This window comes from Brevibacterium aurantiacum (genome assembly GCF_900169065.1).
GTDB lineage: Bacteria > Actinomycetota > Actinomycetes > Actinomycetales > Brevibacteriaceae > Brevibacterium > Brevibacterium aurantiacum.
The window spans coordinates 57,273-149,122 of sequence record NZ_FXZB01000010.1; the positions used below are offsets into that span (position 1 = coordinate 57,273).

Below are 91,850 nucleotides of genomic sequence, written 5' to 3' on the forward strand. Positions count from 1 at the left end.
GTATGCCGTCCGAGGTCAGCCAGCCAGTGATCGTAATGTCCTGGCAGTCGGCGAGCAGACTGCGATCGCCGTCACCGATCCAGGTGAAGGAGAACCGTCCGGGGTGTTCCTGCGCAGCCTTCGCCGCAATGCGGGCGAAGTGCTCAGGGCGCTTCTGCGTCAGGATCCGCCCCACATGGACGACTTCGAGCGGACCGTCGTGCGAGGACGGCTGCCGGTCGGCGGGCGCGAAGGCCACATCGTCGACTGCGTTCGGCAGCACCGCCGTGCGTGAGCCGGGCAGCTTCTGCTTCGCAACTGCGGCCTCCGAGCCCGAGACGAGCACGAGGTCACGACCGCCGCGCAGAGCCAGCCGCTCCATCGTGAGGAACATCCGAGCTGCTCGTGGAGAGAACTCGATCTGGTTGAACGCGAAACCGTGGGGGCTGTAGACGAGCAGCGCACGCGTCGGCAGCACTGTCGCGAAGACACGTGCGAGGAACCCTGCCCTCGACGAATGCAGGTGGATGACATCCCAGTCCCGACGAAGCTCAGCCAGGAGTCCGCGAGCGAGACCGGCAACGGCGAACCGTGGCGTGGCCGACCACCGTTCGAGTTCCACGCCCGGCCCCATGATCTCGGCGATGGCCTCGTGTCCCGGGGAGTCCGAGCGCGGTGTGTATCGCAGTGCCACCTTCTCGTAGCGAGGATCGGCGGCCTGTGAGCGTGCGAGTGCTGAGATCGAGGAGAGGACCCCACCGGCAGCCGCATCGGTGATGTGGAGTATCTTCATCGGTTTGGTCCCTTCACGAGTTCATGTGAACGGCCGAAGGCTCGACCGCTCCGCACGGGGCTCTCTGTTTCGCTGCGGCCGGTAGCCGCCGTGGAGCGTGTGGACACTTCCCGCTGCTCCCCCTCAGGAGGCGTCTTCCGAAGCGGGATGAGAGCGAGGAACAACGGCAGGAATGGGGTCAGGTGTTTGAGGTATGAGCCGTAGTCCGGTTCGAAGATGACCAAGATCAGGAACAGCGACACCAGCGCCGAGGCGATCCACGCCGTCTTCGAATCACGCATGGCGCGACCGGACACGATAGCGATCACGACGACCGTCCACAGCAGGCAGATGGCAACCGCGGCCACGAGGTAGTAAGCCGACCCCATGGCGAGCAGCGGGACCGGGACGAGAAGGAAGAAGGCGACCACCAGGATCGAAACCACTCCGGCCACGGCGGAGGATCCGAAGTCGGGATTCGTGATCATGCTTGCGACAGGGCTCTCGGTACGTCCCGAATTCACCCATGAGCGTGTGGCTCCCAAGGGCTCAGAACGGAAGATCTGGAAGGCGATGGCCAGCCCGATGTAGGCAAGGACGACAGCGAGGATGAGCATCAGCGGGTGTCTGATCCGCCGCAGGACGAAATAGACAACCGGAATCAGAGCGGCCACCAAGGTCCAGTACGGCCGCACGAGTGCTCCATAGGTCAGGCAGGCACCGACGATGAGAACCGCACGGACGATGCCATTGGGTACCCGAAGCGCGAGCAGCACGACAAGCGCCACCAGCAGGGACACGAACTCCTTTGTGAACTGGGCGAGGTAGGCCAACCCGAGGAGCACAGTGAGGACGAGGAGACCAGCACCGATGAGTCCGGCTCGGTCCCACTGGCCGAAGTCCACGGCCAGAAGCAGGCAGATGACGAGGACGAGCATAGATACCGTGCTCGCCAACGCCGGCGAAGATTCGAGCCCGATGGCACGGTAGAACTGTGCCAGCACATGGAAAGAGCCGTCCTCCGGTGCGAAGCCGGGATCATCGATGGCATTCTGCAGGTGCAGATCGTCAAGCAGGAACCGCTCGGGCAGAATGCTGCGCACGAGAGGCGCGAGTACGACGGCGAACCCGCAGAGACCGATGAGCAGGAACTGAACCGGGCTGGGGAACGTGCGATGGTTCATCTCGTCTCCTGCCCTGACTTGGTCCCGGCTGTGTCCGTCGAGCCTGCCTGCGCCCAGGCTGCGCCCACTGCAGAGAGCAACGCGGTCTCGAACTTTTCGGTGAAGTCACCGCTGGGCACCTCGCGGGCCGCCTGGGACATAGCGGCCAAGCGATCCGGATCTGTGCTGAGATCGAGGATCCGGCGGGCCACCTCGGCGAAGGTGTCTGCAGGGATTTCGGACCGATGGGCGCCGTTGGCGGTCTTCTTACTCTCCTCGCCCACGACGTGGAGGGCATTGAGCCCGTCCTCGGTGTATTCGCGGATGGCTCCGACGGGAGTGACGATGGGCACGAGGCCTAGAGCGAGTGCCTCACGGACAGCCATCGCCAGGCCTTCGAACTCACTGAGCTGCAGGAAGAATGAAGCGTTCGCGACGCGGTCGAGGATGAACTCGGCCGAGCCAGAGCCCAGCCAACTGACGTTCAGCTCACGTTGCCGCACGGTTTCAAGGGCTTCGTGGAGCAGATCGCTCTCCGGGGAGATGAGCTCAAGTGTGAATGCTCCCGGGGCGATGTCCTCGAGTGCGGCCATAAGCTCAAGGGAGCGGTCGAGTCGCTTGAAGTCGACGACACGACCCCAGTAGACGATCCGCGTCGGCTGCTGACCAGCGGCACTGCCGTCCTCAGATGATCGAGCGCGACCGTCTTGCGCACCGTCTTGGTCAGCAGACTCATCCCGATCCCGGGCGAGACCGATCAGTGCCGAATCCGGACACACCACCTCGGCGCGGCTCCTGTGTCGTTGCGGGATCAGCGCGTCCAGCGTCGCCGCGGAATCACAGAGAATGCGGTCGGCGAAGCGGAAGGCAAGGCGGTGGACGAGCGAATCAGCAATATTCGTGTAGCGGGTGCTGTGAACGTAGACGACCCAGGGAGTCCGCGGATTCCGCAGCCGGTGGAGACCGCCGACGATGACGGAGCGCCACAGAGAACTGACGACGGCGTCCGGGCGGAAGCGACGCAGATGAGCGAGGAGCGCGAGGACAGACCGTGGGGAATTCACGCCACGCCCCACGACGTCGGCGGCCACTGCCGCAGGCTCGGATTCCTCGAAGGCAAAGACGCGGTAGTCCAAGGCGGTGGAATTGCGGGAGACGAGATCGGCAGAGGTCTCGACCCCGCCGATGCCGGTCGTATGCAGAAGGTGCGCGATACGGATCACTGGGCACCTGCCGCTCTCACGACTGCGCCGAAGGTTCGCAGCAGGATCTTCAGATCGTTCTTGAGATTCCAGTTGTGCGCATAGTAGAGGTCGAACTCACGCGCTTGCTCCCAGCCGAGGTCCGAGCGGCCGCTGACCTGCCACAGTCCTGTCATTCCAGGACGCACGCCGAGGCGGTGGTGGTCCGAGCCGCGGTAGAGTGCTACTTCTCCGTCGCGCTGGGGCCTGGGACCGACGAGGCTCATCGACCCGCCGACGACGTTGAACAGCTGCGGCAGCTCGTCGATCGAGGACCGACGCAGCAGGTGTCCCAAGCGAGTGATGCGCGGGTCGGAATCGACTTTGAACAACGGCTGCGTGGCCGTGCCCTGGGTGGTCAGCAGCTCGGTCAGCTGGGCGTCGGCATCGACGATCATCGATCGGTATTTGATGATCTCGAACGGCTTGCCGTCGAGGCCGATCCGTGTCTGGGTGAAGAACACCGGTCCCGGCATGGAGATCTTGATCGCGATCGCCACCGCAAGCATGAGGGGCGAGAACACGATGACGAGGCAGCCGGCGACGACAACGTCGAAGACTCGCTTGGCGACTCGGTCGAGGAGTCCTGGCCTCGACGGGGCGATGAGCAGTCCCGAGCTGTCGGTCGCGCTCAGAGTCTGCACCCGAGTCGGATCGAGGCCGATGTTGACGATCGGGAGATAGAGTTCGATGTCCCGATCGCGCAGCGCCCAACTGAGACGGCGCAGCAACTCGGCATCGATGCTGAAGGTCAACTCGACGAGTTCGATGTCACGGCGCCTGACCTCGGCGAGGACGGATGCCACGAAGGTGTCGCTGTCCGCCTTCGCCCGCGGACTGAGAACCGCTTCGCTCACGGCCCTCTCCGATTCACCACTCGCCGCGGTGACGATGCGCAGGCGGCGTTTGGGCAGAAGAACGGGAATGAGAGCGCGGATGAGAGCGGTGGCCGCTGCTGTGCCCCAGAGCCCGAGCAGGAAGATCGCACGGTTCTCGTCGGCGATCGTCACTGCGGGGCCGATTTCGTCCGCCGAGGTGAAAGCCGAGAAGAAGGAGACTGCACCGGTGACCGCAAAGGCCGCGACGATCGGAATCCGCACAGTTCTCGCGCCCCGCCCCACCGAAGTGACGCCGCCGGCGAACAGATCGATCAGACCCCAGACGAGGATCCACGCGGCCGCGGGGCCGTTTGTGAGTGAGTAGACGATGGCCAGAGCGAAGACGGTGATGACGGTCTGCAGGGCAACAGCAAGGATCATCCGTCGACGGCTGGCGTAGACGGAATCCGGCAGGTCTGAGCGGGTGCCGCGCGCGGTGGTGGAGAACGAACCAGCGGCGGCGCTGACGTGAGAGAGAGCCTCTGCGGTCATCGGACGAGCTCCGGAGAATGGGTTGCCGCAAGTGGGGATTCTGGGCGTGCGCCGACAGAGCAGAAAGGTGAGGGAATGAGCATGTGACTCATCTTGTCGACCATTCGGCTCGGTCATCAGGTGGTCACTACTGGATCAGTTTCAGGCTCTACTCGATCACCTGCCGCTGACTACGGGAGGTCACTACTCAGTCATTGAGTGGTCATTCGCCTGTGCTGATTGCAGGTACCCGAAATGTGCCGCAGGCCACAACGGGCTACTCGAATGCCAACCGTGACATTTGCCGGACCCTGATGTCGGCGCCGATCAAAGCTGAGTGAAGCAGAGCTAGAGGTTCGGCTGAACCTTTTCCAGTGCCTCGGCAACCTGGTCGCGGGAGGAGATGTCGAGCTTGCGGTACATCCGATAGGTATGGCCTTCGACGGTGCGAACCGCAACGCCGAGCTCATCGGCGATCTCCGCATTCGTCATCCCCGCGACGATGAGTCGAGAGATCTGCCGCTCTCGTCCGGTCAGGCTGCCGCCGGCTGAATGTGTTCCGGTCTCCGGACCGCCGGAACCGGCACCATTCGACCTGTGCCCACCACTGCGAGCCATGGCCAGGCACCGCTCAGCCATATCAGGCATTCGCGTCTCCATGGATTTGGCGACCGTCGCGAGGGCGTCTTCATCGCGGTCACGAAGGGCGGGCCCCAGCTCTCCCAGCAGCCGGCAGTCCCTCCCGGCACCGACCTTGCCAAGAGTTGCCATCGCCTCGGCATCGTACTCACCGAAGTGGCGGAACAGCTCGATCCTGATCATCGCCGCGATCTCGTGAGAGGCGTCGTCTTCTGAATCGCACAGCAGCGTGCGCATCTCTTCCCGGTAGGCGGGGTCCTCCGTCGACTTGGCTCTGGCGGCCAAGCGCAGGACCGCGGCTCTGCGAATTTCGATGTAGGCGTTGCTGTCCGGCAGAGCGAGATATCTGGCATCAAAGTCATCCGCGGCGGCGAGGTTCCCGCTCAGCACCGCCATGTGCTCGGCTTCCGCTAGAGCCAGGAGGAGAAACTGGTTCTGGTTCCAATAGTCGAGGGCCTCGACGGCAGCGAAGCTCGTTCGCGTGGCCGCAGCCATCTCACCGCGTTCAACGTGGATCCGTGTCCACATGAGGTCGGCAGGCCCGCTCCGGGCAGCAAAATAGGCAAGATCGTAGCTGATGACCTCGGCCAACAGGTCACTGGCTTCGTCGGCCCGATCTTCCTGCAACAGTGCTCTCGTCTTGAGCATGACGTAGAGCAGGTAGGCGGTGCCGACGTTGCCTGCCTGCCCTTCGACTTCCGCGAGGGCTCTGAGGGCATCTTCGCTTCGACCGAGTTCGAGTTCCTTCACCGCCTTGTTCAGGCCGATGCACAGGCGCAGCCCGTCAGGCACATCCGCTTCGCTCGCCCATCGGCGCAGCTCTTTGCTGCCGTCCGAGAGCGACTCCCACCGATTCGCAAACAGCATGTCGATGAGTTGCCGTGCCCGTTCGGCGTCCATGCCTTTTGACTCGTGGCAGGGGCCGCGTGTCTCGAGTCTGTTCAGGGCACTGCGGAAGTCTTCGATTCCCAGCGGTGGGGAGTCTCGGTGGAAGTCCCTGAACATCCACACAGCGAACACTTCGAGCACGACGGAGGTGCAGCAGGCCTTCTCCACGGCTTGAGCGAGCACGTCGAGCCCGATCGGAACCTTGTTGACATCACAGTAGAGCTGCCCCAGATCGAGCAGCTCGTGCGCGGCCATGCCGTCGGTGGACAATTCGTTGAGGATGCGCAAGGCCCGCTGCCACTCACCGAGTCGAACCGCGATACGGGCAGCGTCGACGAAGTCCTGTGCGGAGATCCTCGCACCACAGCTCAGGCTCCAATCGGCACGGAGCATGCGCGCCCGTTCAGAGGGCGAATCATCGAAGCGGTCGACGAAGTCGAACATCTCACGGCTGCGTCCCACCGGGACCGTATATCTGATCGTCTTCGAGGAGTGGTTCTCGATCGCCGCGTAGGAACGGACGCCGTCTTGGACAAGACCCAGCTCGCCCGCCGCGACGAGCGTGTCCGCTGCTTCGCCGAGTCCTGCTGCGAGCATGATTCCGACCTCGACCTCACCGCCCAGGATAACGAGTTCGAGTGCCGCACGCTGCTGCTCGCAATAGCGGGAGAGGTGGAGGCGGGTGACGTCTCGTGCCCGTTCGTCATAGTCAAGGTCGAGACCGTCGAGAAGCCACACTCCCTGCCTCTCAAGCAGGCGCCGCTTCCTCCTCGTGTACCGCAGGAGTTCGATGACCTTTCCTGGTACCCGACCGGATTGGAAATCGACGACGTCACGTGCACCCTGAGAGACGATCCCGCCGAGGTGGTGCTCGATCATCGCGGAGAAGTCCGACATGCTCAGCGCCCCGAGCGTGACCTGGTCGAGGACATGGTCGGCCACGAGATCGCTGAACGGCCGAGGACTGTCATCGACCGGTGGGCGCAGGGTGGCGACGATCTTGATGTTGCCCTCGGTGGCCAGCTGAGACAGAGTGCTGAGGCTCGACTCATCGAGTTCATGGGCGTCGTCGACGAAGACCACGGGGGTGGCCTCGGAGGAGTTCCGGAAGACATTGACGACGCGCACCAACAGATCGTTAGAGTCCGCGTTGAGATCGACGTAGAGGCCGAAAGCACCATAGGGCACCCGCTGGAGGACTCGGTCCCCGCGCACCCAGATCTCGCCCCCACCTCGGCGCCGGTGGATCTCCGAGGCGAGCGCGGTCTTGCCCATGCCCATATCGCCTTCGACGACAACCCCGGCACTTGAGCTGTCTCGCAGCGCGCTCTCGATTGCTGTGAGCTCGACTTGCCGACCGAAGAGTGTGGCATCAACGAATTCGGTCATGCCCGCGCCTTCCACGTCGAGGCGACGGCCCTGAGTTCGCGGCGGTTGGCCACCTGCAGGCGCTGGTAGATGCGGCCGAGATGCCATTCGATCGTTCTCGCCGAGAGATGATGGGCCTCCCCGAGCTCCTGGCTGCTGCGGCCATCGACGACGCCGTCGACGAGTCTGCGCTCGAACCCGGAGAGCACGGAATCCATGCGAGCATCGGCGGCGTTGAATCTGATGGTGCGTGTGCTGTTGCCGACGAGTATCCTCGCACGCCGGACGGCGCTGCGGTCGTTTTCCGCCACGGCTCGTTTCTGCGCGAGTTTGGCCAGGTCCGAGCACACAATGGCCGATCCGAACTCCAGGCTCTCCTGGGCCGCGTCGAGAAGTGCGCCCGCACTGCCCTCGAGCAGCGCGCGGGACATCGTTGAGGCCAGGTGCCCGAGCGCCCCTTGGATCTGCGGAGCAATCCGGCCGAGTTCTTCTGCGGCCCGCTTATGTCCGAGACGAGCCGCCTCCATCAAGGCACCGGCGGCGACGGCCAGAGCCTCTCGATCCAGCTGCGCGCACCCAAGTTCGAAGAGCTGCTCCGCTGCCTTCTCGGGGCGAGTCAGCGCTAAGGTCTGCAGGTCGTAGAGCCGGGACTCGAATTCCGACCACCACGCGTAGCGGTCGACTCGGGACTCCACCTGCGACTGGTCGGGCAGGTCGCTGGCCTGCAGATTCTTGCCCAGCAGGGCGTCGGCGTACCGTTTGGCCGCTCGACCGATCCTCACGATGTCGACGAAGTCCTCTTCATGGCTCTGCGTCAGCACCTCGGCCAGAGCCACCTGCGCCCTTGCCGGGTGTCCGGTGCGGATGTCGACGAGCGCACCGATGAAGTCACGCATCCGTTCTCCGGCGTCGACCACCTTCAGTGCCGCTCTTGCGCCCTCCCAGTCACCAGCAACGTAGCGGGACACGAAGAGCTGCGGCGCGGCGTCCTCTATCTCATAGCTCGTGGCTCCGGGCAGTTCGAACATCAGCTCGGCCTGCCTGATGTAGTGCAGACCCGTCTCGACTTGGCCCAGGCAGACCTCGTCGAACCCGAGGATGGCGCACGCCCGCAGACGGTGCCTCGTCTGGCAGGCATGCGTGCGGTAGACGTTCTCTGCCAGATTCCGACTCGCGATAAGACGACCGCCTCGCTGCTCGAATCGAGCCTGGGTGGAGCCATAGCGGCCCTGGTCCACAGGAGAGGTCAGCTGTTTGCGGATCCACCCCGTCCGCAGCCGCCCCGGGGTGCGCGGATCCGTCAACCGAAAGTCCATGCTGGCGACCCTGGAGAGCAGGCGGGACGCCGACCGCTCGATATCAAGGTTTTCGAGCAACTGGTCGAAGTGGCGATTGGCCGATTCGATGTTTCCAAGGCCCTTCTCGGCCCGAACGAACTCAAGCCGCATCTCGTGACTCTCATACTGCGAGGCTCGAGCAAGCATGGCCGTGTCCTCATATCTGCCGCGCGAATTCGCCCACACCATGGCCTTGTAGACATAGTCCGCGGGCCGCTGATAGCCCAACCTGAGTGCCCATCTGAGGTAGCCGAAGAGTGCCTGGCCTTCGAGCAGCCCGATATCGACGACTTTGTCGAGAGCATTGAACAGTCTCAGGCTGTGCGAAGGCATCATCTGGGAGCGCAGGGTCTCGGCAATCACGGGTTCGGCGATCATGACAGCCGCGTCCCTGCCCTTCGTCATGGTCACGATTCCCGCATCGGCCATGGCATCGATCTTCTCCCATGGGCAGAGGGCGGAGAGAGCGCCATAGGGCATCGCCCCGGTGACGGCAAAGATCTCAACGATGGGCTTGAGCTCTTCGGAGATGTTCCACAGGATACGGTCCTGGGCCTGAATCTGCTCCTGCCCGAACAGGACATGGTTGAGCAGCCGTGGGTTGCCTCCGGTATCGCGATACAACTCGGCCGCCGACTTGGTGTTCTGCTTCGAAGTTGCAGCCAGCGCAGCGATCGCCCCCTCGTCGAGGCCGGACAGATCGATCCTCGTCAGTTTTCCCGTCAGCCACAGTTTGGCGATGATATCGACGGGTGCACGGACCGATTCGGCACCGGCAACCAGTCTGATCTTCCTCGCCTCGGCGAGGTGACACAGTACGGACAGGGAACTCTCGTCGACCAGGTTGGCATTGTCCACGCGAACGATCGGAATCGAGGTCGAGGAATCCTGAGCAATAACCTTTGCCACCATCGACAGTGCCGCCCCGACTCCGACCTCCGTGCCCACTCCGGCCTGGGACAACAAGATCTCAAGAACTCCCAGTTCGCGATCGCGCACTTGCTCCGACCCACGGAGGCGATAGATCGGCGTGTTCGCTTCGACCTGCGCCAGGGCCATACTCATCACAGTGGTGCAGCCGATGCCTGCCGGGCCGAGGAGCAGGCAGCCAAACCGATTCGGGTTCGCCAAAGTCTGTCTGACGACGGAGACTTCCTCCGTATAACCAAAAGTGCGGCCGTAAGGGGAGAGACCGGGTTCCGACATTCGTACTTCTTTCAATGTCACCGCAACTCCGCCGGCTCTCGACCCGTAGAGCTTTCGAGCACTGGCGGAACCGTCGGCTGTGGCAACTCGCGGACTGACGACCAGTGAGCTCGCTGAAGGAGATTCAGAAGCTTCCTTGATTGTCACCGATGGGGGATCGTAATGACCGCGATAGTAGGGGATCGTTAAGGGACTGCAACTATAACTGTCTTGCTACACAACAATGCACCGATTGTGCACGAACCTCAGACGATTCTCAACTTCGCGATTCTGCATGCTGAGACACTGTCCAGCATCCTTGCCGCAACCGACGGCCGACCACCCAAGGCTGCCAACCGGCAAGAACGACGCCGGGCGGAGTGGCACGGTGCTCTTCCTGGCGAGCGCCGGCAGCCCTCCCCAGTCGACAGCGCCAGCCCGCCCCGGATGGGCACTCTCAGCAACGAGCCCTTCCTGCCTGCTGCTTGCATTCACAGTCGTAGTGCCACCTCTACCCTGCACGCTTCACCCTGCACGCTGGATTCATCGACTGGACAATTGACAGCGGTAGTTTCGCCCCCTCTTCTGACCCGCGGGATATTCCACGTTGAATTCTGCGGGCTTGCTCGCAGGAGCCGCGAAAGACACGTTCCCCCAGAGCCTGAGCGAGTCGACGATTTCGCGATCGAGAGTCGGTGACGCACAGCGACGCGCGGCGCGCAGAACACTGGCCGCGAAGACAAGTCCTCCCGAGCACTTGTGAGCCTGAACACCGAAACGTACTATGGAGCTAAGTTACTTAACGATCGCTCAGGAGAACTCATGGATACCTTGCTGAATGCACAAGAGCGCGACTTCGCGCAGCAGATGCGTCAGTTCTACCGCACAGAGATTCCCGAGGAGCTTCGCTTCAAGGTCGCAACCGGCCAGGAGCTGAGCAAGGACGACCTCGTCACCTCGCAGAAGATCCTCAATCAGCACGGTTACGCCGTGCCGAACTGGCCCGTCGAATGGGGCGGCCAGGACTGGACCCCGGTGCAGCGTCACATCTGGCTCGAAGAGATGCAGCTCGCCTGCGTTCCGCAGCCGCTGCCCTTCAACGTCTCGATGGTCGGCCCAGTCATCGCCACCTTCGGCTCGCAGGAGATCAAGGAGCGCTTCCTTCCCGCGACGGCGAACATCGACATCTGGTGGTCCCAGGGATTCTCGGAGCCCAATGCCGGCTCGGACCTCGCCTCGCTCAAGACCACCGCTGTCCGCGACGGCGACAAGTACATCGTCAACGGACAGAAGACGTGGACGACCCTCGGCCAGTACGGTGACTGGATCTTCAACCTGGTCCGCACCGACCCCGATGTGAAGAAGCAGGCCGGAATCTCGTTCCTGCTCATCGACATGAAGTCCCCAGGTGTGACGGTTCGCCCGATCCAGCTCATCGACGGCGGCCACGAGGTCAACGAAGTCTTCTTCGACAATGTCGAGGTTCCGGTCGAGAACCTCGTCGGCGAAGAGAACAAGGGCTGGACCTACGCGAAGTTCCTGCTCGGCAATGAGCGCACCGGCATCGCCCGAATCGGCGGCTCCAAGGTCAATCTCGCCCGCGCCAAGGCCTACGCCGCGGTGACGAAGACGGCACGGGGAACCCTCCTCGACGATCCGCTGTTCTCCGCACGACTGACCCGCATCGAGGCCGAACTCACGGCACTCGAGATGACCCAGCTGCGAATCCTCTCGACCCAGGCCGCAGGATCGGACAAGCCGGACCCACGCTCCTCCGTGCTCAAGCTCAAGGGATCTCAGCTGCAGGAGGACATCAGCGAACTCCTCGTCGACGTCCTCGGTCCACAGGGCCTCGACTTCGTCGCCGACCGTGTGCAGGGAGCGGGCCTGTCCGACCTTCCGCTCGGTGCAGTCGACGCGCTGCCCGCATACTTCAACACCCGCAAGGTCACCATCTACGGCGGTTCGTCCGAGGTGCAGCGGGGCATCATTTCCAAGGCATTGCTTGGTCTCTGAGGTTGTCACCGGTGCCGCGGCCCTGCGATCACTCGATCGCCTCGGCGCACCGGATCGACCTACAGGACACTTAAGAAGAGGACGACAATGGATCTAGAACTCAACGACATTCAGCAGGAACTTGCCAGCACGCTGAACAAGTACCTCCGCACCGAATACGACACCGCCACACGTGAAGCGATCCTTAAGAGCGAGGAGGGCTTCTCCCGCGACCAGTGGAACCAGTTCGCCGAGATGGGCCTGCTTGGTCTGGCGATCCCGGAGAACTACGGCGGAGCCGAAATGACCTTCGCCGAGGTGGCTGTGGTCCTCGAGGCATTCGGCCGAGCTCTCGTGCTCGAACCGTTCCTCGCCACCGCCGTGCTCGGAGCGAACGCGGTTCTCGCCGCCGGCAGCGAAGAGCAGAAGCAGGAGATCCTGCCCGCAGTGTGCGAGGGTCAGACCTTCCTTGCCTTCGCCGGGCTCGAACCCAACCAGCGCTACTCACTCACCACCCCCTCCACGACAGCTGCAGCCGCCGCGGATGGAGCGGTCACCCTCACCGGTGAGAAGAACAGCGTCCTCGGCGGCGATGTCGCCGATCACCTCATCGTCACCGCCGTGGAGAACGGCGATCTCGGCCTGTTCCTCGTTGCAGCCGATGCCGATGGCGTGAGCCGGGTTGCGCACCGTCAGGCCGATGGCCTTGGCAGCGCCAGCGTGAAGTTCGACAATGCCCCGGCGCAGCGTCTCAATGGCGCCGATGCTCACGAGGTCGTCGCCGAGCTTCTCGACACCGCCAACGCCGCGATCATGGCCGAGGCCGTGGGCGCGATGGAGGCCTCGCTGACGATGACCGCCGAGTACCTCAAGACTCGCGAGCAGTTCGGGGCCCCGATCGGCGCGAACCAGGCTCTGCAGCATCGTGCTGCCGACCTCTACGCCGAACTCGAGTACGCCCGCAGCATGGCTCTGTACTCGCGCCTCGCGGTCACCGCCGAGGAGACCGGATCCGAGAAGGACCGTCACCGTGATGTCATCGCCGCCAAGATCGTCATCGACGAATCTGCGCGTAACATCAGCCAGGAGCCGATCCAGATGCACGGCGGAATCGGCATGACGATGGAGTACCCCATCGGCCACTACGCCAAGCGACTCACCGTCATCTCGCGCACCTTCGACGATGCCGATTCGCTGACCGCCGAGCTCGCCGAGATCGGTGGCCTCATCGAGCCGCACGCCGCCGACCTCAACTGAGGTCAGGCAGCTGACGCTCTTCCGCTTCACGCACTCAGCCTGAAGCGGAAGAGCACCAACAGCGATCAGCTAGAGAAAACAGTGGACGTTTTGTGCTGATTCCATCCCTGGAATCAGCACAAAACGTCCACTGTTTTCGTTCCCCGCCGGTACGCCGGTCCGCCGTCGCGCGGGCCGGAGGCAGTCAGTCCGGAGGCCCGCAGCCCTTCAGTTCACCGGCTGGTCGTAGACGTGACGGCGGATCCAGGAGTGCATGGTGATCGCTGCCGCGGCCGCGGCGTTCATGGACCTCGTTGAACCGTACTGGGCGATTGACAGCACCGCAGTGCTCGCCTGATGTGCTTCCTCGCTCAGCCCAGGACCTTCCTGGCCGAACAGCAGGAGGCTGCGGCGTGGGAGGTCGTAGGTCTCCAGCGGCACGGAATCCGGGAAATTGTCGATCCCGATCAGCGGTACGTCATTGTCGGTGCACCACTGCAGAAGATCGTCGATGCTCGGGTGATGGATGATGTGCTGGTACCGGTCGGTGACCATCGCTCCACGCCGATTCCAGCGCCGTCTGCCCACGATGTGCACTGCGGCTGCGTTGAAGGCATTGGCCGTCCGGACGACCGAACCGATGTTGAGGTCGTGCTGCCAGTTCTCAACACCGACGTGGAATTCGTGCCGCGTGGCGTCGAGATCGGCCACGATCGCCTCAAGTTTCCAGTAGCGATACTTGTCGACGACATTGCGCCGATCGCCCTCAGCCAGAAGCTCGGGATCGAAGTGCTCAGACACAGGCCAGGGGCCGGTCCACGGACCGACCCCCACCTGTGGCGCGTTCGACTCCGACGCGCTGTCCTCAGTCACTTCTTGTCATCGGTTTCATCCGCCGAGGTGTCGGCGGAGTCCGAATCGACCACGTCGTCCGAGTCCGAATCCTTGGCAGCATCCTTCGAATCGGTCTCCTTCTTACCGGCTGCGCCGACGGAGACCTTCTGTGCACGCTTGCTCATCTTCACGGTCTTGCCGCCGCGTCCGCCGCCGGTGAGCACCGCGCGAACGTAGGCACTGCTGGCCAGGGAGTGGACGATGAGCGCCACCACTGCTGCGATGGCCGCAGCAACCAGGCCCTCCCACCATTCAGGTGGGCTTGCGAAGAAGCGTCCGGCGATTCCCAACGGCGAGGTGAACGGAGTCCACGACAGCACCTTGGCGACCATTCCGGAGGCTCCCATGATGACGGGAGCGATGAAGCCGGCCACGGTGACGACGCCGATGATCGAGACGAAGATCTTGCGTGCCGTGCTGCCAGCCACAGTCGATGCCCACAGGAGGAGCGCGTAGATGGTCCAGGCAGTGAACAGCAGGGTCAGTGCGAACCAGCCCAGCCCGGGCAGCATGGCGAATGCCAAGGAGGTCTTCCCCGTGATGGAGAGCCCGAGCTCTGCCACAACGATCGCGATCACCAGGTGCACAGCCGTCAGGGACAGCATGCCCGTGATCCGACCCGAGGCCGAGGCGCGAGGAGGGATCGTCGCCGCGATGATCTCGGTGATCCGGTTGCGCTTCTCCAGACGCAGGTTCTGATAGAGCGCGGTGCCGAGGGTGGCCACCACGAGAAGCGCGAACACTGCCATGCCCCACAGCAGCGGAGTTGCGATCTCTGCTCCGACTGCCGGCGCGTTCAGCAGTGTCGCTTCAGTCTTCGGCGCCAGCTTCTCCAGCAGTGCCTCGGGCTGTTCGTCCAAGGCGATGATCGTCGGCTGTGCCTGTCCGCTGGGGTCCTGGATGAAGGCCGCGTCGACCTTGCCCTCCTTGACCAGCTTCTCTGCAGCCTGAGCGTCCTTTGCGTCGGTGATCTTCACGCCCAGCTGCTGCTCGTACATGGCAGCCTGTTCGCCTACTCCGACCATGGCCATGGTCGGAGTACCCGACTTCGCGTCGGATCCGGCGACGACGCCGGAGATGATCGCAGCGAGGATACCTAGCACGATGACCGCGCCGGTGACCAGGAAGAACGGACTGCGCAGTGCGGTCGTGCTCTCTCGGTTCGACACCAGCCACGCGGCTTGGCGCTTGTTCACGTCGACGAACTCGGAGACCAATCCGGTCTCGGGGAGCTCGTCGGCGGAGGGCTTGTCCTCGGCAAGTTCGAACGGAACCTCGTCGAGACCGTCGTCGGCCGCCACTGCGTCAGCGTCGCTGGCATCAGCCGCATCGGTTGCGTCGGCAGCATCATCATCGGCAGTCGCAGCTGGCTTTGCGCCCTTGGCGTTCTTCGTCGACTTGCCGTTCCGAGCCGCTGAGGCCTTCTTGGCCGACTTCGCACCGGTGCCGGTGCTCTGTGTTGTGTCGCCATCGTTGTCGGTCACCGTGACGTCGTCGCCGACCGGAGTGCCCAGGTCATCGATGTTCTCGCCCGCAGTGCCCTTCGACACCTGTGGCTCTGGGGAGTCCCCGTCTTGGCCTTCGTCCTTGCCTGCCATCACAAAGCCTCCTTGTACTGCTCGGCCAATGTCGGGCGAACACTCTCGAAACTCTTCACACCATTCAGTGCTGCCACGGTCTGTGCGGCCGCACCTGCATCGGCGGCCCGGAAGCTGATGACGTTGTCGGCGGAATCGAGGATCGCAACGTCGCTGATGTCCGCGCGCTTCTCCAATGTCTTAGCAGCCGCCTCGGCGTCGGAGAGCTCCACCCGGTACTTCACATCCGAACGCAGCTCTGCCACGCTGCCGGACACGCTGGCCCGTCCCTGGCTGAGGACGATGACGTCGTCGGCATGGGCCTGCGCGGCCTCCCAATTGTCGGTAGCCAGGATGACCGGCACGCCTGAGGCTGCGTGGGCACGCAGCAGGGACATCACAAGTTCGGTTGACTCCGAGTCGAGTCCGGAGAAGGCGTCGTCGATGATGACGACATCGGGATCGGCGGCCAGGGTCGCTGCGATGTCGACGCGGGCGATCTCGGTGCCGCTGAGGTTCTTCAGCGGGGCATAGCCGCGATCGGCGAGCTCGAGACGCGAGAGCAGCGTCAGCGCATTGCGCTCCGCTGCTCCGAGCGTGATGCCGTGCAGACGCGCCAGGTAGACGATCTGATCGATCACGCGCATGTTCGGGTAGCCGCCGCGCTCGGCGGGCAGATATCCGAAGTTCTGACGATCGCCGAAGTCGAGCTCGAAGTCCTCGAGCTTGACCGTGCCCTCATCGGGCGAGATCAGCCCCATGATGACGCGAACCAGCTCGGTCCGACCGGCTGAACGGGATCCGACGATTGCGGTGATCCGGCCTGCCTGCGCGGTGAAACTCACCTCGTCGAGATAAGTTCGCTTTCCCTTGCGCAGGGAAACCTCTTTCAGTGTGAGCACGCGTCATCCTTACTTTTCCTGAAGCAGTACTGTGGGAGTGTCTCATCTATCGTGTTGAATGGACCACGATGTTTCAAACCAGGACCCCGATTTCGACAGAATTGCCAGTCGAGTCCCAGCTGGTGATCGACGGGTGAGACGGCGCCCGCGGAGTCCGAGGAAACGTCTCAGTCCAGACCAAGATCACTTGTCGTCAACGCCGTGAGATACGGAATGCCCGTCGCCTCGACCCGCTCCTTGGCTCCCGTGTCACGGTCCATGACCACAGCCACGGCCACCACCTCGGCGCCGGCCTCCCTGAGAGCCTCGACCGCGGTGAGCACAGAACCGCCCGTGGTCGAGGTGTCCTCGACCGCGACGACCCGCTTGCCTGTGACGTCGGGGCCCTCGACACGACGGGACATCCCGTGCTTCTTCGCCTCCTTGCGGACGACGAAGGAGTCCACCGGGGAGCCGCGGACGACGGACCGGTGCATGACGGCGGTGCCCACCGGGTCGGCGCCCATCGTCAGTCCGCCCACGGCATCGATCGTCTCAAGCAGGCCCTCGGCGGCCAGGAGGTCGAGCACCACATCGCCGATCAGCGGTGCGGAGCGATGGTCGAGGGTGACCCTGCGCAGATCCAGATAATAGTCGGCTTCCCTGCCAGATGAGAGTGTCACCTTGCCACGAACCACGGCGAGTTCGTCGATGAGGTCGAGCAGTTGTCGGCGGGTGTCTGCGCTATCGGTCATGCCCACAAGTCTAATCGGCCTGTGCCATTGCGCGGACCAGGGCCGTCACACACACCCAGCGCCCCCGTCGCCGAGGTGATCGTGAGCCCCAGCCGCCCTCGCCGAGGTGGTGATGGGGATCACAGCATACGAACAGAATTCGTCCGTGAGGTTTCCACCGAGCGAACGTCTGTACCAATGTCATAAAGAATCGGGCGAAGCGGTACGTTCCGCGAGAATCGGATCTACCATTGGAGACAGATTCACTCAGCAAGCCCGATCATCAGCCACTTCTGAAGGGATGTGAACCTCATGGGTTTCATCGCATACTTGATTCTCGGACTCATTGCCGGTGCCATTGCCAAGGCCATTCTGCCGGGCAAGCAGGGCGGCGGACTCATCGCCACACTCATCATCGGCGTCATCGGAGCCATGATCGGCGGCTGGCTCGGCGGCGCGATCTTCGGCGTCCAGATGGATGCCTTCTTCTCAATCTCGTCCTGGCTGTGCGCGATCGGCGGCTCGCTGATCGTCCTTCTCATCTGGGGCTTCATCACCAGCAAGATGGGCAAGAAGGACAAGGCCGCCTGATCACGGTCTGATCCTGGCGAGGGCCGGAATCCATCACTGGATTCCGGCCCTCGCCATATTCACCTTCAGTCCTGGCGGCTGCCCTTCAGTCGAGGGTAGCTGCCCATTCAGTCCTGGCAGCTACCCTCGGCTGACGACGCGCAGATCGATGTCGAGCCGTCCGCTGGCCTCCACTGCCCCGCGAGCGATATCGGCCTCGACGACGGAGAAGATCTCATCGACAACCTCGGCGACCGAACGGGTGCGGTCAAGATGGGCATCGATCCTCACCTTCACACCGTCGTTTCCGCGAGCCACGTCGACACCGACAGGCTCACCACCGACTCGCCGCAGCACTCTGGCTGTGGCTGTGGCGACCAGATCGCGCAGTCCCGGCGCCAGGCTTCTGACACCGGGAACCGAGGTCACCGACGTCGCCAGACGCTCCGACTCCGCGACCTCGCTGCGGACGCCTGAGCCGCTGCCGATACCAGAGCCATTGCCGCTGTTCACGAGGTTGAGGTCCTTCGCTTCGCCACGATCAGTCAACGTACACATCCTCAGCATTGATATCGATCCTGACAGCTGGAATCCCGAGTTCGGACAGAACCGCGGCGGACACGGCCCCGCGGATCGCCTCGGCGGTGGGGGCGAAGGAGATGCCGGCGCGCATAGCCAGTGTCAATGACACCGTCGCCGCGCTGCCTTCGGGTTCACCGGCGGGTTCGACGTCGACGCTGCGGGCACGGATACCGTCCACCGAGTCGACGGCTCTGCGCACAATTGAGCGCACCGCGGCAGTGGAGATCGAAAACGGGTGACCATGTTCGGTCTGCAGACGTGTCGAGGGCCCACGGTACAGATCGTCTCGGACCAGCTGGAGGATGCGCTCGCGCACCCCGGCAGTGTCCTCAGGTTCAGGTTCGAACGTGGCCATGTATTCGTCGATGACACCGCGAAGCTGAGCGTCTGATTCCCGCTGGAGATCATCGTTCGTCTGGTCAGGTTCAGCGCCGGAGCCGACATGTTCGTTCATGTCCATCCTTCCATCCCCTCCATGACGGCAGTTCGGGCCCGGTGGATGCGGCCTCGCACGCTGCCTTCGCTGATGCCCAGAGTCGCGGCCACCTCGGCGTAGCTGAGACCCTCCATCTGGTGGAGCACCCAGGCTACCCGCTGTTCTGACGAGAGCGTCTGGAGAACGCTTGAGAAATGCTGAAGAGCGGTGCGTGCCTCAACGGACTTCTCAACCGATGCACGCCCGTCCGGGTGGATGCTCATATCGTCGGGGTCCTGTGCATCCGAGGGCCTGGCCATCCGCCGCCGCAGCATGTCGGTGCACTTGTTCGATGCCAATCGGTAGATCCAGGTACCGAAGGCGGCGGGCTCACTCAGGGCGTTCAACGACTTCCACGCCTGCACCAGCGTGTCCTGCACGACGTCCTCGGCATCCTGCCGATCACCGAGAGTGCGCAGGCAGAATCGCAGCAGCTTCGTCTCATACCGGTCGACCAACGACTCGAAGGCATCGATATCACCTTCCCTCGCGCGCACGACCAGGGTGACGAGATCGAACCGATCATCGTGCCTTGTCATATCCACATCGTATGCGACCGTCGGTGCTATGAGCGCACATTCCGTGCCGGGGGAATGTCGAGTGCGAACTCGCTTGAGAACTTTTTCAGCACAGGTGCGTGAGGTTCTCTGACCTGCCGCGTCTGTACCAATGTCAGCGCAATCGAAACGTTAAGGAATCAGAAATGCCTGAAGTCAAGCAGTCCACCGTTTCCCAGCAGTCCACAACCGACGATTCGGTGCGCAGCCCCCTCGTCACCGACATGGGCAACACCACGATCGCCGAGAACGTCGTCGCCAAGCTCTCCGGCATCGCTGCACGTGAGGTCCCCGGCGTCTACAGCATGGGCACCGCCGCACGCCGCGCCTTCGACACCCTCACCGACCGCATCCCCGGCTCGCAGACCAACGTCTCCGGCGGAGTCTCCGTCGAGAAGGGTGAGAAGCAGACCGCGATCGACCTCACCATCGTCGTCGAGTACGGAACGTCGATCGTCGACGTCGCCGAGGCGATCCGCCGCAACGTCATCCGTGCCGTCGAACAGGGCACCGGACTCCAGGTCGTCGAGGTCAACATCGAGGTCACCGACGTCCACCTCCCCGGTGATGAGGACGATCAGCAGAGCTCCAACGACACCGTCGAACTCAACTGATCTGCCCCCTACACACCAGTTTGCATACTCACCACACGAACGCAGCCTTTCCCGCGGCCGATCTCAGGCCCGGGAACGACTCGCCGCCTCGGCGGAAGGAATGACATGTCGAAAACACTCATCGGACTGCTCGTCGGATTGACGCTGGGCATCGTCGCGTACTTCGGAGGATTCCTGGCATTCCTCATCGTCGCCATCTGCGGCGGGCTCGGCCTCGTCGTCGGCCTGGTCCTCGACGGACGACTCGACCTCAGCGCACTGAGTTCACGTTCAACAACGCGGAGGTGACAGCGTGGCTTCATCACGTGGCGACCTCACGATCGCGGACCGGGTCATCGAGAATACAGCCTCCCAGATCCTCAAAGGTCTGCCCGGAATCGGCGGGACGAAATCGGGTCTGTTCGGACTCGGTTCGAGCGCCGATCTCGATTCCCGGCCCAGTGTTGACGTGACCCTCTCGGGTCGAAGCTGCACCCTCGAAGTCGAACTCGGACTGCAGTACCCATCCCCCATCACCGAGGCGACCGAATCGGTCCGTCGTCGCCTCAGCACCGATGTCGAAGCCCTCACCGGAGTCACCGTCCATCAGGTCGACATCTCCGTGAAATGGCTCAAGCCCAATGCATCAGGATCCGGAAAGACAGTGAGGAATCTGCAATGAGCGCACGACTGTTTCGGGCACGCCCGGCACGCGTGGTGCCCGCCGTCATCCTCGCCATCCTGATCCTGGTCATCGCCGTGGCCCTCGGCTGGGCGGCCATTGCCGCCATCGCCTCTGCAGGTTCCGGAAGCTCCGCGCTCTCGGACGGAGTCCCAGGACTGTCGAGCCTCGGCGAGATGACCTGGGGATCCGCGGCCATCATCGCCGCCTGTGTCGTCATTGCGCTGCTGGGCCTGATCTTCCTCATCATCGGAATCTCGCCCGGAGCCAAGCGCGTCATCGGCTACCGCATGCAGACCCCGGAGCACATCGAGCGCTTCGAAGTGGTGCTGCCGACCTCGGCGCTGTCCGGCCTGGCGGCCGCGGCAGCGGACTCCGTCGACGGAGTCTCGAGCGTGCGCGCCGCATCCAATGCCTCGTCGACGAACGTCACCTTCTCCACCCCCGTGCGTGACAACGACGAGATCCGCCGCGATGTCGATGCCGCAGTCACCCAGCGCTTCGACTCGATCGCCTTCGACCGCACACCCACCGTCAAGGTCCGAGCACACAGGAGGCAGGCATGAGACGTATGGCAGCAGGTGCCAACCGCACCGGACTCATCATCGTCGGACTGTTCCTCCTGGTGGCCGGACTCGCTGTGCTTGCGATCAGCTTCGGCCTGGCAGCAGCCGTGGCCCCCGGCTTGACGCCGGACGCAGCACTGCAGCCTGTCGCCGCCGTATTCGCATTGCCGTTCTCCGCGGTCATTGCACTGGTTGTCGCCCTCATTCTGGCGATCATCGGCATCCGTTGGCTCGCTGCGCAGGTCCCGCGGAAGGATTCCGCCAAGCCTCTGCGCATGCAGGAAGATGCTCGCAGCGGTGTGACCACAGTGACGGCGAACGTCGTGGCCGCCGCCGTGGAAGATGACCTCGAAGCCACCCCCGAGGTCGTGGACGCACAGGCCATCCTGCGCGGAACTGCGCGACGCCCTGAGCTCGTCCTCCACCTCGATGTCGACGAACGCGCCGACATCGATTCAGTCATCGCCGACGTCGCAGATCGCGTGACCCGCAACGCCAGTCAGGCACTCGGCGTCCCGCTGTCCGCAGTCGGCGTCGAGGTCGCCATCGCCAGGTCACGGCAGAGGAAGCAGCGCAGTGTTCAGCTGTGAATGACAAAGACCCCGGGGCGCGTAATCGCGACATCCCGGGGTCCTCGCAGCACTCCCCTCGAGTACCCGGACGCATCCCCATACGTCCGTTGTGTCCACCCGATCCCCACCGGGCGAACACCATTATTGGATCACACATCGATCCTACTTGTAAAGATTGTTCCGCCCTGCCTAAGCCGCAAGGGCGCCTTTCGGCGACCCTGAACACCTGATAGAACCCCAGGTCACAGGCCTCGCTGAAAATAATTCAAGACTCAACTTCATTCGGCGGGTCGCAACTGTCACTGCCGCGAACTCAGTGATCGTCTCGTCTGCTGAGAGAGAATCCCGTCGACCCCCAGCGCACCAGGGAACGCGGAACGAAGCGGGCGATTCGAGCCGCCAGCGCGTAGCTCACCCCGGGGACCGAGACCACCTTGCCGCGCCTGGCATCGCGCAGGGACGCGGTGACGACCTGCTGCACACTCAGCCAGATCCAACCCGGCCCGGGCCGGTCGACGCCGAGTCGTTCATGGAATCTGGTCCGAATGAATCCAGGCAGGACGACGGTGACCGTCACCGGGGTACCTCGCAGTTCGCCGGCGAGTGCTTCAGTGAAGACCAGAGTCGACATCTTCGATGCCGCATACTGCCCCATGGTCGTCAGTGCCGCCATGGACGAGACGTTGATCAGACCGCCGCGACCACGTTCGCGCATCTGCTTGACCGCGGCCAGCGAAAGCTCGCGCACGGCGCCGGTGAGCACCATGTCCTGGTCCTCAAGCTCGGCCGCATCCGAGTCGAGCAGACCCTGCTTGAGTCCGTATCCGGCGTTGTTGATGAGCAGATCGATCCGTGAGGTCTCAACCACAGTCCGGACCATGTCGATGCCGGATCGGGTGGACAGATCGGCCACGACAACCTCGGCGTGGGTGCCGTGTTCGGTTTCGATGCTCGTCGCCAGCTCCCGCAGGCGCGTCTCATCGCGGGCCACGAGCACGAGGTCATAGTGATCGGCGGCGAGACTGAGGGCGTAACCACGCCCCAGCCCTGAGCTGGCGCCGGTGACGAGAGCGCGCGGCCTCGTCACTTCGCGCCCTGGCCCACCCGCACTGTCAGCGACTGTGCCGCGGTGCCGATCGGCCCCTTGACATCGCTGAGGACGCTCGTGGTCTCGCCGATCCCGGTGGGGCCGAACGCCACCTTCGTCTCGAAGCCGACCCAGCCTGGTTCGGGGACTCGGGTGAGGTGGATGGTGAGGTCGACATTGGGGAAGAACGTCGTCTTCGGATCTTCTCTCACGGCCAGCCCGTTGGCTGTATCGACGAGCTTCACGAAGGCCGCGGTCGCGGGGTCGTCCTCACCGTCGACGAGGGGAAAGGGGGACCGAATCCAGGAACGAGCGAATCCGGGGCGGACGTCGGCGAACTGACCACCGTCCAACGAGGCGATGAAGCCTCCGCCCCAGCGGCCGGTGAACGGTATGGCAGGAGCTTCTTCGGGCTCTGGCAGAGCCTGCCATTCGTCGCCGACGACGCTGGTGGTGTCGCTGGGCAGCAGGCGCCAGACTCTGGCGTGGACGCTCGTGCGCTCACCATGGCGCATGCTCGCCTCGATGAGTTCGATGGTCCGACCGGGCCTGATGACGTTGACGTCGATTGTGAATTCGCCGGAATGGATGACGCCGAGGATGTCGAAATTGATCCGAGAGACCAACTTGTCCGAGGGCAGTCGGCGTTCGATCTCTGCCAGCACCAGTCCTGCGGCTGGGGCCAGATGCTGTTCGCCCGGCTGCCAGGCGCCCTGACTGTGCAGCGTCGAGATGAAGGTCTCCGGCCCCGTGCGCACATAGTAGGAGTCGGGGCAGGCGGCACCATCGTGGCCGAGGTGTTCGTTGAGTGCTTCAGGCATGACCCCAGATTATCGGTAGCCAACCGGCGCCGAGGTGATGGGGCCACGGGGTGCGCCTGCTGACTCCTCCTGGTGACCGGCTTCCTTCTGCCTGTTGAGCTTGGGCCTGCGGTCGGGACCGCCTATGGTGGGAGAGTGAGAATCGCGAGCTGGAATGTGAACTCGATCCGCGCCCGACATGACAGAATCGGCGCCTGGCTGGATCGCTCCGACGTCGACGTCCTGGCCATCCAGGAACTCAAGTGCAAGGACGAACAGTTCCCGGAGGACCTGTTCACCTCCCGTGGCTATGAAGTGAGCTTCCACGGCCTCAATCAGTGGAATGGTGTGGCCATCGCCTCCCGAGTCGGACTCGAGGACCCCGAGATCGGATTCACCGACATTCCCTCATTCGGCGAAGAGCCCGTGGTCGAGGCCCGTGCACTCTCAGCCACCTGCGGCGGAGTCAGAGTGTATTCGCTCTACGTTCCCAATGGTCGTGAACTCGACCACCCGCACTACACCTATAAGCTCGAATGGTATCGGGCCCTGACTGCCGATATCTCTGCACAGTTGAGTGAAACACCTGATAAGAAGCTCGTCCTCTGTGGCGACTTCAATGTCGCACCCTTGGATGAGGACGTCTGGGACATGGCGGAGTTCGACGGACTCACCCATGTGTCCGAGCCCGAGCGCGATGCCTTCAACTCCCTCCTCGGCGCCGGGCTCACCGAGGTCACCAGGCAGTTCACACCAGGCCCAGGCGTCTACACCTTCTGGGACTACCAGAGGCTGGCATTCCCGAAGAAGAAGGGCATGCGCATCGACTTCGAGCTCGCCTCACCGTCCTTGGCTGAGAAGGCCACCGGTGCCGAGATCGACCGCGAGGAGCGCAAGGGCAAGGGCGCGTCGGATCACGCTCCTGTCATCGTCGACTACGAGGTGTGAGCAGTACCCGACGAAAACCTCACGTCTTGAGCCTGCTTCGGCACTCCCCCACGCCGCTACAGATCAATATTGACGAAACACCACTTCACAAGTGATCCTAAGAACAACGTGCCGCTGCTCACTCCCCGATAATGCGCAACGGCATCGTTGAACACAGATTGAGTGAAGTTGAACGCAGACAAACGCAGACTTAGTGAAAATCACATAGCTGCCACATTGTGTAACCGGAATTCTCTCAAAGAGATCAGATAGATTACTTAATGGTAGTCAATCCCCAAATCCCCATATCCCCACTGCCAGAGGTCCCCACCCATGCATGATTCCGCTGACCAGGGCGCTCCCGTTCCCCCGACGGACCGCTCAGCCGGTGCAGGCGTCTTTCCCGGCGAGCGCTCGACGACAGCTCACGCATTCGCGACTCGCCTCGCCGATTTCGCGCCCGAGCTGCCCGAACCAGTGTGGAAGAGTCTGTTTTTGCAGACATCTGGCCATATCTTGGCAGGCCAAGCCGTTCTGCAGGGCGCCGACTCGATGGGCCATGACCTCTCGACAGTCGATGCCGACCACTACTCGGATCTGCCATCCGCCGAGGTTCTGACTCAGATCAGAAGCCAGGCCCCGGACAGTCCCGAGCTGAGGTTTGCCCATCTGCTCTCATTCGTACGCGACATCAACGCCGACACTCTGGCCATCGCCGCCGGAGCAATGCGCTACTTGGGGTCGTTTGCCGTCCCCATCGACCCAGAAGGCGGCGACACCTTCGACATCGCTGACCTGAGCGCACATCTGCTCGAGGACGGATTGCTGTTCCCATCGCTGGAAGACACCGGTCAATACACGATTCCGCCGGTCATGAGAGCGATCCTGAGGCGGCTCTACGACGACCGGGATCGGCACAGCGAATCGCGGTCGCGACGCGCACTTGGTGGCAGCGCCGCGGAATGGCTGAAGGCGCCAGCCTCCTATCATTCGGAGGGCTTCGATGAGGCACTCCTGCAGGTCGCGGAGGCCGGAGAGTGGAGCGCACTGACAGATCTCTGGGCGAACCGCGGCCATGCACTCATGGTCGATCATTTCGACGCGACTCTCGAGGCCTTCTCGAAGGTCCCCGAGGCGCAGACTCAGAACTCGGCGGTATTGGCCGAGGCGAAGGGCGACTGCCTGCAAGCAGGTGAGGCCAGACGGCGCCTTCGCGTCAGCGACGCCCTCACCGTTCTCGGCCAGGTCGACTTCGAGCACTCGGCGGTCCCGACGCTCGACTCGCAGCTGGAACGGATCAAGGACGGTGACTTCACCGTCGATGACATCCTGATCATGGCCATCGCATCGATGCGGCGCCAGAAGGTGCTCGGCCAGTCGGACCAGGGTCTGCAAGTGGCCCGGACGGCCCAGGAGCTCATCAACGACAGCCGACACTTCCAGTCAGCATCGAGCCGACTCTGCGAAGCACGATTCCACCTCGAATATGGGATCACCACCATGTTCGTCGGCGATCTCACGGGCAGTGTCCAACTGCTGCGCCGGTCGATCATCATCACAGAGCTCGCCTCTGCGTCCTCTCCTTATCTCCTGCTCCCCGCACATGCCTACAGTGCCCTGGCGTACGCGATGCTCGGAAACGGGCCATCGAGTGACGCGCACCTGCGTCACTTCGACGAGCTCAGGGAGCAAACTCGCTTCAACAACCCCCACACGCTCACCGCCTATTCCTTGGCTCGCATGATTCGCGCCATGGACGGCCTGGACCTCGACGCAGCAAGCCGGTACTCGGCGCGCCTGACTGACCCCTCACTAGGTCATCACTCGTGGCTCGGAGTCGTTCAGTACAGATCGCTATTAGGCATTCTGCGCAGCGATGTCGGGATCGAGGGCAAGCGCCTGGAGCAGATCATCGACACCAACCGATCGTCCCTGCCGGCCGACGGACTCCTGCTCCACTCACTCCAGCTCATGCTGGTCTCCCTCCACCTGGCTCAGGGCCAGACCCATCTCGCCCAGAATGTCCTGCTCGACGCCGAGACCGAATCGCCGTACATCATCCTGGCCAGAGCTCAACTCCATCTGACCATCGGTGAACACGGGACCGCGGCGCACCTGGCGAACAGAGTGCTGTCTCAGAAGTCACTCGACCTGCACGCCAGGGCCTCGGCACGTGCGATTCAGGCTGCCAGCTTGTTGGGCAAAGGAGAACTGGCAGAGTCAGACTCCGCGTTCGTCGACGCACTCGAGTACTGCAGGATCGCAGCCAGCCTCATTCCCGTGGCGCTGGTTCCCAAGTCTCTGCGCGATCAGTTGATCGCGCGCAGCTCCAGCGCTGCCGAGTGGGACCTGATCGCTCCGGTCTTCGCGAGCGAATCCAACGCCACCGACGGCGCCATCGGCGGACCGGGCGATCGCGGTGCCGGGGAACGGCTCCGGCAGCGGCTGCTGGATCTTGGGGAGACACTTCGCATCCGCGCCGGTCACACACTGCTCAGCCCCTCGCAGAGACAGCTCCTGGCGCTGCTGGACACCCAGTCCTCGGTGTCCGCAATCGCCGCTGAGCTCAGCCTCGTCGAAGGAACTGTGAAGAACAAGCTGTCGAATCTCTACGCGCGCCTCGGCGTCCGCAATCGCAGAGATGCGCTGGCCCGCGGCTACGAATACGGGTACCTTCCCACCGAGCGCTGAGTCTGCGGCGCGCATCGCAGGACCCCTGAACAGTCCCCGGAGGCTCCCGTGATGACCTCCCGGAGGAAAGCTCGTCTCATTCGCGCGTAAAGCATGGACATCCACCCCGTCTTCTGGTGAAGTTGAATCAGGAGCTAGGAAGGTGACGAGGATGTCAGCAACAGTCCGCGAACTGGTCGACGAAGCCTACGACAGGCGCGAGTCGACATGGAGGGCCGCCCTGGAGACGGTCAACGATTGGGTCGAGGCCGCATGCTCGGGCTCCGCGCTGCTGTCAGGCGATCGAGTCACCGTCGGCCGCGGACGGATCAAGGACCGACTCCGAGCCGGGGAGAAGCTGCGCCGCAAACTCGCCGACGCCAATGACGAGATCCATGAGGCCGTCGAGGTTGAGAACCAGGTCATCGATGTTGTCGGTGCCCGGGCGGTGTGCCGCACCGAGCGGGAACAGACCGCGCTGTGGGATCTGCTCACCGACAGCAATGACAGTTCGAACCTCTCCATCGCCGAGGTGCGGGACTATTCCGCCCAGCCCAAGCCCTCCGGTTATTGCGGACGCCATCTCATCATCGAAGTTCCCTTCGACGCCGAACCCTCAGTGCTCGTCGAGCTCCAGCTGCGCACGATCATGCAGGATGCGTGGTGTGTGCTCGCCGAGGAGCATCTGTTCAAACCCGGTCAGGCACTGAAATCAGATGCCCAGCAGGAGCGGCTCTCCGTCGTCCTCTCCGGGCTCCTGGCTCAGGCCGATGTGGTTGCCGCCTATATCGCCGATGATGTCAGTGCCTACCTGGGAATGGGCAACGCCTCACCGCCTCGGACGGTGACGAATGTCGATGCTGCAGCGGAGGTCCCCTCGATCGAGGTCACCATCCGCGAGCTCAATCATTCCTATGTCCTCGCCGCCGACGAGGTCGGTCGGCACGGGATCATCCGCCTGGAGAACCTGGGACTGACGCCGGAGAATCCCGAACACTCGGCGTTCCCGAACCCGGGTGACAAACTGCAGGTGACGATGGACGAGTCGAACACCACGCGCTACTTCATCCCGGTCGCCGGGCAGCACTGAATCGCCCCGGCGAACGGGATGCATTCCGATTCGCCAGACCGTCTAGACTTGTCTTCCATGGGTAAGAAGTCGAAGCGTTCCAAAGAAGATGTCATTGCCAAGCGTCTGGCACGTGCAGAGGCCACGGCCTTCGTTGCACGTCCGTTCGAGGGGCTGCCGTTCGAGGCGGACCTCATCTGCCTGCGTGAGCTGGTGCCGGCGGCGACCGCCTCGGCGAAGCTGAAAGCGGAGTTCGGTGGTCAGGAGATCACCATCACCTCCCTGCTGCCCGCAGCATGGCAGGCCTGGCACCGTGAAGACGGTGAAATCTTGGCCGGCATGCAGGTGCCTGTGTCCTCGACCGATGCTTCTCGCGATGTCGCCCACGGCATCCTGGCCGCAGTCGATGCGGAGCCGGGTACCACCGTCGAGGCGACCACCGAGCCAGGTCAGGGTCCACGTCTGCAGGACATCCTCGACACCGACCACCCGTTCGACATCCGCGTCCTCGAGACTTTCGAGTACTGGAAGCTGCCCGAGGCCGAGACGGACTCCGATGTTGCTGCGGCGCTCGAACAGGCCAACGACTCCATCTCCCCCACGGAGAAGCTCGCCTCGGTGAAGTCCGCCTACTGGACCGAGATGTCGGGCCGCACCTACGTCCGTTGGGCACGCCCCGAGGGTGAGGACGCGATCGTCGACGCTCTCGCGAGCCTGCAGGTCGAAGGGCTCAACGACCTGGGCGGTCCGGGAACCTTCCTGGGGTATTTCCGTGCCCATGGAATCATCGTGCCCGTCTGGGAACTCGAATTCGGCACACAGGTCGACGACATCGAGGAGCCCATCGCGGAGTTCGGCAAGCGCCTCGATACGACCATGAACTCGGGCGAGTCTCTGTCTACCGAGGCACGCCGTGCACGTTCAGGCATCGTCGCTCGTCAGCTGACCATCCACTGAGTTCCGTCGCCACGACCACCGGCGAGCGTCGACGCGCACTCGCCGGTGCGTGAGGCGGACAGGAGAAGAGTTTCCATGTCCGAACAGTCGAACACCCCAGTTCCGTCTTCGGAGACGGCACCCCGCGCGATCGCCGCCGTCATCCCCGCGATGGACGAAGCCGACCGGATCGCAGCGACCGTGAGAAGCGCCAAGCAGATCCCCGGAGTCGACATCATCATGGTCGTCGATGACGGTTCGAGTGATGACACCGGCGTCCGCGCCCGCAGGGCCGGCGCCGAGGTGGTCACCCACAGGAAGAACAAGGGCAAGGCTGCGGCCATGATGACCGGCGCGTTTGCGATCAGGAATCGTGAGATCTCCGACTCGGATCCCAACCAGCGCCCGAATCACCGCGCCCTCCTCTTCATCGACGGCGACTTGGAAGATTCAGCCCTCAACACGGCCCCGCTCGCCGCACCTGTCCTCGCTGGTGAGGCCGATATGACGATCGCGATCCTGCCCGCACAGAAACGCAAGGGCGGTGGGTTCGGCTTCGTCGTCGGTCTCGCGAAGAAGGGCATCGCCGAACTCAGCGGATTCGACGCGACCCAGCCCCTGTCGGGAATGCGCTGCCTGAGCCGCGAGGCCTTCGACACGGCACTGCCCTTCGCCGCCGGCTGGGGCGTCGAAACGGCCATGACCATCGATGTCGTCAATGCCGGCCTGCGCGTCGAAGAGGTCGAATGCGACCTCCACCACCGGGTCACGGGCAAGGACCTCAATGCACAGCTGCACCGTGCCGCCCAATACCGCGACGTCGCCCGAGCGATCCTCGTGCGCAGACTCCGGGCCAAGAAGCAGAACGGCACCTCGCCGAGTACCGAGAAGGAGACTACGCAGTGAGCGCAGAGCGCTACGCCTACCTGGGCCCCGAAGCCACATTCACCGAGGCCGCACTGCTGCAGTACCTCGACTCCCACGGCCTGCGCTCGAACGCATCGACCCAGCCCATGCGCAACGGGGCCGCGGCTCTCGAGGCCGTCCTCGACGGTGACTGCCTGGCTGCGGTCGTGCCGATCGAGAACTCCATCGAAGGCGGCGTGCCGGCCACGATCGATGCCCTGACCGATCATGGTCAGCTGCAGATCATCGCCGAGGTGGTCGTGCCCGTGCGCTTCGTCCTGGCGGTGAAGCCGGGGACCGATCCCAGCACGCTGACCTCGTTCGGTTCCCACCCGCATGGCGAGGCGCAGGTGCGGACGTTCATGGCTGCGAACTTCCCCGATGCCGTCTACCTGCCGACCTCGTCGACGGCCGCGGCCGCACGAGATCTGGCTAACGATGCCGCCGACCATGTGGCGGCCGTGTGTCCGGCCTTGGCGGCTGAACGCTACGGGCTTGAGGTTCTGGCCAATGACATCGGAGAACGTCAGGATGCCGAGACCCGGTTCGTCGTCGTCACTCGCCCCGGTGCTATTCCCGCACCGACTGGATCCGACAAGACCACCATCGTGGCCTCGCTGCGCTCCGATCGTGCGGGTGCGCTGTTGGAGATGCTCGAGCAGTTCTCCAGCCGCGGGGTGAACATGTCACGCATCGAATCCCGACCCACCGGTGACGGACTCGGGCTCTACCAGTTCTCGATCGACCTGCTGGGACACGTGCACGAGGCCCGGATGGCCGATGCGCTGCAGGGAGTCCACCGTGTGACCAGGAGTCTGAGGTTCCTCGGCAGCTACCCCAGTGCGGTGGAGACCGGTGTGCCACTCGACCCGACAACCACGGACGATTCGTTCTCCGCCGCCGCTGCTTGGCTCGATTCGACGCTGGGCCGCTGAGACACGACTGCAAGCCCTGCGAACAGTAGGCAGACACCGCGGACAGTAGACAGACTCTGCGGCCAGTAGTCTGAGTATGCACGGGTCGCCAGACCCACATTTCGACGAAGGAGTCGCCCATGGGAAACACCTCTCCGACCGCCGCCCCTCACCCGAATGAGGCTTATGACGCCATCGTCGTCGGGGCAGGCCTCGCGGGACTCGTCGCCGCCCATGAACTCAGCCTCGCCGGGAAGCGAGTGCTCATCCTCGACCAGGAGAACCGGGCCAACCTCGGCGGTCAGGCCTTCTGGTCCCTCGGTGGACTCTTCCTCGTCGACTCCCCTGAGCAGCGCCGACTCGGCGTCCACGACTCCCTCGACCTGGCGCGCCAGGATTGGGCCACCTCGGCGGGCTTCGACCGGGAAGACGATCATTGGCCACGGCAGTGGGCCGAGGCGTATCTCGAGTTCGCCGCCGGAGACAAACGTCGCTACCTCCATGACCTGGGGCTGCGCCTGACACCGATCGTCGGCTGGGCAGAGCGAGGCGGGTCGGGTGCCTCCGAGCACGGCAACTCCGTGCCGAGGTTCCACCTCACCTGGGGCACCGGCCCCGAGGTGGTCCGGGTCTTCCGCGAGCCCGTGGAGCGGGCAGAAACGGCAGGCCTCGTGACCATGGGGTTTCGGCATCGTGTCGATGAGCTCATCGTCGACAATGGCGGCAGCGGCAGCGGCAGCGGGGATGGTGCCTCGGTCGTCGGGGTTCGCGGGCGGAGACTGGCCCCCAGCCACACCGGCCGCGGGGTCGAGTCGAATCGCGAGGAGCTCGATGGTTTCGAGCTGCGTGCCCCTGCGGTCATCGTCACCAGCGGCGGCATCGGCCACAACTTCGAACTCATGCGCAAGTTCTGGCCGGCCGAACGCCTCGGCGAGTTCCCGCAGACGATGCTGGCCGGAGTCCCTGCCCATGTTGACGGGCGCATGCTGGCCATCGCCGAGGAGGCGGGTGCGAGCCTGATCAATCGGGATCGGATCTGGGCCTATACCGAGGGCATCGAAAACTGGAACCCCGTGTGGCCGAACCACGGGATCCGCATCATTCCAGGACCCTCGTCACTGTGGTTCGACGCCGAAGGCAACCGGTTCCCAGCACCGAACTACCCCGGGTTCGACACCAACCGGACCATGAAGACCATTCTCTCGACCGGTCACGACTACTCGTGGTTCGTGCTCAATGAGTCGATCATCCGCAAGGAGTTCGCGCTCTCGGGTTCGGAGCAGAATCCCGACATCACGAAGAAGGACTGGCGCCTGACCTTGGATCGCGCCCGGTCCTCCGATGCTCCCGGCCCGGTCGAAGCCTTCAAAAAGTTCGGTTCCGACTTCGTCGTCGCCGACACCACCGAGGAGCTGGTCGCCGGGATGAACGAGCGCTCCCGCGGTCCCGTCATCGATCATGACCACCTCGTCGACCAGATCATCGAACGTGACCGGCAGATGGACCATTCGTTCTCGAAGGACGCGCAGGTCCAAGCCATCCACAATGCCAGGAACTACCTCGGCGACAAGATCGTGCGGGTCCAGAAACCGCACAAGATCCTCGACCCGGCCCACGGTCCGCTCATCGCTGTGCGGCTGAGTCTGCTCTCCCGCAAGACCCTGGGTGGGCTGGAGACGAACCTCGACGCCCAGGTCATCGGAGCAGACGGCACACCGATTACCGGACTCTATGCGGCCGGCGAGGTCACGGGATTCGGCGGCGGAGGGATGCACGGCTACAACGCACTTGAGGGAACCTTCCTGGGCGGGTGCATCTTCTCCGGGATGCGTGCCGGACGTGCCGTGGTGGGAACTGCCGGGGCTGTTGCCGGTGGGGCCGGCGCTGAGTCCGGGGTATCCGACGTCGATCAAGTGGGGCAGTGATCAGCATGAACTCGGAACTCACGGTGTTAGTCACCGGTGGCACTTCCGGCATCGGTGCCGCGCTGGTGAGGAAGTTGGCAGACCGTGGCTGCACGGTGCTGACCACGAGTCGGGACCCCGAGCGGATTCCGCAGTCCGAGCGGATCCCCGGGGTGCGCTATCTTCAATTGGACCTCGCCGATCTCGACAGCGTCGAGTCACTGGGCGCCGAGCTTGGCACCGTCGACGTCCTCGTCAACAATGCCGGCGAGAGCCAGTCGGGTCCCTTCGAGGAGCTGCCCTCCGATGCCATCGACCGCCTGTTTCACACCAATGTCTTCGGGCCGGTGCGTCTGAGTCAGCTCGTCCTGCCCGGTATGCGCGAGCGTGGTCGCGGCCGGATCATCATGGTCGGGTCCATGCTCGCCAGCTTCCCCCTGGCCCACCGCAGCTCCTATGTCGCCTCCAAGGCAGCCCTGCGCGGATTCACCACGGCCGCACGCCAGGAGCTCTCGCCATTCGGAGTCTGGCTCAGTGTCGTCGAACCCGGGTCTATCGCCACCGGGATCGGCAACCGGCGGACGAAGTACCTCTCTCCCGGTTCTGTCTACACCGAGGATGTGAGAACGATGCTTGAGCACCTCGATGACAATGAACGAGGCGGGATCTCGGCCGAGACCGTGGCCACGACCATCGTCACGGCCATCGAGGCGGCCAGGCCTCGCGAATTCTATGCCGTAGGGAGCAGGGCACCGCTGCCGTTCCTGCTCAAACGGGTGCTCCCGCGCGCGGTGATGTCACGGATCGTCGCGGCCCAGCACGGGCTCAAACGATGAGTTCCGCGATCTTGCGCCGCTGAGTGGCTGACTGCCTGAACGGCTACTGGAACCGTGAGGGCAGAAGGAACTGCGTGGTGGAGATTCCGAGCACTCGCTGCTGACGAGTCAGGTTGTACGTGCGATCGTGCTGAAGGTACTCGACGAGGAACAGCTCCGCCCGGTTGCCCCGCTTGAAGAACGTCTTGATCTTCAGGCCCAGTTTCGCGGCGAAGAGCGCCTTGTCCTTCGCGATCGCATCGATGACGACAGGCTCATACTCCATGCGCGCGAAGTGGGTGGAGACGGCGTCTTTGAGCTTGTACGGAGTCGGATCGCCGATGTTGAACGGGCCCGAAGCCGAGGGCACGTCGACGCAGGCGATGGCCGCTCGCACCAGGTTGTCGATGTGGGTCAGGGTTATCTTCTGCCGACCGCCGCCGGGAAGTCGCAGGACTCCCTTCTTCGCCACTTGGCTGAGATAGGGCATGAGCATCGTCTCGCCGGGTCCGTAGACCGCGGCGGGCCGGAGGATGGCCGCATCGGGACGGATCCGCATCACCAGCTGCTCGGCCAGAGCATGCGTCCTCGAGTAGGCGTCGTGGAAGTCGTTGGGATCTTTGGGTCCGGCCTCTTCCCACAGGTCCGCATGGGGTGCGTTCGTGGAATAGACGGTGGTGGAGGAGATGTGCACGATTCGCGCCTTCGCGAATGCGTCGAGCACGTTCCTCGTCCCCGTGACCTTGACGTTGTAGAGCTCATCGTCATCAGCATTGACGGCCGCGATTCCGGCGCAGTGGAAGACCGCCGTGGCCTTCGACGCCAGGGACTTCACCGCTTCCGACGCAGGTTCGGTCAGGTCCCACGCCTGGAAATTCACACCCGGAATCTCGGGATCGCGTCGACCCAAGGCATAGACCGTCTCATCCCTGTTCGCCAGGGCACGGGCGATGGCGCCACCGATGAAGCCGCTGGCTCCGGTCACGATTACCGCCACGTCTGATCCTCCATCATCATCTGAAGCATCTCATCCGGTCCATCCGAATGAGCACACTGTCATAGGAAATCACACTGTCAGTCCCGATGCTGCCACTGAGGCTCTCTTCTGGTGAGAAAAGCGTCGATCCCCTCCTGCGCATCGGCTGCGACGGCGTTGTGCGCCATCACCTCCGACATGTGCTCATAGGCCTCTGCCAGAGGCAGATCGCGCTGTTCGTAGAACGCTGCTTTGCCTATTGCCACTGTAGCTGACGAGGCTGACGCGACCTTCCGCGCCAATTCCAGGGTCGAGGCCTCCAGCTCGTCATCGGCGACGACATCGGATACCAGACCGAACGACAGTGCGTCATCTGCGCTGAGGAAGTCCCCGGTCAGCAGCATCCGCATCGCCGTCTTCGCCGGCACCGCCCGGGTCAGGGCCACCATCGGTGTGGAGCAGAACAGGCCGATCTTCACCCCTGGGGTGGCGAACCGAGCCGACGCTGCTGCGACCGCCAGGTCGCAGCTGGCGACGAGCTGGCACCCGGCGGCGGTCGCCACGCCCTGGACCTGTGCGATGACCGGCTGCGGGATCGATTGGATCAGCTGCATGAGTTCGGAGCAGAGTGCGAAGGTCTCCTGCTGCGATTCCAGCTTCGCCCCGCTGATCTCCTTGAGATCATGCCCGGAGCTGAAGACGTGACCTGCGGTGGACAGGATCACGGCACGGACATCGGTGCGCTGACCCACCTCGGCGAGGGTGTCGATGAGACCCTTCATCACCGAGCGCGACAGCGCGTTCCGAGTCTGAGGCTCGTTGATCGAAATCGTCGCGACTGCGTCCTTTTCCAGGGAGAATACAATTGAGTCAGACATAAGGGTATTCTGCCAAAATATCGTTGGTCCGGCGCGGAAACCTGATGTGGATCTCTTTCCGAATCCTTACCAGGCGCCCCCTCATGGAGACGATGTTTCCTGACATCGATGCCGTTGTACCGGTGTGCATTCATGCCACCCATATCGAGGAGACGAGCATGACGACTCTGCTGATGATCATCGGATTCGGTGCCGCAACCAGCGTGGTCGTGGGCATGGGCCAGAAGCTGCGCCTCCCCTGGCCGGCTCTCATGGTCATCATCGGCATCGCCGGCGCGTTCATTCCCACGTTCGCCGAGATCACCATCGAACCCGATCTCATTCTGCCTCTGTTCCTGCCACCCCTCCTGTTCGCCGCCGCGCAGAAGACCTCGTGGGCTCTCTTCGCCATCCGCTGGCGCACGATCCTGGGCATGGCGGTCGCTCTCGTCGGGGTGACGGTGGCGGCAGTGGCCGGAACTGCGGTCCTCCTCATCCCCGGGATCACGATCGCGGCGGCGGTGGCCCTCGGCGCCATGCTCGCCCCGCCTGACCCCGTCGCCGTCGATGCGGTCGCGGGAACTGTCTCGATACCTCGGCGGATCATGTCGACCCTGCAGAGTGAAGGGCTGTTCAACGATGCCGCCTCCCTCGTCATCTTCCAGACGGCGATGGCGGCAGCCATGTCCGGCACCGAGGTGGACTTCGGTCAGCTGGCCCTGTCCTTCCTCATCTCCGCGGTCATCGCCATCACCGTCGGCCTCGTCGTCGTGTTCATCGTGTGGTGGGTGATGGAGAAGATCGACCATACGATCGCCCGCTCCTCGCTCATGCTCATGCTGCCCTTCGGCGTCTACCTCATCGCCGAACATTTCCATGCCAGCGGAGTCATCGCCGTCGTCGTGGCCGCGCTCGAGGTGCGCAGGCGCGACGTCGAAGGCAACTCGGCGGAACGTGTCACCCAGGCCTCGACGTGGCAGGTCCTGGAAATGCTCATCACCGGAATCGCCTTCGGCCTCATCGGCCTCGATCTGCGCATGGTCGTCGAGTCCGAGCACGCCGACCTGGGAAAGGCCGTCCTCGTGGGGTTGGGCATCGCGCTCATCGTCATCGCCGTGCGGTTCGGCTGGCTGCTCATCGGAACCGTGCTGGAGAACAAGCGCAGGGAGGAGGACCCGGATGCCGCACCGCTGAACATCAGGGATGCCACGCTCATGACCTGGGGCGGCATGCGCGGTTTGGCCACGATCGCACTGGCCCTGTCGATTCCGGCGACCACAGACACCGGCGAACCCTTCCCCGGCCGTTCCTACATCCTCGTCGCAGCCGCGGTGATCCTGCTCGTGACGCTGGTGCTCGCCGGCCTCACCTTCCCCACCATCGTCAACGTCCTAGGCATCGACGACGAGGCGGAGAAGGAACGCCAGGCGACGAAGGAGATCGCGGCCCGGGCCTACAAAGCCGCCCTCCACCAGATCAAGAACGACCCGCCTCTGCCCGACGAGGTGGCCGACCCTCTGCGCGCCCGCTTCAAGGGCCTCTATGCGCAGCTGCTGGGAACCACTGACGACCAGGCCAGCTCTGAACAGGCGACGACGCTGAAGGAGAACCGCGAGGTCATGGCCAAGGTGCAGACCCGGGCGCTGCAGTCGGCCCGCACGGAAGTGCTCAAGGCCCGGCGCGAACGCGGCACCGATCCGGAGGTCGCCGACAGGGTGCTGCGCCGATTCGACCTCCAATCCGTGCTTCTGAGGTGAGCTGCTGCGTCGAGTCACTCCCCGCGGTGCGCCTGCGTGATATGCTCCCCGCGAGGAGGCGGATTCTCGGGTTTTTCTAAAGTTGAGTGGAATAGACTCAACTTTGTTGGTGTTGAACTCTTCGAGAGCAATTACTGTTCACGGAACACTTGTGAAGGAGATGCGCATGGACGCACAGATGACAACCAAATCACGCGAGACGCTGCAGTCCGCGATCAATGACGTCGTGGCCAGGAGGAACAACCAGGTCGAGCCCGCCCACGTGGTCGCGGCGCTGCTTGATCAGCCCGACTCACTGGCCTCGAACCTGGTGACCAAGGTCGGCGCCGACCCCCGGACCGTGCTCGCCGCTGTCCGTTCGACCATCGACGGCTTCCCCACCGTCAGCGGGCAGACCGTCGCCCAGCCGGGACTCTCGCGCTCCGGACTCGAGATGATGAATCTCGCGCAGGAGGAGATGACGAGCCTCGGCGATCAGTTCGTGTCGACCGAGCACCTGCTGCTCGCGGCAGCCGCAGGCAAGGACGGGGCAGGCGAAGCCCTTCGAGCCAACGGCGCCGGACGCGATGCACTGCTGGCCGCCCTGCCCGAGCTGCGCGGAGGCAAGAAGGTCACCTCGGAAAATCCCGAGGACACGATGCAGTCGCTGGAGAAGTACGGCGTCGACCTCACCGCCACCGCCCGCGAGGCCAAACTCGACCCGGTCATCGGCCGCGACAAGGAGATCCGACGGGTCATCCAGGTTCTCTCCCGGAGGACGAAGAACAACCCTGTCCTCATCGGCGAACCAGGTGTCGGCAAGACCGCCGTCGTCGAGGGACTGGCTCAGCGGATCGTGGCCGGAGACGTGCCCGAATCCCTGCGCAACAAGACCCTGATCAGCCTGGACCTGTCCGCGATGGTCGCCGGAGCGAAGTACCGCGGCGAATTCGAGGAGCGGTTCAAGGCCGTCCTCGAAGAGATCAAGAACGCCGATGGTCAGATCATCACGTTCATCGATGAGCTCCACACCGTCGTCGGAGCCGGAGCCACCGGTGACTCGGCGATGGATGCCGGCAACATGCTCAAACCGATGCTCGCCCGCGGTGAACTGCGCCTCGTCGGCGCAACCACCCTCGACGAGTACCGGGAGAACATCGAGAAGGACCCTGCCCTGGAACGCAGGTTCCAGCAGGTCTACGTCGGTGAGCCCAGCGTCGAGGACACGGTCGCGATTCTGCGTGGCCTCAAGGAACGCTACGAGGCCCACCACAAGGTCTCGATCAACGACGGCGCCCTGATCGCCGCGGCCACCATGTCCAATCGCTACATCACCGGGCGTCAGCTGCCGGATAAGGCCATCGACCTCGTCGACGAGGCCGCGTCCCGACTGCGCATGGAGATCGACTCGGCTCCGGTCGAGATCGATGAGCTCCGCCGCGCGGTGGATCGGCTGAAGATGGAGGACATGGCCCTGTCCAAGGAAACGGACACGGCTTCGATCGAACGCCTCGGCGCTCTGCGGGCCGATCTTGCCGATCGGGAAGAGGAGCTGCACGGCCTCGAGGCCACCTGGGAATCCCAGCGGGCCGGACTCAATCGTGTCGGTGAGCTGAAGACGAAGCTCGATGAGCTGCGTTCCCAGGCGGACAAGGCCCAGCGCGACACGGACCTGGAGACCGCCTCACGTCTGCTCTACGGGGAGATCCCCGCGGTGCAGAAGGAGATCGATATCGCCGAGGCGGAGGAGGCCAACGCTGAGACCGAGACTGATCCGATGGTCAGTGATCGGGTCTCGAGCAATGACATCGCCGAGGTGGTCTCGTCGTGGACCGGCATCCCCGCGGGACGCCTGCTCCAGGGTGAGATCGAGAAGCTGCTGGGCGCCGAGGATGTGCTGGGCAGACGTCTCATCGGTCAGAAGAACGCTGTCACCGCGGTCTCGGATGCGATCCGGCGCTCGCGTGCCGGCATCGCCGACCCGGACCGTCCGACGGGCTCTTTCCTGTTCCTCGGCCCCACGGGCGTGGGCAAGACGGAGCTGGCGAAGTCTCTCGCGGACTTCCTCTTCGACGATGAGAAGGCCCTGATCCGCATCGATATGAGCGAGTACGGGGAGAAGCACACCGTGTCCCGTCTCGTCGGTGCCCCTCCGGGCTACGTGGGCTATGACGAGGGCGGTCAGCTCACCGAGGCTGTGCGCCGTCGCCCCTACTCCGTCGTCCTCCTCGATGAGGTGGAGAAGGCTCACCCGAGCGTCTTCGACATATTGCTGCAGGTCCTCGACGACGGCCGCCTCACCGACGGTCAGGGCCATACGGTCGACTTCCGGAACACGATCCTCATCCTGACGTCGAACCTCGGTTCGCAGTTCCTCGTCGACAGGTCCCTGAGCACGCAGGAGCAGAAGGACGCGGTGCTCGGCGTCGTGCATTCGACGTTCAAGCCCGAGTTCCTCAACCGCCTCGACGACATCGTCCTCTTCGATGCACTGAGCACCGAGGAGCTGTCCTCGATCGTCGACCTGCAGATCCAGCGTCTGGCGTCTCGCCTGACCGAACGGCGGATCACGCTTGAGGTCACGGATGCCGCCGAGGACTGGCTCGCGCTCGAGGGCTACGATCCCGCGTTCGGTGCCCGACCGCTGCGCAGGCTGGTCCAGCGCGAGATCGGTGACAAGCTGGCCCGCGCGCTGCTCTCCGGCGACGTGGCCGACGGAGACGACATCGTCATCGGCCTGCCCGAGGACCCGGAGTCCACCGGGCTGGAGCTGCGCCCCAAGCGGTGACGCGCCGCGTAGTCGGTGATGCGCCGCGTAGCGCTGGCGCCGCGTAGGCGAGCAGTGAGGGCCCCATCGACGTTTCAGAGCTCTGCTTCAAAGTCGAGCTCTCAAACTTCGATGGGGCCCTTCCGCTGTGTCCGCGAAGCGACGCTTAAGAGGTCAGCGCGAGGACTTCGCTTTCGCCCGTTCCATGCCGTCGCTCGTCGACTTCCACCAGCGACTCACCAGCTTGTGGAGCTTTTCGAAGCTGCGGTCGCGGATGAAGATGGCGTCGACGGCGATCATCGTCAGCGAGAACCAGGGCAGTCCCATCAGCAGGGCGATGCCCAAGTGGAAGGACAGAATGCCCAGGAGGCCGATGATTCGCGTGTACCTGTTGAAGAGCATGAACGGGAACGCGCACTGGAACAGCACCGAACCCCAGGAGATGGCCACGACCATCGGCCCCCAGGCGGTGAGCAGGTCAGAGAGCACCGGCCAGGTACCGAACTGCTGAGTCTGCAGCGGGTTGTACACCGCAAATCCGTGCTGCCAGGCGGCACCGCCTGCCTTGTAGAGACCACCCGACATGTAGATCGCACAGACCTGGAAGGCCAGCACGACGATCGCCAAGTTGTTGGCCATGATGAGGACCCAGCGATAACTGCCGCCATCGGTGTCGGGGAACTCCGGGTTCTGCTTTCTCTTGCGTTTGGCGTCCAATGACCATCGGCGAGTGGTGTCGGCGAAGAGCATCGCGATCATGAACATGCGATACGCGTTGTCACCCTGATCCCCGGCACCGTCGTTGAGCTCGATGAAGCTGACCCACAGGACGAGGTAGAAGGGCAGGACGATGCGTGTCCGCCATCCCAGGACGATGACGACGGCGAGGATCGCCAGACCGATCATCATGATGGTGAACAAGGCAGGGTTGGTCACTGCGCGGTGGAAGAGGGAGAACAGCCAGATGTTGGGGAAGTCGCTCTTGGGTTCGGCGATCTCACCGTTCCAGGCGCTGCCCACGCCGAAGGTGTAGTGCCGGGCGTTGAAGTTCGTCAGCAGAATGCCGAGCCCGGTCAGGCCGATGAGGATACGGGTCACCGCGAGACCATAAGTGGCGTGGTAACGCCCGGTGAGCATTTCCTCCAGCCAGTTCCACCCGCGTGAAATGCTGCCTAGGACGCGTGAGGCGAGCGGAATGTTCTCATTCGAATCCGCCTGCGTCTGCGCTTGTGAGTCCACTTCGGGTTCGTCACCCTTGACCTTGGTGTTCCTGTCACTGCTCATCTGCACACCTCACTTCATCGGAGGCACAGAAGTACTTCGCGAACTCCTCATCAGACTGGTGTGGTTCGCTCACCAGTGCTCGCCACCCGACCGGAACCGGCTGGATGTTCGGTCGTTCGGCATCATCGTCATTGCGCTGCGCGAACGGGACGACGTTCTGCCGAGCCGCCTGGTACTGGACGCGCTGGACGTCCTCGCCCCAGATCGCCTTGGCCACCTGTGTCGCATACGCCGTGGCCAGGTGCTCGCTCTCGAGATATCCGCCCACAGCACCATCGGGGTCCTCGTACTCCTTCAACTTCGTCGTCAGTCGGTCGACCGAGTCATCACCCTTGAAGTAGTCGAGCTTGACGATTGCCTTCTGATCATTGGGCAGGTCCTCCCACGATCCCTTGATATCGGAGGCTACTCCGATGCCCAGGCCGGCCGAGCGCGGCGGGAAGGGCCTGTAGGTCGAATGGTCGAGTTCGACATCGGTGGCTCGCACCCAGTCGGTGACCTCTTCGCCGCCGCCGTCGGTCTTGACGACCGCGCGGACGTCGAAGTAGTAGTCGCCGTTGATCGGCTCAGGAGCGAATACGCTCCATGACTGACCCCACAGGGGAATCATGTACTCCGAGAGCAGGTTCCCGGGGATCACCTGTCGCGCCGTCGACGACGGGGCGATCCAGAGGAAGCTTGCGAGCAGGTGGAACGCGGTCAGCAGCATGGCCACAACCATCAGTACGCGTTTGACGACCGGCCTCCCGGCGGCCTTCGTCTCAGTCTTGTCTGTGTCCATCTCAGTCCTGGATTATGGGCGCCACTTCGCGAAATCCGCCTTGACCAGAAGTGGACTGCTCAGGATCTCCCCAGTGACTAGGGTGCTTTCATACAGACTCTAGGGTACGTCAGTGAATCCGGAAGTTCAGCCCGAACAACCCAGGTGTTCTACGAACCCACCCTGTTCCCACGCCTGCCGCAGCCAGAGTTCATGCGCCCAGGGTCATGACTAGTGCCATGACGTCGACCATGACTCTGGTCGTGACGGTGAAGTGACTGCCCTCATCGTTGACCGCGCAGCCATTCCTTGACCGCGTCGGTGCTCTCCCCCAAGGTCGGCGGCGCAAGATCGTAGCTGGCCGGAGTCTCTGACAGACGGATCGGATTGGCCACCGTCGGGATCACGCGATCCCCGGCACCCGCCTCGGCGACGGGCTCAAGTCCCAGCGACGATGCCAGCTCAACACCCTGGGCGATCGTGTTGATCGGGGCGCACGGCAGACCTGCCGCGGAGAGGATGTCGAACCATTCCTGGTTCGTCTTCTCACTCAGTGCGGCGATGAGCTCGGGTTCGAGTTCTCCACGATTCTCGTTGCGGTCGGAGAAGTTCGCGAAGCGTTCATCCTCGGCCCACTCGGGGTGGCCGAGCACGGAGGCCAATGATCTGAACTGGTTGTCATTGCCTACGGCGATGATGATCTGCCCTTCGGCAGTGGGCATCGGCTGGTAGGGGTAGAGGCTCGGGTGGGCGTTGCCCATGGCCTGCGGAACGACGCCACCGGCAACGTACGCCGAGGTCTGGTTCGCCAGTCCCGACAGCGCCGAGGACAGCAGGTTCGTCTCAACCAGCTGCCCCTGACCGGTGTCCTTGCGGTGGGCCAATGCGGCCAGGATCCCGACCGTGGTGTGCAGACCGGTGAACACGTCGACGACGGCGACACCGGCCTTGACCGGGCCCGACTCCTGGGATCCGGTCACGCTCATGAAACCCGACAGCCCCTGGATGAGCAGATCGTAGCCGGGCTGCGGGTTGTCGCGCCCGAACCCGGTCACCGAAGCGTAGATGATGCCTGGATTCTCGGCCTTGACGGTCTCGTAGTCGAGCCCGTACTTGGCCAAACCACCGGCCTTGAAATTCTCCACCAGAATATCCGCCCGCCGGGCCAGTTCCTGTGCCAGCCCCAGGTCGTCTTCGTCCTTGAAGTCGAGGACCACGGAATGCTTGTTCCGGTTCGCCGTGAGGAAGTACGTCGCATCGTCCCCGCGCCGAGGTGGCGCCCAGTGCCGAGTGTCATCACCGGTCCTGCCCTCGACCTTGATGACCGTGGCCCCGAGGTCCGCGAGCATCATCGTCGCGTAGGGCCCCGCGAGCACTCGTGAGAAGTCAGCGACGACCACGCCCGACAACGGGCCCGTGCCCGAGCGAGAGAAGAGTTCCTGCAGATCCTGCTGTTCCACGTACTGCCTCCCATGGCGAGTTCGAACCCTGTCATCCAGGAATCCTGTCATTCACGTCAGACTATACGGACCCGCCCCTCACCGCCCGAGGTGGTGCCTACATCGCCCAGAGTGGTGCGAAATCCGTTGACCCCCAGGAGCCGAATCTCGCTACACTCGGGACAAGCCACGCTTCCTCAGACTCGAAGGGATGAACGATGACGTTTCACATGCCCGCGGAAACAGCCGCCCATGACCGCATCTGGATGGCATTCCCATCCTCTGGATACGCCTTGGGCGATACCGAAGATGAGGCAGAGGCCGCCCGCCGCACCTGGGCCGCCGTGGCCCGTGCCACCAGCGAGTTCACGCCGGTGACTGTGGTGGTGTCAACGTCGCAGACAGACCATGCCCACCGCCACCTCGGCGAGGGGATCAGCCATCCGATCACCGTCGTCAACGCAGAACTCGATGATGCGTGGATGCGTGACATCGGTCCCAGCTTCGTCGTCGACGACAACGGTAAGCTGCACGCCGTGGACTGGGTCTTCAACGGCTGGGGCGCTCAGGAATGGGCGACATGGGATCACGATCAGCACATCGGCCGCTTCGTTGCGAACCAGGCCGGCGTCCCGATCCTGGACTCCCAGCTGCGCAATGAGGGCGGTGGCTTCCACGTCGACGGGCAGGGCACGGTGCTGGCCACGCGCAGCGTGCAGCTGGATCCGGGCCGCAACCCCGACCTGACCGAGGCCGATGTGGAGGCCGAATTCGCCCGCACCATCGGGGCGAAGAAGGTCATTTGGCTCGACCACGGTCTCTACCGCGACAATCAGACCTTCGGCACGCGCGGCCACGTCGACATCGTCGCGGCCATGCCCAGCCCTGGTGTCGTCCTCATCCACGATCAGCGCAATCCCGAACACCCGGACTTCGAGTTCTCTCAGTCGCTCAAGACCCAGTTCAGGGCCGAGACCACAGCGGAGGGCCAGCCCTTCGAGGTCGTAGCGATCCCGGCGCCCGAGGTGCTGCGCGATGACGAGGGGTGGGTCGACTACTCCTACGTCAACCATCTCGTCACCAATGACGGGGTCATCGCCTGCACCTTCGACGATCCGATGGACGCCGAGGCGGTGTCCGTGCTTGAGCAGGTGTACCCGGGCCGCAAGGTCGTCGGCGTCGACGCTCGCGAACTCTATGCTCGCGGCGGAGGAATCCACTGCATCACCCAGCAGCAGGCCACAGTGAGCTGAACGCCGCTGAACTGTGTGCTTTCTACAAACCTGAGACGATATTCTTTCACGAGGGAACCATCTGCAGTATAAGGTGGTGAACCAGGACACAGTGCCGATGCGCACGACCGCCGTTCACCGTCGGTCCGAGCACTCACACGTGTTGCATGCAGTCACGGCAAGCTGAGAAGGAGAGCAGGAAAATGAAGAAGCGATTGATTCTCCTGGCTGGTCTGGGAGTCGGTTACGTACTCGGATCACGCACCGGACGTCAGAGCTACGAGAAGCTCAAGGCCCAGGCACAGGATCTCTGGACCGACCCGCGAGTGCAGGACACCGTTGAGAAGGCGAACCAGTCGATCCGCGAGAAGTCACCGGCTGTCGCCGATGCTGTCCAGACTGCAGCCGACAAGGTCAACTCCGCTGCCGGAGCCGGTGCAGCCTCCACGGGCAGCAAGTCCGCCGGCACCCCAGGTGCCACGTCCACGGGCACCCCCGAGGTCAAGGACGATGTCATGGCTGACCCCATGCGCGATCTCGATGACGAAGGCCCATCCGGACTCTCCGAAGACACCTGAGGCTCGTAAGCGACGACGCTCCCGCACACTGATCGGTGTGCGGGAGCGTTGTCTTATCCTGTCCAGTTCAGAGCAGCGAGCTCGTGAGCCTGGCGACGTTCTCCACATACTTGTGCAGCAGCGGCCGATCGTTCCAGCGTTCGGCGTCGAGCTCGACGGAGTTCGGCGCGTACCGCTGCGCTTCGAGGTCGTACATCCGCTGGGTGAACTCCTTGTCGACGATGAACATGGTGACCTCCATGTTCATCGCGAACGATCGCTCATCCATGTTCGAGGATCCGATGATCGAGACTTCATCGTCGATCATGAGAAACTTCGAATGCAGCACGGTCGGGGCGTGGTACAGGAAGATCCGGACTCCGGCCCGCACCAGATCGGCGTAATAGGACTGCTGGGCCCGTTGCGTCACCCAATGGTCGCTCGTCTCCCCCACATACAGGCGCACGTCGACTCCGGACCGGGCCTCTGTCGTGAGCGCGTGCATGAGCGACTCGTCGGGCACGAAGTACGGTGAGCAGACGACGACGCTGCGGTTCGCGTTGTAGATGAGGTGATTGAACAGACGCAGATTGTTCTCGTCTTCGAACCCTGGTCCAGACGGCACCACCTGCGCCTGGATGCCGCCGTTCTGCGGTGCCCGGAGTTCCCCTTGCGAGGCTTCGTCGAAGAGTTCCCCCGTCTCCGAATACCAGTCCGTGATGAAGACCGCATCGAGTTCATCGACGACTGGGCCGCTGCACTTCAGCGACAGGTCCATCCATTGGAAGCCCTTCCGCAAGTTGCGTCGCTTGTTGTAGGACCGGTCGATGATGTTCTGCGACCCGGTGAAGGCGACCTCGCCGTCGACGACGAGGATCTTCCGGTGGTTGCGCAGGTCGGGTCGCTGGTATTCGCCCTTCCAGGGACGGATCGGCAGGGCTCGGCGCCACGCCACTCCCGATGAGTTGAGCCGCTTGACCAGGTCCGAGTAGCCGGGATATCCCAGTGAACCCAGATGGTCGATGAGGATTCTCACCCGAACCCCGCGCTCGTGCGCGGCCAGCAGCGATTCGAAGAGCCGCCTCGTCGTGTCATCGATGGCGACGATGTAGAACTCGAAGTGGACGAACCGAGTGGCCGCATCGATCTCGTCGGCCATCGCCTCCATGCAGGCGTGGTTGTCGATCTGCAGATCGAAGGCGTTGCCGTGCGTCATCGGCAGCGCGCCCAGTTCGAAGTTGAGCTGCGCCGCGGTGCTCAGCGGTTCGGGCATGTGGGCGGAGTCGCCGATGATCGCCCGATCATCGGTCTGGTCCCGGAAGATGTCGTTGACGAGCACCTGTTTGTCCCGCCGCCTCTTCGGCAGCTTCGCCGAGCCGAGCAGCAGGAACGCGAGAATTCCGACGTAGGGGATGAGGAAGATTGCGAGCAGCCAGCCGAGCGCGACAGATGGTCTGCGGTTGTGCGGAATCCAGCCCAGCGCAACGATGCGGATGATCATGTCGATCGCCAGAAGTGTGACAATCAGCCAGTTCGGCCACGCCTGATCGATTGAGAAGAAAAGATAGTTCTCCAATCTGGTCATGTCCTTACTCTTCCGGTCTGCGGGCCGTCAACGCCGGGTGCCGCGCTCAGACTCCCAGGCACCAGAGCTCAAGCTGCCTTGAGAAACTCGCCGTCGCTCTCGTCTGGCACCATCGTATCCTGCCGCTTGATTTCCAATGAGTTCGCCCCAGCGGAACACCCCGCCTCCGCCGAGGACAACAGTCACAGTCATAATGGAAGGTGACGAGCAGACACAGAGGCGAAGGTGCTGACAGTGATTCGAGAAATCTCCCCCGAGGGGTCCGACCGTTCGGACCTCGCCGATTCCTCCAGCCGCGGGCCCGATGTGCCCGACCCGCACGCCGTGCCGATCAAACCCGCCGTCAGCGTGCTCATGATCCGCGACGGTGCCACGGGGCTCGAGGTCTTCGTCCAGCATCGGGTGTCGACGATGGACTTCGCCGCCGGCGTCGTCGTCTTCCCCGGCGGCCGCGTCGATCCCATCGATGAGCAGACTGCGGCCTCCATCGCGGTCCCCGATCCGCAGAGTCATCAGGCAGCGTGGAAGGACTCCACCATCGCCGAGGTGGCCGATGGTTGGCGCATCCTGCTCGCCACCGCTGTGCGTGAGGTCGAAGAGGAGACAGGAGCCGTGCTCGACCCTGCCGGCTTGAAGCCATGGGCGAACTGGGTCACCCCGGCCGGACGGCCTAAACGCTTCGACACCTATTTCTATGCCCTCTCGGCCGGTGACCTCGAGTCAGCCCACCATCAGACCACCGAGGCGCATTCGAGTGAATGGATGTCGGTGGCCCAGATCCTGACCGCCGAAGCCGAGGAGCGTCTTAAGCTTATGCGCCCGACACTCGTGCTCATGCGCGAGCTCGACACGTTCGACACCGCCGCCGAGGTGGTCGGATCCGCCCGGAGCATCGACCCGGTCCGCCCGGAGTTCCCCGGCAAGCACGGCTGAGCCTCGCCGGGTCGTCACGGCTGAGCCGCGGCGGGCCGTCAGCTGAGCCGCGGCGGGCCGTCAGCTGAGCCGCGGCGGGCCGTCAGCTGAGCGGCGGCGGGCCGTCAGCTGAGCGGCCGGCACATCACAACTGCGTCGCTGCGCCTCAGCCCTTCGACCGCTTGGCCATGCGCGCCAGCCGTTCTGTGACGACCTCGCGCTGCTCGTCGGTGCCGATGAGTGAGGCCAGCGCCTCCTGCTCTGCATCGAGGCCCGTGGCCAGGTCAGCCTCATAGGAGAGGTCCACGAGCTTCTTCGCCCACACGAGTGCCGAGCGTGATTTCCCCGCGATGTCGGCGGCAAGTTCGAGAGCTCGCTCGACCGGTTCCTCAGCCAGCTCTTCGACGAGACCGATCCGCAGCGCCTCCTCGGCGCCGATGGCCTCGCCTGTGGCGATGAGCTTCTTCGCCGTTCCGGGCCCGACCAGGCGCGGCAGCAGCTGAGTCCCGCACATGTCCGGGATGATCCCCCATTTGATCTCCATCAGCGAGAGCTGGACGTCGGGTCCGGCGATGCGGATGTCCGTGCCCAGCGCGATCTGCATCCCGCCGCCGAGCGCCGGACCCCTGAGTCCGGCGATGACCGGAACCTCGATCAGGGACCACACGTGCACGGCCTTCTGCGCCAGCGCCCGAGCGGACCCGAGCCGCTCACCGACGTCGACGGCGCCTTCGGTCGATGACTCGGATCCCGCACCCGCCTCGGCGGAGGTCGTCGCGGTGCCTTCCTCCGCGAGCCTGGACATCTCGGTGAAGTCCAGGCCAGCACTGAACGCCCGCCCGCGGCCGGAGAGCACGACGGCCCTAACCTCAGTCGATTCCCTGAGCGCGAGGCCGACCTCGACGAGGTCTTCGAACACCTCTCTGGTCAGTGAGTTGAGCTTCTCGGCGCGGTCGATCTCCACATGGGCGACGCCCCGGTCGATCGTATAGGTGACGTTCGAATGTGCTGCGTGGGGCATGAAGTCCTCCGGTTCTTAAGCTGAACGAATGATCAGCTGCGTTTCTTGAACCCTATCGAAGCCCCGGTCAACGTCAAGATGAGAACGGCGAACAACGAGGTCATGCACATGACGACCACGCCCGGCCACGCGAAATCGGTGAACAGAACCGCCGACAGCCAGGCGCCCAGGCTGGTGCCCAGATAGTAGACGGTGAGGTAGATGGCCGCCGATCGGGTGGAGTCGACACCGGGCCGTGAGGCGCTGGCTGACGCGGATGCGCCCGTGTGGCCGAGGAAGAAGCCGCCGGTGAGCAGGGACATGCCGATGATGATCACCGGCAGATCATCGACGAGAGTGAGTCCGGCGCCGACAAGTGCTGTGACCATCCCGATCAGTGTCAACGAGGTGCGCGAGAGCCTCGTGGCCAACCGACCGTAGTACGTGGTGACGACGGTGCCGACGAGGTAGATGAGGAAGAACAGTGCGACTGCGCCTTCGCTCAGCCGCCAGGGATCATGCTGCAGCCGAGTGCCGAGCATCGTGAAGGAGCCGCCGAAGACGATCATGCACAGGAAGCCGGTGAGGTAGATCCGCCACAGCCCCGATCTCAGCGGAATGATCGCCCGCCGAGGTGGCTGCGCGGTGTCCGCTGCTGCCGAGGATTCTGCATCGGACGTCGACTCCTGCTCTGTCGCCGCCGGTTCCGGCGCAGTCGTCGACGATTCGCGGGCGGCGATCACTCGTGAGGTGGTGAAGAGATCGTGGCGGAGCAGCCAGACCACGATGAGCCCGAAGACCAGAGAGACTGCCGCGGTGAACGCCAGGCCGCCGTGCCAGCCGAGGCCCTCCGCGGCAAGACCGGTCAGGAGCCGGGAGGAGAGTCCGCCGATCGTGTTGCCGGCGATGTAGACACCGATAGCGCCGGGCAGTGCCTTCGCCGGCAGCCGCAGCGAAAGATAGGCCATTGCGGTGGCAGGCACCGAGGCGATCGCCACGCCTTGGAGGAAGCGGACCGCGATGAGCAGTTCGGGGCTCGGCATGAACGGCAGGATGAGCGCGAGGAGCGCGGCCAGGACCACGCCGCCGGCGATCTGCCTGGCATGCCCGATGCGCGGGGCGAGCACGGAGAACGGGATGAGGAAGACGGCCATGGCAACGTTGGTGGCGGAGACCGTCAGGCTCGCTGTGGGAGCGTCGATGTCGTAGGCGCCGCGGATGGCGGGGAGCAGTCCCTGCGTCTCATAGAGCACGAGGAAGACCGAGACTCCGGCCAAGAACACCGCCACGATGGTTCGCCGAGTACTCGTCGCGCTCGGCTCACCAGTACTCATAGATCCAACGCTATGCCGATACTGGGGAAAACCCCAATGCGCGAACACTCACGTGCTTCCTAGGCTGTACTCAGATCCCCCACCTGACGCCCATCCCCCGGTTCTCCGCGGCACGTCGATCACATCACGTCGATCGCTCCCCGGAGAGCGGCGACGCAAGAGAAGGAGAACACCGTGTCCGTGTCGCCTCTGGTCCCCGAACTGCCCTCCATCGACCCCTTCGATTCCCTCAATTCCCTTGACTCCCTTGAACGTCCGGGTTCCGTGAAACGACCGAACTCCGACAATGAGGCCGAGCACAACCATCCCAACCGCTCCTTCTTCGTCACCTGGCTCCTATCGCTCCTGCTGGGCTTCCTCGGTGCCGACCGCCTCTACACGGGACGTTTCCTCACCGGCGGGCTCAAGCTGGTCAGCCTCGGCGGCTTGGGCCTGTGGTGGGTCTTCGACCTCGTCATCGTCATGGCCGGCGGGCTTCGCTACGACAACCGTCCCCTCAGCGGTTACGACTCCTGGAAGGAAGTCGCGTGGATCGCCACGGGGTTCCTCCTCATCATCGGCTACTCCCTCCAGCTCGACGAACTTGTTCAGGCGCTGCTCATACGAGTGTTCTGAGCCAGACGGGCGGAACTTTAGCCCACCCTTTCCTGAAATCCCCGTGTTCTCGGTTTAGGCTCGCATCAAGCACAGACCGAAGAAGTTCAAGGAAAGGTCGGTACCCCATGGTCAGCCAGCTCGGAGGAGACTCAACAGGAAAGCGCGTGGCTCAGGCCGCTGCCGCCGTCTCAGCGCTCGGCCTCGGCGCCCTCGCCGCCTGGGATGTGACCCAGAAGAAGCATTCGATCCTGCGCAACTATCCGGTCGCCGGTCACGCACGGTATCTGCTCGAGTCGATTCGCCCAGAGATCCAGCAGTACTTCATCGAGCGGAACTGGGATGGCCGTCCGTACAATCGCAACACTCGCGCAATAATCTACGAACGCGCCAAAGGCAAGCACTCCGAAAGCGCCTTCGGGACTGAACGCGATGTCAATCGCACGGGCTACGAGGCCCTCATGCACTCGAATGTTCCGATCACGAGCTCCCCCACTCCCCCGCGGATCCGTGTCGGCGGGGCGGAATGCACACAGCCCTATGACATCTCGCTCCTCAACGTCTCGGCCATGAGCTTCGGATCGCTGAGTGACAATGCGGTGCGCTCGCTCAACAAAGGCGCCGCCCTGGGTGGGTTCGCCCAGGACACCGGAGAAGGCTCGATCACGCCCTATCACCAGGAGTTCGGCGGCGACCTGATCTGGGAGATCGGCACCGGCTACTTCGGCTGCCGAACCCCCGAGGGCGAATTCGCTCCGGACGTCTTCGCCCAGAAAGCACAGGACCCACAGGTCAAGATGGTCTCTCTCAAGCTTTCCCAGGGTGCCAAACCCGGCCTCGGCGGCGTCCTGCCCGGCCCGAAGGTCACCGAGGAGATCTCAGAGATCCGCGGCATTCCCGTCGGCAAGACCTGTGTCAGCCCACCGAACCACACTGTATTCTCGACGCCGATCGAACTCCTGCAGTTCGTCGAACAGATGCGCAAGCTCTCCGGCGGCAAGCCTGCCGGTTTCAAGCTCTGTGTGGGCTCGCGCACCGAATTCCTCGGCATCTGCAAGGCCATGGTCGAGACCGGCATCACTCCCGACTTCATCATCGTCGACGGCTCAGAAGGCGGCACGGGAGCTGCGCCGCTCGAATTCGAAAACCACGTCGGCCTGCCTCTGACCCAGGGCCTGATGATCGTGCACAACGCGCTCAAGGGTGCGGGGCTGCGTGATCGCATCAAGATCGGTGCGGCAGGGAAGATCGCGGCCGGCTCCGACATCGTCAAGCGACTCATCCAGGGTGCCGACTTCACAATGGCGGCTCGCGCCATGATGATGGCCGTCGGCTGCATTCAGGCTCAGGTCTGCCACACCGGCAAATGCCCCGTCGGCGTGGCCACGCAGGATCCTCGCCGTGCACGCGCCATCGATGTTCCCGACAAGTCGACTCGCGTGAAGAACTACCACGACGGCACCGTCGCCGAGGCCGTGCGCCTGATGGCGTCGATGGGCGTGGCCCATCCGGATGAGCTGGAACCGACGATGCTGCGCCGCAATGTCTCGGAGTCTGAGTCCTGGTCCTACGCTCGTCTCTACGACTGGCTCAAGCCCGGCGAGCTGCTCAGCGGCGCTCCCGCTGACTGGGCCGCCGACTGGGAGACGGCCCGAGCAGACTCCTTCGCCATCCCACACGGCCACAGCCGCTGAGTCATACCTTGAGCCGCGGCAGTGCTGGATTCAACTGAGACAACAGGAGATCGCCATGGCAACCCTCGTTCTGCTCCATTCCGCACTGGGCAAGACTCCCGGCGTCGAAGCGATCGCCGATCGATACAGAGCCGCCGGGCACACCGTGCTCACCCCCGATGTCTACGAGGGACGCACGTTCACCACCGCCGAGGCCGGGGTCGGTCACTCGCAGGACGTCGGGTTCTCTCAGCTGGTCGATCGGGCTGCCGCGGCCTGTGCTGACCTGACTGGTGAGATCGTCTTCGCCGGGCTCTCCCTCGGTGCCGGCATCGCCCAGCAGATGGGCAAGAACGACGCGCGGGCACGGGGCGCGCTCCTCTTCCACGGCGGCGGCTTCCCCAAGCCCACGCGATGGCAGGAGAATGTGCCCGTCCAGATCCATTTCTCAGTCGATGACGAGTGGAGAGACGCAGCTGCGCCACAGACTCTGCTGGAGTCGGCTACCCGAGCGGGGGCGCAGGCGGAGTATTTCCTCTACCCGGGCGGGAGTCACCTCTTCAGCGATCCGCTGGTCGCTGACTACCGAGGGGACAGCGCGCAGCTGCTCCTCGACCGCAGTCTGGCGTTCCTCGACAAGGTCTGAGGCCCTCGGCTCGCTCCCACCCAACAAACGTCGAGAGCCGTCCGATCAATCGTCGAGAGCCGACCGCACCGGCCAAAGCCGACTCCCTGAAGTCGCCCGCCGCCGCTACGGTCGGCCTTCGGCGAATTCGCATTCTCCGGACTAGCAGAATCTGCGATTGCATCCGCTTCAATACTTAGCATTTCATTGCGTTTAGTATCGTTTGATGCCATTATCGTTAGATGGTTCAGGTTTACATGAAACAGGACCTTCTCAGATTCGGCTTGACCGATGATGACGTCCGCCGAGCGCAGCAGTGTTGCCTGCAAAAGATTCGGCGTGGGCACTATGCTGTGGTCCGCCCTTGCAGTTCACCGCATCATGCCGTTCTGCACTCGCCTGGCGCTGCCGAGCCGATCTCTTATCCCCAGACTTTCGGCGATATCCGAGACCAGAGCGAGAACCTCAAACCCTTGATTCGTTCGCGACTGCACGAGCTCCGCTCCGGAGACGTCTTCTCTCACATCTCGGCTGCTCTGATTCACGGCATTCGCCCGCCGTTCCCTGCAACCGACAGGGCCGAGATCATCCGTACCGGTTATCACGAGAACTTCCCAACATTGCGCATCTATAACCGCATCGTTCCACCGGCAGACCAGACCACCATCGGCGATTTTGCGGTCACAGATCTCTCGCGCACGCTCTCCGACATCGCTCATGACTACCCATTGGAGATATCCGTACCGATGATCTCCGAGGCTCTTCGAGCCGGCAACATCAGCAAGTCCGACCTTTTCGAGCAGATGAAGATTCGTCGAAGAGGGTGCAGAGTTGCGAAGCAAGGCATCGAGCTGTCCGACCCGCTGCATGAGTCTCAGGGCGAGTCACTCTGTGCGGTGAAATTCCACAGATTCTCCATCGGAGAGATGATTCCGCAGGTGACAGTGCACGATCGCGCTGGGAAGTTTCTCGGCAGATGCGACTTCAAGCACGCAAGACTTCCGTTGATCGTGGAGTTCCATGGTCTGGGCAAGTACTACCTCAATGAGTCCGGACCAGATTGAGCCAGCAAGGACAACCATGCTCGGCACATGCGGCTCGCCAATGCCGGGTTCACAGTCTTCAATTTGGTCTGGGCCGATCTCTTTCGCAGCGAAATGTTCACTGCCATCAAGAAGCACATCGCCGAGAGCCGACCGCACCAGCCAAAGCCGACTCCCTGAAGTCGCCCGCCGCCGCTACGGTCGGCTCTCGACGAAAGTTCACGAGCCGGTGCGGAGTCGCTCCTGACTTCGGCTGCCGGCGGGTCAGCCCATCACCAGGCCGTTGTCGACGACGAGGTTCTGGCCCGTCACCGCGCGTGAGGCCGGCGATGCGAAGAACACCACCGCCGAGGCGAATTCCTCCGGAGTCGTCACGTGACCCAGCGGAGTCTGTGCCGCAATCTGGTCGAAGACCTCCTCCGGCGTTGCCGAGGAGGCGTCGGTGGTGCGCAGCAGACCACCGGAGACCATGTTCACTCTGACTCCTGAGGGGCCGAGATCTTTTGCAAAGGTCCTGGTCAGGGACAGTAGAGCCGCTTTGGCCGCCGTGTAGTCGTGGTACGGCACGACCGGGTTCTGGACGAGGTTGGATCCGATATTGATGACCCGGCCCGATCCGATCTCACGGAATCCGCTCATCGCGGCCTGGACGGTGTTGAGCGCGGCACCGACGGCGCCGCGGAACTGGTCGGTGAAATCGGAGAAGTCGATCTCGTCTGCCGGCTGTCGTTCCTCCCCGTTGAAGGAGAAGTCGACGAGGGCGTTGTTGACCACCGTCGACACGGGCGCGCCGAACTCCGCATGTGCGGCGGCGAACATGGCGTCCACGGCACGTGAGTCGGTGACATCGGCCTCGATCGCCACCGCACGTCCGCCGCGGGCCCGGACCGCCTCGGCGAGTTCCTCCGCTGCTTCGGCCGAATAGCGGTAGTTGATGACGAGCGCGGCCTCCTCGTGCGCGAAGGCCTTCGCGATGGACGAGCCCACACCGCGCCCGGCTCCTGTCACGAGGACGATCTGCTGGTCAAGCGGCATAGCCGATGATGTGAATGCCTGGGCGTTGCTCATCGCGATTCTCCTTCGAATGCTGGGCGGTCCTCACTGCTCGGGAGGCCGTTGCAGGTCGTGATCTCACCCTACATTCGCGGCCCGTCCCGTGGGTGAACGTGAATACCGCCCCGATCCTCCTTAGACTGAGTACTCGACCATCGTTGTCCATCCCCAGGAAGTCCTTCATGAGCGAGCTCGGCGCCAGCATCTCAATCGGAGTCCTCGCAGCACTCGTCGTCCTCATCATCTACATCATCGCGGCTCGGATCGGGCGATGGCAGCCGGCTCCGCAGCGTGGGCCACAAGGCGGGCAGACGCAGCCAGGCTACGGTCCCGGCGGCACCGGTCAGCCGGGCCACGCACCGGGTTCACGGCCACGGGGCGGCTCATACGATCAGTCGACGCGTGCCTACACTCAGCCGACGCAGGCCTATGATCAGACGACTCGCGCCTATCCCCAACAGCCCGAGCGCGTCTACGGCATGAGCGAGGACGAGACTCGTGTGCTGCCCGCGACCGGGGCCGACACCGATCCACGGGCCACGAAGGCTGAACTCAGAGACAACATCGGCCAGTCGGGGCAGATGGTCGAGACGAACCGTCGCGCGGCCACCTCCTCGAACGGTGACACGCTGGCGGTGTTCACGTATATCTTCGGCGCCGCTCTCATCGCCGTCATCGCGTTCGTGTTCTTCAACAATCTCCTCCTCCCCGCTACGGTCGGCGCACTGGCCGGCGCGATCATCTGCGTGGCGTTGGCATCGACCTACACGCTGAAGTCCCTCGAATTCTGGCCGGACAATTCGACGATCACCATCATCAACCTCCTCGTGGCCCTGGCCGCCTCCGTCGCCATGTTCATCGGTGCCGAGCAGACCGAACGCGACGGATTCACACTGGGCCGCATCACCGATTCCTTCGCCGCACTGCCCTTCAGCGAAGGATTCACCGGTTTCGCCACCGCCATCGCCGATCGCGTCGTCGAGTTCTTCCGCGAATTCGGGTTCATGGGCTTCATCTTCCTGATCCTCATGGGCGTCGGCTGCATCATCGTCTTCACTCTGGCGGCCAAGTCACTCATCGACGTCATGGACTGGCGCATCTTCGTCCAGTTCGGACGCTTCGTCACCGACCGCCCCATGTCCCATTCGCGTGCCGTTCGCTTCCAGTCTTCGAAGGTTTCGCACACCGTGACGTCGATCATTCTGGCCGGGATCGCGGTCCTCTGCGCGACCGGAATGGCCTATGACGGATTCACCTGGTTCACTCGCTGAGAAACAATTCAGCCTGAGGGATATAAGATAGTCTCCGGACTTCCCCGTCGTGGCGCGCTCCAAGAGTGCGTCGCATCGGCCCTCAGCAGACGACGACGAACGACCCGCAAAGGGATGAAAACCTCAATTGGCGAACGGCAACGCAACATTCCGGCACTCGAACGTGGCGCTTCTCGGCCTGACCGAGATCCTCGCCCCGAACGAAGTGACCTCTCAAGAATTCGACGAGCGCCTCGCCGATACCCTGTCCACCCTCAATCTGCCCACGGGCCTTCTGCAGCGCGTCGCCGGTGTCGACGCACGCCGCAACTGGGACGTGCCGAGCCAGTTCGCCGATGGAGCGATCGCGGCCGGTAAGAAGGCTCTCGCCGAGTCGGGGGTCTCTCCCGAGTCGATCGGACTGATGGTCAACACCTCAGTCACGCGTGAGCACCTCGAACCCTCTGTGGCCGTCGGCGTCCACGCGGGCATCGGTCTGGGCTCGCAGGCGATGAATTTCGACATCACCAACGCCTGCCTGGGCTTCGTCAACGGAATGACCCTGGCCGCGAACATGATCGACGCCGGTCAGATCGAATACGCCCTCGTCGTCGCCGGCGAAGACGCCTCCCGCGTCCAAGAGGCCACACTGGCCCGACTGACCCGTCCCGGCATCAGCCGCGAGGAATACCTCAACGAGTTCGCCTCCCTGACACTGGGGTCCGGTGCCTCCGCCGCCGTCCTCGGGCCAGCCGACAAGCACCCGGAGGGCCACCGCATCCTGGGCGGCATCACCCGCGCCGCGACCCAGCACCACGAACTGTGCGTGGGCGATCACAACGGAATGTTCACCGACACCAAGGGTCTGCTGGCCGGCGGGATGGAACTCGTCGTCGCCGCGTGGGAAGAAGCCCACGAGGACGGCTGGAACTGGCGCGAGATGGATCGCTACGTCATGCACCAGGTCTCCGACGTGCACGTCAACTCGATCACGAAGGCCGCGAACCTCGATCCCGATCGGATTCCGGTCACCTATCCCGAACTCGGCAATGTGGGACCGGCTTCCCTGCCGATCACGCTCAGCCGTGAGGCATCACACCTCAAACCCGGCGACCGCATCCTGTGCATGGGAGTCGGGTCGGGACTCAACGCCGCAATGACCGAAATCGAGTGGTAGAGGTTCAATGAGATTTCCTGCACGGCCGGCTCAGACTCCCCCGAAGCTGCCCGAGTGGGACCCTGCCTGGTCCCGAATCGTCGAGGCCAGGACTCCCGACGGGCCGCATTCCTTCCACGTCCTCGACACCCTTGAGGTGCTGCGCGGCGAAGGGCTGGAACCAAGCGGCACGATCCTTGCCCTGCACGGCAATCCGACCTGGTCATACCTGTGGCGACACCTCGCGCAGGCGACGGTGGACATCGCCCGGTCCGGTGGTCGCGTGTGGCGTCTCATCGCCCCCGACCAGCTCGATATGGGGTTCTCAGAGCGGCTGAGCCATGAGTCGCTGCCGACTCCCCACGGTGCCGAGGTCCGTCGCATGTCCCAGCGCATCACCGATTTCGATGCCGTCGTCACACCCCTCCTCGCCGAGGTTGCCGGCAGTGCCGCACCCAACGCCGGGACTGCACCCAACGACGGAGCTACGTCCGTCGATCATCCGATCGTGACGATCGGTCACGACTGGGGTGGCGTCCTGTCCCTGGGCTGGGCCTCACGCAACACCGATCTCGTCTCTGCCTCCATCAGCCTGAACACGGCCGTCCACCAGCCCGAGGACGCCCCCATACCGGCACCCCTGCGGGCCACACTGGCCGGGCCCATGCTCCCGACTGCCACCGTGGTCACCGACGGATTCCTGCGGGTGACGATGAGCCTCGGCGATCTCGATCCAGAGATCAAGGACGCCTTCCGCTCCCCCTATGACAACGCCTCTCTGCGTCACGGGATCGGTGGCTTCGTCGCCGACATCCCCGTCGATGAGAACCACCCGTCCTATTCCGAGCTCCAGCGCGTGGGTGCCGACATCGCCGCCAACGAGCACCCTGCGCTCCTCGTGTGGGGACCGAAGGACCCGGTGTTCCTCGAACGCTACCTGCGTGATCTGCGTCAGCGCCTGCCCCAGGCCGATGTGCACCGCTTCGAACTGGGCTCGCACCTGGTCAGCGAGGACTACGATGTCGCCGGAGTCGTCACCGACTGGCTCGAGACGCAGTTCCCTGCCTCGACGGACACGAACGCCGACAACGTGCAGTCACCGGACGCAGAACCCCCGGCACGCGGGGTCACCGCGATCCTCGACGCACGCCACGATGACGAGTCCATCGCCTCGGTGGACTTCGCCCAGAACCCTGCGCAGCAGATCTCCTGGCGCCATCTCTGGCACGTGACGACGAGCATCGCGGGCGGTCTGCTCGAACTCGGTGTGCGCCCCGGTGATCGGGTCTCCATGCTCGTGCCACCCGGCAACAACCTCACCGCGGCCCTCTACGCCTGCCTGAAGATCGGTGCGGTCGCCGTCGTCGCCGACGCCGGGCTCGGACCGAAGGGCATGACCCGGGCAACCACCTCGGCGGATCCGCAGTGGATCATCGGGGAACTGCCGGGACTGGGCCTCGCCCGCGCCTTCAACTGGCCCGGACGCCGCATCTCCGTATCCCCGCTGGGAGCGGTGCAGGCCAAACTCCTCAAGGTCGAAACCAGCCTGACTGCGCTTTCGCGCACCACACACCACGCACAGCTGCCAACCCCGGCAGCCACCGACGATGCGGCGATCCTCTTCACCTCCGGATCGACGGGACCGGCCAAGGGCGTGCGCTACACCCACGGCGACATCTCAGCCCTGGCAGCAGTGCTGACCCGCGTCTTCGATGTCCGCGAAGGCACCGGCCTGGTCGCCGGCTTCCCACCGTTCGCACTATTGGGTCCGGCCATCGGGGCCACCTCGGTGACTCCGGACATGTCCGTGACCAAGCCGAAGACGCTGACGGCCAGCGCAATCTCCGATGCGATCATCGCCGGTCATTCCACGATGGTCTTCGCCTCCCCTGCCGCGTACAAGAACGTCGCGGCCACCGCCTCTGACCTCGATGAGGAGCAGAAGGCCGCCTGCGCGCGGGTCGAACTCGTGCTCTCGGCAGGTGCCCCCGTGCCGCTGGAGCTGATGGATTCCATCGCCGAGGTGTTCCCGAACGCGAGCATCCACTCGCCGTATGGGATGACCGAGGGTCTCCTGCTGACCGACATCGACCGTGCCGGTGTGGCCGCCGCGGACGCCACGGCCAACCTCGGCGTGTGCGTGGGCCGCCCCATCGACGGCGTCGAACTGGCCCTGGCTCCGATCGACGACTCAGGTGCATCCGCGGATGTGCTGGAACAAGGCGTTGACGCACAGGGACACCTGGGCGAATTCGTCGTCAGCGCCGCTCACATCAAATCCGGCTACGACAACCTCTGGGCCACCACCGCGGCCTCGGCACGCGATGACCTCGACGGTCGGACCTGGCATCGGACGAACGACATCGGCCACATCGACGCCGAGGGACGCGTCTGGCTCGAAGGTCGCCTGCAGCATGTGGTCACCACACCGCGAGGACCTGTGGGTCCCGGTGGCCTCGAGGCACTCATCGATTCCGATGAGCAGGTCAGCCGCTCCTCGATCGTGGGCATCGGCCCGGCTGGAACGCAGTCGCTGGTGGCCGTCCTCGATGCTGAAGGGACCGAGCTGTCTCCCGGTCTGGCACCGCTGGACCTGACCGCGCGCCTGCGGGAACTCGTTGCCGACACTGTCGGACACGACCTCACAGCGGTCCTCATCGCTCCCACATTCCCGACCGATATCCGCCACAATTCGAAGATCGATCGATCTCGTTTGGCGACCTGGGCCGACCACGTCTTATCCGGCGGTTCGGTGCGCACCAAGGTCTGAATTCCGTCCGTTTCCCGTCCGTCTGAGGAGTCTTCATGAAGATCACCGTCACCGGCGCCTCCGGGCTCCTGGGGTCATCCGTCGCTCGTGCGCTGGTGGCAGACGGCCACGAGGTCACCACCTTGCAGCGTCGCCCCTCCTCGGTGGCCGGTGCCCGCGATGTCATCGGCTCGGTCACTGATCCGAGCCGCACTGCCGAAGCCCTCACCGGCGCCGAGGCGGTCGTGCACCTGGCAGCGAAGGTATCCATGATGGGCGACCCCAGCGAGTTCGAGGCCGTGAACATCGGCGGCACGCGGACCCTCGTCGATGCTGCTCAGGCAGCTGGTGTGAAGCGGTTGGTCCACATCTCCTCACCGTCGGTGGCCCATACCGGTGATTCGATCATCGGCGCAGGAGCAGGTCCGGCCTCCCCCGAGCTGGCACGCGGCGAGTACGCGCGAACGAAGGCCGCTGGGGAGCTCATTGCACTGGATGCCGATTCGCAGGACTTCAAGGTCCTCGTCCTCCGCCCCCACCTCATGTGGGGTCCTGGCGACACACAGTTGACGGAACGCGTCATCGACCGTGCACGGGCGGGCCGGATGCCGATTCTCGGATCGGGTGCCCCGCTAGTCGACGCCCTGTTCGTCGACAACGCAGTCGAGGCGATCGTTGCCGCCGTAGACGCTGTGGCGGCCACGCACGGCGAATCGTTGGTCGTGACGAACGGTCAGCCGCGTCCCATCGGTGAACTCATGTCGCGGATCGCGATCGCCGGCGGCGCCGAGGTGCCGAAGCTGCGCATTCCCGTGGGGCCCGCGTTGGCCGCCGGCTCGGTCGTGGAGAAGGCCTGGGAACTGGGAGAACACGACGATGAGCCTCCGCTGACGAGGTTCTTGGCCGAGCAGCTCTCCACCGCGCACTGGTTCGACCAGCGCCGCACCCAGAAGGTTCTCGGGTGGACGCCGCGCGTCAGCATCGAAGAGGGTCTGAGGATCCTCGCCGCACACTACTCGGGGGCAGCCTCAGACACGGAGTGATGCCGGGGCGAGGCCTGTTCCTCAGTCAGCGCCTTCGGCAGTCAGCTGCCGTGATCAGCCTTTAGGTGTTGGTCCGCCGGGAATCGTCTCTTCTCCGGCCCCGTCGTCATCCGAGGACTCCTCGGCGTCTGCCGATTCGTCGTCACCGGATACTCCGTCTGCCTCGGCGGTCTCGGATTCAGCGGCTTCCAGCGAGTCCACGGAGACTCCGGGTTCTCCGGTCGGAGGGCTTTCCAGGGACGATCCCGTCGCCTCTTCGTTGAATTCGTCCGGTGACAAGGTCTCCGGTTCTTCGTAGTTCCGCTCGGCATCGGTGCCTGGGGCCACGCCCGGTTCCGCCTCAATCGAGGATTCGTCGGCTTCCGGTGACGTGTCGTCCTCTGCCGCCGATCGCATCGGCGGGGCCGTCTCAGGCACAGAGTCTTCAGTGGTCTTCGATTCCGGCACAGCGGTCGCCCCGGGCACAGCGGTCTTTCCGGGCGAAGTGATCTTCGACTCAGTCGCGGTGGTCTTCTCCGGCGCAGGTTCGGCTTCGGAAGGCTTCGCTTCGGAGGTCTTCGCTTCACTCTGCGACTCGGGCTCGCCGTTGTCATCAAGACTCACCCCCGCCTCGGCGGCCAAACGGGCGCGACGTTCCGCACGCGCATTCGCGCGCTCTTCCTCGCTCATCGCCGGTTTCGCGGGGGCGGCGTCCTTATTGCTGGGTTTGACGACTTCCCAGATCAGGAGAACGACGACCATCGTGATTCCGACGGTCGCACACATCAGCAGCGAACCCCATGGGCGTGGCATCGAGAAGAGGTCGGCGAAGGCGTTGATGCCGAACAGGGCGCCGATGCCGATGATCAGAGCAACAAGATATCTCATGTCCCCATTGTGCCTTGTCTGCGATGACAATCAGGAGTTCTCGGCACAATACCTGTTGTGAAACAGCTGAGTTCATGCACGCTCTGCGCAGGCTGGGCCGACGTACGGCCTGCCCGAACAGCTGCTGGCCGGTGGCCACCGGTCGCGCGCCGAGCGCCGACGCGCGACCGGGAAGCTCAGGCTTGGTCGCGCGGCATGATGTGGATGTGGTCGATATTGACGTGGCTCGGCAGAGAAGCGGCCCAGCGGATCGACTCTGCGACATCGTCGGCGGACAGGTTGAGCTTGCCGGCGTACACCTTGGCGGCCTTGTCCGCGTCACCGTCGAAGCGGTTGAGGGAGAAGTCGGTCTCCACCCGTCCCGGATCGATCTGGGTCACTCGGATGGGGTCGCCGACGTGCTCGAGTCGCAGTACCCGGGTCAGTGCGCCCTCGCCGAACTTCGCGACGTTGTAGCCTGCACCACCGGCGTAGGGGGTGAAGGCGGCCATGGAGACGGTGTTGATGATGTGGCCCTCCGAGGCGATGAGCTTGTCGAGCAGAGCCTTGGTGACTCGGACGGTGCCGAGGACGTTGACGTCGAACATCCACTGCCAGTCTTCGAGGTCGGCCTCTGCCACAGGGTCCAGTCCGCGGGCACCGCCAGCATTGTTGACCAGAAGATCGACCCGATCGACCTGGGCTGCGAGATTGGCGACGGATTCGTCCGAGCTGACATCAAGCTCGACGGCGGTGCCGCCGATGTCGGCAGCGACCTTCTCGATCTTGTCTTTGCGGCGGGCGGCGACGATGACCTGCCAACCGTCCTGTGCGAGTGCGGCTGCTGTGGCCGCGCCGATTCCCGAAGAGGCTCCGGTGACGATTGCTACCTTCTGCGTGCTGTCCTGTGTTTGAGTCATGGCGTCAGTGTGGCACAGGGGACATTTTCAACAAGACCGTCTCACCATGTGCTCTCAAGTGGCACTCTCGCAGTCAGAGAACTCCGTCGCTCTAGCGTCGAAACGGCTCGCGCGCAACCATCACAGACCCAAAAATCGACGCAATCTGCCGGTACGGGCCGCTGTGCCATGGGTCACAATGGAATCATGGACACGATCGCACAGGACCAATCCCCCAGCTACGACGATGTCATCGCCCGCATCGCTGCCGATCCTGAAGAGTTCTGGCTCGACCAGGCCAAGAAGCACGTCGACTGGATCACCGAGCCGACTCGCGCCGTCGATGACGCCAACGCCCCCATCTACCGTTGGTTCCCCGACGGTGAGCTCAACGTGTGCTTCAACGCCGTCGATCGCCATGTGGCGGCCGGACGCGGAGATCAGGCGGCAATCATCTATGACTCGCCTGTCACCGACACGATTCGCACGATCACCTACTCGGACCTTCTCGACGAGGTTTCCCGCTTCGCCAGGGCCCTGTCCGATAAGGGTGTGGTCAAGGGCGATCGGGTCATCATCTATATGCCGATGGTTCCCGAGGCTGCGATCGCCATGCTCGCCTGTGCCCGCCTCGGCGCGATCCACTCGGTGGTCTTCGGCGGGTTCGCCCCCAACGAGTTGGCTGTTCGCATCGATGACACCTCTCCGAAGGCCGTCATCTCCACCTCGTGCGGGGTCGAGAAGAGCCGCATCCTCGAGTACAAGCCGATGGTCGACGAGGCGATCGACATCGCCGAGAACAAACCTGAGTTCACCGTCATCGTCCAACGCGACGAGCATCGCTGCGAGATGGGCGAGAATGACCTCGACTACGCCGAGCTCCTCGAGAACACCCCCGAGGGCATTGATCCCGTCCCCGTCAAGGCCACCGATGAGCTCTACGTTCTCTACACCTCCGGCACGACGGGAAAGCCGAAGGGCATCGTGCGCGATTCCGGCGGTTACGCGGTGGCTTCGGCATTCTCGATGCCCAACATCTTCGGCCTCAATCCCGGTGACACGATGTTCACAGCCTCCGACGTCGGCTGGGTCGTCGGGCACACCTATATCGTCTACGCGCCGCTGTTGGCCGGAGTCACTTCGGTCTTGTTCGAGGGCAAACCGATCGGCACCCCCGATGCGGGCACCTTCTTCCGCATCATCGAAGACCACAAGGTCAACGTTCACTTCACGGCACCGACGGCCATGCGTGTGGTCCGCAAAGAAGATCCGAACGGCGAACTCATCAAGAAGTACGATCTCTCCAGCCTGCGGGCATCGTTCCTCGCCGGTGAGCGTCTTGATCCCGACACCTATGAGTGGACGACGAACATCCTCGCCGAGGCGACCGGTCGGGACATTCCCGTCGTCGACAACTGGTGGCAGACAGAGACCGGGTGGCCGATCGCAGCCAATCCACTCGGCCTCACGCAGTTCCCCCTCAAAGCCGGGTCCCCGACCAAGCCGGTGCCGGGCTTCCAGGTCGGCGTCCTCGATCCAGCCGGCAAGCCCATGCCGGCAGGCGAGGAGGGTCTCATCGTCATGAAGCTGCCCCTGCCGCCGGGAACGATGGCCACCGTCTGGGGCGATGACTCCAGGTTCGTGTCCTCATATCTCTCGGCCTTCGACGGCTATTACCTCACCGGCGACTCGGGATACCTTGACGAAGACGGATATGTCTTCGTCATGGGTCGCACCGACGATGTCATCAACGTCGCCGGTCACCGCCTGTCCACGGGTGTCATCGAAGCCGTCATCGCCTCCCACCCCGCAGTCGCAGAGACCGCAGTGATCGGTGTTCACGATGACACGAAGGGGCAGAGTCCGCGTGCGCTGGTCGTTCTCAGTGATTCCGCCGAGGCGACCGATCCTAAGGCGGTCATCGCCGAGCTCGTGGCACTGGTGCGCAAGGAGATCGGCCCCGTCGCCGCATTCAAGCAGGTCGATATCGTCACTGCACTGCCGAAGACCCGGTCGGGGAAGATTCTGCGCAAGACGATGCGCGAGATCGCTGACGGAGTCGACTCCCCGGCCGTGCCCTCGACGATCGAGGATCGGACAGTGCTCGATGACCTGGAGCTTGTGCTTCAACGCGGCTGAGCCGTGGCCTCGCCGAGGTGCTGCTGGCTTGCGTCTCAGCCTTCGGCGAGCGCCTTGAGTCCTTCAAGTGAGGCCAGCAGGTTCTGCGAGGTCGTCGACTGTGCCCGGGGCAGTCGCCGAGGGTCTCTCAACTCGGTCCAGTCATATGTCTGGCGAACCAGGCTTGAGCGTTCTCCTGTCGCTTCGATCTCCCACGTCCACTTCTGCCCGAAGGGCTCCCCGCCGACTTCGGAGGGCTTCCAGGCGATGAGCCTGCCCTCTTCGAACTCGACGATGTGGTTCTCACGGTCCACGCCCTTGGTCAGGGTGGTGATGAAGGAACCTCCGACGCTGGTCGGCCTCTGCCCTGAAGCGGCTGTGCCCAGGTTGTCGTTGCCATCCCACTCGGGTTGGCGGACAGGGTCCGCGATGAGCTCGAAGATCTCAGCAGCCGGGGCGGCGATCTCCACTTCGACGCTGACCACTTTGAGGCCCGGATCGATCGTGTCGAAGACAGAGGCGTCAGAAGCCTCAGCCCCGTCGGAGGGAGCAGATGAGCGGGATGTCGATTCGGTCATGGGATTGCGCCTCTTCGCTTGGATCCGGTTCCGGTGGCAGGTACGCAGCCTCGGAATGCAGTCGCAATCAGGATACACAGGGCAGGGAGTCCACGACTCCTCTGTGCGCAGACACTCAGCAAGTGCGCGCGCACTCAGTCCTCGAGTGCCCGATCCTGGCGTTCGGCACGAAGTGCTGCGGTGCTGAAACGGGTGAACAACCGCGACGAGTCACTCGACAAGGACAACAGCACAGCGACCTGCATGGCGATCGTCGTCAACGCGTACATGTTGGTCGCGAGGTCGCGATCTCCGGTGAAGTAGTTCGTCATCGACACGATCACCGACACTGTGGACAGAGTCAGAATCCACAGCCTCGCCCGGTTGCTGCCCCGGAACACGGAGATGCTCGCGATCACCTGCAGGCATCCGATGAGGAGGCTGAGTCCGATGAGAACGCCCGCCACGATCCGTGTCGCCACCTCGTTTCCGAGGGTTTCGATGTCCTTGCTGTAGTCGACGACTTCAGTGCGCAGTCCGTTCCAGTCCAGCACGGTGCCCAGGACGTCCCATGCTTGGAAGAGGAGCAGAATCAGAACGAGTGCGGCACCGACGACAGTCTGCAGCGGCCGCCTGTGCCACAGAGTCCTGGTGACCTCCCTGACTGATTTGGCATCGGCGTAGATCGAGGTCGCATCGAGGGCGAGGTCGAGACGATCCGGGGAGTCGGATTCGTCAGCGGTGACCTCGGTGACCTCGATGATCGGCAGGTCTCCGTCGGTGATGATCGCGTCTCCGCCGCCGTTGCGCGAGTGGTAGCCGGTCGAGAAGTCCTCGATGTGCTGAACGACGATCGCCTCATCGGCCGAAGACACCGTGTCGACGATGTAGTCACGTTCGACATCGGTGTTCTCTTCGATCTTGTGGGTGAACTGCAATGTGAAGAGAGAGACTCCGACGCTCTTGTCGTATGTGCCCGCCGCCAACCAGTCCGCCTGGTGCCCACCGGGCAGCATCCAGCCGGTGGGGCATTTCCAGAATCGGACGTGATGTCGCTGCCCGGGATCGCCGTCGACCTCCTGCTGATAAGCGAAGTCCTGCCGTCTGCCGAACAGCAGCAGAGGCGATACGGGCGCCTTGGGATAGCTTCGCCTCGTCAGCGTGGATGTGATGATCTCCCAGGTCGAGGCCGGGGTGATGCTGTCGGCAAGGATCCACCCGGCGGCCTTCATCGCGTGGTGGATCTGTGCCTCATCGCCGCGCCATGCGAGGTTGACCGGGTCGCCGAGCAGTCCGTCCGACGTCCGGGCTCGACCGATGAAGTAGTTGGGGACGTAGATCTGGGACAGGATGCGGTGCAGCCGTGGCAGTGCCAGGTAAGACACCACCACCCAGAACACGAGCAGAGTCAGCACCTGCCACCAGCCCAGTGAGAATCCCTTGAACAGGATCAGCACCGCCAACCAGGTCGACGAGGCTCCGGCGAAGAGGAAGAAGAGGTAGTCAAGCACCCCGGTGACCGTGAAATGGTGACGCCGGAACGCGAACGGCTGCCGTTGCCGTCTCTTCGGGGAGGCGGCCGATCGGTCTGGCCCAGGATCGGGCGTCGTTGTTCCGGAGGTCATGGGACAAGTTTAATGATCGCGGCGTCGGTTCAGGGCTGCGGTTGCCGTGGCTGCGACTTCGAAGCTCTCGTCGGTGCGCAGCTCTGCAATGAAGTCATCGGCCTCGGCACCGGTAGCTTCGATGAGGACCTGCAGCACTCGAAAACGCACCGTCGCCTCAGGTGACTTGGCATGGCGACGCAGGTCCGCCATGATCCGGGACGCGACCTCTGCCCGTGCCCCTTCCTCCGGGGCCTCATTGACGAATGCGGCGAGAGCTTCGGCGGCTTCGATGTCCTTGGGCCCATCCATCGCGATCTCGAGCAGATCTGAGACTGCAACGGGATCCCCCATCTGACCGAGAATGAGCGCCGCACTGCTGCGCACCTGAAGATCTGGGTCGCCGAGGCCGGAGTGCAGGGACGCGGTGATCATCTTCTCAGCGACGGGCCCGAGCTCGTCTCTCGCTGTATTGCGACGGATCTCGTCGAGGGCCTGCAGCGCATTGCGTCGGACGTCGACGGACAGGTCGTCCATGCCCTTCGCCAAATAGCGGACCGCTTCGGATCCCGACTGTGCCAAGGCCCAGCGCATGGCCCCGGCGGCGTTGAGCACGGGTTCATTGAGTACGGCTGTCGACAGGGATTCGACGGGCACCGTTCCGTCGACGCCGCTGCCCAAAGCCGCCTTGTGCCGTTGGATGACGTCACCAGATTCCAGGGAGCGCATGAGATCGATGGTCAGCAGCAGCGCCTCACCATCGGCATGGTGGAGGCGGTCGATGCGTTCGAGGTGGGAGAGCAGCTCCTGTTCGGCTGCGATGCGCTGCTTGGTCGTCTCGACCAGCTCGTGAAGCAGCCGGCTGGGATCGAACGCCGGATCGCTGAGCAGGGTTCCGATCTCTGACAGCGACATTCCGAGTTTGCGCAGCCCCTCAATATGGAAGATGCGACCGATATCGGCCGCGGAGTACTCCCGGTACCCGCTCGAGGTGCGCTCGCTGGGATCGATGAGGCCCAAGGATTCATAGTGTCGCAGCATCCGAGCGCTCACACCGGAGCGTCTGGCAACTTCGCCGATCCGCATTGGCACCCCTCTCCCGTCTCCACTATAGACAGGTCACACTGCTGCAGCTCGGCCGACAGAGCACTGAGCTTCGGAGGAAGGAGTCCGAGGTGTCGCACGCAGCGCCGCGCGAGCTTGCCCCGCTCGGCAACGCTGCCTCGGTCGACCCTTCCCAAAATCGACCTATGCTGACGCCTCGGACCCCAGTGCGACCACGCGCTTGGCTTCACTCAAGGCGTGAGCAAAACCGGCATCCGGATCGGTGAACATGTCCCGGGTAGCCATGGCGTGTGTCCGCACTGTTTCTTCCTCTGCCTGCAGTCTTCCATCGAGCACTGACACGAGATCCTCTCCGAGGGAGACGATGGCTCGACTGAGGCTCTTCTGCGTCTCCACATCACCTCGTCCAAGCTGCGTGACCAGGGACGATGCCAACTTCTCCCGCTCATCACCGGGGACGAGTGCCACTGCGGCCCTCCACGCACTGCGGGCCACCTCGGTGTCGGCATGGGCGATCAGGCCGTCTCCGATGGTTCCCGGATCCATGGCCTCCCAGCCGCGGGGATCACCGATCTTCGACAGCGTGTGAAGGGCCTGGCTCTGGGCCTGCGGTACCTTGGAGCTCAGCTCGGCGATGAGCAGCGGGACGGTCGCCTCGGCAGGCATCCGTGTGATCGCCCAGGTGAGCATGTCACGGACGAAGAAGTCCGGTTCGGTTCTGCACCGCTGGATGAGGGCGCCGAGGTGGCGGTCCTCGGCCGTGGTTCCGACTGACAGTGCTGCCTGCAGCCGCTGCTGTGGGTTCGGCGACGACAGTGCCGCGATGACGGGCTCCTGATCCGAACGGCTCTGCGTGATGCTGTGTGGATTGGTCATTGGTTCCACCTCCTTGAGACCAGTGAAGACCTTGACACCGTGGCAAGGTCAAGGTCGGGACCAAGAGACACCCCATTGAGCATCAGGCTCGCCTCGTAGAATCGGATAGTCACTTCTGCCGGATCGGAATGCGCCTTGAACAAGATCGATTTCAAGAAGACGCTGCGCGGCTATCGCGCCAAGCACGGCGTCTTCGACACCCTTACCATGCCACCACTGCAGTACCTCATGGTCGACGGGCACGGCGACCCGAATTCGTCACCCGATTTCACCTCGGCCATTGAGACGCTCTATCCGCTGGCCTACGCCCTGAAGTTCTTCAGCAAGAACGAGCTGGGTCGTGACTACGTCGTCCCGCCGCTCGAGGGGTTGTGGTGGGCAGAGGACATGTCCACGTTCACGAGCGCCCGCGATAAGTCTCAGTGGGACTTCACGCTCATGCTGCTCGTGCCTGACTGGCTGGACCAGTCCCATCTCGACCACGCTTCCACACTGTCTGCACAACGCAAGACCCTCCCCCGCCTCGGCGACCTCCGCATGACGACGCTGCACGAGGGGACAAGCATTCAGACCCTGCACATCGGGCCATTCGACACCGAAGGACCCGTACTCGAGCTCATGCACACAGACGTCATCCCGGCCGCGGGGTTCGAGATGACCGGCAGACACCACGAGATCTACCTCAGCGACCTGCGAAGAACGGCTCCGGAAAAGTTGCGGACGGTTCTGCGTCAGCCTGTGCAGACAACAGCCGCCGGCAGAAGCACCGCGAACTGAGTCATCTCAGTCGCTCAACCGCCGTTCAGCCGCCGCTCGACCACTGCCCGGGGGAAGCTGGGGCACTGCTCGATGCACCATTCCCGCTCGAGCCACTGCCCGAGTCCTCAATCGAATTGTCGATGTCAGCGCTCATAAGGACCACTGCGGCGACGACTGCGATGACCACGACCCCCATGACGAACAGCGCGATCACACCCACCAGGCACCCGAAGAGTGGAGGTCTCGGGTTGCGTCGTCTCACGAAGATCATGCTTTGATCCTAGACGGCGGGCCAGTCGATTCGTCCTGAGGAGATGACGCAGACTTGGAACATGACGCGTCACCACCGACGCACACAAAAAATTCACTTCCGTGACCGTTCTGTGACAAAAGGCACGGCGTGGACACATGCACCCCTCAGTTTGTTGCATTATCGTTATATTCATGGCTGAAACGACTCGACACCGCAAGGGCTCTCGGTCCGTACTTCGTGGTGCCCTGATCGGTTTCGGGGCAGCGGTGATGGCCTTGGTCCTCGCCGCCGTCATCATCGTCAATTCGCCTATCTCCTTCGGTTCGACGACGATCAGGCAGATGCAGATGGCTTCAGTGAATCAACTGTCCGAGCAGCAGATCGACAATGCCCGACTGATCATCGGCATCGGTCGCGGCGGCGACTTCGATGACCGCGCGATCAGAATCGCTCTCATGACCGCGCTCCAGGAATCCTCGCTGCGGAACCTCGACTCGGGTGACCGCGATTCGGTCGGCCTGTTCCAGCAGCGCCCCTCGCAGGGGTGGGGTGAACCCGAGCGCCTCAACGACCCCATCTATGCCACGAAGTCCTTCTACGGAATCAACCCGGACGTCGAGAATCCGGGACTCGTGCAGATCGAGAATTGGCACACGATGGCCCCCACCGAGGCGGCACAGGCCGTCCAACGATCTGCCTTGCCCGACGCCTATGAGCAGTGGGAGTCACTGGCCGACGACCTCATCGGCACCCAGGACAACGTCGAAGCCCTCAGCTGAACAGTGAGATCACCGCAGAATTTCCGGTAATCTCTATCCATGGCTTCCACTTCAGATTCCACCCCGGTCAATGCCGCAGTCAATCAGCTCCTGCGCGACCCCGAGGGCAATCTCGAAGCCATCTCTGAGACCGCCGACCTGTTCAAGGCACTGGCCACGCCGTCGAGGCTGAAGATGCTGCTGGTCCTCGCTCACGGCGAGGCGACCGTGACGCATATCGTCGAGTCCACCGAGCTTTCGCAGCCACTGGTCTCCCAACATCTGAAATTCCTGCGTGGCCTCCACCTCGTCGGGGTCAACCGAATCGGCCGCGAAGCCTATTACTCACTCAAGGACGACCACGTCGCTCACATCATCCTCGACGCTCTGGCCCACACCGTCGAAGGTCACGAGCACTGAGCGCATAAGTCGCCAGGACCCGACCAGCATCAGCGTCGTCTGCACCAGGGGCAACCTCGTCTGCGCCAACGTCAGCGTCGTCTGCGCAGCGCCTCCGGGCCGCCACCGACAATCCAGACGATGACGACGACCAGCACCGCGCCGATCCACTGCGCCGGCTGCAGCCGCTCTCCGGCGATGACCGAGCCCAGAACCACGGCCGACAGCGGTTGGAGCAGCATCAGGGCTGCGGTCCGCGACACCGACACCAACGGGCTGGAGATGCTCAGCAGCACCCATGACAGAGCCTGGCCGAAGACCGCCAGCGCCACCATCCACGCCCAACCGTCCCAACCCAGGTCGAAGTCGAGCCCGCCGAGTAAGAGACCGGCGATCGCCGTCATGACTCCTGCAGCGATCGTGCCCACTGCCACCGGCGCGACCACGAAGTTCGGTGCTGCCTTGCGACAGTGGTGGATGCCGAAGATGTAGACGCCGTAGAGAATTCCAGACAGCACTCCGAAGATCGCGCCGCGCTCCGGGTTCGCTGCTCCCTCATCGGCGCCGAAGACGCCTCCGGTGAGCAGCATCCCGATGATCATGATGGGAATGCACGTGATGAACAGCCACCCGGGCCGCGTTCCTCCGAAGACCCAGACCAGGGCCGGGAACACGATGACCTGGACGCTGATGAGGACTGTGGAGACACCGACTCCAGCGTCGAGGACGCTCTGGGCCCACAGCACGTAGTCAATGCCCAGTGCCGCACCCGAGACCGCCGCAACCACAAGTGCCCGGGACGGCAGGAGGCCATGGCGTCGGAGTTCGAGGATTGCCAGTGGGGCTAAGACGAAGACAGCGATCCAACAGCGCAGGAATGCCGCGGTCGGGGCACTCGCCTCGGCGAGGATGACGAACAGACCGGCCGAGCCCAAGAGCAGTGCGGACACGATGATGCCCAGCGTCGGCAGACCGGAGGACGGCGGGACCGAACCGGCGGATGAACCCGACACGGGTGGCTTCGCAGGCGGTCCCTCGCCGTAGGCCGCGGCCGAATTCGGAGTCATCTCATGAAGTCGAGGATCCGGTCGAGCGCCTCGGCGGTCTTGTCCGCACCGACAGCCAGCGACAGCCGCACCGAACGAGGCCCGTTGAGGGAGTCGAAGTCATCACCCGGCGCCAAGGCAACTCCGGTGGTCTCAAGCAGAGACTGACACCAATCGGTCGCGGTGTCGATGCCAGCGTCCGACCGCTGCAGGATCTCATCGATGCGGGCATACATGTAGAACGCCCCATCAGGCGGGGCCATATCGGAGAACCCCAGGTCAGCGGTGGCGTCGAGAACGTGCTTGCGAGCTCGGGCGAAGGATTCGACCGCGGTCTCGCATTCGGCATAGGACTCCTCGGTGAACGCCGCCACGGCCGCATACTGGGCAGGAACCGGGGCACACAGCGAGAGGTTCCCGGTCACGTTCTGTGCCGCCGACGCCAATGACTCGGGCAGGATCGCCCAGCCGAGTCGCCACCCGGTCATCGCCCAGTACTTCGAGAACGAGGAGATGACGATGGCATTGTCGTCATGGGCCAGCGCGGTCTCACCGCGCGTGCCGATGTAGGAGATGCCGTGGTAGATCTCGTCGGAGATCACCTGCACACCGTGCTCGGCACACCAGGAGATGAGCTCGCCGAGGTGCTCGCCCGAAATCATCGTCCCCGTCGGATTCGCCGGCGATGCGAGCATCAGTCCCTTCAGTGGAGCCTGAGCGTGTGCCTGTTCGAGGAGTTCGACGGTCGGTTGGAACCCGTGGTCGCCACCGCAGTCGAGTTCGACGATCTCGCAGTTCAACGCGGCGAGGATGTTCTTGTACGCGCCGTAGCCCGGGCGGGCGAGCGCGACGCGGTCGCCTGCGTCGAAGCAGGTGAGGAAGGCCGTCTGGAAGGCACCGGAGGAACCGGTGGTGATGGCGATGCGTTCCGTGGGCACCTCAACGCCGTACCAGTCGCGGTAGTGCCCGGCGATGGCTGTGCGCAGTTCGGGGATGCCGAAGATCGGGGAGTATCCGAGGTTCGTCCCGTCGGCGACCACCTCGGCGGCTCTTCTGCGCACCGGTCCCGGTGCACCCTGAGTTGGCTCGCCCAGACACATGGCGATGGTGTCACGGCCGTTGCGCGACATCTCCTGGACTTTGGCCACGATGCCCATGGCGGCAAAGGGCTGGACGAGTCCGGCGCGGTCAGAGACGCGGGGTGCGCTCGTTTGAGTGCTCATGGTCAGTGGTCACTTCCTCTCGCGCGGGACGCGTCCCATGAGGTAGAACTCGGGGTTGGGCATCATTCCGCCCACGTGTGCCATGCGGTTGGACAGGCCGAAGAATCCGGTGATGGCGCCGATGTCCCAGGCGTCCTCGTCGTCGAATCCGTGCTCGGCCAGGGCCGCAAAGTCAGCGTCGGAGAGTGTCCAGGGCTCTGTGCAGACCGTCATCGCGAAGTCGAGCATCGCCATCTGCCGGTCGGTGATGTCGGCCTGCCGGTAGTTGACTGCCACCTGGTCTGCGACCAGTGGCTTCTTCTCCATGATGCGCAGCACGGCTCCGTGTGCGACGACGCAGTAGAGGCAGTTATTCACCGCCGAGGTGGCCGTGACGATCATCTCCCGGTCTCCCTTGGTCAGGTTCCCGGTCTCCTTCTCCATGAGCGCGTCGTAGTACGCGAAGAACGCGCGGAACTCGGCCGGTCGCCGAGCCAGGGAGAGGAAGACGTTGGGCACGAAGCCCGACTTCTCCGACACGGCCAGAATCGTTTCTCGGATATCGTCTTCGACATCGTCGATGTCAGCGTAGGGGTATCGCATACTGCTCATGCTAACCGTGAAGACTCGTCATATGTGCCGCGGGTCACGGATCGAGCTGGGATGCTGCTGCGCTGAGGGCTAGGGTGAGGAACAGACCATCGATGACGATTGAAGGAGTGGAATCATGAGCGATGAGAGCACCGGCTCAACAGGTGAGGTTCAGCTCGACAACGGAGTCTTCCGCGTGACCAAGTGGACCATCGAACCCGATGGTGTCATCCCGATGCACAAGCATGACTACGAGTACGTCGTCGTGCCCATGGTCACCGACACGATGCGGGTGAGGAACTCCGACGGCACCGAGATCGTCGCCGAGCTCGAGGCCGGTGTCAGCTACACCCGTGCCGCTGGAGCCGAGCATGAGGTGTCGAACCCGAACGGCACCGCCGACGTCGTCTTCGTCGAGGTCGAACGCCTCTGACTCTGACAGCCTCTGACTCAGGCGACATCTGACTCAGGCAGCAGCCCTCAGACCGGGACGTCCCAGGTATGGACGGGTTCGCCGGAGGCCTGATTCTTCACATAGGCGTCCATCATCGCTTTGAGTCCCTCGCGACGCTCCGGGGAATCCGGGGCGCTGTTCGGTGCCAGATGGTCGAGCATCTTCAGCTGCCAGGTTGCACCGTTGGTGCGCAGCTCGGCGCGGCCTTCGATGATCGACATGTATTCGTCGATGACGTCTTTGTCGATGCCCAGACGGCTCAAGCCTCTCCGCGCCTGCGGGATGAGAACGTCGAGCACCAGGTCCGCGACATCGATGTGGCCGATCTTCGGCCAGGTCACGCGGGCGCCGATGCCGTCCTTGGCACAGGCGAAGAAGTTCTCCTCGGCCTCGCGGAAGGACATCCGCGACCACACGGGACGATTCTCTCCGACGAGGAACTCGGCGAGACCGTAGTAGAAGGCGGCATCGGCGACCATGTCGACGGGAGTCGGGCCGGCCGGGAGGAGTCGGTTCTCCACACGGATGTCGGCACCGGAGTCGGAGGAATCGTAGATCGGTCGGTTCCAGCGCCACACGGTGCCGTTGTGGAGGTTGAGTTCGTAGAGCTTCGGAGCGTCGGCGGAACTGAATTCGACGAAGTCCTTGATCTCGGGCAGCAGCGGCGGGAAGTAGCGGACGTTCTCCTCAAACAGGTCGAAGACGCTGGTGATCCACCGTTCTCCGAACCACACCCGGGGCCGAACCCCCTGGTTGACGAGTTCGGGAGTGCGGGTGTCGATGGCCTGGGTGAACACGGGGATCCGTGATTCGTGCCAGAGTTTGCGGCCGACGAACAGCGGCGAGTTCGCACTCATCGCGACCTGTGCCGCCGCAATCGCCTGGGAGGCATTCCAGGCTTCGGCGAACTTATTGGGTGCGACCTGCAGATGCAGCTGCATGGACGTGCATGAGGCTTCCGGTGCGATGTCGGCGAATTCGTGTTTGTACTTCTCCTCACCGTCGAGTTCGATGCGGACGTACTCACCGCGGGCGTCGACGATCGAGTTGCTCAGCGCCTCGTAGCGGTTCTCCTCGGTGATCCACGTTTCCTCGGTGAGGAATTGGGTGCTCAGGGTCGGCAGCGTGCCGATCGACGTGACCGTCAGTCCCTCCGCCTCGGCGGCCTTCTGTGCTTTGTCCAGCCGATGCGCCACTCCTGCTTCCAGGGTCTTCAGTCCGCGCCCGGCCACCTGCAGCACAGGGTGGTTGAGTTCGAGGTTGAACCCGCCGATCTCGGACTGGAACTCATCGTCGAGACGCTCCAGGACTTTCGTGTTGTTGAGACTCGGCTGATTGTCGGAGTCGATGAGGTTGAGTTCGAGCTCCAGACCGATCGTGCCCGCAGATTTGAACTCCGCATGGCGCAGGTATGTGTCGAAGAGCTCGAGGTTCTCCGCGAGCTTCTCTCGGTACAGTGTGCGTTCTTCCGGCGTATACCGCTTGGAACTGACTTCCTCACCCATAGGTCAAGCAAACCACAGTCACTCGCGTTTGCGCATGCCGAATTCGTCGCATGATGCGGACGTCGCAACCGGCCTTGCGGGCCCCATCGTAGAATCTGGTCATGACCACCTCTCAGACCTCAGATCTCCAGTCCGCTGACCTCGTGGCGAAGGCCAATGACCGCCTCCCCCTCATCCTCGAAGACATCGAACGCGTCATCACGAAGGAGACTCCTTCCCACGACAAAGAGGCCGTGGCCGCCGGTGCTGCCGACTTCGTCGAACTGCTGCGCGAACGGCTCGGGGCCACCGCTGAGGTCATCACCGTCGATGACACCGCTCATGTGCGCCTGCGCTTCGGTTCGGGCCCGGCCCGCGTGGTCCTCCTCAACCACCAGGACACGGTCTGGCCGCACGGAACCTTAGACCGCATTCCCTTCTCCACCGACGACGGCATCTTGCGCGGTCCGGGCAGCTTCGACATGCTCACCGGGGCGATCATGAGCATCCACGCGAGCGCGATCCTGCGCGAGCACCTCGGCGAGGGTGGACTTGATGGTCTGTCGATCCTGGTCAGCGGTGATGAGGAGATCGGGTCGATCTCATCATCCGATCTCATCCGCGCCGAGGCGGCCGAGGCGAAGGCCGTGTATGTGATGGAGGCGAGCGCCGGGGGTGCACTCAAACTCGAGCGCAAGGGCACGAGCAACTACGTCCTCGTGTTCACGGGCAAGGCCTCCCATGCGGGACTCGAACCGGAGAAGGGGATCAACGCGGGCATGGCGCTGGCCCTGCATCTGCCCCTCGTCGCGGATCTCGCCGACACCGAGGCGGGTACCTCTGTGGTGCCGACCGTGATCAGTGCGGGCACCACGTCGAACACGGTCCCGGCCGAAGCACGCGTCGACATCGATGTGCGCGCCCGCACCGCCGCCGAACTCGACCGCGTCGATGCCGCTATTCGTGAACTCGCCACTCGTCCACAGCTGGAGGGGTCGTCGATCGAGGTCCTCGGCGGCATCAATCGTCCGCCCTTCGAACGTGAGCAGTCGGCGGTGCTCTTCGAGCGTGCGACTGCCCTGGCCGCTGAACTCGGTCTGCCCGCACCGGAAGGTGTCTCCGTAGGCGGCGCTTCGGACGGGAACTTCACCGCCGGCGACGGCATTGCGACCCTTGATGGCCTGGGCGCTGTGGGCGATGGTGCGCATGCCGAGCACGAGCACGCGGTCATCGACGAGATCGCCCCACGCACCGCCCTGCTCGCGGCCCTCATCGCCGATCAGCTCCAGGGCTGAGCGAGCCTCAGCGCGCTGCGCTGACTCGGTCGTTCACCTGACCGGGTAGCCCGCGACTCGCATGTCCTCCGGGTTCTTCGTGGTGAAGAGCCAGTCACGGAAATGCGGGTCCGGGACGATCTCATCATGAGCAATGAGATGATCGGTCCCGACGAGGTAGTAGTGGTAGTCGAGCCTGTCGAGGATGCGCATCAGCTGCTCGGGCTGAGCTCGGTCGTCGAGGATCTCGCACAGAATGTCCGGTCGCAACGTGGCCAGCAGTTCCCGCCCGTTGTCGAGGACGTCGTTCTCCGCGCCCTCCACGTCGATCTTCACCGTCACCAGGGGGTGGCCCTCCGGCAGGTCCGGGAGGAGTTCGTCGAGAGAGGTGAAGCGCACCTCGGCGCCGGAGTCGAAGTCCATCCCCGTCCCGTAGAACGAGGGCAGCGCCGATCCCCCGTCGCCGGTGGGCACCTGCATCGTGGTGCCGGGCTTGCCGACTCCCGTCGGATGGACAGTCACCCGATCGCCGAGGTGGTTGCGGGCCACGTTCTTCTCCAGCCCGGTGACGACGGCGGGGATGATCTCGAAGGAGTGGGCGACCGCGGCCGGATTCGCAGCCAGCACTGCCATCGTGAATACCCCGGTGTAGGCGCCGATGTCGAGGAAGACGTCAGCGTCGCGGGACAGTTCGACCATAAGGTCGAGTGCGAAGGCGTCCTCCGACTCTGTCCGGCGGCCCTTGCCCCAGTAGAATTCCTTGGCGATCTCGCAGCGGAAGGGATCGACGAGGTAGAAGCCAGCGCCTCCGGCACGCCCGCGCACCTCGGTGAGTCCGATCGGTGCGGGCAGTCTGCCGACCTTGATGCCGTTGATGTGGGGCGCCACCGTCCGCATCAGCGGGTGGAGATACGGCTGTGCGAGAGCAGCCTTGACGGGCAGTTTGAGTCCGAACCACTTCTGCTTCCGGCCCTTGAAAGTCCGCAGGTAGTCGTTCACGTAGCTCTCCCTCACGTTGAGCGCGATCTTTGACTCACAGTACCAATGTCGAGAACCCCTGTTCTAGGAGTGTCACACCTGTGAGACGGTCAGTACGGGCCGTCAATGATCACAAGGAGTCCTGCCGAAGCATTCTGAGGGCGATCGATGTCGGCTTCGCGCCTCGGACGTTCGCCCATGTCCCAGACTCCAACACCCGCCGAGGTGGTCCGGCGAGTGGTTGTAGGCTGGGTCACAGGATCATCAGCCCGAACACAAAGAAGGTGCATGGCGCATGAAGCTCAAGTCGATCACTCTCCACCAGGTGTCCATTCCCCTCGTCACCCCCTTCGAGACCTCGTTCATGCGGGAAACGGAGAAGGACTGCTACCTCGTCGAGGCCACCTTCGACACCCCTAAGGGTGAGATCACGGGCTGGGGCGAGTCGGTGGCGATGATCTCCCCGCTCTACTCGTCTGAGTACGTAGCCTCGGGCATCGATGTCACGAAACGCTGGCTGGCACCGATCCTCTTCGACGTCGACGATCTCACCGCGGAAACCGTGTCCTGGCATCTGCGCCACGTGATCGGTCATCCGATGGCGAAGTCCGCGCTGGAGATGGCGGTCATCGAGGCTCAGCTCAAGCTCAACGACCAGTCTTTCAAGAGCTACCTCGGCGGCGTCGTCGACTCCGTCCCCTCAGGTGTCTCCGTAGGCATTCAGGACTCTGTCGAAGAGACCGTCAAGGTCATCGGCGGCTACCTGGAAGAGGGCTACGCCCGCATCAAGCTCAAGATCAAACCGGGCAAGGACATCGCACCGATCGCTGCGGTGCGCAAGGCCTTCGGCGATGACTTCGGATTCCAGGTCGACGCGAATGCCGCCTATACGCTCGTCGATGCCTCCCACCTGCGCAGGCTCGACGAGTACGGACTTCTCCTCATCGAACAGCCCTTGGGTGAGGCCGATATTCGTCAGCACGGTGAACTCGCGAAGCTGATGGAGACACCGATGTGCTTGGACGAGTCGATCGACTCCGCCGAGGCCGCCGCCGACGCGATCTCCATGGGAGCCGCGGCCGTCATCAACATCAAACCAGGACGAGTCGGCGGCTTCATCGAGGCGAAGAAGATCCATGACCTCTGCTCCGCTCACGGTGTGGCAGTCTGGCACGGCGGAATGGTCGAGACCGGTCTGGGACGTGCCGCCAATGCCGCTCTCGCATCGTTGCCCGGATTCACCTTGCCCGGAGACATCTCGGGATCGAACCGCTTCTTCCACGAGGACATCACCGAAGAGATCGTCATGTACGACGGCAAGGTCGACGTGCCTACAGGAGTCGGCTTCGGCGTCTCAATCGATCCCGCGAAGCTTGAGAAGTTCCGCACCGACTCAGTGGAGATCCTGCCGCAGAGCTGAGCCGCCGAGTCTCGACGCCAGACCTAACAGTCGGTAAGTTCTCGTCGAAAGCATCAACTTTTTCGACCAAGACTTACCGACCGTTTCGCGCTACGGCGACCGACGGCCAGGGAACGACCTCAGGTGTGGGTGTGTGTCTCCTGGGCTGCGTCCTTCGCCCGGTCGAACTGGAATGTCGAGTGTTCGATCGCGACCTTGAAGTGTTCAGCCAGGCATTCCTGCAGCGCGACGAGGATGCGCGGCGCGTGGCCGTCGTAGAAGCACTCGTCGGCGAGGACCACGTGTGCGGTGAGCACAGGCAGGTTGGAGTCGATGCGCGTGACGTGAAGATCGTGAACCTCCTGGACGTGCTCGACTCCTTCGATGTGCATTTTGACCTTGTCGAGGTCGAGTTCCCTGGGAGCGACTTCGAGGAGGATCGAGCCGGTCTCCTTGAGGATAGTGAAGGCCCTGGGGACGATCAGCACGGCAATGACCAGGGCTGCCACCGCGTCGGCGCGGGTCCAGTCGAAGAGCCAGATGGAGACGGCAGCGAGGATGACGGCGACGGATCCCAACGCATCGGCGATGACCTCGAGGAATGCGGCCCGGAGATTGAGTGACTGCTCCTTGGATGAGCTGAGGATGATGATCGACACAATATTGCCGACCAAACCGACGACACCGAAGAACAGCAGCTCCGGTCCGGGGACCTCTGGCGGGACGAAGAAACGGCGGATGCCCTCAATCAGGCTGTAGACACCGAGCCCCAGCAGCAGAGTCGCCTGCGCTCCGGCGGCGAGCACCTCGGCCCGACGAAACCCCCAGGTCTTCTGACCTTTGGGCGGCTTCCGGACCAGAGTGGCGGCGAAGAGCGCGATTCCGATGCCGATGAGGTCGACGGAGTTATGTCCGGTGTCGATCAGCAGCGCAAGGCTGCCTGTCATGATCGAGCCGATCACCTGGAAGACGAAAATGACCAGGACGATGCCGAAGACGACTGCCAAGCGTCGACGCGATCCTGAGCTGTGCGTGTGGTCGTGGGCCATGGGAACCTCCTACGCCATCACATTAACATATGCGCATGTCTTTATGAATCAATATGACGCCGAGGCTGGCCCCGGGCAGTGGCACCGAACGCAGAATGCGTACGTGCCCAGCAACGATTGCTGGACGCGTACGCATTCTGCGCGCGTCAATCACACGTGGAACTACTTCTTACCGGGTCCGCCGTCCTGAGGACCGCCGTCGTCCTTCGGCCCATTCGAACCTGAGCCGCCCGAGCCGCCCAAGTCGCCGTCACGGCCATCGCGTCGGCGCAGCGCGTCGGCGATGTATGCCTGCACGTCGATTCCGGTGGCCTTCTTCACGTCATCACCGATGTGCGTGAGGTCGAGTTCACCATTTTCGTCGAGGTAGTCCTTCGGGTCGAAGTTCCCGCTCGACCACGCGCTGGGATCTCCCAAACCAGTGGGCTTCGATCCTCCTCGACCCGAGCGATCGCCGCGGCCTGACTGGCCGCTGTGACCCTCGGAGATCTCACCTTCGACGACCTGATCCTGGCCGTCGGCTCCATCGTCCGCGGGTCCAGTCCCGGCGAAGTCACCGCTGTCATCGAACGTGGTCGAGTCATCGCGGACCCAACCGTTCGCGGACTTCGAGCCGCCCTGGTTCTGGGCCTTGTCGACGAGGTTTCCGAGGTCGATGCCGGTCGTCCCGCGCACGACCTCGAGGACCTGAGCGAGGTTGTTCGACACGGAGTTCGCCAGCTTGGACTCTCCGTCGGTAGAGACGATCGAGAGATCCTTGATGTTCGCGTATGGGGCGACAAGCTCACCGGCGATGGTCGGCAGAACCTCGAGGACCTTCGACAGCACGGCCGCATCGTTGAACTTCTTATAGGCCTCAGCCTGAGCCTGGAGCGCTCCGGCTTCTGCCTCACCGCGAGCCTTGATCGCATCGGCCTGGGCCTCACCCTCGAGGCGAATGGCCTCGGCGTCCTTCGACCGGCGGTGCAGTTCGGCGGCAGCCTCGGCGCGACCTTGAGCTTCGACATCATAGGCACGCGCATCGGCTTCGGCCTGCTGACGGTAGCGTTCAGCGTCGGCAGGACGCCTGACCTCGGCATCGAGTTGTTCGGCACGCAGCTCTGCAGCTTCCTTGGCAACCACGCGATCGCGCTCGAGCAGCTTCTGCTTCTCGGCCGCGGCAGACAGCGGACCGGCGTTATCGGCTGCTGCCTGACGCTGATCAGCCTCTTCCTTCAGCGCCGCACGACGCAGCGCAAGCTGCTGCTGCTGTTCGGCGATGGCCTGATCGGTCAGGGCCTGCTGCTTCTGGGTTGACTCGTTCTGCAGCGCTTCTTCAACGGCCGATGCGCGACCGGCGTTCGCCTCGGCGATGGCGGCATTCTTCGCGACCTCGGCCGCCTGTGGGCGACCCCAATCCTTCAGGTAGCTGCCCTCGTCTTCGACCGCGGAGATCTGGAACGTGTCGATGACCAGGCCCTGGTTGTTCATCGAGTGCGCGGACTCCTCCTGCACCTGGGAGGCGAAGGAGGCCCGATCCTGAATGATCTGCTCGACGGTCAGCGTGCCGACGACGGCGCGCAGGGTGCCGGAGAGGATCTCCGTGCTGTAGGGCTCGATCTGATCCTGCTGATCGAGGAAGCGCTGCGCTGCCTTGCGCACATCTTCCTCGGTGCCGCCGACCTTGACCTGCGCAACACCGTGCAGGCGCAAGGCGATGCCGTTCATTGAGATGCCGTCGATGGCGACTGCGATCTGGCGTGAGGACAGCGACAGGAAGAATGCCTTCTGCACGACCGGGTACACGACCGCGCGACCGCCGATGATGATGCGGCCGGTGCCACCCGAACTGCTGGCGTTCCGTCCGGTGATGATGAGGGCCTCAGACGGGGAGGCGATCTTGATCGAGCGCATGATCACGAAGAACACGATCAGGGCGATGATGACGATAGCGCCGATGACGACGGCGCCCAGGATGAAATCCACTTGGGCCTTTCCGAGATTCTGGAGTGGAAGGGACAAGGCGCAGTGGGACCACAGCGCCTGTGGTGTTCATCCTATGCGAGTCTGCTTTTCCTGGACAGACCTACCAGAGCCCGAGATGGCGCCGGGTCAGTCCAGCGCCGAGGTGGGCCCGAGGTTCACTTGCCCCATTCACCGGGAGGACCGAGGAAGAGCAGCCCGCTGAAGATGGCGATGACCACGATGACCCCCACGCCGATGGCCAGCAGAGGCGAGCGGATTGCCCAGGAGGTGAGTTTCTCGAACCAGTTCCGCGGTGTGCGTCCGTTTGCGCCCAGTCCCCAGTCGCCTTCGAGTGCACCCGTCTTTTCTACCGATCGCTCGAAGGGAATCGTGGCGTAGGGAATGATGGCCGAGCCCAGGCCCGTGGCGATGCGCTTCTTGCTCCACATCTGCGAGGTTCCCACGCCGATGACGGCGATGACGAAGCAGATGAAGACGAACCCGTGGATTCCGCCGCCGATGCGCACACCGATCTCGGTGACATGGGTGTATTTGAGGATCATGCCGATGATGAGCAGAGTCCAGGTGATGGTCTCTGCGATGGCAAAGGTCTTGAAGAAGAGTTTGGGAGTCACAGCAGTCCATTCTGCCTGACCAAGATGGGCAGGTGCTGAAGAACTCCGCCGACTGAGCGGGAGCGTCTCACCACAGAAGGTGAATGGGCACGCGGGCCGGTGAACTTTTTCAGTCACCGGCCCGCGTGGTCTGCGGAGGAGGCTCAGGCCTTACGGCGGCGAGCTCCCATGGTCATGATCACACCGAGCAGGATGAGTGCTCCGGCCGAGATCACGAGAGGCAGCGCCTCGTTACCGGTACGCGGAAGGTCTCCCCCACCGTCGCCGGCACCGGGGCCGTCACCTTCGGCGACGACGTCGAACGAACCGGTCAGCGGATCTCCGCCCTCACAGTCGACGGTGACATCGTAGGCGCCGATGTAGTCATCTGCGGCCGACTTTTCGAGACCGCGCACTCCGAACTTCGCCACAGAATCGGCATCTGCCGTCGCGGTCTGCTCGAACTTCTCGATCTTTCCGTTCTGCGGATCGACGGTCATCGTTGCGGTCGTGTCGGCGGTGCAGCCGGCAGCCGCGACCTGAACGCCGGTCTTCCCGACGAAGTCATCCACTTCGATCGTCGTCGGATCGATGTTCAGGCTGCGCTCGCTCGGGTCATCGGTCGGGTCGTCCGTCGGATCGTCCGTCGGGTCATCGGTCGGAGGATCCGTGGGATCAGTGGGCGGATCCGTGGGATCGGTCGGTGGATCCGTCGGGTCCGTCGGAGGATCGGTCGGCTCGTCCACCAGATCATAGGCCAGCGTGTGGACTGCGAAGCCGATGGCGGGAGCGAAGATGTCGACGGACTCCTTGCTCACGTTCTCGATCGTGTCTGTGGGCTGGTGGTAGTTCGTGTCGTGCTTGTCGCCGACCGTACCGCCGAACCACTCTGCTTCCTGTTCGGTCTTCGTGCCATCGGCGCCGGAGAACAGTCCGCTGGCGGGAATGCCGTTGTCGATGAACGCCTGGTAGTCAGAACGTCCTGAGAAGTCCGTTCCGACATTGGGCTGATCGATATCGGCGAAGTAGTCGGTGAAGATCCCTTCGAGCTCCGCGGACCCTTCGGGCACGTTGACCCCGTCGGGGATCGGCACATCGGAACCGTCGGAGTCGAGGGTGCCGACGATGTAGTTGTCGGATCCGATCATGTCGAAGTTCATGTACGACTTGACCTTCGACAACTCTGCCTCGCCGAGGTTCTCCACGTAGTGGGTCGATCCGACGAGTCCGACCTCTTCGGCTGCCCACCAGCCGAAGCGGATGGCGTTGTCGGCTTCGGTCGGCTGCTCGGCCAATGCCTCGGCGCTGGCCAGCAGTGCGGCCGATCCCGAACCGTTGTCGTTGGCTCCTGGACCTTCGGCGACACCGTCAAGGTGAGCGCCGAACATCTGGACGTTGTCGTGGTCGCCGGCCTTGGTCTCGGCGATGACGTTCCAGGTCGTCGAGGTGGTGTATTCGGTCTCGAGCGTGAAGTCCGCCAACAGTGGCTCGCCCTCGGCCGCAGCCTCGATCTTCGTCAGCAGATCATTGCCGACGTTGTAGCTGACACCGACGGTGGGTGCGCCGTTCTCAATACGCTCGCCGAGAGTGGCGTTGAGTGGCTCATCGGGTGCGGAGGTGTCGTTGTTGTAGAGGATGACCGCTGCGGCTCCGGCGTCCGTGGCTGCCTGGGTCTTCTCTCCGAAGGAGCAGGTGCCGCGTGCGACGAGGACGAGTGCGCCCTCTGCGCTGTCGTCGAAGTCGCTGGCAGCACAGCCGAGCTGTCCGCCGGCCAGGTCGCTGTAGTCATCATCGACCGGCAGCGCCACAGGCAGATCGGTCAGTGGTTCCTCGGTGCCTTCGGTGTAGCTGGCCTCGGTGACCTCGAGATCTTCGCCGTCCACATTGACAGCGACCTCGCCGAATGTCTGGTTGTCGACCTCGAAGGCCTGACGTTCGACGTCGAAGGCGCCGGTGGCCTCGAGCGTCTGCTCGACGTACTCAACGGACTCCTCATAGCCGGGCGTTCCCAACGCGCGGAATCCCTCGTCGGCGTGGGAGGTCGAGATATCGGAGATCTTCTGCAGATGATCCATCACGGCGTCGCCTGTGACGCCCATATCGGTGTGCTCGGTCGGTCCCGCGTTCCCGGCGGCCAGGGCCGGACTGAATCCGCCGAGAGCCAGACCGGTGGCAGCGGTGACCGCCAACCAGGTTTTAGTACGCAACTTCATGGAGTTCCTTTCGCTCCTCAGGTGCCAGACGAACCATGATTGCTCTTCGCGCACGACTGCGAGCGGGCATCTCTGACCGCGTCCGGTCATCGACCGGACGTCACCCACGGGGTAATCGCAGCACACAAATAGCTGAGCGCGAACCGGAGGCACCGACGCTGTCAGAAATTCGCAACAGCAGCGGTGCCGACCTGTCGAGCTCAAGGGGAAGCTTGATTCTCACGTTTCGCGATGACTTCGTCATTGGTAACGAAATACATACATCTATAACGAAACGGTGACACAACTCACATTGAGCTTTAATCTAGTCTACCCCCTGGCCGATTGAGGTAACGAATTGATAACAACCAATACTTAGTCGATTGCGCAAGTGTTGAATTCAGATGCCTACTCCCAGTAGAATCAGACCAGTGATGAACAACGAATCCACAGCCCCCGAAGCGCGTCCTGAGCCCGATCGCAGGACCATCAGACGCTGGCAGAGATACCTGGCAAATGAGCGTCTCGAAGAGCGCGTCTACCGCAATCTGGCCGACCGCCGCTCAGGCGAAGATCGGGAGATTCTCCTGGCCCTGGCCACCGCCGAGTCCCGACATCAGGAACACTGGATCGGCCTCCTCGGCGAGCATGCGCAGAAGAAGCGGACCCCCGATCTCATCACTCTGAGCCTCGCGTTCCTGGGACGACTCTTCGGCTCGGTCTTCGTTCTCGCGCTGGCACAGCAGTCGGAGACGAGCTCACCGTATGACGATGAGGAGGCCGCGTCGGCAGAGATGGCAGCCGATGAGCGGATCCACGCCGAGGTTGTCCGTGCTCTCGCGGCCCGTTCCCGAGCCCGCCTGTCAGGAAACTTCCGTGCAGCGGTCTTCGGTGCCAACGATGGACTCGTATCCAACCTCGCACTCGTCCTCGGCGTGGGCGCCGCTGGGGTGGGCAACCACGTCATTCTCCTCACCGGCGTCTCCGGCCTGCTCGCCGGAGCCCTGTCCATGGCGGCCGGGGAGTACATCTCCGTGCGGTCCCAGCGCGAGCTGCTCGATGCCTCGACGCCGGATCCTGAATCGCGCCATGCACTGGCCGATCTCAACATCGACGCCAACGAGCTCGCTCTCGTCTTCCGCGCCAGGGGCATGGACTCCCCTGAAGCCGATGCTCGGGCACATCGGACGATCGCAGCAGCCAAGAACAAGAACGTGGCTCCTCAGCTGCCCAGCCTCGACTCCGGCGTCGACCGCGACGAGCTGGGCACCGGCTTGGGGGCATCGCTGTCGAGCTTCGCCTTCTTCTCCTCGGGCGCCCTCATCCCGATCCTGCCCTATATCTTCGGCATGTCCGGTCTGCCCGCCGTGTTCCTCTCTGCCGGCCTCGTCGGCATCGCACTCCTCTTCACCGGCGGCACCGTCGGCCTGCTCTCCGGAACCGCTCCGGGACCCCGCGCCCTGAGACAGCTGGCAGTGGGATTCGGTGCAGCAGCCGTGACATACGCTCTCGGCCTCCTGTTCGGCGTCAGCGCAGGCTGACCACGGCTTCTGCTGCGCACAGGCTGAGCGCGGCATCAGGTTTTCCGAGAACCTAGACTGTCCGTATGACCGATGCACTTGTCCTGATCGACCCAGCCGCGTCCACCGTCGAGGTGGCCGATCTCGGTGCCCCGCAGCTCCCCGTCACGGACCTGTCGGCCCATCGCGGCGACGGCATCTTCGAGACCGTTCTCGTGCGCATCCGCGACAGCGTGACCGTGGTGTCTCGTGATCGCCATTTCACACGATTCTGCGCATCCGCCTCAGCGCTGGGCCTGCCCGATCCGGAACCGGAGCTGTGGAGCCGCGGGCTCGACACCGTGATCGCCGAGGTGCGCGCGGCCGATCCGAGCCTCACCGAGTTCGGGGTCCGCTACGCGCTGTCACGCGGAACCCAGAACTCAGACGGAACCCAGAGCCCACGAGGGTGGGCCTTCAACGTTCCCGTCGACGAGAAGATCACGCGAGCACGCGCACACGGCATCTCCGCTGTCAGCCTCGATCGCGGCTACGACGCCTACCTGGGAAGCAAGGCACCGTGGCTGCTCATCGGGGCGAAGACCTTGTCCTATGCGGTCAACCAGGCCGCTGGAAGATATGCGGCGGAGCAGGGCGCAGACGAGGCCCTGTTCGTCTCCCATGATGGAGTCGTCCTCGAAGGACCTACGTCCAACCTCATCATTCGCCGAGGCGACCGCCTCCTCACGCCGAATCCGGAAGCAGGTCTGCTCTCGGGCACGACCCAGCGCCTGATCTTCGACCATGCGGGAGAGCTCGGGCTCAATGCCGAATATGCGGACTTCGGCCTGAGCGAGGTGGTCGAGGCCGATGGCGCTTGGTATGTGTCGTCGATGCGCACGGCCGTGTCACTCAATCAGCTGGACGGGAACCCCATCCCGCGAGACGAGGAGCTGACAGCGGAGCTTCAGAGGCTGATCATGGCTGGCTGACGCCGTCGGCCGAATCCGCTGCCGAAGACCTCGGTGTATACCGGTTCGCTGCGGACCGAGGAGACGGCACGATCACCGTCAGGACCAGCGCGAGGATGCAGGCTCCGCAGCCGGCGAACCACAGGATCCAGAAGATGTCGGCGAGCAGCGGGAAGAGGCCCAGAACGAAACTCAGCGCGCCGAAGGCGAACAGCCCGGTGATGACCGCGACTTTCCATCTGCTGAGCATTCCAGCTCCTCTCGTGCGCTGAAGCTTCAATCTATCGCTCGCATTCGCGCGCCACATCCCTCGAAAGTATGAAGTTCTGCCTCCTGCGTATGAATGGCTCTCCTGCGCTAGTGTGGTCACGTACGGATTCGCACCCCAGCGACATCTGCGCGGCGCATCATCGCCGCAGGCACAACGTCTAACGAAAGGACACGAGCATGGGAAAGCTCGCATGGCAGGTCATCGGCGTCGGAGCGCCCATCGTGGCAGCATTCGCGGCTCGCAAGGCGTTGACCTTCGCTTGGGAGAAGTCGACCAAGCGTCCCGCACCGAACAACCCAGTCGATGACGAGATCTCGATGTCCGAGGCGCTGGCCTGGACCATCGTCTCCGGCGTCGGCGTCGCAGTGGCGCAGCTCGTCGTGCAGCGCGTCGCCGCCAGCACCGTGCGCAACAGCTTCGGCGACGACGCTCTGCCCAAGAAGTTCCGCAAGCAGATCGAAGAGGGCGTCGACTGATCGCTCGGTCCCGCTGACGCGTCAGCCGTAGAGTTCGTCGATCACCCCGGCCAGATCCGCCACTGCGATCTGGCCGGGCGCCGACGACTCCCCCAGCTGTGCAAACGTTGCGCAGCTTCCGAAATCAGCGCCCATGATCCGACTGGCTCGGCCCAGCTGCCCCATCGAGATCCCGAGCACCGGTATCCCCAGAGTCTCTTCTGCTCGCGCCGTGGCCCCCAGCAGCTCTGCGACATCGGCACCGCTCGTGGGCATCATCGCAATCTTCGCCACATCCGCCCCGGCATCAGCCATCGCGGTGAACGTGGCGCCCATCGCTTCCGCCGAATCCGTTCCGGCGAAATTGTGGTGCGAGGCAACCACTGAGATCCCTCGATCTTGCGCCGCCTCGATCAGCTCTGTCGCACCACTGCGTTCGATCTCGACATCAAGTGCCCACGTGACTCCCGCACTCCGCTTCGCCGGCTCCGGCAGTCCGGCCTCTTCGGCAAGACCGGAGATGACTGTCCTCAGAACCTCCGTGTAGACGTCTTCGCCCACCTCGGCCTGCCCTCCTTCGAACCCTGTCCGCAGCGTCATGAGGACCGGAAGTCCTGCCGCGGTCACATACGGTGCCAGGTTCAGGACAGCCTCGGCGAGGTCCCGGGGTTCCATCTCGGCAGAATCCGCGGTTGCAGCCGCGTTGGAATCTGTATTCCGCACGCTCGTGACAGCGGCGATCACGGGATCGATGCGCCATTCGATGACGTCGACGGCGCCGGTATCGGCGATGGCCCCGCACTGCCGGGCGATCTCTTCGGCGGCAGTTGCCTGAACGGGAACGATGATGGCCGGTCGCCGTGGGTTCGCAGCCGCCGGCGTCGCTGCTGGCGTGGACGAGTCGACAGCCGCACGGTGATCTGCGGCATCATTGAGAAACGGCAATTGCTTCATGGCCCAAGCCTAGGTGCCCGGGCCTCACACCAGTGAAGAGGTACACCACGTGGAGACCAGGGACCAGCTCACCATCACCGCTCGTGACGGTTTCCCACTCGAGATCCAGGTCAGCGGGCCACGAGAGGCACCGGCTCTGCTGCTCCTCCAAGGGCAGTCGAACTCTCATCGTTGGTGGGACGAGCTGCGCGCGGACTTCGAACCGCAGTTTCGCACCGTCACCTTCGACTACCGCGGCACCGGGGGCAGCCGTGGCGAACTGACCGATCTCTCGACTGCGAGCTTCGCCGCTGATGCCGCCGAGGTTCTCGATCATCTCGGAATTGCCCGCGCTGCCGTCTACGGAACATCGATGGGCGGGCGCATCGCTCAGATGCTGGCACTGGATTTCCCCGAGCACGTCGGCGCACTTGTCCTGGGATGCACGACCCCCGGGGGCCCGAATTCGGTCAAACGCCCCCGTGAGGTGGGCCAGTCCCTGGCGCGGCTGCGCGGTCGCGAACATACCCAGTACCTGTTCTCGCTGTTCTATACCCCGAACTGGACCGTGGCTCCCAGGTACAGCAAACTGCTCGGCGACGACACGATGACCGCCCATGAATCCGCTGCCCATCTGCGCATCAGCGCCCAACACAATGCCTGGGAACGTCTGCCGGAGATCACTGCGCCGACGCTCATCGTCCACGGCGACGACGATCTCATGAATCCCGTCGACAACGCCCACCTGCTGCATGAGCGCATAGCGAACTCCCGGATCCTCATCTGCCCTGGTGGTCGGCATGGCTTCTTCGAAGAGTTCGCCGAGGTGGTCAGCCCCGAGGTCCTCGGATTCCTGAGTACCACTTCCTGAATGCCGGCTCCTGATCCTGCCCTGGGCACTGCATCTGTGTGAGGGAATTTTCAGTGGATAGACAGCCTCGTTCCGCATCAACAAACCACATTATGTAACAAATCGGATAAGCACATATCTATATGCGTCAAGAGCGGTTTGTAACAATCAAGTAACGCATAGATCTATATCGTCCCAGGTCAAGTGGGTCGTCAAGTTCGCAACACCGCGTTCTATCGACAAAACTACTGACGAGAATTCTGAAAAAAACTACAATAGGGAATGAGATATCCGTGTGCGGTGAGGCGAGTGAGCGATCGACCCAGTTCGGATCGACCACCACCGCATCGCAAAGCGGGGGTGAAGCCTCGCGTTCTTGCGGAGAGTCAAGAATGTAAGGAGGAGTCACGTGAGCGTTGTCAAAGCGACAAACGGGCTCATCGTAAATAAGAGTGTAGAACCGGTCTGAAACCACCGGACTCAAGTAGGCACCTCGCGATGTAATGAGTCAGGTTACGAAACCCGAGTGCCGATCCTCGAAGGTGCTCGAGCCGACCATTGATCGATTCGGTGGGCCCATTCGACGTTCCGGGCCTGGTGAAGAACGCCAATACATCCGCTGCGCGGCGTTTCAGTGTTCTTCCCAACCGCCTCAACTCAATCAAACCAGCAGGCAGTCCTGCCGACAAGACATCGATGACAGCCTGCAAGAGCTTCTTGCCTTCGCTACGGTCCTCAGCCCGGTAAGCAGCCACGATGTCTTGATAGATGGCCCAGGTGACTTCGACCTCGGTGAGGTTCGCATCAGCAAAGAGACTGACAATCCGTTCTTGCTGCCGCCTTGTGAGCAGGTCCGTGCCCGTGTGCAGCGTCCTCCTTGCCCGATACAACGGGTCCTTCGCTCGTCCACGATGTCCAGTTGTCTCCTGCTGGACGCGGCGGCGAACGTCATCGAGGGCATCACCAGCAAGCTTGACGACGTGGAACGGGTCCATGACTTCCACCGCATCAGGCAGTTCCTC

83 protein-coding genes and 1 pseudogene (1 of these 84 only partly in view) are annotated in these 91,850 nt (G+C 63.6%); 40 read left to right on the forward strand and 44 right to left on the reverse strand.

Annotated features, from left to right (window positions below; all coding sequences use genetic code 11):
• The 6 genes from BAUR9175_RS08350 to BAUR9175_RS08375 all read right to left on the reverse strand — a co-directional run.
• Positions 1 to 772 carry the 5' portion of a glycosyltransferase gene (locus tag BAUR9175_RS08350; protein WP_009881813.1) on the reverse strand. 425 nt of this gene lie to the left of the window's left edge, so the window shows 772 of its 1,197 coding nt (coding positions 1-772); it begins with the start codon at positions 770 to 772; its stop codon lies beyond the left edge, outside the window.
• Positions 769 to 1,935 carry a hypothetical protein gene (locus BAUR9175_RS08355; RefSeq protein WP_101583487.1) on the reverse strand — a complete coding sequence of 389 codons (1,167 nt, stop codon included), beginning with the start codon at positions 1,933 to 1,935 and terminating at the stop codon, positions 769 to 771. Before BAUR9175_RS08355 ends, BAUR9175_RS08350 begins: the two co-directional genes overlap by 4 nt.
• Complete coding sequence (locus BAUR9175_RS08360) at positions 1,932 to 3,137, reverse strand: glycosyltransferase family 4 protein (protein WP_009881815.1); 1,206 nt, start codon at positions 3,135 to 3,137, stop codon at positions 1,932 to 1,934. Before BAUR9175_RS08360 ends, BAUR9175_RS08355 begins: the two co-directional genes overlap by 4 nt.
• Positions 3,134 to 4,525 carry a sugar transferase gene (locus BAUR9175_RS08365; protein WP_009881816.1) on the reverse strand — a complete coding sequence of 464 codons (1,392 nt, stop codon included), beginning with the start codon at positions 4,523 to 4,525 and terminating at the stop codon, positions 3,134 to 3,136. Before BAUR9175_RS08365 ends, BAUR9175_RS08360 begins: the two co-directional genes overlap by 4 nt.
• A gap of 327 nt (positions 4,526 to 4,852) precedes the next feature.
• Positions 4,853 to 7,420 (reverse strand): LuxR family transcriptional regulator, encoded by a 2,568-nt coding sequence (locus BAUR9175_RS08370; protein ID WP_009881817.1) that lies wholly within the window; start codon positions 7,418 to 7,420, stop codon positions 4,853 to 4,855.
• On the reverse strand, positions 7,417 to 9,942 hold the full coding sequence (locus tag BAUR9175_RS08375; RefSeq protein WP_035278171.1) for a helix-turn-helix transcriptional regulator: 2,526 nt from the start codon (positions 9,940 to 9,942) through the stop codon (positions 7,417 to 7,419). The genes BAUR9175_RS08370 and BAUR9175_RS08375 overlap by 4 nt, the downstream gene beginning before the upstream one ends.
• An 801-nt stretch (positions 9,943 to 10,743) precedes the next feature.
• On the opposite strand from BAUR9175_RS08375, the gene BAUR9175_RS08380 reads away from it, so the two are divergent.
• Together BAUR9175_RS08380 and BAUR9175_RS08385 are read left to right on the forward strand one after the other, a co-directional pair.
• Positions 10,744 to 11,937, forward strand: coding sequence for an acyl-CoA dehydrogenase family protein (locus BAUR9175_RS08380; protein ID WP_009881819.1), 1,194 nt, complete (start codon positions 10,744 to 10,746; stop codon positions 11,935 to 11,937).
• Positions 11,938 to 12,024: 87 nt separating this feature from the next.
• Entirely contained in the window at positions 12,025 to 13,173 is a 1,149-nt protein-coding gene (locus BAUR9175_RS08385; RefSeq protein ID WP_101583489.1) for an acyl-CoA dehydrogenase family protein, read from the forward strand.
• 207 nt (positions 13,174 to 13,380) lie between these two features.
• Here the strand turns inward: BAUR9175_RS08385 and BAUR9175_RS08390 are convergent, their stop codons facing one another.
• The 4 genes from BAUR9175_RS08390 to pyrE form a co-directional block, all read right to left on the reverse strand.
• Complete coding sequence (locus BAUR9175_RS08390; protein WP_009881821.1) at positions 13,381 to 14,025, reverse strand: TrmH family RNA methyltransferase; 645 nt, start codon at positions 14,023 to 14,025, stop codon at positions 13,381 to 13,383.
• Positions 14,022 to 15,644 (reverse strand): ABC transporter permease, encoded by a 1,623-nt coding sequence (locus tag BAUR9175_RS08395; protein WP_009881822.1) that lies wholly within the window; start codon positions 15,642 to 15,644, stop codon positions 14,022 to 14,024. Before BAUR9175_RS08395 ends, BAUR9175_RS08390 begins: the two co-directional genes overlap by 4 nt.
• Positions 15,644 to 16,525 (reverse strand): ABC transporter ATP-binding protein, encoded by an 882-nt coding sequence (locus tag BAUR9175_RS08400; RefSeq protein WP_009881823.1) that lies wholly within the window; start codon positions 16,523 to 16,525, stop codon positions 15,644 to 15,646. The genes BAUR9175_RS08395 and BAUR9175_RS08400 overlap by 1 nt, the downstream gene beginning before the upstream one ends.
• A gap of 167 nt (positions 16,526 to 16,692) precedes the next feature.
• Positions 16,693 to 17,259 carry an orotate phosphoribosyltransferase gene (gene pyrE / locus BAUR9175_RS08405; RefSeq protein WP_009881824.1) on the reverse strand — a complete coding sequence of 189 codons (567 nt, stop codon included), beginning with the start codon at positions 17,257 to 17,259 and terminating at the stop codon, positions 16,693 to 16,695.
• Positions 17,260 to 17,550: 291 nt separating this feature from the next.
• On the opposite strand from pyrE, the gene BAUR9175_RS08410 reads away from it, so the two are divergent.
• Positions 17,551 to 17,829: a GlsB/YeaQ/YmgE family stress response membrane protein gene (locus BAUR9175_RS08410; protein WP_009881825.1), complete on the forward strand. Its 279-nt coding sequence runs from the start codon at positions 17,551 to 17,553 to the stop codon at positions 17,827 to 17,829.
• A gap of 120 nt (positions 17,830 to 17,949) precedes the next feature.
• On the opposite strand, the gene BAUR9175_RS08415 is transcribed toward BAUR9175_RS08410, so the two are convergent.
• From BAUR9175_RS08415 to BAUR9175_RS08425, 3 genes are read right to left on the reverse strand one after another with little or no spacing between them, the layout of a single operon-like run.
• Complete coding sequence (locus tag BAUR9175_RS08415) at positions 17,950 to 18,357, reverse strand: hypothetical protein (protein ID WP_009881826.1); 408 nt, start codon at positions 18,355 to 18,357, stop codon at positions 17,950 to 17,952.
• Complete coding sequence (locus BAUR9175_RS08420; RefSeq protein ID WP_009881827.1) at positions 18,350 to 18,844, reverse strand: Asp23/Gls24 family envelope stress response protein; 495 nt, start codon at positions 18,842 to 18,844, stop codon at positions 18,350 to 18,352. The genes BAUR9175_RS08415 and BAUR9175_RS08420 overlap by 8 nt, the downstream gene beginning before the upstream one ends.
• On the reverse strand, positions 18,841 to 19,404 hold the full coding sequence (locus tag BAUR9175_RS08425; RefSeq protein ID WP_101583507.1) for an RNA polymerase sigma factor: 564 nt from the start codon (positions 19,402 to 19,404) through the stop codon (positions 18,841 to 18,843). Before BAUR9175_RS08425 ends, BAUR9175_RS08420 begins: the two co-directional genes overlap by 4 nt.
• 164 nt (positions 19,405 to 19,568) lie before the next feature.
• On the opposite strand from BAUR9175_RS08425, the gene BAUR9175_RS08430 reads away from it, so the two are divergent.
• The 5 genes from BAUR9175_RS08430 (at position 19,569) to amaP (ending at position 21,853) form a co-directional block, all read left to right on the forward strand.
• Positions 19,569 to 20,036, forward strand: coding sequence for an Asp23/Gls24 family envelope stress response protein (locus tag BAUR9175_RS08430; protein ID WP_009881829.1), 468 nt, complete (start codon positions 19,569 to 19,571; stop codon positions 20,034 to 20,036).
• 105 nt (positions 20,037 to 20,141) lie between these two features.
• On the forward strand, positions 20,142 to 20,324 hold the full coding sequence (locus BAUR9175_RS08435; RefSeq protein WP_009881830.1) for a hypothetical protein: 183 nt from the start codon (positions 20,142 to 20,144) through the stop codon (positions 20,322 to 20,324).
• Between the two features lie 4 nt (positions 20,325 to 20,328).
• Positions 20,329 to 20,697 carry an Asp23/Gls24 family envelope stress response protein gene (locus BAUR9175_RS08440; protein WP_101583510.1) on the forward strand — a complete coding sequence of 123 codons (369 nt, stop codon included), beginning with the start codon at positions 20,329 to 20,331 and terminating at the stop codon, positions 20,695 to 20,697.
• A complete protein-coding gene (locus BAUR9175_RS08445; protein ID WP_009881832.1) occupies positions 20,694 to 21,263 on the forward strand; it encodes a DUF6286 domain-containing protein in 570 nt (189 codons plus the stop codon). Before BAUR9175_RS08440 ends, BAUR9175_RS08445 begins: the two co-directional genes overlap by 4 nt.
• Positions 21,260 to 21,853 carry an alkaline shock response membrane anchor protein AmaP gene (gene amaP / locus BAUR9175_RS08450; protein WP_257944296.1) on the forward strand — a complete coding sequence of 198 codons (594 nt, stop codon included), beginning with the start codon at positions 21,260 to 21,262 and terminating at the stop codon, positions 21,851 to 21,853. Before BAUR9175_RS08445 ends, amaP begins: the two co-directional genes overlap by 4 nt.
• Before the next feature lie 295 nt (positions 21,854 to 22,148).
• On the opposite strand, the gene BAUR9175_RS08455 is transcribed toward amaP, so the two are convergent.
• Together BAUR9175_RS08455 and BAUR9175_RS08460 are read right to left on the reverse strand one after the other, a co-directional pair.
• The gene (locus BAUR9175_RS08455; RefSeq protein WP_009881834.1) at positions 22,149 to 22,922 is read right to left on the reverse strand and encodes an SDR family NAD(P)-dependent oxidoreductase; all 774 of its coding nucleotides are present in this window, start codon (positions 22,920 to 22,922) and stop codon (positions 22,149 to 22,151) included.
• Entirely contained in the window at positions 22,919 to 23,743 is an 825-nt protein-coding gene (locus BAUR9175_RS08460) for a thioesterase family protein (protein WP_069601044.1), read from the reverse strand. Before BAUR9175_RS08460 ends, BAUR9175_RS08455 begins: the two co-directional genes overlap by 4 nt.
• Before the next feature lie 135 nt (positions 23,744 to 23,878).
• Here BAUR9175_RS08460 and BAUR9175_RS08465 point away from each other — a divergent pair, with 135 nt between their 5' ends.
• From BAUR9175_RS08465 to BAUR9175_RS08500, 8 genes are all read left to right on the forward strand, one after another.
• Positions 23,879 to 24,670, forward strand: a complete 792-nt coding sequence (locus tag BAUR9175_RS08465) for an exodeoxyribonuclease III (protein ID WP_029416604.1) — start codon at positions 23,879 to 23,881, stop codon at positions 24,668 to 24,670.
• A gap of 312 nt (positions 24,671 to 24,982) precedes the next feature.
• The gene (locus BAUR9175_RS08470) at positions 24,983 to 27,340 is read left to right on the forward strand and encodes a helix-turn-helix transcriptional regulator (protein WP_101583513.1); all 2,358 of its coding nucleotides are present in this window, start codon (positions 24,983 to 24,985) and stop codon (positions 27,338 to 27,340) included.
• Positions 27,341 to 27,491: 151 nt separating this feature from the next.
• The gene (locus BAUR9175_RS08475; protein WP_101583516.1) at positions 27,492 to 28,409 is read left to right on the forward strand and encodes a GTP pyrophosphokinase; all 918 of its coding nucleotides are present in this window, start codon (positions 27,492 to 27,494) and stop codon (positions 28,407 to 28,409) included.
• Positions 28,410 to 28,466: 57 nt separating this feature from the next.
• Complete coding sequence (locus BAUR9175_RS08480) at positions 28,467 to 29,345, forward strand: DUF5926 family protein (protein WP_009881840.1); 879 nt, start codon at positions 28,467 to 28,469, stop codon at positions 29,343 to 29,345.
• Positions 29,346 to 29,420: 75 nt separating this feature from the next.
• Positions 29,421 to 30,230, forward strand: a complete 810-nt coding sequence (locus tag BAUR9175_RS08485; RefSeq protein ID WP_009881841.1) for a glycosyltransferase family 2 protein — start codon at positions 29,421 to 29,423, stop codon at positions 30,228 to 30,230.
• A complete protein-coding gene (pheA, locus tag BAUR9175_RS08490; protein ID WP_069601049.1) occupies positions 30,227 to 31,165 on the forward strand; it encodes a prephenate dehydratase in 939 nt (312 codons plus the stop codon). The genes BAUR9175_RS08485 and pheA overlap by 4 nt, the downstream gene beginning before the upstream one ends.
• A gap of 119 nt (positions 31,166 to 31,284) precedes the next feature.
• On the forward strand, positions 31,285 to 33,069 hold the full coding sequence (locus BAUR9175_RS08495) for an FAD-binding dehydrogenase (protein WP_101557157.1): 1,785 nt from the start codon (positions 31,285 to 31,287) through the stop codon (positions 33,067 to 33,069).
• A gap of 5 nt (positions 33,070 to 33,074) precedes the next feature.
• The gene (locus BAUR9175_RS08500; protein ID WP_029416606.1) at positions 33,075 to 33,884 is read left to right on the forward strand and encodes an SDR family oxidoreductase; all 810 of its coding nucleotides are present in this window, start codon (positions 33,075 to 33,077) and stop codon (positions 33,882 to 33,884) included.
• Between the two features lie 43 nt (positions 33,885 to 33,927).
• Here the strand turns inward: BAUR9175_RS08500 and BAUR9175_RS08505 are convergent, their stop codons facing one another.
• Positions 33,928 to 34,860, reverse strand: coding sequence for an NAD-dependent epimerase/dehydratase family protein (locus BAUR9175_RS08505; RefSeq protein ID WP_009881845.1), 933 nt, complete (start codon positions 34,858 to 34,860; stop codon positions 33,928 to 33,930).
• A gap of 77 nt (positions 34,861 to 34,937) precedes the next feature.
• Positions 34,938 to 35,717: an enoyl-CoA hydratase gene (locus BAUR9175_RS08510; RefSeq protein ID WP_096168293.1), complete on the reverse strand. Its 780-nt coding sequence runs from the start codon at positions 35,715 to 35,717 to the stop codon at positions 34,938 to 34,940.
• A 158-nt stretch (positions 35,718 to 35,875) separates the two neighbouring features.
• Between BAUR9175_RS08510 and BAUR9175_RS08515 the strand changes: the two genes are divergently transcribed.
• Both BAUR9175_RS08515 and clpB read left to right on the forward strand, forming a co-directional pair.
• Positions 35,876 to 37,453 (forward strand): Na+/H+ antiporter, encoded by a 1,578-nt coding sequence (locus BAUR9175_RS08515; RefSeq protein ID WP_226830096.1) that lies wholly within the window; start codon positions 35,876 to 35,878, stop codon positions 37,451 to 37,453.
• Between the two features lie 166 nt (positions 37,454 to 37,619).
• Entirely contained in the window at positions 37,620 to 40,220 is a 2,601-nt protein-coding gene (gene clpB / locus BAUR9175_RS08520; protein ID WP_101583517.1) for an ATP-dependent chaperone ClpB, read from the forward strand.
• 153 nt (positions 40,221 to 40,373) lie between these two features.
• Here the strand turns inward: clpB and BAUR9175_RS08525 are convergent, their stop codons facing one another.
• From BAUR9175_RS08525 to BAUR9175_RS08535, 3 genes are all read right to left on the reverse strand, one after another.
• Positions 40,374 to 41,483 carry an HTTM domain-containing protein gene (locus tag BAUR9175_RS08525; RefSeq protein WP_009881849.1) on the reverse strand — a complete coding sequence of 370 codons (1,110 nt, stop codon included), beginning with the start codon at positions 41,481 to 41,483 and terminating at the stop codon, positions 40,374 to 40,376.
• A complete protein-coding gene (locus BAUR9175_RS08530) occupies positions 41,473 to 42,264 on the reverse strand; it encodes a DUF5819 family protein (RefSeq protein WP_009882333.1) in 792 nt (263 codons plus the stop codon). The genes BAUR9175_RS08525 and BAUR9175_RS08530 overlap by 11 nt, the downstream gene beginning before the upstream one ends.
• 263 nt (positions 42,265 to 42,527) lie before the next feature.
• Entirely contained in the window at positions 42,528 to 43,703 is a 1,176-nt protein-coding gene (locus BAUR9175_RS08535) for a CaiB/BaiF CoA transferase family protein (protein WP_009882332.1), read from the reverse strand.
• A gap of 209 nt (positions 43,704 to 43,912) precedes the next feature.
• On the opposite strand from BAUR9175_RS08535, the gene BAUR9175_RS08540 reads away from it, so the two are divergent.
• The gene (locus tag BAUR9175_RS08540; RefSeq protein WP_205676960.1) at positions 43,913 to 44,935 is read left to right on the forward strand and encodes an agmatine deiminase family protein; all 1,023 of its coding nucleotides are present in this window, start codon (positions 43,913 to 43,915) and stop codon (positions 44,933 to 44,935) included.
• Positions 44,936 to 45,117: 182 nt separating this feature from the next.
• Complete coding sequence (locus BAUR9175_RS08545) at positions 45,118 to 45,492, forward strand: hypothetical protein (RefSeq protein ID WP_009882330.1); 375 nt, start codon at positions 45,118 to 45,120, stop codon at positions 45,490 to 45,492.
• 67 nt (positions 45,493 to 45,559) lie between these two features.
• On the opposite strand, the gene cls is transcribed toward BAUR9175_RS08545, so the two are convergent.
• Complete coding sequence (gene cls, locus BAUR9175_RS08550; protein ID WP_069601052.1) at positions 45,560 to 47,056, reverse strand: cardiolipin synthase; 1,497 nt, start codon at positions 47,054 to 47,056, stop codon at positions 45,560 to 45,562.
• Between the two features lie 234 nt (positions 47,057 to 47,290).
• Between cls and BAUR9175_RS08555 the strand changes: the two genes are divergently transcribed.
• The gene (locus BAUR9175_RS08555) at positions 47,291 to 47,989 is read left to right on the forward strand and encodes an NUDIX hydrolase (protein ID WP_096168318.1); all 699 of its coding nucleotides are present in this window, start codon (positions 47,291 to 47,293) and stop codon (positions 47,987 to 47,989) included.
• A gap of 145 nt (positions 47,990 to 48,134) precedes the next feature.
• On the opposite strand, the gene BAUR9175_RS08560 is transcribed toward BAUR9175_RS08555, so the two are convergent.
• Entirely contained in the window at positions 48,135 to 48,989 is an 855-nt protein-coding gene (locus tag BAUR9175_RS08560) for an enoyl-CoA hydratase-related protein (RefSeq protein ID WP_096178017.1), read from the reverse strand.
• A 32-nt stretch (positions 48,990 to 49,021) separates the two neighbouring features.
• Positions 49,022 to 50,302 carry an MFS transporter gene (locus tag BAUR9175_RS08565; RefSeq protein ID WP_050773350.1) on the reverse strand — a complete coding sequence of 427 codons (1,281 nt, stop codon included), beginning with the start codon at positions 50,300 to 50,302 and terminating at the stop codon, positions 49,022 to 49,024.
• Positions 50,303 to 50,476: 174 nt separating this feature from the next.
• On the opposite strand from BAUR9175_RS08565, the gene BAUR9175_RS08570 reads away from it, so the two are divergent.
• The 4 genes from BAUR9175_RS08570 to BAUR9175_RS08585 all read left to right on the forward strand — a co-directional run bounded on the left by BAUR9175_RS08570 (position 50,477) and on the right by BAUR9175_RS08585 (position 54,258).
• Positions 50,477 to 50,917, forward strand: coding sequence for a TM2 domain-containing protein (locus tag BAUR9175_RS08570; protein ID WP_162619356.1), 441 nt, complete (start codon positions 50,477 to 50,479; stop codon positions 50,915 to 50,917).
• A 107-nt stretch (positions 50,918 to 51,024) separates the two neighbouring features.
• Positions 51,025 to 52,590, forward strand: coding sequence for an FMN-binding glutamate synthase family protein (locus BAUR9175_RS08575; RefSeq protein ID WP_101583519.1), 1,566 nt, complete (start codon positions 51,025 to 51,027; stop codon positions 52,588 to 52,590).
• A gap of 55 nt (positions 52,591 to 52,645) precedes the next feature.
• Positions 52,646 to 53,215, forward strand: a complete 570-nt coding sequence (locus BAUR9175_RS08580) for a dienelactone hydrolase family protein (protein WP_009882322.1) — start codon at positions 52,646 to 52,648, stop codon at positions 53,213 to 53,215.
• Positions 53,216 to 53,436: 221 nt separating this feature from the next.
• Positions 53,437 to 54,258 (forward strand): hypothetical protein, encoded by an 822-nt coding sequence (locus BAUR9175_RS08585; RefSeq protein ID WP_141322615.1) that lies wholly within the window; start codon positions 53,437 to 53,439, stop codon positions 54,256 to 54,258.
• A gap of 243 nt (positions 54,259 to 54,501) precedes the next feature.
• On the opposite strand, the gene BAUR9175_RS08590 is transcribed toward BAUR9175_RS08585, so the two are convergent.
• Positions 54,502 to 55,305, reverse strand: a complete 804-nt coding sequence (locus BAUR9175_RS08590; RefSeq protein ID WP_009882320.1) for a 3-oxoacyl-ACP reductase — start codon at positions 55,303 to 55,305, stop codon at positions 54,502 to 54,504.
• Positions 55,306 to 55,472: 167 nt separating this feature from the next.
• Here BAUR9175_RS08590 and BAUR9175_RS08595 point away from each other — a divergent pair, with 167 nt between their 5' ends.
• The 4 genes from BAUR9175_RS08595 (at position 55,473) to BAUR9175_RS08610 (ending at position 61,488) form a co-directional block, all read left to right on the forward strand.
• Positions 55,473 to 56,561, forward strand: coding sequence for a hypothetical protein (locus BAUR9175_RS08595; RefSeq protein ID WP_101583522.1), 1,089 nt, complete (start codon positions 55,473 to 55,475; stop codon positions 56,559 to 56,561).
• 127 nt (positions 56,562 to 56,688) lie between these two features.
• On the forward strand, positions 56,689 to 57,717 hold the full coding sequence (locus BAUR9175_RS08600; protein WP_096146063.1) for a 3-oxoacyl-ACP synthase III: 1,029 nt from the start codon (positions 56,689 to 56,691) through the stop codon (positions 57,715 to 57,717).
• A 7-nt stretch (positions 57,718 to 57,724) separates the two neighbouring features.
• On the forward strand, positions 57,725 to 60,466 hold the full coding sequence (locus tag BAUR9175_RS08605; RefSeq protein ID WP_096146064.1) for an alpha/beta fold hydrolase: 2,742 nt from the start codon (positions 57,725 to 57,727) through the stop codon (positions 60,464 to 60,466).
• Between the two features lie 35 nt (positions 60,467 to 60,501).
• Positions 60,502 to 61,488 carry an NAD-dependent epimerase/dehydratase family protein gene (locus BAUR9175_RS08610; RefSeq protein WP_009882316.1) on the forward strand — a complete coding sequence of 329 codons (987 nt, stop codon included), beginning with the start codon at positions 60,502 to 60,504 and terminating at the stop codon, positions 61,486 to 61,488.
• Positions 61,489 to 61,542: 54 nt separating this feature from the next.
• Here BAUR9175_RS08610 and BAUR9175_RS08615 read toward each other — a convergent pair whose 3' ends face one another.
• Both BAUR9175_RS08615 and BAUR9175_RS08620 read right to left on the reverse strand, forming a co-directional pair.
• Positions 61,543 to 62,355 (reverse strand): hypothetical protein, encoded by an 813-nt coding sequence (locus BAUR9175_RS08615; RefSeq protein ID WP_096146065.1) that lies wholly within the window; start codon positions 62,353 to 62,355, stop codon positions 61,543 to 61,545.
• 176 nt (positions 62,356 to 62,531) lie between these two features.
• Positions 62,532 to 63,254, reverse strand: a complete 723-nt coding sequence (locus BAUR9175_RS08620; protein ID WP_096146066.1) for an SDR family oxidoreductase — start codon at positions 63,252 to 63,254, stop codon at positions 62,532 to 62,534.
• Between the two features lie 186 nt (positions 63,255 to 63,440).
• On the opposite strand from BAUR9175_RS08620, the gene BAUR9175_RS08625 reads away from it, so the two are divergent.
• Positions 63,441 to 65,372, forward strand: a complete 1,932-nt coding sequence (locus BAUR9175_RS08625; RefSeq protein ID WP_101583523.1) for an acetate--CoA ligase — start codon at positions 63,441 to 63,443, stop codon at positions 65,370 to 65,372.
• A gap of 35 nt (positions 65,373 to 65,407) precedes the next feature.
• On the opposite strand, the gene BAUR9175_RS08630 is transcribed toward BAUR9175_RS08625, so the two are convergent.
• The 4 genes from BAUR9175_RS08630 to BAUR9175_RS08645 form a co-directional block, all read right to left on the reverse strand.
• Positions 65,408 to 65,929 carry an SRPBCC family protein gene (locus tag BAUR9175_RS08630; protein ID WP_009882312.1) on the reverse strand — a complete coding sequence of 174 codons (522 nt, stop codon included), beginning with the start codon at positions 65,927 to 65,929 and terminating at the stop codon, positions 65,408 to 65,410.
• A gap of 134 nt (positions 65,930 to 66,063) precedes the next feature.
• Positions 66,064 to 67,533, reverse strand: a complete 1,470-nt coding sequence (locus BAUR9175_RS08635; RefSeq protein WP_096146068.1) for an LssY C-terminal domain-containing protein — start codon at positions 67,531 to 67,533, stop codon at positions 66,064 to 66,066.
• A gap of 9 nt (positions 67,534 to 67,542) precedes the next feature.
• The gene (locus BAUR9175_RS08640) at positions 67,543 to 68,598 is read right to left on the reverse strand and encodes a MerR family transcriptional regulator (RefSeq protein ID WP_096146069.1); all 1,056 of its coding nucleotides are present in this window, start codon (positions 68,596 to 68,598) and stop codon (positions 67,543 to 67,545) included.
• A gap of 162 nt (positions 68,599 to 68,760) precedes the next feature.
• The gene (locus BAUR9175_RS08645; protein WP_096146070.1) at positions 68,761 to 69,453 is read right to left on the reverse strand and encodes a HEAT repeat domain-containing protein; all 693 of its coding nucleotides are present in this window, start codon (positions 69,451 to 69,453) and stop codon (positions 68,761 to 68,763) included.
• 135 nt (positions 69,454 to 69,588) lie between these two features.
• On the opposite strand from BAUR9175_RS08645, the gene BAUR9175_RS08650 reads away from it, so the two are divergent.
• The gene (locus tag BAUR9175_RS08650) at positions 69,589 to 70,230 is read left to right on the forward strand and encodes a GyrI-like domain-containing protein (RefSeq protein ID WP_009882307.1); all 642 of its coding nucleotides are present in this window, start codon (positions 69,589 to 69,591) and stop codon (positions 70,228 to 70,230) included.
• Positions 70,231 to 70,255: 25 nt separating this feature from the next.
• Here BAUR9175_RS08650 and BAUR9175_RS08655 read toward each other — a convergent pair whose 3' ends face one another.
• The gene (locus BAUR9175_RS08655) at positions 70,256 to 70,483 is read right to left on the reverse strand and encodes a hypothetical protein (RefSeq protein ID WP_009882305.1); all 228 of its coding nucleotides are present in this window, start codon (positions 70,481 to 70,483) and stop codon (positions 70,256 to 70,258) included.
• Between the two features lie 173 nt (positions 70,484 to 70,656).
• Here BAUR9175_RS08655 and BAUR9175_RS08660 point away from each other — a divergent pair, with 173 nt between their 5' ends.
• Together BAUR9175_RS08660 and BAUR9175_RS08665 are read left to right on the forward strand one after the other, a co-directional pair.
• The gene (locus BAUR9175_RS08660) at positions 70,657 to 71,244 is read left to right on the forward strand and encodes a peptidoglycan-binding protein (RefSeq protein WP_096146071.1); all 588 of its coding nucleotides are present in this window, start codon (positions 70,657 to 70,659) and stop codon (positions 71,242 to 71,244) included.
• 39 nt (positions 71,245 to 71,283) lie between these two features.
• Positions 71,284 to 71,643 carry an ArsR/SmtB family transcription factor gene (locus BAUR9175_RS08665; RefSeq protein WP_009882302.1) on the forward strand — a complete coding sequence of 120 codons (360 nt, stop codon included), beginning with the start codon at positions 71,284 to 71,286 and terminating at the stop codon, positions 71,641 to 71,643.
• A 71-nt stretch (positions 71,644 to 71,714) separates the two neighbouring features.
• Here the strand turns inward: BAUR9175_RS08665 and BAUR9175_RS08670 are convergent, their stop codons facing one another.
• Genes BAUR9175_RS08670 through BAUR9175_RS08680 form a run of 3 tightly spaced genes read right to left on the reverse strand, consistent with a single transcriptional unit; the run spans position 71,715 to position 74,482 of the window.
• Positions 71,715 to 72,689, reverse strand: coding sequence for a DMT family transporter (locus BAUR9175_RS08670; protein ID WP_101583525.1), 975 nt, complete (start codon positions 72,687 to 72,689; stop codon positions 71,715 to 71,717).
• Positions 72,686 to 73,891, reverse strand: coding sequence for a pyridoxal phosphate-dependent aminotransferase (locus tag BAUR9175_RS08675; protein WP_096146073.1), 1,206 nt, complete (start codon positions 73,889 to 73,891; stop codon positions 72,686 to 72,688). Before BAUR9175_RS08675 ends, BAUR9175_RS08670 begins: the two co-directional genes overlap by 4 nt.
• Positions 73,892 to 73,900: 9 nt before the next feature.
• On the reverse strand, positions 73,901 to 74,482 hold the full coding sequence (locus tag BAUR9175_RS08680) for a peroxidase-related enzyme (protein ID WP_029416734.1): 582 nt from the start codon (positions 74,480 to 74,482) through the stop codon (positions 73,901 to 73,903).
• A 115-nt stretch (positions 74,483 to 74,597) separates the two neighbouring features.
• On the opposite strand from BAUR9175_RS08680, the gene BAUR9175_RS08685 reads away from it, so the two are divergent.
• A complete protein-coding gene (locus BAUR9175_RS08685; RefSeq protein ID WP_009882297.1) occupies positions 74,598 to 74,894 on the forward strand; it encodes a cupin domain-containing protein in 297 nt (98 codons plus the stop codon).
• A 47-nt stretch (positions 74,895 to 74,941) separates the two neighbouring features.
• Here the strand turns inward: BAUR9175_RS08685 and BAUR9175_RS08690 are convergent, their stop codons facing one another.
• Positions 74,942 to 76,420: a glutamate-cysteine ligase family protein gene (locus BAUR9175_RS08690; protein WP_101583527.1), complete on the reverse strand. Its 1,479-nt coding sequence runs from the start codon at positions 76,418 to 76,420 to the stop codon at positions 74,942 to 74,944.
• 101 nt (positions 76,421 to 76,521) lie between these two features.
• Between BAUR9175_RS08690 and BAUR9175_RS08695 the strand changes: the two genes are divergently transcribed.
• Positions 76,522 to 77,694, forward strand: coding sequence for a M20 family metallopeptidase (locus BAUR9175_RS08695; RefSeq protein WP_009882295.1), 1,173 nt, complete (start codon positions 76,522 to 76,524; stop codon positions 77,692 to 77,694).
• 33 nt (positions 77,695 to 77,727) lie between these two features.
• Here BAUR9175_RS08695 and BAUR9175_RS08700 read toward each other — a convergent pair whose 3' ends face one another.
• Both BAUR9175_RS08700 and BAUR9175_RS19355 read right to left on the reverse strand, forming a co-directional pair.
• A complete protein-coding gene (locus BAUR9175_RS08700) occupies positions 77,728 to 78,672 on the reverse strand; it encodes an FkbM family methyltransferase (protein WP_101557170.1) in 945 nt (314 codons plus the stop codon).
• An 89-nt stretch (positions 78,673 to 78,761) separates the two neighbouring features.
• Positions 78,762 to 78,908: a hypothetical protein gene (locus tag BAUR9175_RS19355; protein WP_165771653.1), complete on the reverse strand. Its 147-nt coding sequence runs from the start codon at positions 78,906 to 78,908 to the stop codon at positions 78,762 to 78,764.
• 38 nt (positions 78,909 to 78,946) lie between these two features.
• Between BAUR9175_RS19355 and menC the strand changes: the two genes are divergently transcribed.
• Positions 78,947 to 80,071 (forward strand): o-succinylbenzoate synthase, encoded by a 1,125-nt coding sequence (gene menC / locus BAUR9175_RS08705; protein WP_069601068.1) that lies wholly within the window; start codon positions 78,947 to 78,949, stop codon positions 80,069 to 80,071.
• Positions 80,072 to 80,190: 119 nt separating this feature from the next.
• On the opposite strand, the gene BAUR9175_RS08710 is transcribed toward menC, so the two are convergent.
• The 4 genes from BAUR9175_RS08710 to BAUR9175_RS08725 form a co-directional block, all read right to left on the reverse strand.
• Complete coding sequence (locus BAUR9175_RS08710; RefSeq protein WP_009882292.1) at positions 80,191 to 81,099, reverse strand: cation diffusion facilitator family transporter; 909 nt, start codon at positions 81,097 to 81,099, stop codon at positions 80,191 to 80,193.
• A gap of 162 nt (positions 81,100 to 81,261) precedes the next feature.
• Positions 81,262 to 83,064, reverse strand: a complete 1,803-nt coding sequence (locus tag BAUR9175_RS08715; RefSeq protein WP_009882291.1) for a flotillin family protein — start codon at positions 83,062 to 83,064, stop codon at positions 81,262 to 81,264.
• A gap of 155 nt (positions 83,065 to 83,219) precedes the next feature.
• Entirely contained in the window at positions 83,220 to 83,678 is a 459-nt protein-coding gene (locus BAUR9175_RS08720; RefSeq protein WP_009882290.1) for a DUF3817 domain-containing protein, read from the reverse strand.
• A gap of 143 nt (positions 83,679 to 83,821) precedes the next feature.
• Positions 83,822 to 85,870 (reverse strand): M20/M25/M40 family metallo-hydrolase, encoded by a 2,049-nt coding sequence (locus BAUR9175_RS08725; protein WP_101583529.1) that lies wholly within the window; start codon positions 85,868 to 85,870, stop codon positions 83,822 to 83,824.
• 413 nt (positions 85,871 to 86,283) lie between these two features.
• Here BAUR9175_RS08725 and BAUR9175_RS08730 point away from each other — a divergent pair, with 413 nt between their 5' ends.
• Positions 86,284 to 87,390, forward strand: coding sequence for a VIT1/CCC1 transporter family protein (locus BAUR9175_RS08730; RefSeq protein WP_009882288.1), 1,107 nt, complete (start codon positions 86,284 to 86,286; stop codon positions 87,388 to 87,390).
• A 65-nt stretch (positions 87,391 to 87,455) separates the two neighbouring features.
• A complete protein-coding gene (locus BAUR9175_RS08735) occupies positions 87,456 to 88,340 on the forward strand; it encodes an aminotransferase class IV (protein ID WP_096146076.1) in 885 nt (294 codons plus the stop codon).
• Here BAUR9175_RS08735 and BAUR9175_RS08740 read toward each other — a convergent pair.
• The gene (locus tag BAUR9175_RS08740; RefSeq protein WP_009882285.1) at positions 88,327 to 88,569 is read right to left on the reverse strand and encodes a hypothetical protein; all 243 of its coding nucleotides are present in this window, start codon (positions 88,567 to 88,569) and stop codon (positions 88,327 to 88,329) included. The genes BAUR9175_RS08735 and BAUR9175_RS08740 overlap by 14 nt on opposite strands.
• 197 nt (positions 88,570 to 88,766) lie before the next feature.
• On the opposite strand from BAUR9175_RS08740, the gene BAUR9175_RS08745 reads away from it, so the two are divergent.
• Positions 88,767 to 89,066 (forward strand): DUF4235 domain-containing protein, encoded by a 300-nt coding sequence (locus BAUR9175_RS08745; protein ID WP_009882283.1) that lies wholly within the window; start codon positions 88,767 to 88,769, stop codon positions 89,064 to 89,066.
• 21 nt (positions 89,067 to 89,087) lie between these two features.
• On the opposite strand, the gene BAUR9175_RS08750 is transcribed toward BAUR9175_RS08745, so the two are convergent.
• Positions 89,088 to 89,999 carry a type I 3-dehydroquinate dehydratase gene (locus BAUR9175_RS08750; protein WP_029416731.1) on the reverse strand — a complete coding sequence of 304 codons (912 nt, stop codon included), beginning with the start codon at positions 89,997 to 89,999 and terminating at the stop codon, positions 89,088 to 89,090.
• Positions 90,000 to 90,048: 49 nt separating this feature from the next.
• On the opposite strand from BAUR9175_RS08750, the gene BAUR9175_RS08755 reads away from it, so the two are divergent.
• Complete coding sequence (locus BAUR9175_RS08755; protein WP_009882280.1) at positions 90,049 to 90,849, forward strand: alpha/beta fold hydrolase; 801 nt, start codon at positions 90,049 to 90,051, stop codon at positions 90,847 to 90,849.
• A 416-nt stretch (positions 90,850 to 91,265) separates the two neighbouring features.
• Here the strand turns inward: BAUR9175_RS08755 and BAUR9175_RS08760 are convergent.
• Positions 91,266 to 91,850, reverse strand: a pseudogene (locus tag BAUR9175_RS08760) (ISL3-like element ISBli1 family transposase); the annotation flags it as partial.

Coding starts and splice junctions, on each gene's coding strand:
- BAUR9175_RS08615 (WP_096146065.1), bottom strand. CDS start 62,355: ATGAGATATCTTGTTGCTCTGATCATCGGCATCGGCGCCCTGTTCGGC.
- BAUR9175_RS08585 (WP_141322615.1), top strand. CDS start 53,437: ATGGTTCAGGTTTACATGAAACAGGACCTTCTCAGATTCGGCTTGACC.
- BAUR9175_RS08630 (WP_009882312.1), bottom strand. CDS start 65,929: ATGACCGAATCGACATCCCGCTCATCTGCTCCCTCCGACGGGGCTGAG.
- BAUR9175_RS08370 (WP_009881817.1), bottom strand. CDS start 7,420: ATGACCGAATTCGTTGATGCCACACTCTTCGGTCGGCAAGTCGAGCTC.
- BAUR9175_RS08680 (WP_029416734.1), bottom strand. CDS start 74,482: ATGAGCAGTATGCGATACCCCTACGCTGACATCGACGATGTCGAAGAC.
- BAUR9175_RS08695 (WP_009882295.1), top strand. CDS start 76,522: ATGACCACCTCTCAGACCTCAGATCTCCAGTCCGCTGACCTCGTGGCG.
- BAUR9175_RS08480 (WP_009881840.1), top strand. CDS start 28,467: ATGGGTAAGAAGTCGAAGCGTTCCAAAGAAGATGTCATTGCCAAGCGT.
- BAUR9175_RS08735 (WP_096146076.1), top strand. CDS start 87,456: ATGACCGATGCACTTGTCCTGATCGACCCAGCCGCGTCCACCGTCGAG.
- BAUR9175_RS08425 (WP_101583507.1), bottom strand. CDS start 19,404: ATGACAAGGCACGATGATCGGTTCGATCTCGTCACCCTGGTCGTGCGC.
- BAUR9175_RS08660 (WP_096146071.1), top strand. CDS start 70,657: ATGGCTGAAACGACTCGACACCGCAAGGGCTCTCGGTCCGTACTTCGT.
- BAUR9175_RS08495 (WP_101557157.1), top strand. CDS start 31,285: ATGGGAAACACCTCTCCGACCGCCGCCCCTCACCCGAATGAGGCTTAT.
- BAUR9175_RS08605 (WP_096146064.1), top strand. CDS start 57,725: ATGAGATTTCCTGCACGGCCGGCTCAGACTCCCCCGAAGCTGCCCGAG.
- BAUR9175_RS08475 (WP_101583516.1), top strand. CDS start 27,492: ATGTCAGCAACAGTCCGCGAACTGGTCGACGAAGCCTACGACAGGCGC.
- BAUR9175_RS08655 (WP_009882305.1), bottom strand. CDS start 70,483: ATGATCTTCGTGAGACGACGCAACCCGAGACCTCCACTCTTCGGGTGC.
- BAUR9175_RS08685 (WP_009882297.1), top strand. CDS start 74,598: ATGAGCGATGAGAGCACCGGCTCAACAGGTGAGGTTCAGCTCGACAAC.
- BAUR9175_RS08460 (WP_069601044.1), bottom strand. CDS start 23,743: ATGCCTGAAGCACTCAACGAACACCTCGGCCACGATGGTGCCGCCTGC.
- BAUR9175_RS08510 (WP_096168293.1), bottom strand. CDS start 35,717: ATGTCTGACTCAATTGTATTCTCCCTGGAAAAGGACGCAGTCGCGACG.
- BAUR9175_RS08710 (WP_009882292.1), bottom strand. CDS start 81,099: ATGGCCCACGACCACACGCACAGCTCAGGATCGCGTCGACGCTTGGCA.
- BAUR9175_RS08385 (WP_101583489.1), top strand. CDS start 12,025: ATGGATCTAGAACTCAACGACATTCAGCAGGAACTTGCCAGCACGCTG.
- BAUR9175_RS08530 (WP_009882333.1), bottom strand. CDS start 42,264: ATGGACACAGACAAGACTGAGACGAAGGCCGCCGGGAGGCCGGTCGTC.
- BAUR9175_RS08670 (WP_101583525.1), bottom strand. CDS start 72,689: ATGACTCCGAATTCGGCCGCGGCCTACGGCGAGGGACCGCCTGCGAAG.
- BAUR9175_RS08485 (WP_009881841.1), top strand. CDS start 29,421: ATGTCCGAACAGTCGAACACCCCAGTTCCGTCTTCGGAGACGGCACCC.
- clpB (WP_101583517.1), top strand. CDS start 37,620: ATGGACGCACAGATGACAACCAAATCACGCGAGACGCTGCAGTCCGCG.
- BAUR9175_RS08420 (WP_009881827.1), bottom strand. CDS start 18,844: ATGAACGAACATGTCGGCTCCGGCGCTGAACCTGACCAGACGAACGAT.
- BAUR9175_RS08740 (WP_009882285.1), bottom strand. CDS start 88,569: ATGCTCAGCAGATGGAAAGTCGCGGTCATCACCGGGCTGTTCGCCTTC.
- pyrE (WP_009881824.1), bottom strand. CDS start 17,259: ATGACCGATAGCGCAGACACCCGCCGACAACTGCTCGACCTCATCGAC.
- BAUR9175_RS08435 (WP_009881830.1), top strand. CDS start 20,142: ATGTCGAAAACACTCATCGGACTGCTCGTCGGATTGACGCTGGGCATC.
- BAUR9175_RS08625 (WP_101583523.1), top strand. CDS start 63,441: ATGGACACGATCGCACAGGACCAATCCCCCAGCTACGACGATGTCATC.
- BAUR9175_RS08410 (WP_009881825.1), top strand. CDS start 17,551: ATGGGTTTCATCGCATACTTGATTCTCGGACTCATTGCCGGTGCCATT.
- menC (WP_069601068.1), top strand. CDS start 78,947: ATGAAGCTCAAGTCGATCACTCTCCACCAGGTGTCCATTCCCCTCGTC.
- BAUR9175_RS08355 (WP_101583487.1), bottom strand. CDS start 1,935: ATGAACCATCGCACGTTCCCCAGCCCGGTTCAGTTCCTGCTCATCGGT.
- BAUR9175_RS08640 (WP_096146069.1), bottom strand. CDS start 68,598: ATGCGGATCGGCGAAGTTGCCAGACGCTCCGGTGTGAGCGCTCGGATG.
- BAUR9175_RS08565 (WP_050773350.1), bottom strand. CDS start 50,302: ATGAGTACTGGTGAGCCGAGCGCGACGAGTACTCGGCGAACCATCGTG.
- amaP (WP_257944296.1), top strand. CDS start 21,260: ATGAGACGTATGGCAGCAGGTGCCAACCGCACCGGACTCATCATCGTC.
- BAUR9175_RS08430 (WP_009881829.1), top strand. CDS start 19,569: ATGCCTGAAGTCAAGCAGTCCACCGTTTCCCAGCAGTCCACAACCGAC.
- BAUR9175_RS08620 (WP_096146066.1), bottom strand. CDS start 63,254: ATGACTCAAACACAGGACAGCACGCAGAAGGTAGCAATCGTCACCGGA.
- BAUR9175_RS08525 (WP_009881849.1), bottom strand. CDS start 41,483: ATGAGCAGTGACAGGAACACCAAGGTCAAGGGTGACGAACCCGAAGTG.
- BAUR9175_RS08610 (WP_009882316.1), top strand. CDS start 60,502: ATGAAGATCACCGTCACCGGCGCCTCCGGGCTCCTGGGGTCATCCGTC.
- BAUR9175_RS08375 (WP_035278171.1), bottom strand. CDS start 9,942: ATGTCGGAACCCGGTCTCTCCCCTTACGGCCGCACTTTTGGTTATACG.
- BAUR9175_RS08595 (WP_101583522.1), top strand. CDS start 55,473: ATGAGCGAGCTCGGCGCCAGCATCTCAATCGGAGTCCTCGCAGCACTC.
- BAUR9175_RS08470 (WP_101583513.1), top strand. CDS start 24,983: ATGCATGATTCCGCTGACCAGGGCGCTCCCGTTCCCCCGACGGACCGC.
- BAUR9175_RS08515 (WP_226830096.1), top strand. CDS start 35,876: ATGACGACTCTGCTGATGATCATCGGATTCGGTGCCGCAACCAGCGTG.
- cls (WP_069601052.1), bottom strand. CDS start 47,056: ATGACCAGATTGGAGAACTATCTTTTCTTCTCAATCGATCAGGCGTGG.
- BAUR9175_RS08395 (WP_009881822.1), bottom strand. CDS start 15,644: ATGGCAGGCAAGGACGAAGGCCAAGACGGGGACTCCCCAGAGCCACAG.
- BAUR9175_RS08675 (WP_096146073.1), bottom strand. CDS start 73,891: ATGAGCACTCAAACGAGCGCACCCCGCGTCTCTGACCGCGCCGGACTC.
- BAUR9175_RS08560 (WP_096178017.1), bottom strand. CDS start 48,989: ATGCCCCACGCAGCACATTCGAACGTCACCTATACGATCGACCGGGGC.
- BAUR9175_RS08445 (WP_009881832.1), top strand. CDS start 20,694: ATGAGCGCACGACTGTTTCGGGCACGCCCGGCACGCGTGGTGCCCGCC.
- BAUR9175_RS08745 (WP_009882283.1), top strand. CDS start 88,767: ATGGGAAAGCTCGCATGGCAGGTCATCGGCGTCGGAGCGCCCATCGTG.
- BAUR9175_RS08365 (WP_009881816.1), bottom strand. CDS start 4,525: ATGACCGCAGAGGCTCTCTCTCACGTCAGCGCCGCCGCTGGTTCGTTC.
- BAUR9175_RS08590 (WP_009882320.1), bottom strand. CDS start 55,305: ATGAGCAACGCCCAGGCATTCACATCATCGGCTATGCCGCTTGACCAG.
- BAUR9175_RS08645 (WP_096146070.1), bottom strand. CDS start 69,453: ATGACCAATCCACACAGCATCACGCAGAGCCGTTCGGATCAGGAGCCC.
- BAUR9175_RS08725 (WP_101583529.1), bottom strand. CDS start 85,870: ATGAAGTTGCGTACTAAAACCTGGTTGGCGGTCACCGCTGCCACCGGT.
- BAUR9175_RS08690 (WP_101583527.1), bottom strand. CDS start 76,420: ATGGGTGAGGAAGTCAGTTCCAAGCGGTATACGCCGGAAGAACGCACA.
- BAUR9175_RS08665 (WP_009882302.1), top strand. CDS start 71,284: ATGGCTTCCACTTCAGATTCCACCCCGGTCAATGCCGCAGTCAATCAG.
- BAUR9175_RS08580 (WP_009882322.1), top strand. CDS start 52,646: ATGGCAACCCTCGTTCTGCTCCATTCCGCACTGGGCAAGACTCCCGGC.
- BAUR9175_RS08500 (WP_029416606.1), top strand. CDS start 33,075: ATGAACTCGGAACTCACGGTGTTAGTCACCGGTGGCACTTCCGGCATC.
- BAUR9175_RS08545 (WP_009882330.1), top strand. CDS start 45,118: ATGAAGAAGCGATTGATTCTCCTGGCTGGTCTGGGAGTCGGTTACGTA.
- BAUR9175_RS08635 (WP_096146068.1), bottom strand. CDS start 67,533: ATGACCTCCGGAACAACGACGCCCGATCCTGGGCCAGACCGATCGGCC.
- BAUR9175_RS08380 (WP_009881819.1), top strand. CDS start 10,744: ATGGATACCTTGCTGAATGCACAAGAGCGCGACTTCGCGCAGCAGATG.
- BAUR9175_RS08750 (WP_029416731.1), bottom strand. CDS start 89,999: ATGAAGCAATTGCCGTTTCTCAATGATGCCGCAGATCACCGTGCGGCT.
- BAUR9175_RS08540 (WP_205676960.1), top strand. CDS start 43,913: ATGCCCGCGGAAACAGCCGCCCATGACCGCATCTGGATGGCATTCCCA.
- BAUR9175_RS08575 (WP_101583519.1), top strand. CDS start 51,025: ATGGTCAGCCAGCTCGGAGGAGACTCAACAGGAAAGCGCGTGGCTCAG.
- BAUR9175_RS08730 (WP_009882288.1), top strand. CDS start 86,284: ATGAACAACGAATCCACAGCCCCCGAAGCGCGTCCTGAGCCCGATCGC.